The organism is Clostridium sp. JNZ J1-5, assembly GCF_053901425.1.
In genome coordinates this window covers 57672-173014 of the sequence record NZ_CM132773.1, presented here as the reverse complement: position 1 = coordinate 173014, position 115343 = coordinate 57672, and the positions used below count along the sequence as shown (strand labels likewise).

The following is a 115343-nucleotide window of genomic DNA, read 5'->3' as shown; positions in this document are numbered from 1 at the left end:
GAACTTCAACAGTAACAACTTATGTTGAAAGTTCAGCGGGAGTTGCAGAAGGAGGAAGAACAGGCTTAGCATCAATAGTTACAGGTATATTATTTTTAATTGCTATGTTTTTTTCACCATTATTTATAGCCATTCCAGGATGTGCTACAGCACCTGCTCTTATAATAGTTGGATTTTTTATGATGGAAAACGTAGTTAAAATCGATTTTGCTGATTTTACTGAAGGTGTACCAGCATTTTTAACAATAGCATTAATGCCTTTAACTTACAGCATAGGTGATGGCTTAACTCTAGGGGTTCTATCATATGCAGTATTAAATTTCATAAATAATATTTTTACAAAAGATAAAAATAAAAAGAAGAAGGTTTCTATAGTTATATATATACTTGCTATATTATTTATTATTAAACTAATCGCTACTGGAATTTAGTATAATAAAGTGATTTATTTAAAATTACACAGGGTAATGAAAGATATTAAGAGTGCTTAATCTCTAATAAAGTTTTTCAAAAGTTTCTATACACATAATTAGAAAAACTTTATTAGAGCAATTTAGTGCTCTTTAATTTTTTCAGTAATATTATGAGAATATTGTTTAACACACTATAAAGATTAAGTAACATACAACTTTTATTTAGAATAATATAAATTAAAATTATGAACTGGAGGAACTAAGGGTGGAAACTAATAAAAGGCTTTGTAGTGTTAAAGAATATCATTTTAAAACTATAGATGATATAAAGAAAAAATTAATTTCTCAAGGGAAAATAATAACTGATCTTGGAATTGGAGACCCGGATTTAGGACTACATGAAGATATAATTAGTGGTTTAATTAAGGGGTTAGGATATAAAGAATTTAATAAATATCCTCCTTATGACGGTATAGTTGAATTGAAAAAAGGTATTATTGAGTATTATAAGAAAATATATGCTATAGATTTAGAATTAGATGAAGTTCTTATTCTAATAGGTTCAAAAGAAGGAATAAGTAATTTAATACCTGCAATTTGCGATATAGGAGATTATGTTATATCACCTGATCCTAGGTATCCTGTATACGAAATGTGTTCATATTTATGGGGAAATAAGGTTTATAAGGTACGTATTGAAGAAAAAAATAATTATCTTGTTGATCTTAGAAAAATACCAGATGGTATTAGAGAAAAAGCTAAACTAATGATAATAAATTATCCTAATAACCCAACTGGTGCTGTAGCTGATAAAGATTTTTATAAAGAAATTATTAATTATTGCTCAAATAATGAAATTTCTTTATGCAATGATGGAGCTTACAATGAAATTATAAAAGAAGATGAAGAACCAATAAGTATATTACAATTAGGTAGAAATAAAAAAGTAATTGAGTTTGGATCTTTTTCAAAGACATATAATATGACTGGATTTAGAATTGGATATGCTGTAGGCAATAGAGAGATAATTAAAGCCCTTTTAAAAGTGAAAAGCAATATAGATTCTAGTCAATTCAAGCCAATACAATACGCCGCATTAAGTGCATTAAAACTTGATAGAAGTTATATATATGGAATTAGAAAAATATATGACGAAAGAAGAGAAACAGTAAAAAAAGTTTTAAATGAAAAAGGAATAAAGTATTTTGAAGAAAGCCGAGCTTTTTATCTTTGGTGCAATGTACCTAATGGGTATAAAACAGATGATTTTTGCCAAGAACTATTATCAGAGTATGGAATAATTATAACTCCAGGATACAGTTTTGGGGAATTAGGACATGGTTACTTTAGAATTGCTCTTACTCAAGACAAAAAAATTATGCATGATGCACTAAATAAGTTAAAGGTATACAATTAGTGTATTTCATTATAATAAAAAATATGATATTATAGTAAATATGTTATTTTACCTAAATTAACTTGAAATTTTAATATCCATTTATGTATAATTAATATAATCTAGATTGAATTGCGGAAGGATGATAAAAATGGTAAAGAGCATGACAGGCTTTGGCAGAGCCATGACTAAGGAAGGAAGCAGTCATAGTTTTACTATTGAGGCCAAGAGTGTGAATCATAGATATTTAGATTTAAACATTAAAATGCCAAGGAATTTATTGTCTTTAGAGAATAAAATTCGAGAAATAATTAAGGAAAAAATTAATAGGGGGAAAGTAGACGTATTTATAACACAAAATACTTATGGAAAAGAAGATATAGAAGTAAATTTTAATGAAGCCTTAGGAGATAGTTATATAAAGGCATTAGAAAATATTAGAGATAGATATAATATTAATGATGATATTTGTGTATCTCTTATAGCGAAATTTCCAGAGGTAATTAGCTTAGAGAAAAAAGAGGAAGACATAGAAGAAATTTTTCAATATCTATATATGCCGTTAGTTGATGCTATAGACTCACTTGTTTCTATGAGAGAAACAGAAGGAATAAAGTTAACTGAAGATATTACTTCAAAATGTGATACTATTAAAGATCTGGTTGATGTTATTGAAAAGAGGTCTCCATTAGTAGTCAAAGAGTACAAAAATAAGTTAAATAACAGACTAAAAGAACTTATTGAAAATTCTAGTATAGATGAAACAAGAGTTGCAGCTGAAGTAGCTATATTCGCTGATAAAGCGGCTATAGATGAAGAAATTGTAAGACTCAATAGCCATATTATTCAAATGAAGGAAACTTTGAAAAAAAATGAGCCTGTTGGCAGAAAATTAGACTTTATTATTCAAGAAATGAATAGAGAAGCTAATACAATATCTTCTAAAGCAAATGATTTAGAAATTGTAAACCTAACTATAGACATAAAAAATTATATAGAAAAAATTAGAGAGCAAATACAAAATATAGAGTAAAATTGGGAGGACAATTATGAGTATTAAATTAATAAATATTGGATTTGGAAACATTGTTTCCGCTAACAGGCTTGTTGCTATTGTAAGTCCAGAGTCTGCTCCTATTAAGAGAATAATACAAGAAGCAAGGGACAGAGGTATGCTTATAGATGCTACATATGGAAGAAGAACTAGAGCTGTTATAATTACTGATAGCGACCATGTTATACTATCAGCAGTTCAACCAGAAACTGTTGCTCACAGATTATCATCTAAAGGAGAAGTAAGCATTGACGAGGTTGATGAGTAATGAACGAAGAGAAAAAAAATAGTAAGGGATTATTATTGGTTATCTCTGGACCATCAGGTGCTGGAAAAGGTACAATATGTAAGGAACTTATAAAAAGAAATGATTTTTGGTTGTCTGTTTCAGCCACTACTAGAGCTCCTAGGGATGGGGAAATAGATGGTCAAAATTATTATTTTTTTAAAAAAGAACAGTTTTTAGATAAAATAAGAGATGATGATTTTTTAGAATATGCAGAAGTGTATGGTAATTACTATGGAACCCCAAAATCTAATGTTATAGAAAAGTTAGAAGAAGGGAAGGATGTAATACTAGAAATAGACATCCAAGGTGCATTAAGAATAAAAGAAACTTATCCAGAAGGTGTTTTTATATTTATACTTCCGCCTTCAATGGAAGAACTAAAAAACAGGATAATTAAAAGAGGTAGTGAAACACCAGAATCCTTAATGACTAGATTTAAATCTGCATATAAGGAAATTAATTATGTATCAAAATATAACTATGCAGTGGTAAATGATAAGCTTGAGGAAGCAGTTCGTAAAATTGAGAGTATTATTATTGCTGAAAAATGCAGTGTAGAGAGAATACAACAAAACATTTTTTCTAAGGAGGGGCTAATACATGAACAATTATATGATTAATCCATCAATAGTAGATTTATTAACTAAGGTAGACAATAGATATTCTTTAGTAACAGTTACATCAAAACGTGCAAGACAATTAATCGATGGAGATGAAGCACAAGTAAAGTTAGAAGAAGCTTCAAAACCTCTTACTATAGCAATAAATGAGGTTAACGAAGGAAAAGTCTTATATGAGTCATTAGTGACAGGAATTAAGTAGTGAAAGGACTTAGGTAGTATGAAAGATAAAAAGACTATAGTTATAGGAGTAACTGGTGGTATTGCTGCATACAAGGCTTTGGATATAATAAGTAAGTTAAAAAAAGCTGACTTTGATGTACACGTAATAATGACAGAACATGCTACTAAATTTGTTAATCCGCTATCGTTTCAATCTTTAAGCCAAAATATGGTTATAACTGATATGTTTGCGGAACCAAGGGCTTGGGAAATTCAGCATATATCCTTAGCAAAAAAAGCTGATTTAATGCTTATAGTACCAGCAACAGTAAATATAATAGGTAAAGTAGCTAATGGAATTGCTGATGATATGTTGTCCACTACCATAATGGCTACAAAAGCGCCTGTAGTATTTGCACCAGCTGCAAACACTAATATGTATTTAAATCCAATAGTTCAAGATAATATAAAAAAATTAAAAATGTTTGGGTATAAATTTATAGATCCTGATGAAGGAAGACTTGCTTGCGGTGATAGTGGAGCTGGAAAACTTGCAGATACAAATTTAATAAGTGATATAGTAATAAGCAAACTATATGATATTAAGGATTTAAAAGGCAAGAAAGTACTTGTAACAGCTGGACCAACTATTTCATCTATAGATCCAGTTAGATACATAACAAATAGATCAAGCGGCAAAATGGGTTATGCCATTGCTGAAGAGGCTAGAGATAGAGGAGCTGAAGTTATTTTAATTTCTGGTCCTTGTAATATTCCTAAGCCTTTTGGTATTGACCTAATTAAAATAAAGCATAATCATGAAATGTTAAAAGCTGTTGAGGATAATTTTGAATCAGCAGACATTGTTATAAAAGCAGCAGCAGTAGCTGATTATAAACCAAAAACTTATTCTACTAGTAAAATAAAAAAGAATACTGATGATTTGACTATAGAATTTCAAAAAGATACAGACATATTAAAAAGATTAGGTTCAATGAAGAAAAATCAGATTTTGGTTGGATTTGCAGCTGAAAGCGATGATTTGTTAAAAAATGCACAATCAAAATTGGAAAAGAAGAATTTAGACTACATAGTTGCAAATGATATAACCTGTGGTGATACTGGATTTGCTAGTGATGAAAACAAGGTAAACATTTTATGCAGAGATGGCAATAATATTTCCATTCCAAAAATGAGCAAGAGAATGGTGGCACGTGAATTATTTAATATAATCAGAGAAAAGCGCTAATGCGCTTTTTTCTTGTAATTATGAAAATATATTTTAAATAAAGGGTGAAGTTTGTGTATCAGTATGCAGGAATTGTAGTAAATAATGAATCTATACAAGTTGATAAAATTTTTACCTATAAAATACCTGATAAATTAATTGAAATATTAAAGGTTGGACATAGGGTCAAGGTACCTTTTGGAAAAGGAAATAAAAATATTGATGGATTTGTATTAGAGTTGTATGAAGAATGTAAAAATGTTAGAGGGTTAAAGAATATATTAGATATATGTGATAATTTTACTGTAATTAGGGAAAAAGATGTTCAGCTAATAAACAGAATGAGAGAAAAGTATCTATGTACATATTTAGAGTGCATAAAGGTAATAATGCCAACAGGTATAACTAAGGGAATTACAAGTAAATTAAAAGAAGTAATTTTTACAAATCACATGCTAAATGATAAATTTTTAAAGGAACCTTATTTAAGCATATATAAAATTGTGGAAGATAACAATGGAATGTATTCTAAGTCAGAGCTTAATAAGAAATTCCAGATATCTTTATCTTCTATAAATACAATGATAAAACATGACTTTTTAACTAAAGATGATAGAGTTGTAGATAGATTTAATATTAAATCCTATTCTAAGTACGATTCGAAGGAGCTTAACCATGAACAAAAAGTAGTTGTAGATTCAATTTTAAAATCTGATAAAAGCTTATTTTTAATTCATGGTGTTACTGGAAGCGGTAAGACGGAAATTTATATGAATTTAGTAAGTAATATGATTAAAAAAGAAATGGAGTCTATAATATTAGTACCAGAAATTTCTTTAACTCCTCAAATGGTGGAGAGGTTTAAGGGGAGATTTGGAAAAGAAATAGCTGTTTTTCATAGTAAACTTTCAGAGGGAGAGAGATATGATGAATGGCTTAGAGTAAAAAATAAAAAAGTGAAAGTAGCTATAGGTGCTCGGTCAGCAATTTTTCTACCTTTTGATAATTTAGGATTAATAGTAATAGATGAAGAACACGAAGGTACTTATAAATCAGATAGTAATCCTAAATATAATGCACGGGAAATTGGAGAACTAAAATGTAGAATAGAAAAGTGCAAGCTAGTTTTGGGATCAGCAACACCATCCATAGAAACATATTATAGAAGTACTTTAGGAGAGATTGAACTATTAAACTTAGAAAATAGAGCTGACGGTGCGGCAATGCCCGAAGTTCATGTTGTTGATATGAGAAAAGAGCTTTTAAATAATAATAAATCAATTTTTAGTAGACAGCTATATGAAGGTATAGACAGAGCTTTAAAAAACAAAGAGCAAATTATTTTATTTTTAAACAGAAGGGGATTTTCAACTTTTGTTTCATGTAGAAATTGCGGATATGTATTTAAATGTGATAATTGTGATATTTCACTTACTTATCACAGTAAGGCGGATTACCTAAGTTGTCATTATTGTGGTGGGAAATACCAAATCAGAAATACATGTCCAAAATGTGGGAGCAAGTATGTAAAATATTTTGGAGTTGGAACAGAAAAAATAGAAGAAGAAATAAAAAGCAGCTTTCCAGAAGCAAAAGTGCTTAGGATGGATTTTGATACCACAAGAAAGAAAAATTCATATGAAAATATTTATTATAAATTTAAAAATGAAGAGGCAGATATATTAATAGGTACTCAAATGGTAACAAAAGGTTTAGATTTCAAAAATGTAACTTTGGTTGGTGTAATTGCAGCTGATTTATCGTTAAATTTGCCTGATTTTAGGGCGGGAGAAAAAACCTTTCAATTAATAACCCAAGTTGGGGGAAGAGCAGGGAGAGGTAAAAAGAAAGGTCAGGTTGTAGTTCAAACATACAGTCCTGAAAATTATAGTATAAGATATTCTTCATTATATGATTTTAATAAATTTTATATGGAAGAAATTAAGCTTAGATATGATATGAATTATCCACCCTTTTCTAGAATATTATCAATAAATTTAAGCAGTAAGGAAGAAAATGTATTAATAAAAAGTATACAAAAAGTTGGCATAATTTTAAACAACATTTTGGGAAAAAATGATAAGATTACTATATTAGGGCCTTGCCCGTGTATATTATCTAAAATAAAAGAATACTATAGGTGGCAGATATTAATAAAAGGACAATTTAGTGATGATTTAGGGTTAAAAATAAAAAATATTGTTTATGAGAATTTACAAGAGGTTTATAATGATATAAGAATAAGTTTGGATATTAATCCGAATAGCTTATTATAGTATAATATATTATTAGAGAATTAGCATTTAGGAGGAATAAATAATGGCATTAAGAAATATAAGAACTGAAGAGGATGAAATTTTAAGAAAGAAATCTAGAAAAGTAGATGAAGTTAATGATAGAATTTTGACTTTAATTGAAGATATGAAAGAAACAATGTATGCAGCAGACGGTGTTGGACTTGCGGCTCCACAAATAGGTATACTTAAAAGAATAGTTGTAATAGATGTAGGAAATGGACCAATTACTCTTATAAATCCTGAAATAATGAGTGTGGAAGGAAGTCAAATTGATTATGAGGGATGTTTAAGTATACCGGGGGAACAGGGAAAAGTTAAAAGACCATTCAAAGTAAAAGTAAAGGCGCTAAATGAAGAAAATAAAGAAATTGAAATTGAAGGTGAGGAACTTTTAGCAAGAGCTCTTTGTCATGAAATTGATCATTTAAATGGTATATTATTTATTGATAAAGTGATTGAGGAAAGTGAGGAAAAGTAACATGAAAATTGTATTTATGGGTACGCCCGAGTTTGCGGCACCTTCTTTGCAGGCTCTTATTGACAATTTTGGTGTAAAAGCTGTTTTCACTCAACCTGATAAACCTAAAGGAAGAGGTAATAAGCTTTCTATGTCTCCGGTGAAGGAGTTAGCATTAAAACATAACATAAAAGTTAATCAACCACATAAATTAAAAAATGAGCCAGAATTCATACAAGAACTTAAAGAAATTGAACCTGATTTTATAATAGTAGTAGCCTATGGACAAATTTTGCCCAAAGAAGTAATTGAAATACCTAAATACTCATGTATTAATTTACATGCATCATTACTTCCCAAATATAGAGGTGCCGCTCCAATAAATTGGGCTATAATTAATGGAGAAAATAAGAGCGGAAATACTACTATGTTAATGGACATAGGACTTGATACTGGAGACATGCTTTTAAAAGAAGAGGTAATAATAACTGAAGATATGACAGCTGGTGAATTACACAATATACTAATGGAAAGTGGAGCAGAACTTTTAGTTAAAACAATAAATGGTATTGTTGAAGGTTCTATTGTGCCAGAAAAACAAGAAGATTCTAAAACTTGTTATGCATCTATGTTAAATAAAGATATGGCAAAAATAAATTGGAATTTATCCTCAAAAGAGATTCATAACTTAGTAAGAGGGTTAAACCCTTGGCCAGTAGCTTATACTCACTATCATGATAAAATTATGAAAATATATAAAACAAAGGTTTTGAAAGAAAATAGTGATAAGGAACCAGGAACTATAATAAAAGTAAATAAAGAAGGTATTGTAGTTTCCTGTGGAGAGGGGACAATACTAATCAAAGAAATGCAATTTCCGGGTAAAAAAGTTTTAACTGTGGAACAATATATAGTAGGAAATGATATAGAAGAAAATCTAATTTTAAAATAAAAGGAGTGATATAAATGTTCTGGTATTACGATTGGACATTTATTATTATAATCCCTGCCCTTATAATATCTGTTTGGGCCCAAATGAAAGTAAGCTCTTCCTTCAATAAGTATTCTAGAATAATGAGTATCAATGGATATACTGGTGCTCAAGTTGCTAGAATGTTACTTGATTCTGAAGGGTTATATGATGTCCCTATAGAAGAAATAGGAGGAAAATTATCAGATCATTATGATCCAAGAAGAAGAGCGATGAGGCTGTCAAGAGATGTTTATTATGGTACATCTGTAGCATCTATAGGAGTTGCGGCTCATGAGACTGGCCATGCAATACAACATCAAAGACATTATGCTCCTCTTCAAATAAGAAATGCTATAGTTCCAGTAGTAAATTTTAGTTCTAACGCTTCTTGGATAATATTTTTACTAGGACTATTCTTGGGATTTGGTTATTTAGTTAATATTGGAATAGTGCTATTTATTGCTGTGGTAATTTTTCAATTAATCACCTTACCAGTAGAATTCGATGCATCTAATAGAGCATTGAAAGTGTTAGAAGAGAGAAATATATTATATGGTGATGAAATAAAGGGAGCAAAATCTGTACTATCTGCAGCAGCAATGACATATGTGGCAGCAGCTCTAACAGCTGTTTTACAATTAGTTAGACTAATAGCTTTAAGCAGGGATGAATAGCTAAACAATTATACTAGAAGATTGGAGCACTATAATGGAGAAGAGTAGAAAAGTATGCGTTGATATTATTGATTCTGTTTTATCAAAGAACGCTTATTCAAATATAGTATTAAGAAATGAGTTAAATAAATCAAGCTTTAGTGATAAAGATAAGGCATTAATTACGGAAATTGTGTACGGAACTATTAAATATAAATATACAATAGATAAAATATTAAATCATTTTTTAAAAAATGGGATAGATAGCTTAGACTCGTATGTTTTAAATATCTTAAGAAGTGCTATCTATCAAATTAGATTTTTGGATAAAGTTCCGGGGTTTGCAGCTGTAAATGAAGCTGTGGAGATAGCAAAAAAATACAAATCAATAGGTTCATCTAAATTAGTAAATGGTGTTTTAAGAAATTATCTTAGAAATTTAGACAAGAATTATTATAATGAAAAAAATATAGTTGAAGCATTATGCTTCAACTATTCCTTTGATAAGTGGATAGTTAATATGTTTATTAAACAATATGGAATTGTAACAGCAGAAACTATTTTAAAAGGATTAAATGAAAGACCAGCAATAACAGTGAGAGTAAACACCTTAAGAATTGATTATGATGATGCTTTTAGCAAACTTATTGAATATGGATACGATACTGAAGAAGGATATGTATGTCCAGAAGCCATTATTATAAATAAAGGCAAGAGTATTGAGAATAATCCATTATTTAAAGAAGGAAAAATTACTGTCCAAGATGAAAGTGCTATGTTAGTTGCACCTTCCATAGAACCTAAAGAAAATTCCAAAATATTAGACTTATGTAGTGCACCTGGTGGTAAAACTACTCATATATCTGAAATTGTTAATGATAAAGCAGATATAGTAGCTTTTGATATACACGGCAATAAACTCTCATTAGTAAAAAATAATGCTAATAGACTTGGAATTAAAAATATAACTTACAAAGAAATGGATGCAACTATATTTGACGAAGGTTTAGAGAATAGCAGTGATTATGTTTTAATAGATGTGCCATGTTCTGGACTTGGAATAATTAGAAAAAAACCAGAAATTAAATATACTAAAGATTTAAAAGCTTTAAAAGAAATAGTAGAAATCCAGAGAAAGATAATGAGCAATTCAGCTAAGTATGTTAAAGTTGGAGGCACAATCCTTTATTCAACTTGTACATTGAACAAAGAGGAAAATCAAGATAATATTGAATGGTTTATAAAAAATTACCCTGAATATTCTTTAGAGCCTTTATTCTATGGAAATCTTCCTAATTTTATATACGATAATGGCACTGTAACAATTTTACCTAATAAATATATGGATGGATTTTTCATTGCAAAATTTAAAAGACGTTGGTAGGTGAATTATGATAAACATTTTAGATTTTACTTTAAATGATTTGATGTTTTGGATGAAAGAAAATAATGAGAGCAAATTTAGAGCTAAGCAAGTTTTTGATTGGATATATAAAAAAGGAACATTCAAATTTGATAATATGATAAATTTACCAGCAGCTACAAGAGAAAAGTTGGAGAAATACTTTTATATAGGTGTACCAGAAATAGAGCAAGAATATATTTCAAGAGTTGATGGTACTAAAAAGTTTTTGTTTAGGTATAATGATGGTAATATAATAGAGTCTGTTATTATGAAATATAAGCATGGAAATTCTATATGTGTCTCTACGCAAATAGGATGCAGAATGGGATGCAAATTTTGCGCATCTACAATAGGAGGAATTATAAGGAATCTAACTTCAGGAGAAATAATTGGGCAGGTGCTTAAAGCACAAGCTAATATAGGTGAGAGAATATCAAATGTAGTTCTTATGGGAAGTGGAGAGCCATTAGACAATTTTGAAAATGTAATTAAATTTATAGAGTTAATTAATTCTGATGAGAGCCTAAATATAGGGCAAAGACACATTACATTATCTACATGTGGGATAGTGCCTAAGATAAAAGAACTTGCTGATTTAGATTTGCAAATAACCTTAGCTATTTCGCTCCATGCATCTAATGATGAGATAAGAAAGAAAATGATGCCTATAGCAAATAAATATAGTATTAATCAGTTACTAAATGCGTGTATGTATTATTGTAATAAAACTAATAAGAGAATAACATTTGAGTATGCACTAGTTAAAGATGTTAATGATATGAAGGAAAATGCAGAAGAGCTATGCAAAATTCTTAAAGAAATACTATGTCATGTTAATTTAATACCTATCAATGAGATCAAAGAAAATAATTTAAAAAAATCTAGATCAGAGAGTATTAATTCTTTTAAGAACATTTTGACAAGATGCGGTATAGAAACTACAATAAGAAGAGAAATGGGAGCAGATATTAATGCTGCCTGTGGTCAATTGAGAAGAAACTATATAAATAAATAATGATAGTTATGTTATATGTGATGGAGGGTACGTTTATATGGGTGCAAAAGGTAGTTATATAAACAGAGATTCTGTGGGTTTTTTATCTGATATTGGCAATATAAGAGATATGAATGAGGATTATATTAGCTATTATGAAGAGGAAGCTTTTAGAATTTATGTTGTGGCGGACGGTATGGGCGGGCATAATGCAGGAGATGTGGCTAGCAAAACAGCAGTGGAAGCATGTATTAGTTATTTAAAAAGTTTAGGTGAATTTAATGATTTAGAGAAAAGTCTAAGAGATGCTATAGCTTATGCTAATGAAATAATATACGAAAAAGCTAACTCTAATGAAAATTTAAACGGCATGGGGACAACTGTCACTGCATGCCTTATACAGGAAAACAATGCTGTTATAGCAAATGTTGGAGATAGCAGTTGCTATGTTATTAAAAATAATAAAATAAAAAAAATAACAAAAGATCATTCTTTAGTTCAAGAATTAATTGATGATGGCAGTATCACGGAGCAAGAAGCTCTGAGGCATCCTAATAAAAACATAATAACTAGGGCTTTAGGGACTAAAGAGAGTGTTGAAATTGATGTTTTTGAAGTAAAACTAGATTCTGTTACTAAATTTATTCTTTGCACGGATGGATTAACAAATGAAGTTAGTAAAGAAGAAATGTATGATATAATAATACAGAATAATAATGAGGATTCTTGTAGATTACTTGTAGAATTGTGTAAAAATAAAGGCGGAAGAGATAACATTTCAGTGATTGTTTTTGAAGGAGAGTGCAAATATGACAGGAACTATTCTAGGAAATAGGTATGAGTTATTAGAAAAAATTGGCGAAGGTGGAATGGCTGAAGTATATAAAGCTAAATGTCATCTATTAAATAGGTACGTTGCAGTAAAAATATTAAAAGATCAGTATTCAGATAATATTGATTTCGTTAATAAGTTCAAACAAGAGGCATCCTCAGCTGCAAGTTTATCTCATAATAATATTGTAAGTATTTATGATATTGGTTCGGAAAACAATATAAATTATATAGTAATGGAATATATTGATGGAAAAACTTTAAAACAGATAATTAATGAACAAAAAATATTAAAATGGAATGACGCTGTAATACTTGCTATACAAATTGCTAAAGCTTTAGAGTGTGCACATAATAATAATATTGTTCATAGAGACGTAAAACCCCATAATATAATGGTCACAAGAGATGGAGCTGTTAAAGTTACAGATTTTGGAATAGCTAAAGCTACATCATCAGTAACTATCACTAATTCTGATAGGGTATTGGGTTCTGCACATTATTTTTCACCAGAACAAGCTAAAGGAAATTTTGTTGACTGTAAGACAGATATTTACTCTCTTGGTATAGTTTTATATGAAATGGTAACAGGAAAGGTTCCTTATGATGGAGAAAGTCCTGTTTCTGTAGCTCTCAAACATATACAGGAACAAGTAACTCCACCAATAGAAGTTAATCCTAATATTCCTGAAAGCTTAAATAAGATAATACTCAAAGCAATAGAAAAAGAACAGTTTAAAAGATACCAAAATGCTCATGATATACTTATAGACTTACAAAAAATAAAACAGAATCCTGATATAGATATAATTATGGAAAATAACGAAAATGAATACACAAAGGTTATGAAACCTATAACTGATTTTAATCATGAAGAGAAGGATTCTGATGATTTAGATGAAGATTTTGATGATACATATGGAGAAGGAAAGAAGAAGTTTGGTAAAAATAAGAAACTGATGATAGGAAGTTTAATAGCTGTTGCAGTTATTTTAATAGGACTTTTAGCTGCATACGTTGTTTTAAATAAACAATTAGGAGGAAATACTAAGCTTACAGGTAAGGCTATAGTCCCAAATATAATAGGATTAAGTAAAGAAGAAGCTCAAAAGTTGGTGGAAGACCAAGGGTTAAAATTTGTTACTACAACTGAAAGTAGTGACAAGCCTGCTGGAGTAGTTATAAAATGCTATCCTTACCCTGGTACTGAAATAGATAGAAGTGAAAAAGATGAAGTAAGAGCCATAATAAGTTCAGGACCTAAAGTTGCAGCAGTACCAAGTTTGATAGACATTGACCTTGAGGCAGCAAAAGAATATTTAAAAGTATATAATTTAAAATTAGGAACTGTAACATATGCATTTAATGATACCGTTGATAAGGGTAAGGTATGTGATCAATCACCTAAGCCAGAATCTCCTATAGGAGACAATACCACTGTGGATTTAGTAGTAAGTAATGGATCAAATGGAAAGTTAACTAAAGTACCTAATGTAGTTAATAAAAATTTAGATGAAGCACAAGAACTTTTAATAACAGCAAAATTAAAAGTTGGAACTTTAACTAAAATTAAAACTGATAACGAATCATTAGATGGAATAGTTACAATTCAAAGTATTGAACCAAATAAACAAGTTAAAGAAAATACAGAGGTTAATCTTAGTTATTACTCTTATGGAAATAAATCCATGGTTATAGTACCAAACTTTGTTAATAAAACCGTAAGAGAAGCTAAGAATATTGCACGTAAGTATCATTTAGTAATAAATATTAATGGAAGAGATGATTTTATTATAACTTCACAAGATAAGGCTGCAGGAAGAGAAGTTGAAGAAGGTACAATCATAAATCTAAAAAGTGAACCAAATCCATAGACAACTTAAGGAGGAAAAATGGAAGGAACAATTATAAAAGGCATTGGTGGATTTTATTATATTAAAACTGAAGATTGTATAATTGAGGCTAAAGCAAGAGGTAAGTTTAGGAATAAAGGGTTAACACCTATGGTAGGAGATAAAGTAATAATCACCATAAAAGATAACCAAGGGGCCATTGAGGAAATATGTAGTAGAAAAAATGAACTTATAAGGCCTGCTGTAGCCAATATATCACAGTCATTTGTAGTTTTTGCCTTGAAAAATCCTGATATAAATCTAGATCTTCTAAATAAATTTTTGTTACAGTGCGAAATAAAGCAAATAAAATCGATAGTGTGTTTTAATAAAATAGATTTAGTGGATGATTTTACAGAGCATGATGCAGTAAAGATGGTAGAAAGTGCAGGATACGAATATGTTTTCTTAAATGCTAAAACAGGTAGTGGGTTAGAACAAATTAGAAATAGATTAAAGGATAATGTAACTGTATTCTGTGGCCCATCTGGAGTAGGTAAATCAACTATATTAAACAAAATAGTTGGAGAAGAGTTAATGGAAACAGGGAGTATTAGCGACAGATTAAAAAGGGGAAAACATACTACTCGGCATAGTGAGTTAGTGGAAATTTCTGGAGGATTCTTGGTTGACACTCCAGGATTTTCTACTCTTGATCTAAACTTCGATAGTAAAGAAGAAATTCAAGACTATTTCCCGGAATTTAAACCATATAAAGATAATTGCAAGTTTAATAGCTGCATACATTATAAGGAGCCGGGATGCAAAGTAAAAGATGCATTAAATGAAGGTAAAATTAACACTAAAAGATATGAATTTTACATAAAAACAATAGAAGAAACTAACAGAGGAGGAAAAAGTAAATGGTAAAGTTATCACCGTCTATCTTATCAGCTGACTTTAAAAAATTAGGAGAAGATATATTAAACTTAGAAAAATATGGAGCAGACCTAGTTCACATAGATGTAATGGATGGAATGTTTGTACCTAATATATCATTTGGAATACCTATTATGAAAAGCATAAGACCAATTACAAAAATGCCTTTTGATGTTCACTTAATGATTGAAGAACCTTCCAGGTATATAGAGGATTTTGTTAAAGCAGGTGCAGATATTATAACAATACACTATGAAGCTGATAGACACTTAGATAGAACTATAAATTACATAAAAGAATTTGGTGTTAAAGCTGGAATAGCTATAAATCCTGCTACACCAGTATCATCTATAAAGCATTTAATAAGTGAAGTTGATATGGTGTTAATTATGTCTGTAAATCCAGGGTTCGGTGGCCAAAAATACATAAAATATTGTTCGGATAAAATTAGAGAAGTTAAAGAATTATCTAAAGATGTTAATAATGGACTTTTAATTGAGGTAGATGGCGGTATCGGAGTGGATAATGTAAGTGAAGTAGTTAATGCTGGTGCAAATGTAATTGTTGCAGGATCAGCAGTATTTAAAAATGGACAGATTGAGAAAAATATTCAAAGCTTAAAAGAAGGTTTTTAAAATGAAAACTATAATAGTATCCGGTGGAACACCGCCTACTTATGAGTTACTTAAAGAAGAAGTTAATAATAATTCACATTTAATATGTGCAGATAGTGGAGCGAATTGTTTATATGAATACAATATAGTTCCAGATCTAATTGTTGGAGATTTGGATTCTATTAATAAAGATGTTTTAGAATATTTCAAAGATAAACATGTTAAAATAGCAGAATATCCTCCTGAAAAAGATTATACAGATACAGAAATTGCTATTGAAATTGCAATCAAGTCTGGAGCTAAAGAAATAGTCTTATTAGGTAGTACAGGAAGTAGAATTGATCATATGCTTGGCAACTTAGGGTTATTATTAAGATGCTTAAGACAAGGAGTACCGGCTATTATAAGAGATGAATACAATACAATAATGATATGTGACAAATCATTAACAATCAAAGGAGTTAAAGGACAAACTTTTTCTTTGCAAGCATATTATAATAATCTATACAATTTAACTATAACAGGAGCAAAGTATCCCTTAAAAGATTTTTACTTAAAAGTTGGAGATCCTATAACTATATCAAATGAATTTTTAGATAATGAAGTTACAATAACTTTCAGTAAAGGTATTGTATTAATAATATATCCTTATGAAAAAAAAGACATGTAGAATACATGTCTTTTTTTTATAACTAAAGTTTTATTGCATTGTAACAAAATGAAAAGATAATCATATACTAAAAATAGGATGACATATTACTGTATAATAGCCATTAATTAAGGAGGTTATTATGAAAATTATAGCTATTAAAGTACCTAAAATTATATCAAAAATAATAAGAATATTTAAAAAAAGTTAAAAATAAAAAATGCAATTGTTTATCAATTGCATTTTTTATGTAATTTTGCTAATTATATAGCACGTTGAACTTTTCCAGAACGTAGGCATCTTGTACATACGTTTATTGTTTTAGGTGTACCGCTAACGATAGCTTTTACACTTTTTATATTTGGAGCCCATCTTCTCTTTGATTGACGGTGAGAGTGGCTGTATTGAACGCCTGATATAACGCCTTTTCCACATACTTCACATTGCTTTGACATAAATAACACCTCCTAAAATGAAGATAATAATTCCATACAATAGAACGTCTTATATTGTAGCATATATAATATATTCTTGGCAAGTAAAATATAATGCTTACAGTAAGAATAAGTATTTATATCATTTATTTTCTTGATTATATTATATATATATTATAAAATAAGTATTATGTATGAGGATTAAGGAGGAATTTATATATGCTTGGAATAACCAATGAACATGGTGGTATAAATTATTCTGATGATGTTTTAGCAAATATAATTGGAATTTCAACTATGGAATGCTATGGTGTAGTTGGGATGGCGTCAAAGAATGCTAAAGACGGACTTTGGGAATTAATAAGAGGAGAAAGTTTAAGCAAAGGTGTTAAAATTCATAATAGGAATAATAAACTTTGCATTGAATTATATATAATTGTACAGTATGGAACAAAAATTTCTGTTATAGCTAATAACATAATACAAAAGGTAAAATACAATGTTGAAAATTATACAGGATTAAAAGTTTCCTGCATAACTGTAAATGTTCAAGGTGTAAGAGTCTAAGGAGGTACGTGAATTGGAACGCTTTAAGATAGATGGACATGATTTACGAAATATGGTAATTAATGCTGCAAATACTCTTCAAGAAAATAAGGACTTTGTTAACTCATTGAATGTATTTCCAGTTCCAGATGGAGATACTGGAACTAACATGTCAATGACTTTTAAAAGTGCAGTGTCAGAAGTAGAAAATTTAGAAAGTAAATCTATTTCAGAAGTTGCCAAGCGCATATCTAAAGGTGCTTTAATGGGAGCTAGAGGTAACTCAGGTGTTATTCTTTCCCAAATTTTTAGAGGAATTGCAAAAGGATTAGAAGATAAAGATGAGGTAGACGCAGCTACACTTGCTAATAGCCTGAAAGAAGGTTCAAATTTTGCATACAAGGCAGTTATGAGACCAACTGAAGGTACAATATTAACAATAATAAGAGCGGCAGGAGAAAGCGCAGTAAATGCAAAGGAAAGCGATATAGTTAAGTTATTAAAAAAAGTATGTGATTATACCCAAATAATTCTTGACAAAACTCCTGATATGCTTCCAGCTTTAAAAGAAGCTAAAGTAGTAGATGCAGGCGGTATGGGCCTTTTAATTATTTTAAAGGGTATGTATAGCGCTTTAAAGGACAATATTGAGGCAAAGGTTGAAGAAGAAAAGCAAAGTTATGTGAAGCAGAATACTACTCCACAATCCAATATAAATGCTAAAGACATTAAATATGGATATTGTACAGAGTTTTTTGTAATGACTGAAAGTGCTTCAGATAAATCTCAAGAACTTAAGAAAATTTTGGAGCCAGTAGGCGATTCAATGGTTGTGGTAGGACTAGACGATATAATTAAAATTCACATTCATACTAATGATCCAGGTTGGGTTTTATCACAAGCTCTGAAGTTAGGAGAATTATCAAAAATAAAGATTGACAATATGAGGGAACAACATAGACAAATTCTTGAGTTAGAGTATGCACCAACTGAACTTGAATCAGATGCAAACAATAATGGTGAAGCTGAAGAGGAGAGAGATTATTCATTTATTTCTGTTACAATGGGTGAGGGACTTAAACATATTTTCCAAGACCTTGGAGTAGACTCAGTAATTGAAGGCGGCCAAACTATGAATCCTAGCACTCAAGATATTTTAGAACGTATAAATAAAATTAATGCTAAAAATATTTTTGTTTTACCAAATAATAAAAATATAATTATGGCAGCTGAACAGGCTGCTGAGCTATCAGAAAAAAATGTTATAGTTTTACCAACTAAGACAATTCCTCAGGGAATAACAGCTGTTACAATGTTTAATTCAGATAGTACACTAGAAGAAAACATTGAACAAATGAAAGAGGCAATAGCAAATGTTAGTACTGGTTCTGTAACTTATGCAGTAAGAGATACTGAAATGGAAGGCAAAACTATAAAAGAAGGAAATATTTTAGGATTAATAGAAGGAAAAATAAATGAAGTTGGAAAAGATATTTATGAAGTATGTACTAATATAATATCTAACATGGTTAATGAGGAAAGTGAACTTATCACAATTTTTTATGGAAAAGATTGTGATGAGGATAAAGTTAATGAGTTTGTAAGTAAACTTGAAGAAATATATCCTGATATAGACATTCAGAGTTATAGTGGAGAACAACCATTATATTATTTCATTGTGTCTGTTGAATAAAAAAGCCTAAGGGCTTTTTTTATTACACTAATATTATGAGGTATGATATCATGAATATTTATGATGAAGTAAGTACTATAAAAGGCATAGGACCCAAAACTGCAAAAATGCTAAATAAGTGTGGAATAAATAGTATATTAGATTTAATAGTATACTTTCCTAGAGAATATGAAGAGAGTTACTATTGCGATAGTATAGAGAATATAAATGAGAGTAGAAAAATTGTAATTAAAGGTAGCGTTAAACAAATTAAAAAGGATATTTTCCTTAGAAAAAATTTAGTAATCTCTAATGTAGTGTTTACAAATAAAAATATAAACTTTGAAGCTAAGTGGTACAATCAACCATATTTAAAGAATAAATTTAAAATTAATAGTGAATATATCCTTTGTGGGAAACTGGAAGTAGATAAATATAAAAAATGTCTAATGAACCCTTATATTATAGAGAGTGATGAAAAGTTTAATAAAATTACTCCTATATATTCTTTAAGTGATAAGCTTACTAATAATTTTTTTATTAAAACTATTTCTTCAGTCTTATCAAGCATAAAGTTAGTTGAAAATCTTCCAACATACATAGTGGAAAAGTATAAATTATGTTCATTAGATGAAGCAATTAGAAATATGCATATGCCAAAAGACTTCAATTTATTGAGAGAAGCAAAAAAAAGACTAAAATTTCAAGAACTATTTACATATTCTCTTAAGCTAGAACTAATTAGAGAATACAAAAATAATGGAGGAATTAGTTTTAAAATTTCTGATGAGTTAAAGAATTTAAAAGAAAGAATACCTTTTAAACTCACTGAAGCTCAAAATAGAGTTGTTAGAGAGATTTTAATTGACCAAAAAAAGGATAAACCTATGAATAGATTAGTGCAAGGAGATGTAGGAAGCGGGAAAACTATTATTGCATTAATAGCCCTATTTAACATAATTAAAAACGGATATCAGGCTGCACTTATGGCTCCAACGGAAATACTAGCATATCAACATTATGAAGAAGCCAAAAAATTATTTAGAGATTTTGAAATAAATATTGAAATGCTAGCTGGAAGTACTACAATAAAGAACAAAAGAAGAATAAAAGATGATTTGAAGAAAGGTAAAATTGATATACTAATAGGGACTCATGCTTTATTAGAAGAGGATGTTGAATTTAAAAATCTAGGCATGATAGTAACAGATGAACAACATAGATTTGGTGTGGGGCAAAGAAATAAACTCTTAAATAAGAACAATAAAGTAGATGTGCTTGTAATGTCTGCAACGCCTATACCAAGAACATTGGCATTGACATTGTATGGTGATTTAGATATATCAACCATAAATGAATTGCCTCCTGGAAGAAAAAAAGTAGATACATTCTGTGTAAATAGTAAAATGAGAAAAAGAATATATACTTTTGCATTAAAAGAAATTGAGAAGGGAGCCCAAGTGTACATTGTCTGCCCTTTAGTTGAGGAAAATGATGAAATAAAAGCTATATCTGTAGAGGAACTATATAATGAGCTAAAAGAAAATTACTTTAAAAATATAAGTTTAGAAATATTACATGGGAAAATGAAGCAAAAGATAAAAGATGAAATTATGGAGAATTTTAAAAGCGGTAATATCAAAGCTATAATTTCTACTACAGTAATAGAAGTAGGCGTAAACGTTCCAAATGCTACAATTATGGTAATTGAAAATGCTGAAAGATTTGGATTATCTCAACTTCATCAGCTTAGAGGAAGAGTAGGGAGAGGGGATAAACAGTCTTATTGTATCTTAATTAGCGATTTAAAAAATGAAGTCTCAAAGAAACGAATGAACATTCTAACTAGCAGTAATAATGGCTTTTTCATAGCAGAAGAAGATTTAAAGCTAAGAGGAAGCGGAGAAATATTTGGAGTAAATCAACATGGAGAAAATGGTTTGATTTTATCTGATATAATAAATGATTTTGAAATATTTAAGTATGCTAATAGTGAAGCTAAAAATTTAATTAGAAGTAATGATGAAAAAGATATTATAATAAAAAATAGAATAATTGATAAATTGAATCAAACATCTAAATATATATGTTTTAATTAAAAGAGAAATATAGGGAAATAAAAATGTTTTTGTATAATAGATTTATATATGTTAAAATATGAAATAAGATATATTGTACGTATTGACATAGGAGGACACTCATGAGAATAATTGCAGGAATTGCAAAAGGCAGAAATATTTTGCCACCGGATGGTATGCAAACAAGACCAACATTAGACAGAGTTAAAGAAAGTATTTTTAATATAATTCAAAACAGGATTCTAGATGCAGTAGCTGTAGATGTATTTGCAGGTACAGGAAGTCTAGGACTAGAGGCTGTAAGTAGAGGAGCTAAAGAGTGCTATTTAGTAGATAAGCATCCATCTACATTTAAAATTCTAAAGCAAAATGTCCAAAATTTAAAATTTGAAGATAAATGTATATGTTTAAACATGGATTCATACAGTGCACTTAAGGATTTAGGGAAGAAGAAAAAAGTTTTTGATTTAATATTTATAGATCCACCTTATGCTAAAGTAATGATTCCGCCAGCTATTGAAATAGTAATAGAGGAATCCTTATTAGACAAAAGTGGGTTAATAGTTACTAAAATAGACTCATCTGAAGATATCTATGAGGGAAATGATCAGATAATTTTAATTGACCATAGAAAATATGGTAATACAACTGTATGTTTTTATATGCATAAGGAGGATTAAGATTAGCATGAAGATTGCAGTATACCCAGGAAGTTTTGATCCAATAACCAAAGGGCATCTAGATATTATTAAGCGTTCAGCTAATATATTCGATGAAGTTATTGTAACGGTATTGGTTAATCCTGATAAAAAAGGACTTTTTGATATTGATGAAAGAGTTGAATTAATAAAAAAAGTTACAAGAAATATTAAAAATGTAAAGGTTGATAGCTTCCACGGTCTTTTAGTAAATTATATGATGGAAAAGAAGGCTCAGGTTATTATTAAGGGATTGAGAGCAGTGTCGGATTTTGATTATGAATTTCAAATGGCGCTAATGAATAAAAAGTTAGATTCATCTGTTGAAACTTTTTTTATGATGACTAGTGCTAAATATTCATATTTAAGCTCTTCTTCAATAAAACAGGTGGCTATGTTTGGTGGATGTATAGAGGACTTGGTTCCAGAAGAGATAATAGAAGATATTATGATAAAATTAAAAAAGTAGGGTGATGATATAAATGGAGGTTATGAAGTTATTGGAATATCTTCAGGAAATAATTGAAACGTCACATAATATGCCTATTTTAAATAAAACAATGGTTAATAAGAAGGAAATTACAGATATAATAGAACAAATTATAAATTATCTTCCAGATGAATTTAAAAAAGCTCAATGGATCTGTGAAGAAAAAGAAAGAATTTTAAGCGATGCTCATGTACAAGCAGAACACATTAAAAAAGAAAGTTATGAGATGTTAAAGAAAGAAATTGAAAAGCACAGTATAACAAAGGAAGCTGAAATAAAAGCAGAAGAACTGGTTATTTCAGCTAAAAGAGATGCAAAAACCATTAGAATGGGTGCAAAAGAATATGCTGATGAAATTCTATGCCAATTAGAAAATGAAATAAATTTGAAATCTCAACAAATGCTTTTAAATATAAAAAAAGAAACAGAGGAATATTTAAAGAGTATGGAATCAAATGTAACCTCTGTTACAAGTACTGTAAGGGAAAATATTAAAGAGTTAAGAAATGCGCCTAAATAGTTTTTGAGTTATTATAGGGAAGAGGATTAATAATATTTCTATTGCAAAAATAATATTCAGACTTAATCCCTTATTATTTAGCATTCCTACGTTAAATGTACTTTTTGATAAATTGAATATATTAAATTTATAAAGTATAACTGATATAATACTACATATAAATCCTTGAGTTAATTTTCTACTAATGTATAATCTTAAGGAAAAGTTATATTTATAAGTAATTGAATAAGTTTGTGATATTATAGACAAGCCACTAAATGAAATTAAAAAGCTTAATATTATAATTTTATACATAATATCAAAATTTAAATTTGAGATTAAACTACAACCATTTGTCATTTCTAATAAACCAAGGAAGAAACTTTGCAATAATGATTTTTCAATATTAAAAATTAAGGATATTTTTTGAAAAACAATATCAAAAAAGATATTGTTTTTTATTATTGCTGTTAAAACAGAGAAAAAAATTATAAACCCTCCTATTGAAACTGAAGTTTTAATTGCATTATCTATGCTTAACTTTAAAATATCTCCTAAAGTGACTTTGGTGGTATGTATTGCATTACGATATAAATAACTATGGCTTATAGATTTTTTATTTGAAGGTAATATTAAACCCATAATAGCACAAGAGAGATAGCTTGATATTAATAGCAGTAATCCCATAGATGGATTATTAAGCATTGAGGTTCCTACTGCGCCAAGAATAAATAAAGGGCTTGGATTAGAAGCTATATTTAAAAGCCTCTCACAAGTTTTAAAGTCAATAATTTTTCTTTCATAAAGTTCACAGGCATATTTTGATCCGAGAGGATATCCGCATAAGGTACTTATTATTAAAACAACAGAGCATTGTTCGGGCAATCTTAAAGGCTTACATAAAAATCTACCTAAAAATTTTGAGTATATATTTACGCCGTCGTAGTGTAGCATAATATTTATTAAAACTAAAAATGGAAAAAGAGATACAAATACCGAATTAATAAAAAGCTTGGCTCCATCTAAAGCTGATTTTAAGCAAATCTCAGGCTTTAGAACTATGTTTAGTATCAAAAGTGTACATAAAAAAGTTACTATTAGATTTTTACTTAATTTTAATTTACTATATTTTATAAAGTTGAATATAAAAAAAGCTATTAAAAAGAATATTAGATAAAAGAGTATTTTCATATGCAATCCCCTTAAAATAAATATTTAGCCTTTTGAAGATTAATTTAAGGCTAGTATATTTATATTTTAAAGGGGATAAGTAATATTACATTAAAATAAACGTATAGGTGAAATTTTAAAATCTGAATCAGGAGAAATATTTTTATTAATTATGCTATAAGCTTTTGTAGATAATATATCTAAATTTAGTATTGGATCTAAATTTCTAGGAAGTTTTATGTAAACTGGAATGGAAGAAGTATCTTTCATCTGTTTCAAAATTTTTATTCCCGTTTCATTAAATCCTAGTACTCTAGCGTAAGGGGCTTTTGATTTTCTTAATTGATTCATCTGACTTGAACCTAGTTGATCTAAACCTATAAAATATTGACACAATATCCTATTTATTCTAGTTTGAGAATATCTTTTGCTTTTTATACAAGTTATTAGTTCTTCGTAAGAATTGCAGCTGATTAAAGATTTGTATATCTTATTATGTAAGCCTTCAGATGCATCAGAAATATTTGATAGTGTATTTATATATGTACATGCCTTATATTTAATATATTTAAAAATAGAGTCTTCAAATGTTAAAGATCCATTTTTAAAATTTTTAGAAATCATATTAAAGGATTGAATTGGCATAAATTCTTTTAACTGTCCAATATTATTCGTATCTTTTAAATAATTTCTTATAGAGGTTGCACTTGTAAAAGTATTTGTTAAATTATTATCATTATAAGAAGAGCCTAATCTTTTTATTGTGTAGGGAGTAATTGGACTTTTAAGTTTAAGTAGACTTTTACAATATTCTATAGCTAATATATTATTTGAAGACTTTAAAATATTATTGATATCTACATCATATTTTAATATTTGATTTAATGCATTATGTCTACAAAGGGGGTATGATAATCCCTGCTCTAAATAATATTTTAACAGATGCTTAAATTCGTCAGGTTCTCTATTTAAAATTTCTGAGATTTTCATTATCTCTTCTATATTTCCACTTTCACTACCAAAGCATATATTATTTACGATTCCTAAGCTATCAAGTAAACTAATGGCACCAAATGCAAAAAATTCTGCTGAAGCTAAACTATAAATTAACGGTAATTCTATAACTAAATCAATTCCACATTCTAGGGCTGCTTTAGCTCTACTCCATTTATCAATAATGGCAGGGTTGCCCCTTTGTACAAAGTTGCCACTCATTACACAAACAATTCCATCACAATTTGTTATTTCTTTTGATGATTGTATGTGGTATAGATGACCTTTGTGCAGAGGATTATATTCAGTTATTAAACCTGTTATATTCATTTAAATCACCTCTTAGATATATTGTTATACAAATACTTAAAGTACTATACTATTATCAATGAAATACTAAAAAATAAGGTGGAAATACTAAATTGAAATAAAATTTATGTAATTATTATTGAAAAATATACTATACTCGGTGTATATTATAATATAGAGTATTTCATACATTAAAATATACATTATTGTTATCTATATTGAAAGGAGAAATTTAAAATGGGATTTATGGAAAGAATGTGGGATTTGGCGAAGAAAGATTTAAAGACAATCCTTTTGCCAGAGGGAGAGGAAGACAGAAACCTTATTGCTGCTGGCAAAATAAATGCCAATTCATTAGCTAAAGTTATATTAATTGGTAATGAAGAAAAGATTAGAAAGAGAGCAAAAGAATTAAATTCAAACATTGAAGGGGTACAAGTAATTGATCCTGAAACATATGAAAAAACTGCAGAATATGCAAAAGAGCTTTATGAAATAAGAAAAAATAAGGGAATGACAGAAGAAAAAGCTCTTCAAATAATTAAAGATCCATTATATTTTGCAACAGTTATGGTTAAAATAGGTGATGCCGATGGAATGGTATCAGGTGCAATACATACAACTGGTGATTTATTAAGACCAGGCCTTCAAATAGTTAAAACAGCTCCAGGCATTTCAATAGTTTCTGGAACTTTTGTTATGCAAGTTCCTAATTGTGAATATGGTGAAGATGGTCTGCTATTATTCGCAGATTGTGCAGTTAACCCAAATCCAACTGCTGAAGAATTAGCTTCTATAGCTGTTGCAACTGCAGAAACTGCTAAAAAGTTATGTGGAATAGAACCAAGAGTTGCTATGCTTTCATTCTCAACTATGGGAAGTGCTAGCCATGACCTTGTTGATAAAGTAAGAAAAGCAACTGAACTTGCTAAAGCACAAAGACCTGATTTAGCTATAGATGGTGAATTACAATTAGATGCAGCTTTAGTTAAAGAAGTTGCCCAATTAAAAGCACCTAATAGCCCGGTTGCAGGAAAGGCAAATGTTTTAGTATTCCCAGATTTACAAGCTGGAAATATTGGATATAAATTAGTACAAAGATTTGCTAAAGCAGAGGCAATAGGTCCAGTATGTCAAGGATTTGGAAAACCTATCAATGACTTATCTAGAGGATGCAGTGCTGATGATATAGTAAACGTTGTTGCTATAACTGCTGTTCAAGCTCAATAGGCAAATATTTAATAAAGTTTGTAAAATGTCTAATAATAATTTTGAAATTTAATTTTATGATTATATAATTTAGGAGGAGAACACATGAAAATATTAGTAATTAATTGTGGAAGTTCATCTTTAAAATATCAACTTATTGATATGACTACTGAAACACCTTTAGCTCAAGGTTTAGTTGAGAGAATAGGATTAGAAGGTTCTATTTTAACTCAAAAGGTAAATGGAGAAAAATATATAATACAAGAACCAATGAAAGACCATAAAAAAGCTATAGAATTGGTTTTAGGTGCATTAGTTGATAAAGAACATGGTGTAATTAGTGATATGTCAGAAATTACTGCTGTAGGACATAGAGTTGTGCATGGTGGAGAAAAATATGCTGGATCTGTACTTATAGATGAAGGCGTTATGAAGGCGTTAGATGAATTTATAAAATTGGCTCCATTACATAACCCTCCAAACATAATAGGAATCAATGCATGTAAAGAATTAATGCCAACAACTCCTATGGTAGGAGTATTTGATACAGCTTTCCATCAAACACTACCTAAACATGCTTATATGTATTCACTACCTTATGAGCTGTACAAAGAACACGGAGTTAGAAAATATGGATTCCATGGAACATCTCATAAGTATGTATCTTCAGTTGCGGCTGAAATGTTAGGAAAAAATATTGAAGACTTAAAGATAATAACTTGCCATTTAGGAAATGGAGCTAGCTTATCTGCTGTTAAAAATGGAAAATGCGTTGATACAACTATGGGATTTACTCCTCTTGCTGGATTAGCTATGGGAACTAGATGCGGAAACGTAGACCCAGCTATAGTAACATTTTTAATGAAGGAATTAAACCTTTCAATAGAAGAAGTAGATAATTTAATGAATAAAAAATCAGGAGTATTTGGAATTTCCGGTGTAAGCAGTGACTTTAGAGATATTGAAGCAGCTGCAGCTGAAGGAAATGAAAGAGCTCAGCTAGCATTAGATATGTTTAAATACAGAGTTATTCAATATGTTGGAGCTTATACTGCTGTAATGGGTGGTGTTGACGCTATTGTATTTACAGCTGGACTTGGAGAAAATGGTATAGAAATTAGAGAAGAAATAGGCAATGCTCTATCATTTGCAGGCACTAAAGTAGATAGTGAAAAGAATAATGTAAGAGGTGAAGCTAGAATTATCAGCACTGATGATTCAAAAGTTAAATTAATGGTTATTCCTACAAATGAAGAATTAATGATAGCTAGAGACACAAAAGAAATAGTTGAAAAATAAAGAATAATATAGTAAAGATATAATAAAATACTTGACTTTTTATTAGTGTGTTTATATAATAGGTTGTGGCTAATAAATTGAGCATATGCTGCGAAATTTATTAGCCCATTTATAATAATAGAGGTGTAGTTATGCTAATTGATATTTCTGATTTGCTCGGCAAGAGACTAAAACAAAAAGAAGTCAGTGTATCTTTTGAAGGTAAAAGCATCAATTTTGAAGGTGAGGAAATTATTTTTGTAGAGCCTATAAAAGTTGAAGGAGTATTTAGTACTTCAGGCGGCATAATTAATTTCGATGGAACAATGAGGACAACATTAAATCTAATTTGTTCTAGATGTCTTGAAAATTTTAATTACCCTTTAGAAGTCGAAGTACATGAAAAGTTTTCAAAAGAATTTAATGATGAAGACAATGATATTATCATTATACATAGTGATAAGGTAGATTTTTCACCAATCATTGAAACTAACATTATTCTGTCACTACCAATGAAAAAACTTTGTAATGAAGATTGCAAGGGACTATGCTCGGTATGTGGCACAAATTTAAATCATTCTGCATGCAATTGTGAAAGGAATGATATTGATCCTAGGCTTGCAAAGTTAAGAGATTTTTTCTCTAATAACTAAGGAGGTGAAAATAGATGGCACATCCAAAAAGAAAGACATCAAAAGCTAGAAGAGATTCAAGAAGAGCTCAAACTTTTAAATTAAGTTTACCAGGAGTGGTTGAATGCCCACAATGTCACGAAATGAAGCTTGCTCATAGAGTTTGCAAAGAATGTGGATATTATAATGGTAAAGAAATAGTTTCTAAAGAAAACTAAGAAAAGAAAGTCAAATGACTTTCTTTTTTTGAATTCACTATATATTACTTATTTGTTTTAACTTTTAACATTTGCAATTATTAAAATCTAAAGTGAGGTAAAGATTATGAAGATTGCTGTAGATGGAATGGGAGGAGACTATTCACCACACGCTATAATTGAAGGATGTATAGATGCTTCCAAAACATACAAGAATTTAGAAATCATAGTTACTGGACCTAAAGATTTATTAAATAAAGAATTATCTAAGCATGAATATAATAAAGAAAAAATAACTATACTAGATGCTAGAGACATAATTAGTAATAATGAACATCCTGTAATGGCTATACGCAGAAAAAAAGATTCTAGCTTATATAAGGCCTTAGAATTAGTAAAAAATAATACCGCTGATGCTGTTATATCAGCAGGAAGCACTGGTGCATTTTTAGCTGGAGCAACTCTTGTAATTGGAAGAATAAAAGGCGTTAATAGGCCTGCTTTAGCTCCTATAATGCCAGGTAAAAACGGTCCTTTTATGATTATTGATTGTGGAGCCAATGCTGAGTGTAAACCTATTAATTTGGTGCAGTTTGCTTTAATGGGGGAAACATATTTTCAAAACATATTAAAAATTGATAATCCTAGTGTAGGACTAATAAATATTGGCTCTGAAGAAGAAAAAGGTAATGAACTAACAAAAGAGGCACATCAGCTCTTAAAACAAACTAATCTTAATTTTGTTGGAAACGTAGAACCACGAGAAATTCCAGAGGGAAAAGTTAATGTTTTAGTATGTGATGGATTTATAGGAAATACAGTTTTGAAAATGTATGAAGGAGTTGCAGGAACTATTTTTTCAACTTTAAAAGATGAAATAATGTCATCTTTTAGAACAAAACTAGGTGGTGTTATGCTTAAACCTGTATTTAATAAGTTTAAGAAGGATTTTGACTATAAAGAATATGGTGGAGCAGCATTTTTGGGAGTAGATGGTATATGCATAAAAGCCCATGGAAGCTCAGATGCTAAAGCTATAAAAAATGCAATAAGACAATCAATAATATTTTATGATAATAACATAATTGAAAAAATAAAGGGACATATTGAAGAGAAAATGGTATAAAGCTATTTCTAAATTAATATTATCTTATTGACGATGTATAAGTTATGTAATATTATCATATTGTAGAATTTTTATAGGAGGTGAAACAAAATGGTATTTAATAGAGTTAAAAAAATTATTGCAGACCAACTTGGTCTTGATGAAAATACAATAACAATGGACTCATTATTTGTGGACGACTTAGGTGCTGACTCTTTAGATGTAGTTGAACTTATTATGGCGTTAGAGGAAGAATTTGATATTGAGATACCTGACGAAGATGCAGAAAAAGCAACTAAAGTTGGAGATGTAGTAGAATATATAAGTTCTCATATTGAAGAATAATGACAAGTCCCGTAATATAACGGGACTTTAAATTTAGTAGAAAATAGAGGAGTTGTTTAGATGAAAGAAGATAGAAAAAAAATCCTCAATAAATTAGAAAATATACTTAATATTAAGTTTAATAATATAGAGCTCTTAGATATAGCACTTTCACATAGTTCCTGTATAAATGAAAATAAAAATACTCAATCAAATGAAAGATTTGAGTTTTTAGGCGATTCCATACTTCAGCTATGCATATCTGAACTTCTATTTAATAAGTATAGTGATAAACCAGAAGGATTTCTAACAAAAAAGAGAGCGCTTATTGTATGTGAAAACTCATTATATAATGTTGCTGCTAAATGGGATATAGGTAAATATATCAATATGAGCAAAGGTGAAGAAATGACTGGTGGAAGGACTAGAGTATCTATCTTAGCAGACTGTATAGAAGCAATCATAGCTGCAATATATCAGGATCAGGGTTATAAAAGTGCAAAAAAGTTTATCACCTACAATTTTGAAGACATAATAAAAAAAGCAGATAGTGATGAAATAATATTGGATTATAAAACTAAATTACAAGAGACTATCCAAGGATTTGGAGATTATAATATAGAATATAATTTATCAGGATTTGAGGGGCCACCTCATAGAAGAAAATTTTTTACCGAAGTTGTAGTACACCCATTGGTTAGAGGTGTTGGTGAGGGATATAGTAAAAAAGAAGCTGAACAAAATGCTGCAAAAGAAGCTTTAGAAAACTTGGGGGATGTAAATGAGTAATACACACTATATAATACCAATATTTGTTCCGCACGAAGGATGCCCGCATGACTGTGTGTTTTGCAATCAAAACAGTATAACAGGCACATCTAATGTAGTAACACCAGAATTTGTTGACGAAACTGTAAAAGAATATTTAAAGACAATAGATAAAAGAAATGCAACTTTAGAGATTTCTTTTTTTGGTGGAACATTTACAGCTATTAATATAGATAAACAAAAGCAGTTATTAAGTGTTGCAAAAAAATATAAAGAAGGTGGAGTTATAGATTATATCCACTTATCTACTAGACCAGATTATATAAATGATGAAATACTTACAAATCTTAAGGAATATTCAGTTGATATAATTGAGTTAGGAGTTCAATCATTAGATGATGAAGTACTATTAAAATCAGGTAGAGGTCATACTAGTGAAGATGTGTTTAAAGCTTCAAAACTAATTAAGCAGTATAACTTTACATTAGGGCATCAAATTATGTTAGGACTTCCAGGTGACAATTTTAATAAGGATATATATACTGCTAAAAAGGTTGTAGAAATGAAGCCTGATATAACTAGAATTTATCCAGCTTTAGTAGTAAAAAATACTCCTATGGAGAAAATGTATAAGTTGAATACTTATAAACCTTATAGTTTAGAAGAAGCAGTTGATATAAGTAAACTAATATATTCAATGTTCCAAGCAAATAACATAAATGTAATAAGAATAGGTTTACAACCTACAGAAGAAATAAATTATGGTAAAGAATTAGTTGCCGGACCATTTCATCCTTCTTTTAGAGAACTCGTAGAAGGAAGTCTATATAATGAAATAATATTAGAGAATCTACAAGAGTATAATGAAAAAAATATTAAACTTTATATAAATGGTAAAGATATATCAAAATTATATGCGTATAAGAAAAAGTTTTTTAATGACACATTGAAACAAATTAGAACAAATAAGTTGGAAGTTTTACAAGATAATAGTATAGAGAGAAATACATTTATGATAAAATTTGATGAAATGTGTAAAAAGATAGTTATAAAAGAATACTTAGAAATTAAGTACAAAGAAGGATATTTAAATATTATATAGAATATATTCCCTATAAAGGATGCAATAATATGCAATAATAATTTTTGTAGGGAGGATTAAAAATGGAAGTATTAAAAGTATCAGCTCAATCTCAACCAAAATCAGTAGCAGGGGCACTTGCAGCCGTTTTAAGAGAATGTGGAACTGTAGAAGTTCAAGCTGTAGGCGCAGGAGCAGTAAATCAAGCAGTTAAAGCTTTAGCGATCACAAGAGGATTTGTAGCACCAAATGGAATAGATTTAGTAGTTATTCCCGCATTTTCTCAAATAGCAATTGATGGAGAAGAAAGAACAGCTATAAAGTTTATAGTAGAACCTAGATAGTAATAAATCAAGCCGTGCTCAGCACGGTTTTTTATTTTCTTTATTGCAAATGTATAATTGATATTTATAGTAATATGATTTAAAATTATAAAGGTGAAAATAATAGATTTATAGGGTTGTAATGTACAACCTTTTATTTCTTTGTAAATTAAGATAAATATTGTATATAATTTTTAATTTTATATAAATAGTTTAGTACATAACAAAATTACAAATAGGAGAGATACTTATGTTTTTGAAGTCACTTGAGATAAGAGGCTTTAAATCTTTTGCTGATAAAACAGAACTAGTTTTTAAAAATGGAATAACTGCAATAGTAGGGCCTAATGGCAGCGGTAAAAGTAATATATCTGATGCAGTGAAATGGGTTTTAGGAGAACAAAGCGTAAAAAACTTAAGAGGAGGAAAAATGCAAGATGTAATTTTCTCCGGAACTGAGTTCAGAAAGCCAGTTGGACTAGCCCAAGTAACCCTTGTCCTGGATAATAGCGATGGTGAATTGCAAATAGACTATTCTGATGTAACAATAATGAGAAGGATATATAGATCAGGAGAAAGCGAGTATTATATTAATAATACAAAGTGTAGACTTAAAGATATTCAAGAATTATTTATGGATACAGGTATAGGTAAAGAAGGATATTCAATAATTGGACAAGGTAAAATAGAAGCTGTATTAAGTGGAAAGCCAGAGGATAGAAGAAGTCTTTTGGAGGAAGCGGCTGGTATTGTGAAATTTAAAACTAGAAAAGAAGAAGCAGAGAGAAGGCTTGAAAATACAGAACAAAATATACAAAGAATTAACGATATCTTTAGTACATATGAGGAAAGGATAGAGCCTCTTAGAATAGAAAATGAAAAAGCAAAAAAGTTTTTAGAAATATCGGGAAAACTTAAGGCTAAAGAAGTAACTTTAATACTTGATAATATAGATAGCGTAGAAAAAAAAATAGATACAATAAAAAATGATATTACTAAAAATGAAGATACGCTAAGAAGTTTAAATAATGAAAAAAATAACTATGAAGAAAAGTTAGATAAATTGAACGAAGACTTAGAAAAATTTGAGTTGAAAAACAATGAAGAAAGAAGAAAATACTATAGTAATAAGTCAGATAATCAAAAATTATTATCTGAAATTGATCTTCTAAATGAAAGAATAAAAAACTTATCTGCTGTAATTGATAAGACTACAAAGAACTTAGAACAGTTAAAAGAAAAATTAATTAAATTAAATGCTGAAAAAGCAAATGAAAGGTTAAATTTAAAAGAACTAGTATCCAATCAGAATACGATTCAAGATAGAATATGGAAGTATGAAACTATAATTAATGATAAAAATAAAGCTGTTGCAAATATGTTTGAAGCAGTAAAAAAAGCAAAAGACTATGAAGTAGAATTATTAAGTAAAATTAGTCAAAGTAAAAACGAAATTAATATAATGAAAAATGACATTGTAAGTTTAGAAAATAAGCTTCAAGAACTTAAAATATCAAGTGAAGCACATGCTAATTCTATTAAAATAAATTATACAACTAAAAATATGCTTAATAGTGAAATTATAAGCATGGAAAGTAAGATTTTAGAGTATGAAGAGCAAATAAAAAAATATAAGAAGGAAATTGGAATTAAAAATAAAAAACTTATAAATGACGAAAAGAAACTTAAAGAGTTATCTTTAGTATATAACAAGACAGAAGCCAACTGTAATGCTTTAATCAACTTAGAAAAATATCATGAAGGATATAATAAAGCTGTAAAAGTACTAATGCAGCATATAGATGACGGGAAAATTATAGAGGCAGTAGGAAAAGCGTGTATATTAGGAGAAATATTGAAAGTAGATAAAAATTTTGAGACTGCTATTGAAATTACACTGGGTCCAGCTATATCCAATATAATTACTCTTGATGAGAATATAGCTAAGAGATTAATTAAATATTTAAAGGACAATACTATAGGAAGAGCTACTTTTTTACCACTTACAATTATAAAAGGTAAAAAAATATCTGTACCATCAAAGGTAAAAGAAGTAAATGGATATATAGGTGTAGCAAGTGAGCTTATAACATTTGATGAGAAGTACACTAATATTATAGAATATACGCTAGGTAAAACTATAGTTTCGGAAAATATGGATAGTGCACTACTTATAGCTCGCCAAACCAATTACAATTTTAAAATAGTAACACTAACAGGTGAAGTAGTGAATCCAGGGGGGGCTCTAACAGGAGGAAGCATATATAATAAGAGTTCAAATATAATAGGCAGAAAAAGGGAAATAGAAGAGCTGCAAATTAAGCTACAAAGTTATGAAAAAGATATAAAGAGCCTGAATGATATCATAATAAAACATAAAAATGATATAAAGTGTATGGATGATCTTTGTTTAAACCTAAAAGACGAAATTCATTATGAAAATATTGAAAAGACAAAAATTAATGAAAAGATAAATAGTATTGATAATGAAACAGAAAAGTTAAAAAGAAGTTTAGAAACGGCAAACAATGAAATTTTATTAATTAAGGAAAATCTAGAGTTTAATGCAAAAGATCTTAATGAAATTCAAAATAAAATTGATGAATTAGTTAAGCTTGAAAAAGAAAATTCTTTAAAAATCTCAAATTTAGAAGAGGGATTAAATAAGGAAAAAGAAGAAACACAAAATATAAATAATGAAATTACGAATTTTAGAATAAAAAAGGCTCAATTGGATGAAACAATTTCAAATAAAAATAAAGAACTACAAAGGTTAGAAGAAGATATAAAGCAAATTAGTTTTGAAATTCAATCATTAGAATTAGAATTAGATGAATCTAATAAAGAAATAAACAAATCACAAAATAAAATTAATGAAAACACAAATAAAATTACAGAAATTAATCAAATAATATTAGAATTTGAAGATAAGTTTAAGGATATTGATATAAAAAGAATAAAAATAAAGGAAGATATTAAAAGTAATAAAGAAAAGTTAAATAATTTAATTTTATTATGTGATAAAAACGAAAAGTCTAAAAACAATCTTCAAATATCTCTTGCAAGGCATGAATCAGAAAGAGATACTTATTATAATAAGTTAAATGAGGAAATGGAACTAACTTATGCGGAAGCCATAGAAATTAAACTTCAAGATGAAGATATGGATCAGTGTAAAAAAGATATTGTGACGTATAAAAATGAAATATCAAGGTTAGGTATAGTTAATTTAGGAGCTATAGAAGAATATAAAGAACTATTAGAAAAATATACATTTATGAAAATGCAAAAGGAAGATTTAATTAAGGCCAAGGAAGAATTAATTAATGTTGTCAAAGAAATGACAGAAAAGATGAGAGTTGTATTTAATGAGAACTTCAATAAGTTGAGAATCAATTTTAATGAAACTTTTAAAGAATTATTCAAAGGCGGAAATGCTGATTTAATATTAGAAGAAGGAGATGAGCTCACAGCGAATATAGAAATAAATGTGCAGCCCCCTGGTAAAAAGCTTCAAAATATTAATCTAATGTCTGGTGGAGAAAAAGGTTTGTCTGCCATCGCTCTTTTATTTGCAATTTTAAAAATGAAGCCTACTCCATTTTGTATATTAGATGAGATTGAAGCAGCATTGGACGATTCAAATGTATCTAGATATGCTGAGTTTTTAAAAAAGTTTTCTGGAAATACCCAGTTTATAATTATAACCCATAGGAAAGGTAGTATGGAAGTGGGAGATGTACTTTATGGAGTAACTATGGAGGAAAAAGGAATATCGAAGATAGTATCTGTTGATTTAAGTAAATAAATTTAGTTAATATTAGAGGAGATGTAGAAGCATGTTTGGAAATTTTTTTGATAAGCTAAAAAATGGATTATCTAAAACTAAAGATAATTTCACTGAAAAGGTTTCAGAAGTATTAAATTTGGCTGTGAAAATTGATGAGGAATTATATGAGGAATTAGAAGAAATTTTAATAACAGCAGATATAGGTGTAGATACTTCATTAGAAATTATGGATAGGTTAAAACAAAAGGTAAAGGATAATAAAGTTAAAGATCCTAAGGAAGTATATGACTGCTTAAAAGAAGTATTAGCAGAAATATTAGGAAATCAAGAAATGGGATTAGGTTTTAATGATAAACCTAAGATATTATTAGTAATAGGGGTAAATGGTGTAGGTAAAACAACATCAATTGGAAAAATGTCATCTAAATTTAAAAATGATGGTCATAAAGTAATAATGGCAGCAGCTGATACATTTAGAGCAGCAGCTATTGATCAGCTAGAAGTTTGGAGTAATAGGGCAGGTGTAGATATAATAAAGCATCAAGAAGGTGCTGATCCAGGTTCTGTAGTTTTTGATGCTATACAAGCTGCTAAGGCTAGAAAAGCTGATGTGCTTATTTGCGATACAGCAGGGAGATTACATAATAAAAAGAATCTAATGAATGAGCTAGAAAAAATTAATCGAATAATAGATAGAGAATATAATGAGGCTAGCAAGGAAACTTTATTAGTGCTTGATGCTACTACTGGACAAAATGCTCTGCAGCAAGCTAAACAGTTTGCTGAGGTTTGTCCTATTGATGGTATAATACTAACCAAACTTGATGGCACAGCTAAAGGTGGAGTAATTATAGCTATAAAACATCAACTAAATATTCCTGTAAAACTTATAGGTGTGGGAGAAGGAATTGATGATTTGCAAGAGTTTAACTCTAATGATTTTATTGAAGCACTTTTTTAATAGTGTTAAGTAAAAGTACTTGACACCATTAAATTAATTTGCTATTATAATATCCGTGAGTTGGTGATTACATGGAGGATAGAGTAAAAATATCTATTTTAATGGATTTTTATAAGGAACTCCTAACTGAAAAACAAAAAGATATAATGGAGCTTTATTTTAATGAGGACTTATCTTTAGCTGAAATATCTGAATTTACAAATACAAGCAGACAAGCGATATATGACATTATAAAAAGATGCAATAAGTTATTGAATGGATATGAAAAAAAATTGAAGCTTGTAGAAAAGAGTACTAAATTAAAAAAAAATAAAGACTTAATTATAAAAAAGATAACTAGACTTGAAGAAAAGATTGGTAATGATGAATATATAGACTTATTACAAGAGATAAAAAATAATATCGAAGAGTCTATTTAGGAGGAGTAAGATGGCATTTGAAGGATTAACATCTAAACTTCAAGAAACTTTAAAAAAGCTAAAAGGTAAAGGTAAGCTGTCAGAAAAAGATATTAAGGAAGCTATGAGAGAAGTTAAGTTAGCTTTGCTTGAGGCTGATGTAAATTATAAAATAGTAAGAGAGTTTGTAAAAAACACAGGTGAAAAATGTCTTGGTGCAGAGGTAATGGGGAGTTTAACTCCAGGGCAACAAGTTATTAAAATAGTTAATGATGAGCTGAAGACACTAATGGGAAATTCAGAAAGTAAGATTGAATTTTCTACAAAAGGATTAACAGTAATTATGTTAGCAGGTCTTCAAGGTGCTGGAAAAACTACCATGGCAGGTAAACTAGCCCTAGAACTAAGAAAAAAGAATAAAAAGCCATTGTTAGTTGCTTGTGACGTATATAGACCAGCTGCTATTAAACAACTTCAAGTTGTTGGAAAACAAATAGATATTCCTGTATTTTCTATGGGAGACAAAGTTAATCCTGTAGACATAGCAAAAGCTTCAATGGAATATGCAAAAAATAATGATTTAAATGTAGTTATAATAGATACTGCAGGAAGACTTCATATAGACGAAGCACTAATGGATGAATTAAAAAATATCAAAGATAGCTTGGAACCAAATGAAATATTACTTGTTGTAGATTCTATGACTGGTCAAGATGCTGTTAATGTTGCTGAAAGTTTTAATAATATACTAGATATTACTGGAGTAATTTTAACAAAACTTGATGGTGATACAAGAGGCGGAGCAGCCCTATCTATAAGAGCTATAACAGGGAAACCAATTAAATACGTTGGTATTGGTGAAAAGATGAATGACATCGAGGTATTTTATCCTGACAGAATGGCTTCTAGAATTTTAGGAATGGGTGATATCCTTTCTTTAATTGAGAAGGCTCAAGAAGCTATCGATGAAGAAAAGGCAAAAGAGCTTGGAGATAAGATGATGAATCTAGAGTTTAACCTAGAGGATTTTAAAGAATCTATGGCTCAGTTAAAGAAGATGGGGCCTATGGGAAAACTACTAGAGATGGTTCCAGGAGTAAATAATAAACAATTAGAAAATATAGATTTAAATCAAAGTGAAAAAGAGTTAAAGAAAATAGAAGCAATAATTGATTCTATGACTAAAAAAGAGAGAAAAGATCCTAGCTTGGTTAGTAATTCTCCTTCTAGAAAGAAAAGAATTGCCAAGGGATCTGGAACAACCGTTCAACAAGTAAATAAATTATTAAAAGATTTTCAAATGATGAAGAAGATGATGAAACAAATGAAAAATCAACCTAAGTCATTTAAAAAAGGTATGTTTGGGAAATTTCCATTCATGTAAATAGATAGAGACTTGTAAGGAGGTGAAATTAATGGCAGTTAAAATAAGATTAAGAAGAATGGGTGCTAAAAAAGCTCCATTTTATAGAGTAGTTGTTGCTGATTCAAGATCTCCAAGAGATGGAAGATTTATTGAAGAAATAGGTTACTATAACCCAATTACAGAACCAAAAACAGTTAAAATAGATGAAGAAAAAGCTGTTAAATGGGTAAAAAATGGTGCTCAACCAACTGATGTTGTTAAAAGATTATTTGAAGAAGCTGGAATAAATGAAAAGCTTTCTAAATAGTAACCAGGGGGTGTAGTAGATGAAGAATTTACTAGAGATAATAGCTAAAGCTTTAGTTGATAACCCAGAAATGGTTAGTGTTAATGAAATTGTTGGGGAGCAATCAATAATTCTTGAATTAAAGGTTGCCCCAGAAGATATGGGAAAAGTAATTGGTAAACAGGGAAGAATAGCAAAAGCTATAAGAACTGTTGTAAAAGCAGCAGCTGTAAAAGAAGATAAAAGAGTTGTTGTTGAAATAATCTAATTACATACTAATATTATTATAAATGAAAGAGTTAGGAAATCCTAACTCTTTTAAAATATAATTTTAAAGGGGTATAGATATTATGGAACAGTTATTAACTGTAGGAAAAATAATAAATACTCATGGAATTAAGGGAGAAATAAAAGTACAATCCGTAACAGATGATTTAGAGAGATTCAAAAAATTAAAAAAAGCATATATAGATAATAGTGAAATAACTATTACTAACTGTAAGCTTCAGCCAGGAAAAGTGATACTAAAAATTGAAGGTATAGATAAAATAGAAGATGCTGTAAGGTTAAAAAACAAATATATAAGAATAAGAAGAGAAGATGCAATAGAACTACCTGAAGATTCTTATTTTGAATCAGATATTATAGGCTGTCATGTCTACGATGAAAATGGAGAGGAACTTGGAACTATTGATGATATAATCTATACTGGAAGCAATGATGTTTATTGGATAAAAGGTGAAAAGGAACTTTTAATTCCAGCTATTAAAAGTATTGTATTAAATATAGATGTAGAAAGTAAAAAGGTAATTATTAAGCCTTTGGAAGTATGGCAATGAAAATAGATATTTTAACATTATTTCCTGAGATGTTTCAAGTTTTTGACTCTAGTATTATAGGTAGAGCTTTAGATAAAGGTACAATAGAAATCAATACTCATAATATAAGGGATTATTCACAAAATAAGCATAAAAAAGTAGATGATTATCCATATGGCGGTGGAGCAGGAATGGTTATGACTCCTCAGCCAATTTCAGATTCAATAAAAGCCATAAAGAAAACTAACAAAGGAAAGATTATATTTTTAGGCCCAAGAGGAAATACATTTACTCAGGAAACTGCAAAACAGTTGTCTAAAGAAGAAGAACTTATATTTTTATGTGGTCATTATGAAGGCATAGATGAGAGAGTTTATAAGCATATAGATATTGAGCTGTCATTGGGTGATTTTGTATTGACAGGTGGAGAAATGGCCTGTATACCTATTGTAGATAGCATTTGTAGATTGATACCTGGGGTATTATCTAGTTATGAAAGTTATACTGAAGAATCTTTTTATAATGGTCTATTAGAATACCCTCAATATACAAGACCAGAAGAGTTTGAAGGGGAAAAAGTGCCTAAAGTACTCATATCAGGTCACCATGAAAATATAAGAAAGTGGAGAAGAAAGCAATCTCTTATTATAACAAAAGAAAGACGACCAGATATGTTTAAAAATATAATATTGTCTAAAGAAGACAAAAAACTTCTAAAAGAGTAGAAGATGCTAATAAAATATTAAATTATATATTGAAGCAAACCGTTATTTGTGGTAAAATATGCTTTGTGCTAGTACGGACGGTCCTCTATCTATTTTTTATACATATGATACGAACGTCAAAAAAATTTAAGGAGGGAATGCACATGCTAGATATTATAAAATCAATTGAAGCAGAACAAATCAAAAAGGATTTAACAGCATTCAACGTTGGAGATACTATTAGAATCGATGTAAGAATTAAAGAAGGAAACAAAGAAAGAATTCAAGCATTCGAAGGAACTGTAATAAAGAAACAAAATGGTGGAATAAGAGAAACTTTTACTGTAAGAAGAGTTGCTTACGGTACTGCAGTTGAAAGAACATTCCCTATAAATTCTCCAATGATTGAAGGAATCAAAGTAGTAAGAAGAGGTAAAGCTAGAAGAGCTAAACTTTATTACTTAAGAGACAGAGTAGGTAAGGCTGCAAAAGTTAAAGAATTGATTAGATAAAAAATGGGACTGTAAAGTCCCTTTTTTTTATCCATGGTATAAAGAATATTTATAGTGTAATTTTAAGTGTAAAGGAGGTTAAGCAAAATGTCTATTAATTGGTTTCCAGGGCATATGGCTAAAACTAGAAGAGAGATAAAAGAAAATTTAAAATTTGTTGATTTAGTTATAGAAATTAGGGATGCAAGAATAGTTAAGTCAAGCTCAAATCCAGATATTGATGATATATGTAAAGATAAACCAAGAATTATTTTGTTAAATAAAAGTGACCTTGCAGAAGAAAAAATAACTAAAGAATGGATAAATACACTATCCAATGATTTGATAAAGGTTATAAGTGTTAATAGTCTCAATGGTAAAGGCATGAATAATATAAAGTCTAAAATAAGTGATTTATTAAAAGAAAAACATGATAAGTTAAGAGCAAAGGGACTAGTTAATATTACTACCAGAGCAATGGTAGTAGGTATACCTAACGTAGGAAAATCATCATTTATAAATAGGATGGCAAACAATGCTAGAGCTAAAGTAGGAGATAAACCAGGAGTTACAAGGAGTAAGCAGTGGATTAAAACTAATATAGGTATAGAACTTCTTGATACACCAGGAGTACTTTGGCCTAAATTTGAAGATGAAGAAGTAGGATTAAATTTAGCTTTTACAGGAGCAATTAAAGATGAAATAATGGATATAGAAAATTTAGCTTATAAATTAATCGAAAAGCTCCAAGAACAATACCCAGATAGATTAATTGAAAGATATAAATTAAATTCTTTAAGCGATAATACACTGGAAAATATGGATAATATAGCCAGAAAAAGAGGTGCTGTTATATCTGGTGGAAATATAGATTATAATAGAGTAGCAGTACTTATTCTCGATGAATTTAGAGGCGGAAAACTAGGCCAAATTTCCCTTGAAAGGCCGTGATCTAATTGATGAACACAAATTTTAAAGAAATGAAATCTAGTCAAATTAAAAAATATATTACTGATATGTTAAAAGAAGAAAATTCTAATTTTGATTACTATAAGATAATAGATACTCTGAAAAATGATGAAAGAAAAACAGTCCAAAAGCTATGTAACAGCGTTTATAAGTTTTTAGAATATAGAGAAAAAGAAATATCTAGAGTTAAACAAATGTATGACTTTGATAAAAAATTTATTACTGATTTATATATAGCAGGAGTAGATGAAGTTGGAAGGGGTCCTTTAGCAGGGCCTATTGTTGCAGCAGCAGTAATTTTAAAATTAGATTATAAGGAAAGTAATGAACTGATACTTAAAATAAATGATTCAAAAAAATTATCACAAAAAACTAGAGAAGAATTAGATTATATAATAAAAGATAAAGCGGTTAGCTATTGCATAACTGAAATAAGTAGCATGGAAATTGATGAAAAAGGTATAGCTTGGTGTAATAATGAAGTGCTAAAGAGAGCGGCAAATGGATTAAATATAAAGCCATCTCTAGTCTTATCAGATGGCTATGCAATAAAAAACTGCAATATAGAAAATAAGTTTATTATAAAAGGTGATACTCAAAGTGCCAGTATAGCCTGTGCATCTATAATAGCCAAAGTTTACAGAGATAAGTTAATGAAAGATTATAGTGAGATATATCCTCAATATGGATTTGAAAAGAATGTAGGATATGGAACCAAAGATCACATAGAAGCAATAAAAAAATATGGGTATACGGACATTCATAGAAAAAGTTTTTTAAAAAATATAATAAATATGTTTGATATCTAAGGCTAACTATTAAATAGTTAGCCTTTAGTTAAATGCATTTTCTATTAAATTAATATCATAAGTATCATTTTCTATATGAAATAATATTTCTATTACATCAAATCTAAAATTAAATTTATGTAAATTATTTTTTAGTATATAATATTGTGCTATATTTTTTAATCTGAAGATTTTTTTATATGTAATTGATTCAGAAGGTCTACCATACAAAGTATTGTAACGGCTCTTAACTTCAGTAAAACATATGCAATTTTTAGAAGATACAAAACTTATTATATCTATCTCACCTAGTTTACATTTGAAATTTGTATCCATAATTGTATAACCTTGTTTAATTAAAAATTCTCTAGATATAAATTCACCGTAATTGCCAATTAATTTATTGTAGTGTTTCATATAAAAATACTCCTTTAAAAATATTATTATAATTAATTCTATCCAAATACAATAAACTTAAATCATTTCAACTTAGGTTTACATAACTTAAATTATGTATATATAACAAAAATGTAAATCGCAATAAATTTTTATTATTTAAATTATATAAAATAAAAATTTGTCAATAATCCCTATAGAGGTGATTATATGGCAATTAAAATTAATTCAGCAACATTCACAGGGATAAATGGAACTATAGTAAATGTAGAGGTTGATGTAGCTTGTGGATTACCATGTTTTAATATTGTAGGCTTAGCAGATACTTCAGTAAAAGAATCTAAAGAGAGAGTACGATCTGCCCTGGTTAATTCAGGATTTGAATTTCCAATACAAAGAATAACTGTTAATTTAGCTCCTGCGGATTTAAAAAAAGAAGGATCATTATTTGATTTACCAATCGCAATAGCTATTTTAATAGCTACTAATCAAATAAATGTTTATAATTCTAACAATTTTTTATTTATGGGTGAATTATCATTATTTGGAGAATTAAAAAGAATAAGAGGGGCTCTTCCAATTGTTATTGATTCTATGAAAGAGAAAATTTTTAGATTTATAGTTCCTAATGATAATGCCGATGAATGTGCAATAATAGATAATTGCATGGTATATCCATTTGAAAATCTGAAGCAAGTAGCAGAATTCTTAAAATATCAGGACTTGCTTCCATATGTAAGACATAATAAAGAAGAAGTAAAAAAGTATTATGATGATTTTAGCGATGTAATAGGTCAAGAAAGTTGTAAAAGATCAATAGAAGTTGCAGCAGCCGGAGGGCATAATATTTTAATGTTTGGGCCTCCAGGTTGCGGTAAAACCATGTTAGCAAAACGAATTCCAACAGTACTGCCAAAATTGAGTTGTGAAGAAGCTTTAGAGGTTACAAAGATTTACAGTATTTCTGGAAATTTAAATAATGAAAATACTTTAATTCAGGAAAGACCTTTTAGAAGCCCTCATCATACTGCATCACAAATATCTTTAGTAGGTGGAGGTAATAAGTTATCACCAGGAGAAGTTTCTCTAGCTCATAATGGTGTTTTATTTTTAGATGAAATATTAGAATTTAATAGGAAAACTTTAGAAGTATTAAGGCAACCTCTAGAAGATAGAAACATTAAAATAAGCAAAGCAACTGGCAGTATAACCTATCCAGCTAATTTTATGCTTGTAGGAGCTATGAATCCATGTAGATGCGGATACTATGGTAGCAATATAAAAGAATGCATCTGTAATGACTATGAAAGAAGAATATACTTAAATAAGCTATCGAAGCCTATATTAGATAGAATAGATATATTTTCTTATGTAAATCCAATATCTTATAAAGAGTTGAAGTCAGAAGCTATTAGTGAAAAATCAGAGGATATAAGAAAAAGAGTTGAAATAGCAAGAAAACTTCAAAGTTTAAGATATATTAAAGAAGGAATATATTGTAATGCTCAGATGAATGAAAAGCTTATAAAGAAATATTGTAAACTTGATAATAAAACAAATAGTATTATTGAAAAAATCTATAATAAATTTAACTTAAGCACAAGAAGCTATAGCAGAATACTGAAAGTATCTAGAACTATAGCAGACTTAAAAAATAGAGAAAAAATAGAGCAAGACGATTTGATAGAAGCTTTACAGTATAGAAAATTCTTAGATCAAGACGTAATTTAATATATTAGATTACATCTATAACATTAAACTGTAATTTTTCACAATATTATATGTTAACCATTATATTCTATTAAAAATAAGGAGCACAGTACATAATGAATGATTATGAAATTTGGTTTGCCATATCACAACTATCATATACTACAAAAAATATATTACTAAATAATTTTAAAACTTTAGATGAAATATGGTATTATAGTATACATGATAAAAAAAATGAATTTATAAATGAAAAGGTTAGGAGTATATTAAAAAAATCTTGGGACAAAGACAAAATTAATAATTTAAAAACCAAGCTATTATATGAAAATATAAATACAGTGGTAATTACAGATAGTATGTATCCTGAAAGATTAAAAAAATATGAAGATGCTCCTTATATGCTATTTTACAAAGGTGATATTAAAAAATTAAATACTAAATCTAGCGCTGGTATTGTAGGTTCTAGAAATTGCACAAACTATGGTATTAATGTTACGAATATAATATGCGAATCTCTTTGTGAAAATAATATCAATATTATAAGTGGTATGGCCAGAGGAATAGATTCTATAGCACACAAAAAGTGCATAAGTAAAAATTCATATACATGTGCTGTGCTGGGTTCAGGAATAGATGTTGTTTATCCTAAAGAAAATTTTAAAATATATAACGATATTATGAATAATGGATGTATTATTTCTCAATTTTTACCTGGAACAAAACCCTATGCCTATAATTTTCCTATAAGAAACAGAATTATAAGTGCTCTAAGTGACATTTTAATAGTTGTAGAAGCCGGGGAAAAGAGTGGTTCACTTATAACTGCAGGAGCTGCATTAGATCAAGGAAAAGATGTTATAGCAGTACCAGGTAATATTTTTTCTTCCGAAAGTAAAGGAACAAACCAATTGATAAAAGAAGGGGCATATATTTTAACAGACATTGAAGATGTTTTTCAACTTTTACATATAGAAAGCACAAAGCAAATACCGCAGGTTAATGTAAAAATGAAAACTTTAGAAAAGGTAGTTTATGATAATATTAATAGTAGTCCAATACATTTTGATGATATTTTAAGGCTAACAAAGATTGACATAAAACAATTATATGAGGTATTATTTGAATTGCAACTAAGAGAAGAAGTAATGTATATAAGTGGAAATTATTATGTTAGGAATAATAAGCGAATTTGAAGCTAATATAATAATATAAGAATATCTAAACTTATTTTTGGAGAACTCAAGTTTATTGGAGGGGATAGTATGGGTCAAAAACTAGTTATAGTAGAATCTCCAGCAAAAGCTAAAACAATAGGAAAATATTTAGGAAAAAATTATGTTGTTAAAGCATCAATGGGACATATAAGAGATTTACCTAAAAGCCAATTAGGTGTTGATATAGAAAGCAATTATACCCCTAAATATATAACTATAAGAGGAAAAGGTGAATTGTTAAATAATCTACGAAAAGAAGCAAAAAAAAGTGATAAAGTATTTCTTGCTACTGACCCTGATAGAGAGGGAGAGGCAATTTCTTGGCATCTTGCTGAAGCATTAAAACTAGACGAAAATCAAAAATGTAGAATTGAATTTAACGAAATTACAAAAAACGCTGTAAAATCTGCTATAAAAAATCCAAGAGCTATTAATGCAAATTTAGTTGATGCTCAACAAGCTAGAAGGGTTTTAGATAGACTAGTTGGATACAAAATAAGCCCTATTCTTTGGAGAAAAGTTAAATGGGGATTAAGTGCTGGAAGAGTTCAGTCTGTTGCTTTGAATTTAATATGCAATAGAGAAGATGATATCAAAAATTTTGAGGCAAAAGAATATTGGACAATAGAGTGCCAGCTTGAAAGTCAGAAATCTAGCAAACCGTTTATAGTTAAGCTATATTCAAAGGATAATAAAAAAATAGAAATAGCTAACGAAGAGGAAAGTACTCGAATAAAAAATGAACTTAATAAAAATAAATTTACTGTAAATGATGTTAAACTTTCAAATAAAAACAGAAAGCCATTACCGCCATTCACAACAAGTACCTTCCAACAAGATTCTTATAAAAAGCTGAACTATTCAACAAAAAAATCTATGTCTATTGCTCAACAACTTTATGAAGGTATAGATATAAAAGATCACGGGACCATAGGTTTAATAACTTATATGAGAACTGATTCAGTTCGTATATCTAAAGAAGCACAGGAAGGTGCTAAAGACTATATAGTGAATGTTTTTGGAGAGAATTACATACCAAAAACTATACGTAATTATAAAGGAAAGAAAAATATACAAGATGCTCATGAAGCTATTAGACCTACGTATATAGAACTATCTCCTGATAAAATAAAAGATAGTTTAAAACCAGAACAATATAAAGTCTATAGCTTAATATGGAAAAGATTTGTGGCAAGTCAAATGGCTGATTGCTTAATGAATACTATATCAGTAGGTATAGAGAACGGGCCGTACATGCTAAAAGCTAGTGGCTCAAATATAGAATTTGATGGTTTTATGAAAGTTTATGATTACTCTGCTGAAGAAGATGAGGAATCAATCAAAATACCAGATTTAGAAAAAGGTGAAGTTTTATCAAAGAAAAATATTAAAACACTTCAGCACTTTACTCAACCACCGGCAAGATTTTCTGAGGCTACACTGGTAAAAACTTTAGAAGAAAATGGAATTGGCCGACCAAGTACTTACGCACCTATAGTATCTACATTAATAGATAGAAAATATGTGGAGAGAGAAAAGAAAACATTAATGCCGACGGAGCTAGGATTTATTGTAAACAATATTGTTAGTGAATACTTTAAAAAGATAGTTGATGTAGAATTTACAGCTAAAATGGAAAATAAGCTAGACTATATAGAAGAAGGAAAAGAAAATTGGAAACATGTAGTTAATGAGTTTTATACACCATTAATTGAATATATAGAGTTAGCAGAAAAAGAAATATCAAAAATAACAATTGAAGATAAACCTACTGAAATCAAATGTGATAAATGTGGTAGATACATGGTTATAAAGCATGGTAGATTTGGTGATTTTTTAGCCTGTCCAGGATATCCTGAGTGTAAGAATACTAAACCTATGCTAGAAGAAATTGATGTTCAATGTCCACTATGTGGTGGAAAGGTACTATTAAGAAAAAGTAAAAAAGGAAGAAAGTTTTACGGATGTAGCAATTACCCTGAATGTAATTTTGCTAGTTGGTTTGAGCCATCAGAAAAAAGATGTACAAAATGTGGATCTTTTATGGTGAAAAAAGAAAATAAGAAGCAAGGTAAATATTTAGAATGCTCTAATAAGGAATGCAAAAATATTATTCAAGAATAAGATATAAAAAAAGTAGTAAAATAAGTATAAATAATGTTTAACTCTATTAAATATTATTTAAAGCGAATAACCTTAAACTTCAAGTGAATAAAATTTTATGTCGAATTAACAAATAGAGAGTTGAAATATAACTCTTACTATGCTATCATATTTGAAGAAGTTAAAACAATTCTAAATATTTAAAAAATATAAACATTTAAAAACTATATACACTATTCTTAAAATGTATATGGTCTTTAAGAAGTTTAAGAAGGAGAGGTACGATGGCTTCAGAATTATTAAATAAGATACGAATGCTTAATAAGATATTACAAAAAACAGGGGCTGAACCGGTTGTATTCGATGATATATGTGCCTCGTTAAGTCAGGTGCTAGAGTGCAATGTATATATAATAAGTAGAAAAGGTAAAATACTAGGGTATAAATTCTTTAATGGTTTAGAATGTGAAAGTGTTAAACAAAAAGTATTGACAGAAAAAAAATTTCCTGAAACATTTAATACTAAATTGTTAAACATTCAAGAAACTCTTGCAAATATTGAAAATGAAGGTAGATCATCTTTCGATGAAACTAAGCCAGCTGAAATGGAAGGGAAATTATCAACAATAGTTCCGATAGTTGGGAATAGAGAGAGATTAGGAACACTGTTTATTACTAGATTCGAAGGAGAATTCACAGATGAAGATTTAGTATTAGCTGAATATAGTGCTACTATTGTTGGACTAGAAATTTTAAGAGCTAAAAATGATGAAGTAGAAGAAGAAGCAAGAAAAAAAGCTGTAGTACAGCTAGCTATAGGTACTCTATCATATTCAGAACTTGAGGCTGTAGAACATGTTTTTAATGAATTAGACGGAAATGAAGGCCTTCTAGTTGCATCTAAAATAGCCGATAAAGTTGGTATAACTAGATCTGTTATAGTAAATGCATTAAGAAAGTTTGAAAGTGCAGGGGTAATTGAATCTAGATCTTTAGGAATGAAGGGTACACATATTAAAATTTTAAATGAAAAGCTATTAGACGAGTTAAAGAAAATAAAATAGTAAAGAATAAATAGAGAATAGGCATAATTTCCTATTCTTTACTTATGTAAATTAAATTTAGAAGTTTTTTATAAATTTTGTTGAACCACTTCAATTCATGTGATATACTACATAAGGAAGAAAAACACACATTGTCTAATTTATGAGATGGTGCCTTAACTAAGGTTTAATCATGAGAAAAGGCAATGGAGGTAAAAACCAATTAGGAGGTAATATTAATGTCAGTAATTTCAATGAAACAATTATTAGAAGCTGGTGTTCACTTCGGACATCAAACAAGAAGATGGAATCCAAAAATGGCTCCATATATTTTCACAGAAAGAAATGGTATATACATTATAGACTTGCAAAAAACTGTGAAAAAAGTTGAAGAAGCTTATGACTTCATTAAAAGCGTATCTATAGATGGAAAAGATATTTTATTTGTAGGTACTAAAAAGCAAGCTCAAGAAGCTATTCAAGAAGAAAGCGTAAGAGCTGGAATGCATTTTGTTAATAATAGATGGTTAGGCGGAATGCTTACAAATTTTAAAACTATTAAAACAAGAATAAATAGATTAGAAGAATTAGAAAACATGGAGCAAGACGGAACATTTGAAGTTCTTCCTAAAAAAGAAGTTATTAAGCTAAGAAATGAAAAAGAAAAGCTAGAGAAAAATCTAGGCGGAATCAAAAACATGAACGCTGATAATATAGGAGCTTTATTTGTAGTTGATCCTAGAAAAGAAAAAAATGCTCTAGCAGAAGCAAAAAATCTTGGAATACCAGTTGTTGCAATAGTTGATACAAACTGTGATCCAGATGAAGTTGACTATGTAATTCCAGGAAATGATGACGCTATAAGAGCTGTAAGATTAATAACAGCTAAAATAGCAGATGCTATAATAGAAGGAAGACAAGGCGAACAATTAGCTGAATAATTTTAAATTAACTTGTTAGGAGGAATATACATGATTACTGCAAAAATGGTTAAAGATTTAAGAGAAAAAACAGGCGCAGGAATGATGGACTGTAAAAAAGCCTTAACAGAATCAAATGGGGATGAAGAAAAGGCAATAGAATATTTAAGAGAAAAAGGATTAGCAGCAGCTGCTAAAAAATCAGGCAGAATAGCTGCAGAAGGTTTAGTAACAACATATATATCTGCTGATAATAAAACAGCTGTAGTGTTAGAAGTTAACTGTGAAACAGATTTCGTTGCTGTTAACAAAGATTTTGTTAACTTTACTAACAATGTTGCAAGACAAATAGCTACTACTAGCGTAACTACTCTTGATGAATTATTAGAAGCAAAATTCATTGAAGACGCAAATATGACAGTTAAAGATGCATTAACTGCTTTAATAGCAAAACTTGGCGAAAATATGAATGTTAGAAGATTTGAAAAAGTTGAAGTAGCAAATGGTGCAATTAACAGCTATATACACGGTGAAGGAAAAATAGGTGTACTAGTAAAATTAGAATGTGCTAATGAAAGCAATGTTTTACTTGAAGTAGCAAAAGATATAGCAATGCAAGTTGCAGCTACAAATCCTCTGTTCTTAGACGAAAACAGTGTAGACCAAGAAGCTATTAATAAAGAAAGAGAAATATATAGAGTTCAAGCCTTAAATGAAGGTAAACCTGAAAAGATAGTTGATAAAATGGTTGAAGGTAGAGTTCAAAAATATCTTAAAGAAGTGTGCTTAATTGATCAAGTTTGGGTAAAGAATTCCGATTATACAATAAAGCAATTGCTTGAACAAAAATCAAAAGAAGTTGGAGCACCTATAACTCTTTCTCAATTTGTAAGATTTGAAAGAGGAGAAGGTATTGAAAAGAAAGAAGAAAACTTTGCAGAAGAAGTTCAAAAGCAGATGAAAAAATAATGAATAAAAATAAATAAAGAGAACACTAAGTGTTCTCTTTTTTTAAAGCTATAATAAAATATAATGCACAAAAAGGTGTGAATTTTAGAATTCTGGAGGTATAATAATATTATGAATTCATCTAAATATAAAAGAATAATGCTTAAGTTATCAGGAGAGGCTTTAAGCGGAGACCAAGGTTTTGGAATTGACTTTAATGTTACTAAAAGAATAGCAGAAGAAATTAAAGAAATAGTTGAAATGGGAATAGAAGTTGGTGCAGTTGTTGGTGGCGGAAACATATGGCGTGGTAGAAATGGTGAAGATATGGATAGAACTACTGCAGACTATATGGGAATGCTAGCAACCTGTATAAACGCATTAGCATTACAAGATTCTCTTGAGCGTATAGGGGTTGACACTAGAGTTCAAACAGCTATTGCAATGCATGAAGTAGCTGAGCCATTTATTAGAAGAAGAGCTATGAGACATTTAGAAAAGAAAAGAGTAGTAATATTTGCCGCTGGAACAGGCAATCCATATTTTTCAACTGATACAACTGCAGCCTTAAGGGCAGCAGAAATTGAAGCTGATGCTATTTTATTAGCAAAAAAAGTTGATGGAGTATACGATAAGGATCCAAACAAATACGATGATGCAAAAAAATTTGATAAACTTACATACATTGAAGTACTAGAAAAAGGATTACAAGTAATGGACTCTACTGCAACATCTCTTTGCATGGATAATAATATTCCGATAGTAGTATTCGGACTTGAAACACCAAATAACATAAGAAAAGCTGTTATGGGTGAAAAAATAGGCACTACAGTGTCAAAGTAATAAGGAGGAATATATAATGATTAAAGATATCTTACAGAAATCAGAAGAAAAGATGGAAAAAACCATTACAATACTAAAAAAAGATCTTACATCTATGAAAGCTGGTAAAGCAAACCCAAGTATTCTTGATAAAATAAGTGTAGAATATTATGGAAGTGAAACTCCTATTAATCAGTTAGCTGGTATATCATCTCCAGAGCCAAGAGTTCTTCTAATTCAACCATGGGATAAAAGTTCTCTGAAAAGCATAGAAAAAGCTATATTACAATCAGACTTAGGGTTAAATCCTTCAAATGATGGGAGTGTTATAAGACTTCTTATCCCTGAATTAACTGAAGAAACTAGAAAACAAATCGTTAAAAAAGTTAAAAAAACAGGTGAGGATGCAAAGATCGCAATAAGATCTATAAGAAGAGAATCTAATGACAAAATCAAAAACTTAAAAAAAGATAATCAAGTTACAGAAGACGAAGCTGTAGACGGAGAAGAAACTGTTCAAAAAATAACTGATAAATTTATTAAGAAAATAGACGATATAGTTAATGCAAAAGAAAAAGAAATAATGTCTATATAATTTTATAATATAATTTTTAAAATACCTGCGATAACGCAGGTATTTTAAAAATTTACTAAGTGAAATGAATGGAGTTAATATTTATGAGAAATTTTTTTAGTAGTAAAAATAATATAGATAACTACAATATAGAAATTGATAAGAATAATATGCCACAACATATAGCTATAATAATGGATGGAAACGGTAGATGGGCAAAAGAAAGAAAGTTTCCAAGGACATATGGGCATAAAGTTGGAGTAGAGGCGATACGTGAAATTGTTAAGGAATGTAGTAAGCTAAATATTAAATATTTAACACTATATGCTTTTTCCACAGAAAATTGGAAAAGGCCTAAAGATGAAGTAAATACATTAATGAAACTCTTAGTAGAGTATTTAAAAAAAGAATTAAATGAATTACACTCACAAGGAGTTATAGTTAACAGTATAGGCGATATAACAGCTCTTCCCCTTATCTGTCAGGAAGAATTATATAATGCTTATAAAAAGACAAAGAATAATAAAGGATTAATATTGAATCTTGCATTAAATTATGGTGGAAGAGATGAAATATTATACGCTATGAAGAGTATATTTAGAGAAATGCAAAATAAAAATTTGGATATTGATTCTATTGATGAGGCTCTAATATCTAAACATTTATATACTAAAAATATGCCAGATCCAGATATAATAATAAGAACAGCAGGTGAACAACGTTTAAGTAATTTTTTATTATGGCAATGTGCCTATTCTGAGTTTTGGTACACAGATGTAAAATGGCCTGATTTCAACAAGGAATGCTTGAGAAGAGCTATTTATGATTATCAAAATAGAGATAGACGCTTTGGCGGAATAAAATAGGAGTGAAACTATGGATAAGCGATATTTAGGAGCATTAATTTTATCACCACTGATTATAGTATTATTTCTAGGAGGTATATATCTAAAATTATTGGTTATGATTCTTTCCCTTTTTGGAATGTATGAATTTTTTAGTATTATGGAAAAAAAAGAATTTAAACCCATAAGTATAGTTGCATATATTCTTTCTTTATTTTATTATATTTTCTTAATTAATGGTACAGCGGATTTTAAAAATATTTTTTTGCTACTTATTATTGCTGTTTTCTTAATGCTTAGCATTCCAGTATTTAATGAAAAATATAATTTTATAGATGTAGCTATAACAATATTAGGATTTGTATATGTATCAGTTTTCTTTAGCTTTATTGTCTTAATAAGTGGAAAACAAACTGGCAGCTATTTAGTTTGGACCATATTCATTTCTGCTTGGTCATGTGACACTACTGCATACTATGTTGGAAAATATTTAGGGAAAAATAAACTTTGTCCTAGAGTTAGTCCTAAAAAGACAGTAGAAGGAGCCATAGGTGGACTTTTAGGTAGTACGATTTTTTGTGGTATTTATGGTTTAATTATTAGTAAATTAGGTATTAATATTCCTATATTTAACTTTTTTTTAATAGGTTTATTTTGTGGAATATTTAGTCAAATAGGAGACTTAGTTGCATCATCTATAAAGAGATATATAGGTGTAAAGGATTATAGTAATCTTATACCAGGACACGGAGGAATTTTAGATAGATTTGATAGCATACTTTTTGCATCTCTTGTAGTATATTATTATATAACATTTATAATGGGGATGTAGTTATTGGTTAAGATTCAAGATACATATATTAAGCTTATAAAATGTACAATCATACTAATAGTGTTTACATTATTGACTATTATAATTAAATACTATTTTACGCCTTTTTTTATAATAATTTTTATGCTTTTTTTATGTAAGCCAATTTTTGATTTACTATGCAATTTAAACATATTTAATAAAAATATAAATGCTATAATAAGTGTTTTATTAATAAATTTAATAATTTTTTTTATAACTATTTATACAGGTAAAGTGGTTATAAATAAAATATATTTTTTTATTCATCAAAATTACAACGATTTAACTACTCAGTTACAAAACATTGTAGAAACTTTTAATAAATCTTTTAACCTTAATATACTGAACATAGATAATGAAATAAAGAACTTTCATTCAAAAATCACCTATAATAGTTATATAAAAAGAGGGGCAGTATATACAACCCAAGGCATTTTTGCCTATTTTATTAGTAACATAGCTGTTTACTTTATTTTAGTTGATAAGTATGTTATAGTTAAAACTATTGAAAAACTTACTTCTAGTGAAAAACTTATTAATTTAAAAAATAAAATGGTCCAGATAAATAAAATATTTAAAATAGAATTAATATTAGTATTGATTACAACACTAGAAACTATTTTTGGATTTATGGCATTAAATATAGATAATGCACTATTTCTATCATTACTATGTGGATTATTTGATTTGATACCTTACATAGGCACAATAGTAATATTTATACCGCTTATTATTTATAACTTCATAACTAACAATAAAATTATAGCTATTGGGCTAATTATTTTGTATATATTACTTCAAATAACTAGGCAAATAGCTGAAGCAAAATTTGTAAGTGATAAACTTAAGATTCATCCCTTAATAATATTGCTAAGTTTATATTTAGGCATAAGAGCTTTTGGAGTTATAGGATTGTTTATGGCACCTCTTTATATAATAATAACTAAAGAAATAATATTTTCAACTTAAGACAGGAGTTAGTATTATGAAAAATATATGTATCTTAGGAGCTACAGGCTCTGTTGGAATTCAAACTTTAGATGTAATAAGAAAGCAAAATGAAGAGTTTAATTTAGTAGCTTTTTCTTCAAATAAAAGCTATGAAAGTACAATAAAAATAATCGAAGAATTTAAACCTAGTTATGTAGCTATAACCGATAATGTGAATTACATAAAAATTAAGGAATATTGTAAAGATAATCATATAAATATAAATGTACTTCAAGGAATGGAAGGACTAATACAAATTGTAAAAATTAAAGAAATTCACCTAGTGGTAACTTCTATAGTAGGAATGATAGGCCTTGTGCCAACTATAGAAGCTATAAAGGCCGGAAAAGACATAGCTTTAGCTAACAAAGAAACCCTTGTTACAGGCGGTGAACTTGTCATAAGTGAAGCAAAAAAATACGGAGTAAACATACTTCCAGTAGATTCAGAACATGGCGCCATCTTTCAGTGCTTACAGGGAAATACCGAAGAGAGTTTAAGTAAAATTATATTAACAGCCTCAGGAGGACCTTTTAGAGGTAAAACCAAAGAAGAACTAATAAACATAACTCCAGAGGAAGCAACAAATCATCCAAAGTGGAACATGGGTAAAAAGATATCTGTTGACTCTTCTACATTAATAAATAAGGGATTAGAGGTAATAGAGGCTCATTGGCTATTTGGCTTAGACTATGACGATATAAATGTTATTATTCATCCAGAAAGTATAATTCATTCAATGGTTGAATATAGAGACGGAAGTGTAATTGCTCAATTGGCTGTTCCTGATATGAGATTGCCAATTCAATATGCATTAAGCTATCCAAGTAGAGGAAATCTTATAATAGATAAACTAAATTTTAATAATATAAAGAATTTAAGTTTTGAAGAACCTGATTTTAAAAATTTTCCTGGATTAAAACTTGCTTATGATGCAGGACGTGCTGGCGGAGTAACTCCCACAATATTTAATGCTGCTAATGAAGTAGCTGTAGATTTATTTTTAAATAAAAAAATACAATATTTAGATATAATATATTTAATTGAAGACTGTTTGAGTAAACTTGAGAATAAGTCTATTTTAAGTTTGGATGCTATACTTGAAACAGAAATAAAGGTTAAAGAATTCATTAAAAGTAAATATAATTAAAGGGAGGAATAATTATTGCAAATTCTAATTAATATTATTCTAGTAGTACTGTCATTTAGTATACTAGTAATAATTCACGAGTTGGGACATTTTATTCTAGCTAAAGCTAATGGAGTAAAAGTAGAGGAATTCGCTATAGGTATGGGACCGAAAATATTTGGCGTAAACGGTAAAGAAACTTTATATGCAGTAAGAGCTATACCAATTGGTGGATATGTAAAAATGTTAGGTGAAGATGAAGAAAGCTCTGATCAGAGAGCCTTTTCAAATAAATCACCTTTAAGAAGATTAAGTATAGTAGCTGCAGGGCCAATAATGAATTTTATTTTAGCAATAATTTTATTTGCTATTGTTAGTTCATTAAAAGGATTTTCAGTTCCTATCGTAAGCAATATAGTTCCAGAAAGCCCAGCCATGAAAGCTGGAATTAAGCCAGGAGACAAAATAATTGAAGTCAATAATTATAATATATCCACTTGGGAAGATTTTGTAGCACAAATAAGTCTCTCAAAAGGTAATCCTGTAAATTTAAAGCTATTAAGAGATGATACACAAAAATCAGTTATTTTAACGCCTAAGAAAGATGTAAAAACTGGCAGCTATATAGTTGGAGTTTACTCAACTATTATAGAAAAACCAACCTTATCACAATCAATTTCTTACGGATTTAAAGAAGCAGGATCTACAATTAAACAAACATTTTTATCTTTAGGAATGCTGTTCAAAGGGCAAGCATCAAAAAATGATATTGGGGGACCTGTTACTATAATAAGAGTTACTTGGGCTGTTTCAAAGGCTGGATTAGTAAACCTAGTAGCATTTTCAGCATTTATTAGTATACAACTTGCTATATTTAACTTATTGCCTTTCCCAGCATTAGATGGATTTTGGATATTCGTATCTTTATATCAAATAATAACTAGAAAAGAAGTAGATAAGGATAAAATTGGCATAATTAATACAATTGGATTTGCATTGTTGCTGCTAATAATGATACTAGTTACCATAAAAGATGTGCTATATCCTATCAAACTTTAAAGAATTAGGGGATGCTCTATGAAAAGAAAAGAAACAAAGAAAGTTAAAGTTGGAAATATATATGTTGGCGGTGACGCTCCTATTAGTATACAATCTATGAATAATACTGATACCAGAGATATATCGGCTACTATAGCACAAATTAAGGACTTAGAAAATGCTGGATGTAATATTACAAGATGTGCAGTACCAGACATGAATGCTGCAGAGGCACTAAAAGAAATAGTAAGTAATGTTAATATTCCGGTTGTTGCTGATATACATTTTGATTATAAATTAGCACTGAAATCTATAGAAAGTGGTGTAGCTGCTTTAAGGATAAACCCAGGAAACATAGGCAGTATTGATAAAGTAAAAATGGTAGCAACTGCAGCCAAGGATAAAAGAATTCCTATCAGAATAGGCGTGAATTCTGGCTCCTTAGAAAAAGATTTACTTCAAAAGTATGGTAATGTATGTCCTGAAGCATTAGTGGAAAGTGCCTTAAAACATGTAAATATACTAGAAAATATAAATTTTGATGATATAGTTATATCTATTAAATCTTCAAATGTAGTTCAAATGATAGAAAGTTACAAAATGATTTCTTCTAAAGTTGATTATCCACTACATATTGGAGTCACAGAAGCAGGTACTATATGGAAAGGCACTATAAAATCTAGCGTAGGTATAGGTGCCCTTTTGGCAGAAGGCATTGGAGATACTATTAGAGTATCACTTACTGGAGATCCAATTGAAGAAATTAAGGTTGGGAAGCAAATATTAAAATCATTGGGATATAATAATGAAGGAATTGAGTTTATATCTTGCCCAACTTGTGGAAGAACACAAGTTGATTTAATAAAACTTGCAACTGAAGCAGAAAAAAGATTAGAATCTTGTAATAAAAACCTAAAGGTGGCGATCATGGGCTGTGTCGTAAACGGTCCTGGGGAAGCTAGGGAAGCAGATATAGGTATAGCTTCTGGAAAAGGTGAAGGACTTATATTTAAAAAAGGTAAAATTATAAAAAAAGTAAAAGAAGAAGAGCTGATTGAAGAATTGATTAATGAAATAAATAACATTTAGGCTATGATTTTTTCATAGCCTATTTCTTTAATTAATGTATAATAACCAAGATATACTTAGGAGGGGCTTTAATGAATATAAGTTTAGCTCAAATTCTAAAAAATGAAATTGATTCTAATAGTGAGTTTTTTGAACAGAATATAGAAATATTAAGAGTTCAATATTTAACTAAGAGTAATAGACTAAAAGTAATATTAAAATCTATTAATGAACTAAACAATGAAAGTAAGCAAAACATAAAAAATTTAATTTTAAAAAAACTTAATTATTTTGAAAATATCGATATAGTTTGCTACAGAGATGCTTCGAATGTAACCCTAGAAGAAGTTATTCAGGAATATTGGATTGATGTGGTGGAAAATATCTCAATAAATATACCTTTGTGTAAACAATTATTAGCTAACTCTAATAGAAAAGTAGTTAATACTACTCTACAAATAGATTTAGGCGATGAATTTACATGCAGATTACTTAAAAATAAAAAAATTGATAAAATAATTAAAGATACCATTAAGGATATGTTCGAAATTAAATGTCTAGTGTCAGTTAATTATGATTCAGAATTTCATCAAGATAATTATTTTGAGCTTAAAGATAGTGAAGAAAAAGCTATAATAAAATCTGTACTGGAAAACAAAGTAATTAACGAACATAAAACTGAGGCTAAGCCAGCTCCAAAAGTAAAAAATAATGATACGTACGAAAAAGATTATACTTCAAGAAAATACGCCAAAAACCCTAATGCCATTTTTGGAAGAGATGCTTCAGGTGAAGTTGTAGATATATGTTCTATAAATGAAACTTCAGGAATGGTTACTATTTGTGGAGATATTTTTAAAGTTAATGTAATTGAAACTAAATCAGGAAGGAAGATAATATCAGTTTATATAACCGATTATACTAGTTCTATAACAGTTAAATGTTTTCCAAAACCAAAAGAAACTGATGAATTATTAGATGAACTTAAGGTTGGATTACACTGTAAAATTAGAGGAGAAGCAGTTCATGATTCTTTTGCTAGAGAAGTAGTGGTAATGTGTCGGGATATAGTGAAAACTACAATTATTGAAAAAATGGATACATGTGAGGAAAAAAGAGTTGAGTTACACCTGCATACTCAAATGAGTGCTATGGATGGAATGTCATCAGCTTCATCACTTATTGCAAGAGCAGCTAAATGGGGGCATCCAGCTGTTGCTATTACAGACCATGGAGTAGCTCAAGCATTTCCAGAAGCTATGGATGCGGCTAAAAAGCATAAGATAAAAGTAATATATGGTGTTGAAGCATATCTTGTAAATGATGGGGTACCTATTGCTACAAATGTAACAAGTGAAACAATTAATGATACTTATGTAGTTTTTGACATTGAAACTACTGGATTTTCTAGCAGCTACGATAAGATAATAGAAATTGGGGCTGTAAAAATACAAAATGGTTTAATTATTGATAGTTTTAGTACTTTTATTAATCCAGAGGTAAAAATACCATATCGCATAACCGAACTTACAGGAATTACAAATGATATGGTTAAGGATGCTTATACAATTGATAAGGTGCTCCCTGAATTTATAGAATTTATAAATGGAAGTGTTTTAGTAGCTCATAATGCTAATTTTGATACTTCTTTTATTAGAAAAAATTGCAATAGGCTTAATATAAAATTTAGTTACCCAGTAATGGATACTATCCCATTGGCTAAATATTTATTTCCAGAGCTAAATAAATATAAACTAAACATTGTAGCAAAACATTTAGGAATTTCTCTTGAAAATCATCATAGGGCTGTAGATGATGCCAAAGCTACAGCTGAAATATTACTTAAATGCTTTGAATTATTGCAAGAAAGGAATATTATTTCCTTAATGGATTTAAATAAAGAGTATCTTGGAAACCAAGACATAAAAAAACTTCCAACATACCACCTTATAATACTTGCTAAAAATCAAAATGGTTTAAAAAATTTATATAAGCTTATTTCACATTCCAACCTTGATTATTTCTATAGAAGACCGAGAATGCCTAAAAGTTTAATTGAACAATACAAAGAAGGATTAATAATTGGTTCAGCTTGTGAAGCTGGGGAAGTTTATAAAGCTGTATTAGAAGGCAAAAGTGAAGAAGAATTATTAAATATGATAAAATTTTATGATTATTTGGAGATACAGCCTTTAGGAAATAATGACTTTATGCTAAAAAATGGCACTGTGAAAACCAAAGAACAGCTTATGGAAATAAATAGAAAAATATTTGAATTGGGTGAAAAAAATAATATTCCAGTAGTAGCTACAGGTGATGTTCACTTTTTAGATGAAAAACATAGTAAATTTAGAGAAATACTAATGAAAGCTCAAGGATTTTCAGATGCTGAAAACCAGCCTCCACTATATTTTAAAACTACAAATGAAATGTTAAAGGAATTTGAATATCTTGGAGAAAAGAATGCAAAGAAAGTAGTCATAGAGAATCCTACTAAAATTGCAAATGAAGTTGAAAATATTAAGCCAATACCAGATGAAACTTTTCCACCTAAGATTGAAGGAGCAGATGATGATATCAGAAATATGACTTTAAGTAAAGCACATTCGATATATGGAGATCCGCTACCTGAAATAGTTCACAAACGGTTAGAAAAAGAGTTGAATTCAATAATTAGTAATGGATATGCTGTGCTGTATTTAATAGCACATAAATTAGTTGCAAAGTCTTTAGCTGATGGCTATTTAGTAGGTTCTAGAGGATCAGTAGGCTCCTCATTAGTGGCAACAATGTCCAATATAACAGAAGTTAATGGATTACCACCCCATTACGTTTGTCCAAATTGTAAACATAGTGAATTTTTTACTGATGGTTCGGTGGCTTCTGGAGCAGATTTACCACCTAAAATATGCCCTGAATGTGGTTCAGAATATATACGTGATGGCCATGATATTCCATTTGAAACTTTTCTAGGTTTTGATGGAGATAAGGAACCTGATATAGATTTAAATTTTTCAGGAGATAATCAAGCAGACATACACAAATATACTGAGGTTCTATTTGGTAAGGGTCATACTTTTAAAGCTGGTACCATTGGTACAATTGCAGATAAAACTGCTTATGGATTTGTAAAAAAATACTTAGATGAAAAAGAGTTGATTGTACCTCAAGCTGAAATTGAAAGACTAGTTCAAGGATGTACGGGAGTAAAAAGAACTTCTGGTCAGCACCCTGGTGGTATAATGGTAGTTCCAAGTGATAATGAAATATTTAATTTTTGTCCAATTCAGCACCCAGCTGACGATAATAATTCTGATATAATAACAACACACTTTGATTATCATTCTATTAGCGGAAGACTATTAAAACTTGATATTCTAGGCCATGATGATCCAACCGTTTTAAGAATGTTAAAGGATATTACAGGAGTGGATCCTACTACAGTACCAATAGGTGACGAAAAAGTACTTAGTCTATTTACATCAACTGATGCTTTAGGCATAACAGCTGAAGAATTAGATTGTCCAATAGGAACATATGGCTTACCAGAGTTTGGAACTAAATTTGTAAGACAAATGCTTTTAGATACTCAGCCAAAAACCTTTTCTGATTTGGTCAGAATATCTGGATTATCACATGGTACAGATGTTTGGCTTAATAATGCTCAATATTATATAAAAGAAGGATATACAACCTTAAAGGATTGTATTGCCACAAGAGACGATATTATGATCTATCTTATACATAAAGGATTACCACCTAAGGAAGCCTTTAATATAATGGAAAAAGTAAGAAAAGGTAAAGGACTTACAGAAGAACATGAAAAACTAATGAGAGAAAATCAAGTACCTGAGTGGTATATAGAATCTTGTAAAAAAATTAAATACATGTTCCCTAAAGGTCATGCTGTAGCCTATGTAATGATGGCTGTTAGAATAGCTTACTATAAAGTTTATTATCCCCAAGCTTACTATGCTACATATTTTACTGTAAGAGGTATAGATGATTTTGATGCAGAACTGATAGTTAAAGGTGAAGATGTAGTAAAGAAAAAGATGGATGAAATTAATTCACTAGGTAATAATGCAAGCCAAAAGGATAAAGGACTGTTAACCAATCTAGAACTTGCTTATGAAATGTATAAAAGAGGAATAAAATTTTTGAAAGTGGATATATATAAATCTGATGCAACTAAATTTTTAATTGAAGATAATGATATAAGACCACCTCTTAGTTCATTAGCAGGCGTTGGAACAAATGCTGCAAAAAGTATAGCTGCTATTCGTGATGAAGGAGAATTTATTTCAAAAGAAGATCTAAGACTTAGAGCAAAGGTATCTAAAACTGTTATAGAAGCTTTGTCAGAACATGGATGCTTAGATGGATGGTCTGAAACGAATCAGTTATCATTATTTTAAGTATAAAATGTTTTATCTGTATTACTTGAAATAGATTTATCTCTGTGTTAAAATGATATAGGATACTTTGCAGATAAATTTTAGCATGAGAGTGGGTATGAAACCCACTCTTTATATTTGTAAAAACGCAACTAATTTGTTGCGTTTTTCATTAATGTCTGATTATTTAATTAGAAATTGAGAAAACTAAAAGTAAGGAGGGCTAGAAATGAAAGATAACTTTTTATTAGATAGACTTTCACAATTGATAGAACCAATAGTGCTAGAATTGAATTATGAACTTTATCATATAGAGTATGTAAGGGAGCAAAATGAAAATTATCTTAGAGTATATATAGATAAGCCAGAAGGCATATCTTTAGAAGATTGTGAAAAAGTAAGTAGAAGAATAAGTGATGTTCTAGATGAAACTGATCCTATTGAAGATGCCTATTATTTAGAAGTATCTTCTCCTGGTATTGAAAGAATATTGTATAATGATGGCCATTTAAAAAAGTACATACACAGTAATGTAGTTATTAAACTATCAAAACTATTTAATGGAAGTAGAAAATTTGAAGGCGAATTGTTGGAATTTAATGATAAATCAATAATAATTAAAAATGAAATTTCTAATATAGATATTCCAAGAGATAGAGTGAAGAAGATCATTTTAAAAGGGGAGTTTTAGGAGGTCTTAAAATGAACGGAGAATTTATTGAAGCTTTAAGAGAAATTGTTAAAGAAAAAGGTATTAGTGAAGATTTATTATTTGATACTGTTGAAGATGCATTAGTATCAGCTTATAAAAAGAACTACGCTAAAGTAGGTGGTAACCTACAAAATGTTAAGGTTTCTATTAATAGAGATACTGGAGAAATCCATGTTTATATTCAAAAGAAAGTTACTGAAGAACCATTAACAGTCAATGATATGTCTATTGAAGAAGCTAGAAAAATTGATGCAAAATATCAATTGGAAGATATAGTAGATATTGAAGTTACTCCAAAAAGTTTTGGAAGAATAGCAGCTCAAACAGCTAAACAAGTTGTAATACAAAGGATTAAAGAAGCTGAGAGAAAAGTAATATACAATGAATTTATATCTAAAGAATATGATATAATCACTGGCACAGTTATAAGAAAAGATAAAGGAAATGTATTTGTTGATTTGGAAAAAATAGAGGCAGTGCTTGGACCAAATGAACAAATGCCCGGTGAAGAGTATAACTTCAACGATAAATTAAAGCTATACATAGTAGAAGTTAAAAATACTACAAAAGGGCCTCAAATTGTAGTTTCTAGAACTCATCCTGGGTTAGTAAAAAGATTATTTGAATTAGAGGTTCCTGAAATATATACAGGAGTAGTAGAAGTTAAAAGCATCGCTAGAGAAGCTGGATTTAGAACAAAGATAGCTGTTCACTCCAATGATGAAAATGTTGATGCAACTGGTGCTTGTGTAGGACCTAAAGGAATGAGAGTTCAAAGTATAGTAAATGAATTAAAAAACGAAAAAATAGATATAATTAAATGGGATAAACTTCCTGAAAAATATATTGCCAATGCTTTAAGCCCAGCTAAGGTTTTAGATGTGGAAATAGATGAAGCGAATAAAGTAGCAAGAATATTAGTTGAAGATAACCAATTGTCCTTAGCTATAGGTAAAGAAGGTCAAAATGTTAGACTCGCAGCTAAGTTAACTGGTTGGAAAATTGATATAAAAACCCAATCACAAGTATCTGAGTAATCTATTATGAAAGGCGGTAATTTTATTTATGAAAGTAAAAAAGATACCAGAAAGAATGTGTACTGGATGCTCAGAAATGAAACCTAAAAAAGAACTAATTAGGATTGTAAAAAATAAAGAAAATGAAATATCTATAGATTTAGTTGGTAAAAAGCCTGGCAGAGGAGCATATGTTTGCAAAAATCTTAAATGCTTTGAAGCAGCATTTAAAACTAAAAGACTTGAGCGAAATCTTGGTATTAAGATAGATGAAGAAATTTATAATAAACTGAGAAGCGAGATTGAATCAAATCAAGTAGAAAAGTAAATTGATCAAGATACTTATTGGGGGTGAATGTTTTGGCTAAAACAAGAGTATATGAATTAGCAAAAGAATTAAACATTTCAAGTAGAGAGTTGATAGACATACTATTAAGTGAATTTAATATAAAGGTTAAAAATCACATGAGTGTGTTAGATGAGGAAGATGCAGAATTAATTAAAGAAATTTTTAGCGAAGCTGAAGAAAATTCTTTAAACGAATCGCAGAAAAATCTAAAGAAGAGTATAGTAGACGAATATGAAGAAGAAATTGATAAAAAAGTAATAGTAAAAAGCAAGAAAAAAGGAAATAAAAAACAAAATGAAAGTGCGGAAGCGGAAACGAGAGAAAATTTGAGCGAAGAAATAGTAGTAGAAATTGAAGACACTATAACAGTTAAAGAATTAGCTGATAAGCTAAAAAACCCAATTACTGAGGTTATAAAACAATTAATGTTTATGGGAGTAATGGCTGCAATAAATCAGGAATTAGACTTTAATACAGCTGAAAAACTTGCTGAAAAATTTGATGCAATTGTAGTACATAAGGATACAACTGCTGATGTTATTTTAGAAGAAATCGAAGATAATACAGAAGATAATTGTGGAGAAAAAAGGCCACCGGTTGTAACTGTTATGGGACACGTTGACCATGGTAAAACATCTATACTTGATGCTATAAGAGAAGCTAAAGTAACTACTACAGAGGCTGGCGGAATTACACAACACATCGGTGCCTATACTGTAGAAGTTAATGGAGAAAAGATAACATTTTTAGATACACCAGGACACGAAGCCTTTACAACTATGAGAGCAAGAGGAGCTAAAATCACAGATATTGTTATTCTTGTAGTTGCTGCTGATGACGGAATAATGCCTCAAACTGTTGAAGCAATAAACCATTGCAAAGCTGCCGGAGTTCCTATAATTGTAGCTATTAATAAGATTGATAAACCTGGTGCAAATATTGATAAAGTAAAACAGGAATTAACAGAATACAGTTTAATACCAGAAGATTGGGGTGGAGATATAATAACTGTCCCAGTATCAGCTCACACAAAAGAAGGACTTGATAACCTACTTGAAATGGTTGTTTTAACATCTGAAATGGAAGAATTAAAAGCAGATTCTAATAGAAAAGCTAAAGGTACTGTAATAGAAGCAAGATTAGATAAGGGAAGAGAGCCCGTAGCTTCACTATTAGTTCAAAATGGTACTCTTAGAGTAGGAGACTCTATAATTGTTGGTTCTACATATGGTAGAATAAGAGCTATGTTTGATGATAAGGGAAAAAATATTAAAGTAGCTGGTCCATCTATACCTGTTGAAATACTTGGTCTTTCTGAAGTTCCAGATGCAGGAGATAGATTTAATGTAGTAAAAGATGAAAAAACAGCTAGAAATATGGCAGAAAGCAGAAAACAAAAATTAAGAGAAGAGCGTATGACCTCAACTAATAGAGTTTCTCTAGAAGACTTATATAATCAAATTCAAGAAGGAAAAGTAAAAGAACTTGATGTAATTGTTAAAGCTGACGTTCAAGGTTCTGTTGAGGCAGTCATACAATCATTAGAAAAGCTATCTACAGATTCAGTTAAAGTAAGAGTAATACACGGAGCTGTAGGAGCTATAACAGAAACAGATGTAACATTAGCAGCTGCCTCTAATGCTATAATAATAGGTTTTAATGTTAGACCAGCAAGTAATGCATCATCACTTGCAGAAAAAGAAGGCGTAAATATAAGAACATACAGAGTAATATATGATGCTATAGAAGATATAAAATCTGCAATGCTAGGTATGCTAGATCCAGAGTATAAAGAGGTTATTTTAGGTACAGCAGAAGTTAGAATGACTTATAAGATATCAACTGTTGGAACTATAGCAGGATGCTATGTATTAAACGGAAAAATTACTAGAAACAGCAGCGTAAGAATTATAAGAGATGGAATAGTTATATTTGAATCAGAAATTTCATCACTAAAGAGATTCAAAGATGATGCAAAAGAAGTGGCTTCCGGATATGAATGTGGTATAACTATTGAAAAGTTCAATGACATAAAAGAAGGTGACCATATAGAAGCATATGTAATGGAAGAAATTAAGCCAAAAACTATATAAGACCAATATAGTGTTCAAAGGAGGTAGTTACATGGCTAAGCATAGACTTGGAAGAATTAACGAAGAAATAAAGAAAGAAATCAGTAATATAGTTCGTGATGAAATTAGCGATCCTAGACTTACTGCAATGGTTAGTGTAACTAAGGTAGAAGTAACAAATGATTTAAGATATGCTAAAGTATTTGTTAGTCTATTTGGTAATGATGAATCTCAAAAGGAAAGTTTAGAAGCACTAAAAAGTTCAGCAGGATTTATTAGACGTGAAGTTGGTCATAGAATTAATCTAAGGTACACTCCAGAAATTATTTTGGAACTAGATAATAGTATAGAACAAGGTATGCACATAAATACTCTTTTAAGTGATTTAAAGGAGAGAAACAAAAATGATAAAAAGTGATTTTAATCATATTATAGAAACCTTAAGTAAAAGTAAAAAAATAGGTATCACTTGCCATGTATCTCCTGATGGAGACTCTTTAGGAAGTTCCCTTGCTTTAATGCAAGGACTTCTTAAATTGGGCAAGGAAGTTTATATAATGTCAAAAGAGACATTGCCAGAAACTTTTACTTATCTCCCTTTTTCAAGAGAAGTAAATAAACAAATTGATCATGTTCTAGAGGGTACTGATACTGTAGTAGTTGTTGATTGCGGTAATATAGATAGAATAAACTCTAATTTAGATATAGAAAATAGAAATTATAAATTATTAAACATAGATCATCATCTTTCAAATGACTTATATGGAGATATAAATTATGTTGAAATAAATGCAGCAGCAGTAGCAGAAATTATATATAGCATCCTTAAAAGTCTAGAAATATCAATAGATAAAGATATTGCAACTTGTCTTTACACTTCTATACTCACCGATACTGGATCATTTAAACACTCTAACACCACAAACTTAACTCATAATATTGCAGGTGAGTTAATAAATACTGGATTCGACTTTACAGAAATACATAGAATTATATTTGAAAACAAAAAGTTTTCTCGAATTAAATTATATGGCAAAGTAATTGATAAAATGTCATTGTCTTTAGATGGAAAAATGTGTATTATGGAGCTTACTAAAGCTATGCTAAATGAATTTAATATGGATAACGGTGATACTTCTGATATTATAGCTTTAGGAACTCAAATAGATAATTCAGAGGTAACAATTCTAATAAAAGAATCTGATGAGGGAACAAAGGTTAGTCTAAGATCTAAAAACAAACTTGATGTTAGAAAAATAGCCGAAGAGTTTGGTGGTGGTGGACACATTAAAGCATCAGGATTTTCCAGCACTAGAAGTATAAATGAAATTAAGGAAATATTAATTAATAAAATAGAAAAAGAGTTGGTGTAATGGACGGAATAATAAATGTATACAAACCAGTTGGAATAACCTCTTTTGATGTGATAAGAGATATAAAGAAAATAACAGGAATAAAGAAAATAGGACATACTGGTACCTTAGACCCACTAGCTTCTGGGGTTTTACCTGTATGTATAGGTAAGGCTACTAAAGCTGTAGATTTTATTATGAACGGTTTTAAAATATATAAAGCTGAGTTAAAGCTAGGTGTAGTTACAGATACCTATGATAGAGAAGGCAAAATTTTAGAAACTAATAAAATCAATGTTTCAGAAGAAGAGATTATAAAATGCATTAATTCTTTTAAAGGAGATATACTTCAAGTTCCTCCTATGTATTCTGCTATAAAAGTCAACGGAAAAAAGCTTTATGAATTAGCACGAAAAGGAATTGAGGTAGAATTAGAATCTAGACCGATTAAAATTTTTGACATTGAAATTTTAGAAGTTAAAATTCCTTATGTAACCTTTAATGTTAAATGCTCTAAAGGGACTTATATAAGAAGTTTATGCTACGATATAGGGAAGAATCTAAATTGCGGTGCAACAATGTGGAACCTAGAAAGAATACAAAGTGGTAGTTTTTCTAAAAATAATTCTGTTAAACTAGAAGATTTAAACAAGAATAATATTGAAAAATTCTTAATTCATATAGATGAAGTTTTTAGTTATTATGATAAAATAGAAGTAAATCCAAAAGCGGAAAAATTACTTGTAAATGGAGTATGTATAGGTGATAAAAAGCTATTACCTAAGACCGATAATAATACAGTATATAGGGTTTATAATAATAACGGAACGTTTATCGGAATTGGACTAAGAAATGAAAACGGATTTAAAATAGAGAAACTATTTCTTTAGGAGTTGAAGTTAAATAAATGATAGTATATGAAGATAATTTTAAAATTAATTTAGAAGATAAAACATATATAGCCCTTGGGAGTTTCGACGGATTACATTTAGGTCATATGAGTCTTATAAATAAGACTATAGAGTTAGCTGCAAAAGATAATGCTAAAAGTATGATATTTACCTTTAAAAATCATCCTCGTACTATAATTAATGAGGAAATGGCTCCTAAGCTCATTATTTCAAATAATGTTAAAACTAAACTTCTAGAAGATATAGGAATAGACATTTTAAATTATGCAGAATTTAATGAAGAATTTATGAAGATAACTCCAGAGGAATTTATATCTAATATGCTTAAGCATTATAATGCTAAAGGATTCATTGTAGGATTTAATTATAGATTTGGATATAAAAACTTAGGTGATGTTGAATTGCTAGAAAAGCTGGGTAAAAAACTTGGATTTATAGTTCACATCCTTAATCCTGTAAAAGTTAATGGAGAAATTATAAGTAGTTCTAAGATAAGGCATTTAATATCTGAAGGAGATATAACAAAAGCAAATTATTTTTTAACAAGGCCTTTTATGCTTGAAGGTAAAGTAATAAAGGGTAAACAATTAGGAAGAAAAATTTCATTTCCAACAATAAACCTAGACTACGATAAAAAATTTATACTTCCTAGAGGTGGAGTTTATTTTACTATTGTTGAATACGACAATAAGAAATATAAAGGTATAACTAATATAGGATACAATCCCACTGTAAAGGATAAAAAGCTTAGCATCGAAACTCATATATTAGACTTCAATAAAGATGTTTACGGTGAAACTATGAGAATATACTTCTACAAAAGAATAAGAGATGAAAAGAAATTTGAATCTATTGAACAATTAGCTTGCCAATTAGCTAAAGATAAAGATTACGCAAAAAATCAAAATTTTTAGCTAACAACTAATTAATGTAAAAAAATAATTTACTTTTTAATTGTTATTTGTTATAATACTTGTGAACCTTATCCTATGAATACTGACTGGCCGGCGTTATTCATGGAATAAAGGGGATTACAAAAATGGAGGTGCTTTACATGGAAAAGGCTAGAAAAATGGAAATAATCACTCAATATGCAACACACGAAGGAGATACTGGTTCTCCAGAAGTTCAAGTTGCATTATTAACAGAAAGAATTAATCACTTAAACAACCATTTAAAAGAACACAAGAAAGATTATCACTCAAGAAGAGGTCTTTTAATGATGGTTGGTAAAAGAAGAGGTCTTTTAAATTACTTAAAAGATCAAGATATTGAAAGATATCGTACTTTAATTAAAAAATTAGAATTAAGAAAATAGTTTGGAGCGGGCTAGTACCGCTCTATTATTTTAAAAAAATATCTTTTTTATTAAACTTATTATAACGGGTAATAATACTAATAGGCGATATATTGAAAGGAGGGTATACTTATGAATGAAGCTAAAAGTTTTGAAACAATAGTAGCTGGAAGGACACTCAAAGGCGAATTTGGTAAAGTTGGTATGTTATCAGATTGTGCTTTAGTTATAAGTTATGGAGATACAGTTATACTAGTAAACGTAAATGCTTCAGCTGAACCTAGAGAAGGGGTTGATTTCTTCCCTTTAAGTATTGAATATCAAGAAAGGTTATATGCTGTAGGAAAAATACCTGGAGGATTTATAAAAAGAGAGGGAAGACCTTCAGATAAAGCTATATTAAATGCAAGAGCAATCGATAGACCATTAAGACCATTATTCCCTGATGGCTATAGAAACGACGTTCAAGTTGTATGTACAGTATTATCTGTTGATCAAGATAATTTGCCGAATATATTAGCAATGAATGGTGCATCATTAGCATTATGCTTGTCAAGTATTCCTTTTACAAAACCAGTAGGCACTGTATCAGTTGGCTTAATTGATGGAGAATTTATTATTAATCCAACTTCAAAGCAAAGAGAACAAAGTATCTTAGACTTAACTGTATGTGCTACTCAAGATAGAGTTATGATGATAGAAGCAGGTGGTCAAGAAATACCTGAAGATACAATGTACGACGCAATTATGTTTGGGTTTGAGGAATGTAAAAAGATTGCTGCTTTCCAAGAAGAAGCCATGAAAAAGTATGGAAAACAAAAATCAGAATTAAACTTATATGAAGTTAATCCAGAAGTTGCAGCTGCAGTTAGAGAATTTGCTTTTGATATGATAAAGGACGCTATGTATATAACAGATAAAGATTCAAGAAACGAAGCTATAGATATAGTAAAAACAAAAGCTAATGAACAATTTAGCGAAAAATATCCAGATAATTTGTCTGATATATCTGAAACAATTTATAAGATACAAAAAGAAGTAGTAAGAAATATGATTCTTAATGAAAATAGAAGACCAGATGCTAGAGGATTTAAGGAAATCAGACATATTTCTTCTGAAGTTTCTCTTTTACCAAGAACTCATGGAAGTGGATTATTTACTAGAGGATTAACTCAAGTAATGACTGTAGCTACTTTAGGATCTATAAGTGAAGTTCAAATTTTAGATGGTATTGGAGAAGAAACTTCAAAAAGATATATGCATCATTATAACTTCCCATCTTATAGTGTAGGCGAAGTAAAGCCATTAAGAGGACCAAATAGAAGAGAAATAGGTCACGGTGCATTAGCTGAAAAAGCACTTGAACCTTTAATACCTAGTGAAGAAGAATTTCCATATGCTATTAGATTAGTATCTGAAGTACTAAGTTCAAATGGATCAACTTCTCAAGCTAGTGTATGTGGTAGTACTCTTGCTCTATTAGATGCTGGTGTACCAATCAAAAGACCAGCTGCAGGTATAGCAATGGGATTAGTTACAAGCGAAGATTTACAACAAGAGAAGGTTTTAACAGATATCCAAGGATTAGAAGACTTTTTTGGAGATATGGACTTTAAAGTAGCTGGAACTGAAGAAGGAATAACCGCAATACAAGTTGATACTAAAATAGAAGGACTATCTAATGAATGTATAAAAAATGCAATGTCCGATGCTAGAGAAGCTAGACTTTCTATACTTAAAGTTATGAATGCATGTATACCAAGTCCAAGAGAAGAAGTATCAGTTTATGCTCCAAAAGTATTTACCATTAAAATTAATCCCGCAAAGATTAAAGATGTAATAGGTGCTGGCGGAAAAACTATAAATAAAATTATAGATGAAACAGGCGTAAAAATTGATATTAAAGATGATGGTACAGTATTTGTAACTGCTGAAAATTATGATTCTGGAAATAAAGCTTTAGAAATGATTAACGGCTATAGCAAAGAAATTAAAGAAGGTGAAATTTACTTAGGTAAAGTCACTAAAATATCTAACTTTGGAGCTTTTGTTGAAATTTTACCTGGTAAAGAAGGGTTAGTTCATATATCTAAATTAGATGTTAAACGGGTAAATAAAGTTGAAGATATTGTTTCTGTAGGAGATGAAATATTAGTAAAAGTTACAGAAATTGATTCAATGGGAAGAGTAAATCTTTCAAGAAAAGATGCTATAAAAGAATCCGAAGTTGAACAAGATAATAATAACTAAGAGTAGAAGGGCAGTGATGCCTTTTTATTTTATTTTATGAGGAGGACTAATGTACAACTTAATTAGATTAAAAAATGGATTGAGAGTTGTTATCGAAAGCATAGACTATGTTAACTCTGTTACAGTAGGGCTATGGATTGAAAATGGTTCTAGAAATGAAAATAAACTTAATAATGGTATATCTCACTTTATAGAACACATGCTATTTAAAGGAACTGAAAATAGAAGCTCCAAAAATATAGTTGAATCCATAGAAGATGTAGGCGGTCAAATTAATGCGTTTACTGGCAAAGAAGCTACTTGCTTTTATATAAAAACATTAGATACTCATTTAGAGCTAGGTTTAGATTTATTATCTGATATGCTATTTAATAGTAAATTCTCAGAAGAAGAAATTGAAAAAGAAAAAAATGTAGTTATTGAAGAAATAAAAATGAATAATGATAATCCAGAAGATGTTTTAATGGATCTATATAGCAAAGCAGCATTTGATGAAGATTCACTGGCATTACCTATTTTGGGTACAATAAATACTGTTAAATCCTTTAATAGAAACATGTTAAAAGAATATGTAAATTCTTATTATATACCTGAGAATTCTGTAATATCTATAAGTGGAAAAGTAGATGTCAATACTATTGAAAGGCTTATAGAAAAATACTTTGGACAATGGAAAACATCTAACAAAAGAATAACTAAATATAGTAATCCCCAAATTATAAATAATCACTTATTCTTACAAAAAAATATTGAACAGCTTCATATTAATCTAGGATTTAGAGGATTAGAGCTAGGAGATGAAAATATTTATGCTTTAATGCTTATAAATACCTATTTAGGAGGAGGAGCTTCTTCTATACTCTTCCAAAAAATTAGAGAAGAATTAGGTATGTGTTATACCATATATTCATATATATCATCTTTTGTTAATGGCGGCTTAGTAAATATATATACTGGATTGAATCCAAAATGTGCAGTAGATGCAATTAATTATATAAAAGAAGAACTTGATGATTTTTCGCATAAAATCACTAATATAAATAATGAAAAAATAACTAAATTAAAAGAACAACTAAAGGGTAACTTTATTTTAGGTTTAGAAAGCACTAGTAGTAGAATGTTTAGGAATGGAAGAACTGCACTATTTTTCAATAATATAATAACACCTGAAGAGGTAATAAAAAAAATTGATGCTATAAATAAAAATCAAATTACAGATGTTATTGAAAAAACATTCTCTCATGGGATTGAAAATTCAGCCTTTGTAGGAGATAATTATAACGATAAAAAAATAATAATTGCTTTAGAAGAAGATATAGTAGCCTACAGAAATCCAAAAAAAGTTAACTTATAAGAATAACTCCTTAACACATATCATAAATATATTTATGATATGTGTTAAGGAGGAATTTGTTATGGATGATAAAACAAAATTGTATAGTGAGATAGAAAGATACGAAATAATAAATATTAATAACGGAGAGAAATATAATTATCTTTCTAATAACGATGTAGTAATTGATGAAAATGGTTTTCTGAAACTTTTAATAATAAATAGTAACAAATCTCATTTTAGCTTTTTTGGAGGTAATGATTTTTTAGAGTTACCTTGGGATTGTGTAAATAAAATTGGAGCAAAAACTATAATTGTAGATATAGAAGAAAATGAAGTAAAAAAATCTTATAAATAAGTTAATTGGAGGTAACTATGAAAATTCTTATACAAAAATTTGGTGGCACATCAGTATCTACTTATGAAAGAAGAAAATTTGTGATAAAAAAAATACTTAAAGCCAAAGAAGCTGGATACTATCCTGTAGTTGTAGTATCAGCAATGGGAAGAAAAGGTGAGCCTTATGCTACGGATACCCTATTATCTTTAATGTCACAAAGCTTTAAAAACGCTAATCAATTAGCAGTGGATTTATTGATGAGTTGTGGCGAAATAATAAGTTCTGTAGTTATGTGTAATGATTTGTATTCAGAAAAAATTAATGCTGTACCTCTTACTGGTGGACAGGCAGGTATTAAAACTGATAATAGTTTTAATAATGCTAATGTTGAGCATGTTGACACAAAACTTATTTTGAAACTTTTATCAGAAAATAAAATTCCTGTAGTTACAGGATTTCAAGGCATAAGTGAAGATGGATTTATAACTACCCTAGGTAGAGGTGGAAGCGATGTTACTGCATCTTTATTAGGAGTTGCTTTAGCTGCAGAGGGAATCGAAATATATACTGATGTTGATGGTATTATGACTGCTGATCCTAGAATAGTAGAAGATGCAAAATTAATTAAGGAAATTAGCTACAATGATGTTTTTCAATTCGCAGATCAAGGAGCGAAAGTTATCCATCCAAGAGCTGTAGAGATAGCAATGAAGGGAAATGTACCTTTATTAATTAAAAACACAATGAGTGAATGCGATGGCACAATTATAGATAATATAGGATGTTTAAATTCTACAAATGTTATAACAGGAATAACTCATATGAATGATAGAGTCCAAATAAAGGTTGGCTTAAAAGATAACCTTGATAACGATAACTATCATGATTTACTTCCTGTTTTAGCTGAGAATTTAATTAGCATAGATTTAATTAATGTATTCCCTAACGAGAAAATTTTCACAATAGATGGTAAAGATTTTCAAAAATTTGATACTATAATGAAATCTTTAGAGTTAATTTATTCTTATGTAAGTGACTGTAGTAAAATTGCTATAATAGGTTCTAGAATGAGAGGTATTCCAGGTATAATGGCAAGAATACTTAAATCTTTAATAAAGGAAAAAATAGAAGTGCTACAAACAGCAGATTCACATACAACTATATGGTGTTTGGTTGAATCTAAATACGCAGATGCTGCAATTAATGCATTACATAAAGAATTTGAGCTAGACAATCAATGATATGAATAGTTAATCTCTCTTAAGCAAACACTATGTTTGAAATAGGAGGGAATAATATGAGCGAAAGAGAAGAAAATAGAGAGAACCAACAAGATAAGATTGATTCAATAAAAGAGCTAGGAATTCCCGATACAAGCCAAGCTGGGCAAAGGTTTCAAATCCTACCTATCATAGGACAAATTGAAGGGCATTCAGTATTACCACCTCAATCTAAAGCTACTAAGTATGAACATGTAATACCACAGCTAGTATCTATAGAAACTGATAAATCTGTGGAAGGAGTACTTATTATTCTTAATACTGTAGGTGGAGACGTTGAAGCAGGATTAGCTATTGCAGAAATGATTAGCAGTTTAAGTAAACCGACAGTATCTTTAGTTATTGGAGGAGGTCATTCAATAGGCGTTCCTCTTGCTACATGTGCAGATTATTCATTTATATCACAGTCAGCTACAATGATAATCCACCCAATAAGAATGAATGGATTAGTATTAGGGGTTCCACAAACATTTGATTATTTCAATAAAATGCAAGAACGTATTACTGATTTTATCGTTCGTACTTCTAATATCCAAAAGGATACATTGAAAAAATTAATGTTGCAAACTGACGAATTATTAAATGATATGGGAACTATATTAATAGGTAAGCAGGCTGTTGAATACGGATTAATAAATGAAGTAGGTGGGCTAAGTAATGCCATAAAGCATTTGGAAAATATGATCGATAATAAAAACAAAGAAAACTAGCTAAAGATTTCCCTTTAGCTAGTTTTGATTTATAATATTAAAAGGATAATTAACTCCTATGTAGAACTTAAAAATAGAGGTGGTGTGAATGGCAAAACGAAATTCCAAAGACGTTAAAAAATCAACTGGTGAAAAAACCAGAATTGAGAATGATATTAAGGGGATAATTTTAATTACTATAGGTACACTTATGATATTAAGTATCTTTATTACAAATTCATCAGGGATAGTTGGTAGAACTGTTAAAAGGATGATTATATCATTTATGGGGCTAGGTTCTTATTTTTTTCCATTAATAATTATATTTGTTGGAATAAGCTATATAATAAAAAATGGAAAATTAAATTTTAATAAGAGGTTTTATGGTATAACTATACTATTATTAAATTCACTTATGTTAATTCAAATGATAAATATTAACAAATATTACGTAGACGGTAACCTTCTATACGGTATTAAAAAAATATATAATGAAGTAAGTATAATGCATGGTGGAATACTTAGTTATCTAATAGATATACCTCTATACAAGTTATTTGGAAGTATGGGTTCATATATTATTTTTATATCTCTGTACATAATCTCCTTCATTTTAATACTTCAAATATCTCTTGGTGACATAATACAAACTTCTAAAAATAACAAAAATGATAAAGAATCTATTGAAATTAATAATTCTAGTAAAAATAAATTAGAAGACGCCAATCAATCTTCATTTATTAAAGGGTTAAATAATAAAATAAAGTTAGTTAACTTTATGAAATCTACAGAAGATCCTAGCAACATAAGTGAATCAGAAAAAGTTGAAAAAGAAAGAGAGATAAAAATACTTGATCCTGGAGCATCTTATAGTAAAATACAAGAGGTTAAACATGATAAACCTAATAAAATTAATGATGACTATAAAGAAGTAGCCATGGAAGACATAAGTAAAGAATTGGACAGTGAAATAAATGAAGGCTATTTAAAAGATAAGGTAGAATACATATTTCCTCCTCTTCAATTATTAAATTATAATCCAACAAACAACTATAACAAAAATAGTAAACGAGATTTAATTAATAATGCTTCTAAATTAGAAGAAACTTTAGGAAGTTTCGGGGTTGAAGCTAAAGTTCTTCAGGTAACAAAAGGACCTTCTGTTACAAGATTTGAACTGCAGCCAAATGCAGGAGTAAAGGTAAGTAAGATAACACATTTGTCAGATGACATAGCATTAAGCTTAGCTGCATCTAGCATAAGAATAGAAGCTCCTATTCCTGGAAAAAGTGCAGTTGGTATAGAAGTGCCTAATAAAGAAGTATCCCCAGTTTACCTAAGAGAAGTAATAGAATCGGAAGAATTTAAAAATTTCAATAAAAATATTGCTTTTGCGGTAGGCAAGGATATTGGTGGCAATTGCGTTGTAGCTGATTTGTCAAAAATGCCTCATTTGTTGATAGCAGGAGCCACAGGTTCCGGAAAAAGTGTTTGTATTAATACTTTAATAGTTAGTCTACTATATAAATATTCTCCTGAAAACGTGAAACTGTTGTTAGTTGACCCTAAAGTTGTTGAATTGAATGTATACAATGATATACCTCACTTATTAATACCTGTTGTTACAAATCCTAAAAAAGCGGCAGGTGCCTTAAATTGGGCTGTAACTGAAATGACTAGAAGATATAATTTATTTGCAGAAAATAATGTTAGAAATGTTGAAGGTTATAATGAACTTTACAATAAAGGTAAGATTGGAGAAAAGTTACCTTGGATAGTAATAGTAATAGATGAACTTGCTGATTTAATGATGGTTTGTCCAGGAGAAGTAGAAGAATATATAGGAAGACTAGCTCAAATGGCAAGGGCTGCAGGTATGCATCTTGTAATAGCCACTCAAAGGCCTTCCGTTGATGTTATTACCGGAGTTATTAAAGCTAATATACCTTCTAGAATTTCATTCGCTGTATCCAGTCAAATTGATTCTAGAACTATAATAGACTCAGCAGGTGCCGAAAAATTACTTGGTAAAGGAGATATGCTATTTTACCCTGTAGGAGAATCTAAACCAATCAGAATACAAGGAGCCTTTATATCAGAAGAAGAGGTTGAAAAAATAGTAAACTTCATAAAGTCTCAAAAAAATGAGATTAAATATGAAGAAAATATTATAAATGAAATAAATACCGCTTTTGATAAGAAAGATTCTGATAAGGATGATCTCTTAGATGAGGCTATACAAATCGTTTTAGAAACTGGTCAAGCATCTACTTCACTTATACAAAGAAAATTAAGAATAGGTTATAATAGAGCTGCTAGAATAATCGAACAAATGGAAGAAGAAGGCATAATATCAGGTAGAAACGGTAGTAAACCAAGACAAGTTTTAGTTGATACAGATAGTTTTCAAAATAATAATTAGAAATGCAATATTAGTACTTGTTAAATTCTAATAATAGTTTTAAAATAATTTTTATGGCATATAAATGATTTTTAATTAAGGAGGAAAATTAGTGACTAAATATAAAATAGGACTTGTAAGTTTAGGGTGTGACAAAAATAGAATTGATTCAGAACTACTTCTAGGTAAATTAGTTGAAAAAAATGAAATAGTTAATGACCCCAATCAAGCAGATATAATAATAGTTAACACCTGTGGGTTTATAGAAACTGCTAAACAAGAGTCAATTGATACAATTATAGAGATGTCCCAATATAAAAAGAAACATTGTAAAATGATTATTGCAACTGGTTGTCTAACCCAAAGATATTCTGAAGAATTACATAAACTAATTCCTGAAATAGATGTTATGCTTGGTGTAAATGAGTATAGCAATATTCAAAGCTATATCGATGAATTCTTTAATAAAATCAATAAAGTTTGTAAATGTAACTATAGCGATTCTTCAATAAATGAAGGTAAAAGAATACTAACTACTCAAGGACATGTAGCATATATAAGAATTTCAGAGGGCTGCGATAATTTTTGCACTTATTGTATTATACCTAAAATAAGGGGGAAATATAGAAGCAGAAGTGTAGAGAATATCCTAAATGAAGCTAAGGAACTAGCATCAATGGGAGTTAAAGAAATAATACTAGTTGCTCAGGATACCTCCATTTATGGTGTAGATTTATATAATGAAAATAGATTACATCAATTAGTTAATTCTATATCCCAAATAAAAGGAATAGAATGGATAAGAATTCTTTATACGTATCCTGAAGAAATAACAGATGAATTTATAAAAGAAGTTGCATCAAATAAAAAAGTATGTAAGTATTTAGATATTCCTATACAGCATATTAGCAATTCAGTTCTAAAGCGAATGAATAGAAAAACTACCAAAGAACTAATAATTAATAATATAAATAAAATGAAGACTAGCATAGATGGACTTTGTTTACGTACTTCTATAATTGTAGGTTTTCCAGGAGAAACAGAAGAAGAGTTTAATGAGTTAAAAGATTTTATAATAGATACTAAATTTGATAAACTTGGTGTCTTTAAATATTCTCAAGAAGAAGATACCCCTGCAGCTAATATGCCTAACCAAATTGAAGAATATGTTAAAGAAGCTAGACAAGAAGAACTTATGATAATACAACAAAAGATATCTAAAGAAAAAAATAAGGCCAAAATAGGAAAGTCTTATAAAGTCATTGTAGAAGGAATTAGAGATGAATATTACTATGGTAGAAATTATGAAATGTCACCAGAAATAGATGGTGAAATACTTTTTAAATGTGATAATATATTAAGTATAGGAGATTTTACAGAGGTATTAATAACTGATGCCTTGGAATACGATTTAATAGGAGTTGTTAACTATGAATCTTGCCAATAAGCTTACCCTAATTAGAATAATTTTAGTTCCCTTTTTTTTAATATTTATATCAATTGATAATATATATTCTATTATTATAGCTACAGTTATTTTTATCATAGCTGCTTTAACTGACAAGTTAGACGGTTATATCGCCAGAAGCAGAAATCAAATAACTAAGTTTGGAAAATTTATGGATCCATTAGCCGATAAATTACTAGTCACCTCTGCATTAGTTGCTCTTGTGGAATATGGAATAGTTCCTACTTGGATGGCTATGATCATTATAGGAAGAGAATTTGCAGTTACTGGATTAAGGTCAATTGCAGCCTCTGAAGGAATAGTAATTGCTGCTAGTTGGTGGGGAAAGATCAAGACAGTAACTCAAATGACAGCTATAATTTGTGCTTTGATCACATTAATCTTTAGATGGCAGTATCTTAAGAACATAACTTATATAATATTAATAATTTCTGTAATAGCTACTTTAGTATCTGGAATAGACTATTTTGTTAAAAATAAGAAAGCAATTAGCATGAAATAATGATTAAAATTGTAAAAAATGGATATAACTTATAAAAGTTCCTATATGTAAAATCTTAGGAACTTTTATTCTGTACTATTGACCTAAAGTTAAATATGTTGTATAATTTTATTTAGAACACATGTTCGAACTTTAGTGATTGTAAACCTGAAAGGGGTAGATTAATATTATGAATAATGAAAAGATGAAAGCATTACAGGCAGCTCTAAGTCAAATCGAAAAACAATTCGGAAAAGGTTCAGTAATGAAACTTGGTGAAGATCATGTACTTAATGTAGAAGCTGTATCAACAGGAAGTCTAGCTCTAGATATAGCCTTAGGAATTGGTGGAATTCCAAGAGGTAGAGTAATAGAAATATTTGGACCAGAATCTTCTGGTAAAACAACTGTAGCCCTACATATTGTTGCTGAAGCTCAGAAAAACGGCGGTACAGCAGCATTTATAGATGCAGAACATGCACTTGATCCTGTTTATGCTAAAGCTTTAGGAGTAGATATTGACAATCTAATAGTATCTCAACCTGATACAGGAGAACAAGCTTTAGAAATATGCGAAGCTTTAGTTAGATCTGGGGCAATAGACGTAATAGTAGTTGACTCTGTTGCCGCATTGGTACCAAAAGCGGAAATTGAAGGCGAAATGGGTGATTCTCATGTAGGTCTTCAAGCAAGACTTATGTCTCAAGCACTTAGAAAATTAACTGGATCAATTAATAAATCTAGATGCGCAACTATATTTATAAATCAATTAAGAGAAAAAGTTGGAGTAATGTTTGGAAATCCAGAAACTACTCCTGGTGGTAGAGCTTTAAAATTCTATTCTTCCGTTAGATTAGATGTAAGAAAAATAGATTCAATTAAGCAGGGTGATGAATATTTAGGAAGTAGAACTAGAGTTAAGGTTGTGAAAAACAAAGTAGCACCACCATTTAAGCAAGCTGAATTTGATATAATGTACGGAACAGGTATTTCAGCAGAAGGTAATGTTCTTGATGTAGGTGTTGAAAACGAAATTGTTCAAAAAAGTGGTTCTTGGTTCTCATATAAAGATATGCGATTAGGCCAAGGAAGGGAAAATGCAAAACAATTTTTGAGAGAAAATGCAAATGTGTTAGTAGAAGTAGAAAATCAAATAAGAAGTAAATATAGCCTACCACTTAGAAATTTAGCAGTAAATGACACCAAAGCAGAAAAAGATACTACCAATAAAGTTGTTGAAGAAAAATAACAATCAATAATTTAATTATTTAAGTAGCATTCTTTATAAATCATCTAAATTTTAAATTTAGTATTAAAGTAATGCTGCTTTTATATTTCAAAAATTACAGTAAAAAGTATTAGCATTTTTTTCATAAACTTGACACGAATTTAAAAATAATATAAAATGAATACAAATACTGGTTTAACATGTACAATGGTTAATATATAAACAAATATAACACCTTTTCTAAACTTCGATGACGCTTGTTTACGAATTCCAAATAGGACAGAGTAAGGAGGTGTTGATTTGGCCGATAACTTAAATATATTAGTACCTTTTTTAATAATTGTTGTTATTTTAATTTCTATTTTTGTGATAATATATGTTAGAAAAAATATTTCCCAAGCAAAAATTGCAGAAGCGGAAATGAACGCAAAAAGAATAATTGAAGAAGCAGAAAAAGGTGCGGAATCTATAAAAAAAGAATCTATTTTAGAGGCAAAAGAAGAAGTACACAAATTAAGAAATGATTTTGAAAAGGATTCAAGAGAAAGAAGAAATGAAATCCAAAGACTTGAAAGAAGAATTATTCAGAGAGAAGAATTACTTGACAAAAAGAGTGAGGCTATTGAAAGAAAGGAAGAAGCTCTTACCAAGAAACAACAGGAAATAGGCGAAAAAGAGGCAGGTATAGATGAGCTTTATGAAAGACAAAGACAAGAATTGGAGAAATTATCAAACTTGTCATCAGAAGAAGCTCGTCAATTATTGTTAGAAGACACTAAAAAAGAAATCAAGCATGATGTTGCAATTATGATTAAAGAAATGGAAAATAAGGCTAAAGAAGAAGCTGATAAAAAAGCAAGAGAAATAATATCATGTGCTATTCAAAGATGCGCTGCCGACCATGTAGCAGAAAGTACTGTTTATGTAGTATCATTACCTAATGATGAAATGAAAGGTAGAATTATAGGTAGAGAAGGTAGGAACATAAGAGCTTTAGAAACATTAACTGGAGTTGATCTCATAATTGATGATACTCCAGAAGCTGTAATACTATCAGGATTTGATCCTATTAGAAGACAAGTAGCGAGAATAGCTCTTGAAAAACTTATAATTGATGGAAGAATCCATCCTGCAAGAATTGAGGAGATGGTAGAAAAGGCCAAAAAAGAAGTTGAAAATGATATCAAGGAAGAAGGAGAACAAGCAACTTTTGAAACAGGAGTACATGGTCTTCATCAAGAGTTAATTAGACTTTTAGGAAGATTGAAGTATCGTACTAGTTATGGTCAGAATGTTTTAAAACATTCTATTGAAGTTGCTTATTTAGCTGGACTTATGGCTTCCGAACTGGGTATTGATCCAACTTTAGCTAAAAGAGCAGGATTACTTCATGATATTGGTAAAGCTGTTGATCACGAAGTAGAAGGCCCTCACGCTTTAATAGGTGCTGAAATGGCAAAAAAATACCACGAATCTCCAATCGTAGTAAACGCTATTGCTGCACATCATGGTGATGTTGAATCTGAATCGATTGAAGCTATACTTGTTCAGGCAGCTGATGCTATTTCCGCAGCTAGACCTGGTGCAAGGAGAGAAACTTTAGAAGCGTACATTAAAAGATTAGAAAAGCTAGAAGAAATAGCAAACTCCTATGAAGGCGTAGATAAATCTTATGCTATACAAGCCGGAAGAGAAATTAGAATTATGGTTAAACCAGAAGTAGTTGATGATCTTGGATGTATTGAAATGGCGAGAAATATAGTTAAAACTATAGAGAACGAATTAGAGTATCCAGGTCAAATTAAAGTTAATATTATAAGAGAAACTAGATCTATAGAATATGCTAAATAATTTTTAAGTAAATCAAGATCCTTTTGAAATTTGTTTCATCATAATTGCAAATTCCAAAAGGATTTTTATTTTTTTTGTAGAATATATTAATAAAACAATATGTTTTATTAAAAACTAATAATTCTAAACATATTCTGTAATGTTCATATAACTTTACAGAACGTCTAAACATAATAGGGGGTTAATTATGGAAGTATTAAAGGTATCAGCGAAATCTAGTCCTAATTCAGTAGCTGGGGCACTTGCAGGTGTACTACGTGAATTAGGTTCAGCAGAAATACAAGCAATCGGAGCCGGGGCACTTAACCAAGCTATTAAATCAGTAGCCATTGCAAGGGGATTTGTAGCTCCAAGCGGAATAGATTTAGTATGCATTCCAGCTTTTACTGATGTAGAAATAGACGGCGAAGAGAGAACAGCAATAAAGTTAATTGTTCAACCAAGATAGTATAATTTGTTGTAGAATATAAAGGGCTTGAAATGTCAAGCCCTTTATAAAATTTGAGATAAATGTTTATAATATTTTATAGTACATTTTAATGAATTAAAGTTACATAATAAAAACGGAGGGGTTACAATGATTTTATCAGAAAAAGCAAAAAAAATTTCACCATCATTGACTTTGGCTATAACGGCTAAAGCAAAAGAAATGGCTAATAAGGGAATAGATGTGATAAGTTTTGGAGCTGGTGAACCTGATTTTGATACTCCAAAAAACATTCAAGATGCAGCAATTAAAGCTATTGAAAGTGGTTTAACCAGATATACACCAGCTTCAGGTATAAACGAATTAAAAGAAGCTATAGTTGAAAAATTTAAAGTGGATAATGATTTATCATACAAAATCGATCAAATAATAATCTCAACTGGGGCAAAACAGTGCTTAGCAAATGTTTTCCAAGCCATTTTAAATCCAGGAGATGAAGTGTTAGTTCCGACACCTTATTGGGTTAGTTACCCTGAGTTAATCAAACTTGCATATGGTACACCCGTATTTGTAGATAATAAGAACGAGGATAATTATAAATATACCTTAGAGTCTTTAGAAAAAGCACTAACAGAAAAAACAAAAGCTATAATTTTAAATAGTCCTAATAATCCTACTGGTGCCGTTTATACTGAAAAAGAGCTTTTAATGATAGCAGAGTTTTCAAAAAAGCACGATCTTATAATAATTTCAGATGAAATATATGAAAAATTAATATATGGAGATAATACTCATATAAGTATTGCTAGATTAAGTGAGGATGCCTACAATAGAACTATTGTTATCAACGGTGTATCAAAGTCTTATGCAATGACAGGTTGGAGAATAGGTTATGCAGCTGGGCCAAAAGAAATCATTAAATTAATGTCTAGTATTCAGAGCCATACAACTTCTAATCCTACTTCTATATCTCAATATGCTGCTCTAGAGGCGTTAAATGGTCCACAGAATGGACTTGTATTAATGGTGGAGCAATTTGCTAAGAGAAGAGACTATATGATTTCAAAAGTTGACACTATGAAAAATTTATCTTGTATAAAAGCTGATGGAGCATTCTACATCATGTTAAATATTTCAAGCTCATTTGGTAAAGAAGTAAATGGAATATCCATAAATAACTCTTTAGAATTTTCTAATGCCTTACTGGAAGTTGAAAGAGTAGCTGTTATACCAGGCATAGCTTTTGGTTTAGATAATTATATAAGATTATCTTACGCTACTTCAATGGAAAAGATAGTGGAAGGATTAAACAGGATTGAAAACTTTATATCTAAAATTAGATAATTTATAATTTTAGAAAAAAGTGATATAATGATAATAATTATAAATAACTAAAATAATTTTATAGAGGTGAAAAGATATGGTACAAAAAGAAGCAATTGTAAAAACATCTACAGGCTTACATGCTAGACCGGCTACATTATTAGTTAAAAAAGCCTCTTCATTCAAATCTGATATATACTTAGAGTATAACGACAAAAAGGCTAATGTTAAGAGTTTGATCGGTGTTCTATCACTGGGTGTTACTAAAGATTCTAAGGTGACGATTATAGCTTCAGGAGATGATGAAACTCTAGCCACTGAAGAAATGGTGCGATTGATAGAGTCATTGGAATAATAAATAAAAGGCTGAATAGCCTTTTATTTTTGTACTTCTAACTTTTACTCTTGCACTTTTTAATAAATAACAATGTGTTTATTCCTGATAGTCCTACTAGTATATATACTATTCTTTCTATTAATGGAATTGACCTAAGTAAGAAACTTACAAAATTGAAATTAAATAATCCTATAAGCCCCCAGTTTATAGATCCTAGTATCACTAATAATAATGATATTTTATCTATTGAGCTTAATTTATACATATGTATACTCCCCCTTTTTACATTAATATAATTCATTTCTTAGTAGAATATATTATATATATCAATAAAATAGAACTTATTTTTGTTTAAAAAATACGAACAAAATTACTTACTTATATAAAAATATATGTTATAATATGAATGAAATAATTTATTACACGATATAATATACGTGCATGGAGGTTTGAACATGAATAGAAATACTTACAATACACCATTAAATAGCAGATATGCATCTAAAGAAATGTCATATTTATTTTCAGAAGAAATGAAGTTCAAAACTTGGAGAAAATTATGGGTAGCATTGGCTGAAGGTGAACATGAATTAGGATTAGATATTTCTGAAGAACAAATAAACGAACTTAAAAATAACATAGATAATATAAATTACGAAGTTGCCCAAGAAAAAGAAAAGGAAATAAGGCACGATGTAATGAGTCACGTTTATGCTTATGGGCTTCAATGTCCAAATGCTAAGGGTATAATTCATTTAGGAGCAACTAGCTGTTACGTTGGAGATAATACAGATTTGATAATAATGAAGGAAGCTCTTATACTTACAAAAAGTAAACTACTAAATGTAATTAATAATTTATCTAACTTTGCTTTAAAATACAAAGCTCTTCCAACTTTAGGTTTTACACATCTACAACCTGCACAATTAACTACTGTAGGAAAAAGAGCTACTTTATGGATTCAAGATTTAATGATGGATTTAGAAAATCTAGAATTTTTGATAAAAAGCTTAAAGCTTAGAGGTGTAAAAGGTACTACTGGTACACAAGCTAGTTTTATGAAGTTATTTGATAACGACGAGGAACTAGTTAAAAAACTGGATACATTAATAGCTAAAAAAATGGACTTTGAACAGACTTATGAAGTAACTGGTCAAACATATCCTAGAAAAGTTGATTCAATTGTACTGAATACTCTTTCGGAGATAGCTCAAAGTGCATATAAATTTAGTAATGACTTAAGAATTCTTCAAAACATGAAAGAAATGGAAGAACCATTTGAAAAAAATCAAGTAGGATCTTCTGCTATGGCATATAAAAGAAACCCTATGAGATCTGAAAGGATAAGTGCTTTAAGTAGATTTGTAATAGTAAATTCTTTAAATCCTGCAATAACTGCTGGTACTCAATGGTTCGAAAGAACATTAGACGATTCTGCTAATAAAAGATTATCTGTTTCAGAATGTTTCCTTGCTTTAGATGGAGTTTTAAATTTATATATAAATATTAGCGAAAACATGGTTGTTTATGAGAAAGTTATAAAGTCTCATGTAGAAAATGAATTACCTTTTATGGCTACAGAAAATATTCTCATGGAGGCTGTAAAAAGGGGAGGAGATAGGCAAGAACTTCACGAAAGAATAAGGGTATTTTCTATGGAAGCTGCAAGAAGAGTTAAAGAAGAAGGTTTAAATAACGATTTAATCGAGAGAATAATTAATGATTCTTCATTTAAGATGAGCAGAGATGAAATTTTATCGATTATTGATCCTAATAAATTTATCGGAAGATCAGTGGGGCAAGTTGATGATTTTATAAATAATTCAATCAAACCAATTCTTGAAAATAATAAAAATATTTTAGGATTAGACGTTTCAATTAATGTATAAATTAATATTTAAGAATTTATTTGTAAATTAAACTTATTATCAAAATAAACTCAAAAATGAATTTCAAAATAAATTTATACTTATAAAACTACTGTAGGAAAAATTTAAATTTCTATTTTATATATAATCGCATTGTATATATTAAAATTAATACTATTCCTATAAAGCTATTTGTTATATAATATTAATGTAGTGGTTTAAAATTATGACCACTACATTAATAACATATTTTCAACTTCGCTAAATATAAATTTAGCGAAGTTAGTACATAAAAATAGGAGGGGATTATGAATTATAAGCTTAGAGCCATATTTGATCCAACACTTCCGGAATACCTAAATGAATTTTTAAACTATCTTGGAACCATCAGAGGTAAATCTCAAAATACACTAGCCGGTTATAAGTGGGATTTATCTATGTTTTTTAGATTTTTAAAATTATATAAAGGATACGTAAAAGAAGATATAGAATTCGACCAAATACCTATTGAGGATATAGATGAGAACTTTATAAGAAAAATAAAATTATCCGACTTATATGCTTTTATATCTTTTACTGAAAATTATAGAAATAACAGCAGTTACGCTAGAGCAAGAAAAGTAGCTGCATTAAAATCTTTTTTTAAATATCTTCATGGTAAAGCTAAACTTATCGATGAAAATCCAGCAATAGAATTAGAGACACCAAAAATAAACAAAAGAAATCCAGTTTATCTAACTTTAGAAGAAAGCAAACTCCTACTCTCATCTATCGACGGAGAAAATAAAGAAAGAGATTATTGTATAATTACTTTATTCTTAAACTGTGGTTTGAGACTTTCAGAATTATGCAGCATAGATATATCCAGAATTAAAGAAGATACTTTAACTATTGTAGGTAAAGGAGGCAAAGAAAGAACCGTATACTTAAACACCGCCTGCTTAAAAGCTATACGTAATTACTTATTTATACGTAGATCCAAAGATAACAAAGTAATACCAGAAGATAAGGATGCATTATTTATAAGTAAAAATTACAGGCGAATTAGCAATAGAAGCGTTGAACTTTTAGTAAAAAAATATATTTCAAAAGCAGGTCTTGATAGCAAGAGGTATTCTCCTCATAAATTAAGGCATACAGCCGCTACTTTAATGTATAAATACGGAAATGTAGACATAAGAAGCCTTCAGAAAATATTAGGCCACGAAAATGTATCAACAACACAGATTTATACCCACGTAGATGATGAGACTCTACGACACGCAGTGAGTTTAAACCCTTTAAGCGATGAAGAATAATAAAAAGTCGTTCTAGTAAATACAAGAACGACTTCTATTATTTATACTACTTTTTTATTTTATTAATGGTCACTAATCCAGGAAATACTTCATTTATGATCTTAGAAGATTCTTCATCTTCTAAAAGTTCACTTAACCCATCAACATCATCTATGTATTCTATTTTGATATCAGATTCTGCTAATCCCTCATTCATAGAAGCTAAAACTTCCAAATTCGAACATTTGTTCTTTTCATCGTTAACCTCACTTAAATCAACTTCAAAATTTTCAAGTTCTCCTTCTTCTAATATTTCATCAATATTAATAATTTTAGAATCATATCCCTCTAATTCCAAACATTTGCCACAGTTATTACATTGTTTATTTGAGTTTAAATCACATTTATTACATTCGCCACAATTAATACATAATTTATCGACTTCAAAAATACAAGATTTAGCCATATCTATCCCCTCTTCCTATTTTATTAATGTATTATATCAAAAGATTATATAATAATCAATATTTGCAGAACATTAGTTTGATATAAGCGAAAATCTGTGATATAATTCAAAATATAGGGTAAGGAGTGTATAAAATGAGCGATACTAAAAGAGATAAACAAACTGAAATATATGAATTTATAAAAAAGCAAATAGTTGAAAAGGGCTATCCACCATCAGTTAGGGAAATTTGTGCAGGGGTTGGTCTTAGCTCTACATCTACTGTTCATGGTCACCTAGCTAGGCTTGAGAAAAAGGGATTAATTAGAAGAGATTCTACAAAACCAAGAACTATAGAAATACTTAAAGATCCTATTATAAATAAGGAAATGATAAACATACCTATAGTTGGTAAAGTTACTGCTGGTCAGCCTATTTTAGCTGTAGAAAACATTGAGGATTCTTTTCCTATTTCATTAAATTATATGCCAAGTAATAAAGATTTATTTATTTTAAATATTTCCGGCGAAAGCATGATTGAAGCAGGTATATTTGATGGAGACTTAGCAATTATCGAGAAATGTAATTATGCAGATAACGGAGAGATAGTTGTAGCATTAATTGATAACGAAGCAACTATAAAAAGATTTTTTAAAGAAAAAGATTACATAAGATTACAGCCTGAAAATAAAACTATGGAACCTATAATTGTTGAAGATTGCCAAATTGTAGGTAAGCTAATTGGATTATTCAGAAGGTATTAAACTAGTAAATGATTGAAAGTTTCAATCATTTACTAGTTTTTTAATACATTAATTTAAAATTTTACTTAATGCTATCAATATACCTATTTTAGCATGATCAAAAGTAAGCCCACCTTGTAGATATGCTATATAAGGTTCTCTAATTGGAGCATCTGCTGATAGTTCAATAGAGGATCCTTGAACAAACGCACCTGCAGCCATTATAACTTGATCAGAGTACCCTGGCATATCCCACGGTTCGCAGGACACAAAAGAATCAACAGGAGATCCTAATTGTATTCCCTTACAAAATTGAATCAATTTTTCTTTATCATTAAATTTGATTGATTGAATTATATCACTTCTTCTATCATTATACTTAGGTAAAACTTCAAAGCCTGCAAGTTCCATGATGCGCGAGCAAAAAATCGCGCCTTTTAAAGCTTCCACAGAAACATGAGGAGCAAAAAATAATCCCTGATACATAGATCTTATAACTCCAAAAGTAGAACCACACTCTCCCCCTATTCCAGGTACAGTTAATCTATAAGATGCTTTTTCAACACATTCTTTAGTACCCGCTATATATCCTCCAGTTGGAGCTATTCCTCCTCCTATGTTTTTAATAAGTGATCCTGCTACTAAATCCGCACCTACATCAGTAGGCTCTAAAACATCCATAAATTCGCCATAACAATTATCTACAAAACATACGATATCTTTCCTAACACTTTTTACACAATCAATAACTTCCTTTATATCTTCTATAAGCAATGAATTTCTCCATCCATATCCTGTAGATCTTTGTATATGAACTAAAGTAATAGATGAATCTTCTAGCAATACCTTTTTTATTTCATCTAAATTTGGTTTACCATCCTCTTTTAACTCTAATTGTCTATACTTCACTCCATATTCTTTTAGGGATCCCATTCCCTCTGTATCGTCTATTCCTATAACTCCATGTAGTGTATCATAAGGTTTTCCACAAACAGATAGCATTGTATTATTAGGCCTAAGATTACCAAATAAAGCAGCTCCTAAAGCATGGGTTCCATTTACAAAGTGAGGACGTACAATGGCGCTTTCACAATTAAATATTCTAGCATATACTCTATCTAAAGAATCTCTACCAATATCTCCATATCCATAGCCACTGGAATTAGTAAAGTGAGATTCACTTATTCTTTCCTCCTGCATAGCATTCAAAACTTTTAGTTGATTAAATTCTCTTATTTCATCTAAAAATGCAAATTGATCTTTAATATCATCAATTGCAATTTCATACAGTTCTAAAGCTTTGCTATTAATACTGTATTTATTAGATAATAGTTCTTTCATCTCATTAATCATATGTATAAACCCCCGACTCCTTAGTGTGTTTGACTAGTAAATATATTATCACATAAAAAAAAAATAGGCAAATACTTGCCTATTTTTAGTTATTTTCATCTTGAGTAAATAATATTGGTTTAGCAGGTACTATTGTTGAAACGGCGTGCTTATATATCATCATCTGTTTCCCCTCATTATCCAATATAACTGTGAAATTATCGAATCCCTTAACATTTCCCTTAAGCTGGAATCCATTTGTTAAATATATTATAACTGGAATTTTATTTCTTCTAGCGTTATTTAAGAACAGATCTTGCAAGTTATTAGATGGCTTATTCATAGTTATTCCCTCCACTTTTTATATGTTATATTCTATAAAAATAACTAAAATCCTTTATTTTTGTTTGAATAAAGAATAATTTTATTTAAACAAATATTTAATATGCAACTTTAATTTTCCTTTAATTGACTTACAATCTCTTTGCATATTTCATGATTGCTTTTATGTTTATCTTTATCAATCCATATAACCCGCTTATCTTTTCTAAACCAAGTAAGCTGCCTTTTAGCGTAATTTCTACTTCCTTTTTTAATCATTTCAACAGCTTCTTCAAGTGTAATTTTATTATCAAGATAATATAGGATTTCTTTATATCCAATACCTTTCATGGATTGCATGGTATCAGTACATCCCATTTGTTTCAATTTGATTACCTCATCAACAAGCCCTTCATCCATCATAATATCTACTCTTTTGTTAATTCTCTCATATAGTTTAGCTCTATCCATAGTCAAAACAAAATAATGTACATTGTAAGGTATATCATAAATATCTTGTTCAGAATTATATTGACTTAAAGTTTTTCTGGTAAGTTTATATACTTCAAGCGCTCTAATTACTCTTTTCAAATCATTTGGATACAATTTATTATATGATTCCATATCTATATCTTTAAGAAGATTATGAACATATTCATTTCCCTTCTCTAGTGCTAGATTCTTCAAATATTCTCTGTAATCTTCATCTTTATTTGTATTTGCAAAATCATAGTTAAATATTAAAGAATCAATATAAAAGCCTGTTCCTCCAACAATCATAGGAAGCTTATTTCTACTATGGACTTCATTGATTATCTCAGTCGCTTTTTCTTTAAATTCAGCTACACTAAACTCCTCATGTGGATCAACAAAATCTAATAGATAATGAGGAACCTCCTGCTTCTCATCCTCCTTAATTTTAGCTGAGCCAATATCCATATACTTATAGATTTGCATAGAATCCGCTGAGATAATTTCACCCTTTAACATTTTTGCTAATTCTATTGATATTTCTGTTTTGCCAACAGCAGTAGGCCCTGCCAAAATAAATAAGTCTTTTTTCATTTAAAATCTCCTTTGTTTAATAATAAGATATATAAGATATTTTATTGAATTCTCTTAAATTTTTTTTCTATATCTTTTAAAGGCATTCTAATAATAGTAGGTCTTCCATGAGGACAGTTAAAAGGCTCTTCTATATATCTTAATTCCTCTACTAAAGAAACTATTTCTGATTGAGATAAAGAATGATTTGCTTTTATAGCAGCCTTACATGCATGAGAAGCAATCATATCGTACTTAACTTCAACAGTCTTTCCTGATCCCATATTCTTTATATTATCAAGCATCTCTAGAAAAAATTCTTTTACATTTACTTTCCCTAAAATCATAGGAGCTTCCCTTATACTTATTGTATTATCACCAAAGATTTCTATGCTAAAACCAGTTTCTTTAAATACATCAGTATTTTCTATATAATAAGTATAGTCTTGATGGCTAAGTTCTACAACAACAGGAGTCATTAATATTTGAGATATAACATCCCTACTTTTAATTTGTTCTTTGAACTTTTCAAATAATATTTTTTCATGTGCAGCATGCTGATCTATCATATATAAAGTCTCCATAGCCTGAGCTAGTATATAAGTCTTATTAAACTGACCTATAATTTGTAATGGAGGAAATTTAGCAATTCTATCTTTTTCTGATGAATTAATAGGCATTGTATTATTTGAGCTGTCCTTAAGCATTATATTATCTGTATTTTGTATAATACTCGTTTTTTCCAATTTATATTCCATATTATTGCCTAAATTAATGTAATCAGATGAAACAGTATTTAAATAATCCTTTTTACTACTAGATTCCAATGTTTCTATACTTGATTTAATAAAGCCGCTATTCTCTTTTAAATCAATTGGCATTTGAACAAGTATAGGTTCTTCTTCATTTTTATTTAAAACTTCCTTATTATTTAAAACTTCTTTTTTATCTATATCATCAAAATAATTGCTATCATCTATAGCAAAAGACTTTCTTATACTTTCAGCTATAGCACTATGGACAGTGTCGAATACTATCTTGTAAATCATTCTTTCATCTTCAAACTTAACTTCTGATTTAGTTGGATGTACATTGACATCAACAAATTCTGGATATATATCTAGAAAAATCACAAAGAAAGGATATTTGTTTACAGTAGCAAATGATTTAAAAGCATTTTCCACGGCTGTTGTAATAAGACCACTTTTTATATATCTTTTATTTACAAATATACTTTGATTATTACGACTTCCACGACTTATTTCGGTATTGCCAATGTATCCATGAACAGAAATAATATCAAAATGCTTTTCAAAGCCTATTAAGTTTTCATAAATATTCTTACCATATACAGCTCTGATTGTATCCTTCACATCTGTAGAAGCAAAGGTTGTAAGAGAACTTTTATCGTTATTGTAATACTTAAAAGATATATTATGATTTGCTAAAGCTAGTCTGTTTACCATATTAGATATTAGACTAGACTCTCTTTGGTCCGACTTTAGAAATTTTTGCCTTGCAGGTACATTGAAGAATAAATCATGGACTTTAACAGTTGTTCCTATGTTGCATCCAATATCCTTTAAATATTCAATTTTACTATTGGAAATATAAATCTCTTTTCCAAAATTATTATCTCCTTGTCGGCTTATTAAACTAACTTTTGAAACCGCTGCAATACTAGGAAGAGCCTCTCCCCTAAATCCAAAGGTATTAATAGCGTATAAATCCTCAATGTTTATTATTTTACTAGTTCCATGGGGCATAAAGGCCTTTTCAATATCATCAGGGTGTATACCCCTGCCATCATCAGTTATCTTTATTTCTTTCTTTCCGCCTTCATTTATTTCTATAATAATATTTTTAGATTGGGCATCAATACTATTTTCAATCAATTCTTTTACAATAGAAGCAGGTCTTTCTACCACTTCTCCTGCAGCTATTTTATTAGAAGTTTCTTCATTTAATAAATTTATTCTTTTCAATTGACCACCTTCTATATACTATAAGGATTTAACTCTTTTAATTATATCATATAATTTATTAAAACCTTCCATAGGTGTCATATTTAATATTTCAATTGATTCAATTTCTTTTAATAAATTTTCTTTTTCTATGTCATTAAATCCTATTTGTTTTGTTTCTTTTTTTAATTTAGTAACTGCAATTTCTTTTTCTCTTAATTGTATATCTTCATTAAATTTTTCTGCATTATTTTTATCATTACAATTCTTATCATCATAATTTGTATTATTGAAAATTTTTTCTTTAATATCATCATTTATATACTTGCTATCTTTACTTTCCAAACTTGTCAGTATTTCTTTAGCTCTACTGATAACTCCTTCTGGTATTCCTGCCAATTTTGCAACTTCAATACCATATGATTCGTCAGCTCCACCTTCTATAATTTTACGTAAAAAAACTATATCGTTATCAAGTTTTTTTACTGCTATAGAGTAATTTTTTACACCCTTTACCTTGTTCTCTAATGAAGTTAATTCATGATAGTGAGTTGCAAATAGAGTTTTACTTCTAAGTTTATTATTACCACAAATATACTCTATTACAGACCAAGCAATACTTAACCCATCGTAAGTACTGGTACCACGCCCTACTTCATCTAGAAGAATCAAACTTCTGTTAGTAGCATTTATCAATATATTTGCTACTTCCCACATTTCAACCATAAATGTGCTTTTCCCCCTAGCTAAATCATCTGAAGCTCCTATTCTTGTAAATATCTTATCACAAATTGCAATAGATGCTTTTTCAGCTGGAACAAAGCCTCCTATCTGAGCTAGAATATTTATTAAGGCTACTTGTCTCATATATGTTGACTTACCAGCCATATTAGGACCAGTAATCAAAATTAGCTGTGTATTATCGTTGTCTATGTAAGTATCATTTGCAACAAATGTACTCCTAGGAATCATTTTTTCAACTACAGGGTGCCTTCCATCTTTTATATACAGCTCTCCTGATTCTTTAATCTCTGGTTTACAATAATTATTTTCTAATGCTACTATAGCTAAAGAGCTTAAGCAATCAACTTCTGATAATAACTTTGCACTATTCTTCATTCTATTAATATGCACTTCTACCTGTTCCCTAACTTCTACAAATACATTGTACTCTAGCTCTACCAATTTTTCTTGAGCTCCTAATATCTTTTCTTCTATTTCTTTTAGTTCTGGAGTAATATATCTTTCACAATTTGCCAGAGTTTGTTTTCTTATATATCTATTTTCAGGAACTAAGTTTAAATTTGATTTTGTAACTTCAATATAATAACCAAATACTTTATTATAACCTACCTTAAGAGATTTAATCCCTGTAACGTCCTTTTCTCTTTGCTCTAAAGCAGCAATCCACTGTTTGCCATTAGATTTAGCCGCTCTTAATTCGTCTATAGTACTATTGTATCCATCTTTAATTATTCCACCTTCTCTTATAGACAAAGCTGGGCTCTCTAAAATTGCTTTATTCAATATATCACAAATATCCTCAAGACAATCTAAATTAGTATATATATATCTTAATAACTCACTATTAAAATTAGATAAAATATTTTTGATGTAAGGGATGTTTTCAATAGATTTTTTTAACGATAATAATTCTTTAGCATTAACATTTTTTGATGAAATTTTACCTACGAGACGTTCAATATCATATACATCTTTTAAATGAATTTTAATATCTTCATATAGACTTAAATTAGACATTATTTCTTCTACAGAGTCTAAACGTCCTTGTATTGCTTCTTTTTGAATTAAGGGCTGTTCTAGCCACTTTCTTAATAGTCTTGCTCCCATGGCTGTATTAGTTTTATCAATTACCCCTAAAAGAGAACCTTTTTTTGATTTATCTCTTAAAGTTTCAGTAAGTTCTAAATTTCTCCTAGAATTTATATCTATACTAAGGTAATCAATAGTATTGTAATATTCAATATTATTTATATGAACCAAAAATATCTTTTGGGTTTCAATTATGTAATTTAAAAGACCATTACAACTTTTAACAGCTACATCTTCATAATCATCAATCTTAAAGTTAGGAAATTGATTTTTTAAATTTTCTATAGCATTGTCAGTAAAAAAGCTATTAGGTTTTCTAGTTATTGATATTTCAAACCTCTCATTTATTGAATCTAAGAGTACTTCATCAAAATTTTCACATATTATTATTTCTTTAGGAATAAACTTTGATATTTCATCAAGTATTAGAGAAATATCATATTTTACCGACGTACATTGAAAATCTCCTGTTGAAACATCTGCAAAGCACAAAGAAGAAGAATCATTCTCTATATACAAACTCATAATATAATTATTTTTTGTATCCTCTAGAAAGCTTGAATCAGAATAAGTTCCAGGTGTTATTATCTTTATTACATCTCTCTTAACTATTCCTTTCGCCTGAGATGGATCCTCTAATTGCTCACATATAGCAACCTTATATCCTTTATTAACTAGTCTATTTATATATGAATTAGCTGCATGGTAAGGAATACCACACATAGGCGCTCTATTTTCTAGTCCACAGTCTCTTCCAGTTAAAACCAATTCTAATTCTCTTGCTGCAATCTCAGCATCTTCAAAAAACATTTCATAAAAATCGCCTAATCTAAAAAACAAAATGCATTCTTTATTTTTTTCTTTTACTTCTAAATATTGCTGCATCATTGGGGTAAGTCCCATCGTTATTCCTCCTCATTTTTGATAATATAAAAAGCTCTTTACAGAGCTTTTTATATTATGTCGCCTACTAGTGAAAAAGATTGTGCTTTAGTTATTTTAATATTAACTATCTTACCTACATAACTAATATCTCCATCAAAGTTTACTAATTTACCGGTTCTAGTTCTTCCCATAAGCTTTGTATCATCATTTTTACTAGGCCCTTCAACTAAAACTTCTACTATCTTATCTTGGTATTCTTTGTTCTTTTTAGCCATACAGTCATTTACTACTTTAACTAATCTATTGAATCTCTCATGTTTTATTTCTTCTGGAACCTGTTCTTCGTGAGTAGCAGCTGGAGTTCCTTCTCTTTGTGAATATATAAATGTAAAAGCTGAATCGAATTCTACTTTTTCAACAATACTTAATGTTTCTTTAAAATCTTCTTCGGTTTCTCCAGGGAAACCTACAATAATATCCGTACTTATAGCTATATCAGGCATAGCTGTTCTTAACTTTCTAACAAGCTCTAAATAGTCCTCTCTAGTATATCTTCTATTCATTTTTTCTAATATTCGGCTAGATCCAGATTGAAGAGCAAAATGGCCATGTTCACAAACTTTATCACATTCAGCCATAGCATTTATTAACTCCTGGGAAACATCTTTAGGATGGGAAGTCATAAATCTAATTCTTTCAAGTCCTTCTACCTTATTAACTCTTCTTAATAGCTCAGCAAAATCAATCTCTGGTTCAAGTCCTTTTCCATAAGAATTAACATTTTGGCCTAGTAAAGTTATTTCTTTATAGCCTTTAGAAACTAAATCTTTAATTTCATTAATTATATTTTCAGGCTCTCTGCTTCTTTCTCTTCCTCTTACATAAGGTACAATGCAATATGAACAAAAGTTGTTGCATCCATACATTATTGTAACAAAAGCTTTAACATCACTTTTTCTATCAACTGGTAGACCTTCAACAATATCTTTTTCCTTATCCCATATTTCTATAATAGAGTTTCCCTCTGTTTTTACTCTCTCTATATACTCTGGTAATTTATAAGAGTTATAGCTTCCAGCAATTATATCTACATATGGGAACTTTTTCATTACCTTATCAGGCATTCCGCTTTGTTGCATCATGCATCCGGTAATTACTATTATTAAATCTGGATTTTTTCTTTTAAGCGCCTTTAAAGCCCCTAAATGTCCAAATACTTTTAATTCAGCATTTTCTCTAACACAACAAGTATTAAAAATTATTATGTCGGATTCTTCTCTAATATCAGTTCTTTCATATCCAATACCCTTTAGTAATCCTGATATTTTTTCAGAGTCTTCTTCATTCATTTGACAACCCCAAGTATCTATATAATATTTTTTATTTAAGTTACTCATTTACTTATTCTCCTTTTGAAATTTAACTTTAGTTATTCCTTCTGAGATTATACTTATACATTTATTAATTATATATAATTTATGACTAATTTTAAAGGACTTTTATTTTCTTTTTAAATCTATATCCAAAATAATTATAAATTACTTTTCTATTTTAGCTCTAATAATAAAACTAAAAATTAAGATTTATGTAAATACTATATCTAAAGGAGGGATTTCATGTACGACGCAAAGGAATTTCCAGATAAAAATGCAGACTCTTATTCATTTAAAAATGGATGTGTAGCTGATAGAAGTTATTTTTTAAAAGTACAAAGGGAGAGCATGATGAATCTAAAGACTTCGTATGTTCCAAGGGAAAAAGTAATAGAATTTGAATGACTTATTAAAAGTAGCGGAAAAAATCTGCTGCGCTTAAAAACCCGTGTGATTTTCACTCGGGCTTTTAAGTAATCATTTTTTCAATTGCCAAGTAGCTTGTTCTCTAAATTCTTTAAAACCAACTTTTTTGTATAACATAATAGCTGGCAAATTATAAGAATCCACCTTAATTCTCACTGAATAATTTCCACTATAATAAATTATATTTAATAAATGCATAATGAATAATCGCCCATACCCCTTATTCAAATAAGGTTTTAGAAGCCCAAAATTAACAATATAATGACATCCTTCTCTTATTATTATTTGTCCATATCCAATGTACTCATCGCCTAACTTCATTAGAATTGCTCCGTCATCATAATAATAATCTTGTACTTCATCATAAAAAATATCATTTATATCTAGTGGAATTCTATCTTCCTTATTAAAAATTTGATTCTGTAATATGCATCGTATTCTTTCATCTTTACCTCTAATTACTTTATGAAAAGAAATATTATCACGTAAATTAAAAATAAAAGGTTTTTCTAAATTAGCAAACATTTCAATTAATCCTTTAGATTTAGTAAAATCTAATTGTTCTAATATTTCAAAATTAAATTCATTTTTTTCGCATTCATAATTTAAAAGATAATATCCTTTAATGGAGTTAATTAAATGGCTATAACCTGTTAACAAATCCCTATGATGTATAATATTCATAGAATTTATATTACATATATGTCCAATTCTATTCTCTGTCCATATATATCCTATATAATCAGACTGATATTTTAATAATTTCAGTTTTTTTCTCAATAGCAGTTGTTGAACCGGATTAGATTCATAATATAATTTTAGAAAATCTTTATTAAGTTTATTAAAACTATCTCTAGACTGATTCATATTAATAAATTTATCAAAATTGTTTCTAGTAACTGTACAAAGCTTATACATATATTTTTAACCTTCTTTATAGTATAGAACTATAGTATTTTTAGTAAATATGATTATTCATATAATCAATATAATCTTTAAAAAACTTTTCCTGTAAATCGCTATCACGTAGAATGTTCTTTAGTTTTCGTGAATATTTTCGTTCATCCCAGTTCTTATATTTAATATATCTTTTTTTACCTAACTTCCAAAACTTATGAGGAAACATTATTAATGCTAGCATTACCTCTAATTCTTCTTTGGTTAGTTTATTCACTGAATTGTAAGCTTCTATTATTTTTATCGCACTTTCAAAATTCCATCTATAACTACTTTTACACATTAGCCTTCTTATATATTTACCTAAATCGTTTATCTGTAAATCTATTATAATACTATCTAAATCTATTATATAATATTCACCATCTTTTTTTATTATATTTTGATAATAAAAGCTATCATGACATATAGTAGTGTTTTTATCTGCTATGTTAGATAATCTGTAATACTCCGAACTATTCAATATCTTTAGGGATACTAATGCACTATTATAAAATCTATTTATATTTTCCTTATAAGATATATCAAATGAACTCTTTATCTTTTTATTATCGATGATCTTTTCATATTTATAAAAATCATACAATTGCTTTTTATAAATTTTAGGCCAGTTTTTTAGATTATTTTTTATTTTTAATTTTTTAGTATTAATGTTTTTAGTGGCTAAATGAAATTTTGCAAGTAATTTAGCACAACTAACTGCCTCTTCTAATTCATCTAAATTAGTTTCTTCTCCATCAACCCACTCTGTAGCATAAAAAAATAAATCTTTATATTTCACAAGGAGATTATCATTTTTAGTCTTTATATATTTAGGAGTATTAAAAAAGTTATTTTTAAATAACTCTTCAACTAGAATGTTGCCATTTTCTGCTTTATACCTTCCATGTTTAAATCTTTTTAAGCATACATAATTAGTAGCAGTTTTTAACTTGTAGACACTTCGAACTTTTTCATAAGAAACAGGTTGAAAGCTATATCTTTCAAAAACTCTGTTTAACATTTCCATTTCTTTTTCGGATATTTCACCAGTAAATTCTATAATCTTATTTTCCTTCACTTGTAAATTCCTCCTATGGTCCTACTACTAAATTATATATTACTTATAATTTAAAATATTACTCAAATTTAATCATTTGAAATATAAAAGAACTTAGTAAGACTTTTGTCCTCTCTAAGTTCCTTTATATAAAATTGTTTTATTCAGTTTCTTTTATACTTAGACTAATTTTCTTATCCTCTTTATTTACATTTATTATCTTTGCTTTTACTTGTTCACCAATCTTCAAAACATCTCCTGGTTTATTAATTCTCTTATAACTTATTTCTGAGATATGAACTAATCCATCTACGCCAGGTTCTAGCTCTATAAATGCTCCAAAATCAGCAAAGCGTACTACTTTTCCAAGAACTATATTTCCTATTGGATATTTTTCTTCTATAGCTTCCCAAGGATTTGCTATTAATTTTTTCATGCTTAAAGATAGCTTTTTCTTTTCCTTATCAATATCTAAAATATAAACATTTATTTTATCATCTATTTTTAAGACATCCTCTGGTTTTTCAACTCTTCCCCAAGACATTTCAGATACATGGAGTAATCCATCTAATCCATTAACTTCTACAAATGCTCCAAAATTAGTTAACCTTTTAACGTTACCTTCAACAATTTGCCCTTTCTCTAATGCACTCCATGCACTTGCTTCTTTTTCTGCTTTTTCTTTTGTTAGTAAATTTCTTCTTGAAGCAACTATTTTACTTCCTCTTCTTTGTAATTTATATTCTATAATATTAACCTCTAATGTTTTTCCTATATACTCTTCTAAATTGTCTACATGGAATAATTCAATATGGGATGCTGGAATAAATACTCTAACACCCTTGTATCTTCCTATAATACCACCATTAACTGATTCTTTAATTAGAATTTTTAAAGTTTCATTGTTCTCAAAAGCTTTCTTTATTTCATCATATGCTTCTTCTCTTTCAATTTCTGTTTTTGATAAGACTACATATCCATCATCATTTCTAATGCTTATTACTTTTGCTTCTACTTCTTCGCCAACTTTAAATAAGTCTTCTATTTTAGCATTTTCATCTCTAGTAGCTTCTTGTATAGGGATTACTGCATCAGCTTTATAACCTATATTAACAAAGGCTGCTTTTTCATTTAATGAAATTATTTGACCTTTTACTTTGTCCCCTACTGCAATTTGTACATCATTTTGATCCATGTAAACTAGTTGCTCATTAAATTCTAATTCTTTGTTTTCACTCATTTTTGTAATTGCCTCCTTTATAATCCAATCAGGTGTTGAAGCACCAGCTGTAACACCTATATTCTCACAGTTATTTACTATTTCTTCAGGTATTTGCTCTGCATTTTCAACATGGATAGTATTAGAACAATTTTTTTTGCATATTTCATATAGTTTTGCTGTATTAGAACTATGATGTCCTCCAATTACAATCATAGCATCGACTTTACCTGATAAGTCATCAGCTGCTTTTTGTCTTACTTGAGTTGCATTGCATATGGTATTAAATGCAACTACTTCCTCACACATATCTTTTATCAAATTTAACGTTTTATCCCAATTTTCTTGTTTCTCTGTTGTTTGAGATACTATACAAACTTTTTTAGGAAGACTCTTTATGTTTGAACCATCTTTAGACACTATAGCAGTATCATCGCACCAACCATTAATCCCAATGACTTCTGGGTGAGAAGAGTCTCCTACGATGACTATTCCATAACCAAGTTCATAGTATTCTTTTACCTTACGATGTATATGAGAAACATGGGGGCACGTAGCATCTGCTACAACTAAATTTTTGCTATTTAGAAGGTCTATTATTTTAGAAGAAACCCCATGCGATCTTATAATTATAACATCACCTTCATTTAAATTATCTAGTTCATCAATTTCAACTGGATATATATCTTTGGACTTTAAAAATTCTACTACATCATTATTATGAATTAATGGTCCTAAAGTATATATTGCTTTTTTAGAACTTTCTCTATATTTTAAAGCAGTTTCTACTGCTCTCTTAACTCCAAAGCAAAAACCAGCTTTATCAGCTAATAAAATATTTTTCATATTATCATCCTCATATAATTATTTACTATAGAGATTATTACTTATGTATATACATATCTTATTTACAACATCTTCAATAGATAAATAAGTAGTATCAATTTCAACAGCATCTTCAGCTTTAGTTAGAGGATTAATACTCCTATTAGAATCAATGTAATCTCTTTGTTTTATTTCTTCTAAGATTTCCTCATAATTTACATCTAACTTTTTACAGATTAATTCTTTGTATCTCCTTTTAGCTCTCTCTTCTGGTGATGCAGTCAAATAAAACTTAAAAGCAGCGTCCTTTAACACTACTGTTCCTATGTCTCTTCCATCCATTATAACATTATATTTTTCTGACATTTTTCTCTGCAGGTAAACCAAATTTTCTCTAACTTCTGGTACAGCGGCATAGTTAGATACATTCTGATTTATTTCTGGCATTGTTAATTTATCATTGATATTTTCACCATTGACAATTAAATTATTATCTTCAAAATGCATCTCTAAATTTTTCATAAGCTTACATAAGTTTTCTATATCATCACTGGATATTTCAAGTTCCATAGCTTTTAAAGTTATGGCTCTATACATAGCTCCAGTATTTATGTACATCAAATTAAATCTTTCTCCCACCATCCTTGCAATGGTACTTTTACCCGCTCCAGCTGGACCATCAATTGCAACCGTAATTCTCAAGTTAATACCGCCTTTCTAAAATTCGCACATAGTATTATATTCTATGTAAAATATTAAAATCCTCTAAAATAATCAATAGTTAGCACCAATTATTTAAATTAGTTTATACTTACTCCAGCTAGATATCCAGTTGAAAAAGCTATTTGTAAATTGAATCCCCCAGTATATGCATCCACATCTATCATTTCTCCTGCAAAATATAGATTCTCTATAATTTTCGATTTCATATTAGACGGATCAATCTCTTTTACGTTGATTCCACCAGCAGTAATTATAGCTTCAGCTATTGGTCTAAGCCCCTTAATACTTAATTCAAAATTTTGAAGCAGATGAACTAAATTTTTACGCTCCTCCTTAGTTATTGAGTTCACTTTTTTATTTTCATCAATATTACTAAGCTTAACTACTATCTCTATAATTTTTTGAGGTAGTAGGTCATCTAAAGAATTTTTAAAATCTTTGTTTGCATATTTGATAAAATCCTTTTGGATCCGTTTATCCAATTCATCGCTACTTAATGCTGGTTTTAAATTAATAACAGCTTTAAGTACATTCTTTTTGTTAACAAACCTACTTCCGCTTAATACAATAGGCCCAGAAACACCATAATGTGTGAATAACATTTCTCCAAATTCTTCGTAGAGTACTTTATTATTTCTATCTTTAATAGAAAAGTTAACATTCTTTAATGATAATCCCTGTAAATTTTTTATCCATTCTTCATTTACTTCTATAGGAACTAAAGAAGCCTTTGGTTCAACTATAGTATGCCCAAGCTCCTTTGAAAATGTAAGCCCGTCTCCTGTTGAACCTGTTTGAGGATAGGATAGTCCACCTGTTGCAAGTATAAAATAATCTCCATATATTTCTTTATCGCCTTCTAGTATTACAGACGTAATTTTTTTATCCTGAAATTTTATTTTTTTTACCTTTGATTTTAACAATATCTCAACATTTTTATTAGATAATTCTTTTTCAAAGGCTTTTATTATATCAGAAGACTTATCAGATTTAGGGAATACTCTCTCTCCTCTTTCTACCTTTAGTTTAACACCTAATTTTTCAAAAAAATCCATAGTATTCTCATTAGTAAAAGAATATAGACTGCTATATAAAAAGTTAGGATTTCCAGGTATGTTATCAAAGAATTCACTTATATCTTTACTATTGGTTACATTACATCTTCCCTTCCCAGTAATGAATAGCTTCTTTCCAAGCTTTTCATTCTTTTCAATAAGTATAACTTGATGCTTATTTGCAGCAGAAATCGCTGCCATCATGCCTGCTGGTCCTCCACCTATAACTACAACTTTACTCATTAGTTCACCTCTTTGTATACTATTAACCTACTATTATAATTTAATATAACACACTAGTTTATTCAAGTATGTTAGATAATTATACTGAAAATAAAAAAGTAAGAAATTTATTATAACTTCTTACTCCATACTATTTATAATATATTATTATTCTTCCTTTTTATAAGAATAAACTTGATATTCCTCCCAAATACCCTCTAATTCCTTGAACAGATTAGATATGTTATCCTTTTCTCTTAATCCAACAGCAACTATTAATGCATTGATTACACTTAATGGTGCTACTAGTGAATCAACAAAAGACGCCATATTGCTTTGAGCTATTAGAGTGTATTCTGCTCTTGTTGCTAAAGGTGATAAAAGGCTATCTGTTATAGCAACAACTTTAGTCCCTTTGCTTTGTGCAAAAGACAATGCCTCAACGGTTCTAGCTGCATAACGTGGGAATCCAATACCAATTACTAGGTCTTCATCAGTAATATTTATCATTTGATCAAATACGTCACTGATACCATGCTTTACAACTTTTACATTATCTAATATCATATTTAAATAAAATCCTAAGAATTCAGCTAAAACAGTTGAACTTCTAAGACCAATTATGTATATTCTTTTTGCCTTGAAAATATTATCAACTACTTCTTCAAAGTCTTTATGGTTTATTTTTTCCAATGTAGATCTGATATTTTCCATATCAGCCTTTAGAACGCCTTTTAGTGCATTTTCTTGATTTATTAAGTTATTTGATATCTCAATTCTTTGCACTGTAGTAAGTTTATTTTTTATTAAATCATGCAGTGCTTTTTGTAGTTTTGGATATCCACTAAACCCCAGTTCATTGGCAAATCTAACTACTGTAGATTCACTAACACCTACACTTGTACCTAATCTTGCTGCTGTCATAAATGCTGCTTTATCATAATGTTTGAGTATATATTCAGCTATTAGTTTTTGTCCTTTACTCAATCTTGGGAATTTTATTTGAATGGTTCTCATTAAATCTTGATTGTTTTCGTCCATTTATATTCAACCCTTTCTTATCTTGCAACGAAATGAAATTTTTATTTCATTTTATCATCAATTAAATTTCTTATCAATATAAAATGCATATTTATTAATTTTTATTCAATAAAAGTTGAATTTTAGAATGAACTTATAAATTTTTTAAATAATTTATTTCATTTTCATCTAGGTATCTCCATTCGCCTCTTCTTAAATTTCCCAATTTTATATTGCCTACTGAAATTCTTTTTAATGCTATTACCGGGTGCCCAATTTTTTCACACATACGTCTGACCTGTCTATTCTTCCCCTCATGAATTATTATTTCTACTTTTGATTTATCTTGTAATTTTTCGATTATTCTAAATTTAGCCTTAGCAGTTATATATCCACCTATATCAATACCATTGCAAAATTCATCTATCTTATCTTTACTTGGGGTTCCTTCTATAACTGCAATATAAACTTTATTTACCTCTTTTCTAGGATGTATTATCCTATTATATATATCTCCGTCATTAGTCAAAAGTATCATTCCGGATGTATTATAATCTAGTCTTCCAATTGGGAAAATCCTTTCGTTTACTTTTACTATATCTAGAATCGTTTTTCTTCCTCTCTCATCTTTAACTGTAGAAACATATCCTTCTGGTTTATTTAGCAGAATATAAACCTTTCTCTCTTCTAATTTTATTAACTTTGAATCAACTACTATTTCGTCTAATTCAGGATCAACTTTAAATCCTAGTTCTATTACAATATTACCATTTACTTTAACTCTTCCTTCTTCAATTATTTCTTCACACTTTCTTCTAGATGCTACCCCACAAGCAGCCATATACTTTTGAAGTCTCTCTTTCACTATTATCACCTTCATTCATTCGTCTATGGAAATAATTATATATACTTTTTATAGTTTTATCAAATTATTAAAATTAAATAACTACTCTGTGTAGTTTACATTTAAAATCTAAAATACATAATATTAATTATGTAAACTAACATTTTAAAATTAAATATAAGAGACTATCTTATGCGTTTTATACTAATATATTTTCCCGCCCATTATCCTTTTTACTATATCTAATTTCTTATATCCTAACTTATATTTATTTACTTGTCCTGCTAAAACTTTTGCTTGAACTGGATTAAAACTAAAAATTTTAGCTATCTCTTCTATATTATAATAATTTTTATTCAAAGTATTCATAATTTGGTTTTGCATATTCATTTTATAATACAGATCAATTTTTCTATTTTTATGCGGTCCATTTTCTTCTCTGTGATGATAATGACATAAGTAAATATAATTAATGGGAATATCAAAACCACCTTGGTTTTTATAGACTATATGATGGCGTTCTCCTGGTTCACCACATATAATACATCTATTCATAAATTTCCTCCTAAATAATAATATAAATCATTATAGTTATCTTAAATTTGAGCCTAATTATATTTATATTATCTTAATTGAAATAAAATATCCAATCAAAAATAAAAGTCTACTTAATAATAACCCAATAAAATTAATTATTATAATTTAAAATTTATCATAAAACTATGTTTATTGTATTTTAAATTAACAAATGTTATATTATAAGAAAATAAACTCATAAGAAAGGCGGATTTATTCATGGCTAAATATGAATTAATAGCTACTTCAGCATTTGGAATAGAGTCAATAGTAGCAAAAGAGTTAAAGAGATTAGGCTATAAAGATTTAAAAGTTGAAAATGGTAAAATTACTTATTTTGGTGATGAAGAATGCATCTGTAAATCTAATCTTTGGCTAAGATGTGCAGATAGAATATATATAAAATTATCAGAATTTAAAGCTACTAGCTTTGAAGAGTTATTTCAAGGCGCAAAAGCTATACCTTGGGGAGACCTTTTACCAGAGGATGCAAATTTTATTGTAAATGCTAAATCTGTTAAATCTCAACTTTTTAGTCTTTCTGATATTCAAGCCATTGTAAAAAAGGCCATTGTAGAAAAACTAAAAGATACTTATTCTATAGAATGGTTTGAAGAAACTGGAAGCAATTATCCAATACTGGTTTCTATTTTAAATGATACTGTAACTATAATGTTAGATACCAGCGGAGAAGCTCTTCATAAGAGAGGCTACAGAGAAAAAGGTAGTGCAGCTCCATTAAAAGAAACTCTTGCAGCTGCACTAGTTATATTAAGTAATTGGAGATATGATAGATACTTTGTAGACCCCTTTTGTGGCTCAGGTACAATTCCAATAGAAGCTGCATTGATAGCTAAAAATATTGCACCAGGATTAAACAGAACATTTGCCTGTGAAGACTGGGATTTTATAATATCTAGTCTTACTTGGAAAAATGTTAGAAAAGAAGCTTATGAAGCTATAATATATGACAAAGAATATAAAATTTTTGGATACGATATAGATAATAGGGTTATAACAATTGCAAGACAAAATGCAGTTAAAGCTGGTGTTGATGATTGTATACATTTCCAAACTCAAGATGTCAGTTCCTTCACTTCAAGCAAAGGATATGGCACCATTGTATGCAATCCTCCTTATGGTGAAAGATTGAGTGAGAAAAAAGAAGTTGAAAAACTGTATGAAATTATGGGAAAGACATTTAAACAACTAGATACATGGTCTTATTTTGTTATTACTTCCTATGAAGAATTTGAAAAACACTTTGGCAAAAAAGCTGACAAAAACAGAAAATTGTTCAATGGAAGAATTCAATGCTACTACTATCAATATATAGGACCTAAACCACCTAAAAAACAAATATAGAAATGTAAACTTAGGTCTAATAAATATATTTCACAAAAAAACAGCTAAATATCTTAGGTAAAATTCTAAGATATTTAGCTGTTCAAATATCATATTTTCTATATTAATATTTTATTAGCATATTCATGTAAAATCTTCTAAAGCTGCTTTATCATCATCCACTTTATTTGATTCTTTTATTCTATGCTTAATTATTTCTTTTCTTTTTTCTTTTTTAGATTTATCATTTACTCTTTTAATTTTCATATACAACCCACCTTTCTATTATCATTTTTTCCTCTCACCTATTTTTTATGTATTTAATCTTAATATGTCTGAAATAAATAATTAAATATACTTAATTCTATTAGATAATAAATAAACCTATATCATATAAAATAAGATATAGATTTATTAATATAATTATCTATAATAGATGTCTATTTTGGGGTAATATCTTTAGTTTTTTGATAAATATTATTAACTGAAGATACTAAATCATGAATAAAATTTGCTCCCCTAGAAATTAAAATTCCTGTCAAAATTACGCCTATATACGGAAATCTAGTATTTATTCCTACAATAGAAATAATATCCGTTCCAGTTGAAATTGAGAGTAAAATTCCAATAACTAGAGCACCTACTTTGTCACAATTTAATTTACCTTTTTGCCAAACCATTTTTAATGTTTCCCATACAGCTTCTCCAATTAAAGATACAACTATTAAACTTAACAAATTCATACATAATCCCCCCTATATATTTTATGTTTTAATTACATAATTGTACTTATGCAGTTATAATTTACTTTACTTTTTATTTATAACTACATAATAATTATTATGTAAAGAAAAAGATATATTATTTTAATATATCTTTTTCTTTACATTATCCTATAAAATAGATAAAACATGTTGCAATCATATACAACATGTTTTAAGTTCATATTAAAGGAATTATATGAGGTTTACCTGTTACAGGATTTGTCATAACCTGTACATCTATTTCATAAACCTGTTTTATTATCTCTTTAGTCAATACCTCTTCAGATTTGCCTTTGCAATAGATTTTTCCATCTTTCATTAATACCATATAATCGCTATATGTAGAAGCTAAATTTAAATCATGTAATATTGCTACTATTGTAATATTATTGTCTATATTTAGCTTTTTTAATGTATTCAATATATCTATCTGATGATAAATATCTAAATTAGATATAGGTTCATCTAATAGCATTATATTTGTATTTTGGCATATTGCTCTAGCTATCATAACTCTCTGCCGTTCTCCGCCGCTTATTGAGTTAATACTTTTACTTCTTAAATGCCATACATTGGTCATTTCCATTGCTTTTTTAGTTAATTCTATATCCTTTTCACTTTCAGTTGAAAACCTAGAAATATACGGCGCCCTTCCCATTAATACAATATCCATTACAGAAAAATCAAAATCAATATTTGAATGTTGAGGTACCACAGCTAACTTTTTAGATAGCTCTTTATTTGACATCTGCTTTATATCTTTCTCTTCAATAAATATAGACTTGTTTTCCACATTAAAAACCCTTGAAATATTCTTAATTAAAGTTGTCTTTCCAGATCCATTTGGACCTAATATACTATAGAATTTGCCTTTCTCTATGTTCAATTTTATATCCTCTAATATTTGTTCATTATTATAAGAAAAATTTAAGTTTTTTAAACTAATAACATTATTTTTACAAGTTACGTCTTTATAAAAGTCCATATTTTTATAACCCCTTTTTCTTTGCTTTATATAGTAAATACATAAAGAAAGGCACTCCAAAAACTGAAGTAACTATGCCCACAGGAATTTCCATTGGGTCTACAATAGTTCTTGCAATTGTATCACAGAATATTAGAAATATTGAACCATATAAAGCCGAAAATAGTATTACTGTTCTATAGTTTACGCCAAATATTATTCTAACAATATGAGGAATAATAAGTCCTATAAACCCTATTATTCCACTAACTGAAACTATCCCTGCTACTAATACAGTACAAATAAAAAGGAGAATCTTCCTGACCTTATCTACTTCTATGCCTAAATTTTTTGCTGTATCGTCACCTAAGAGCATTATGTTTAAATCTCTTGAAAACAGGAAAATAATTATGATTCCGACAATTGTAAAAGGCATTAGTAATTTTACTTGGCTCCAGCTTGCGGTAGATACACTTCCCATAGTCCACATTACTATGTTTTCAATTTGATCTCTTTTAAAAATCATTATTAAAGATATTATAGAAGATAGTAAAAAAGTCATAGCAATTCCTGCAAGTAGTAATGTTATATTAGGAACCTTATTACCAACTCTTGCAATGCTATATACAATTAGTGTTGTAGTAATAGCCCCCAAAAATGCTGAAAAGGTAACAAAACTAAAACCTAAAAATGTTGTACTTAATCCTAATAACATAGCAATAGTTGCTCCTAGTGCAGCACCAGAAGATACACCTAAAATGTACGGATCAGCCATAGGATTTTTAAATAGTGCTTGAAAAGAAGCTCCTGATACAGAAAGCCCAGCTCCTATAATTGCTGCCATAATAACTCTAGGCAATCTGACATTTAATATAATTATTGACGATGTACTCTTAATAGCCCCTAAATCAATATACTTCTCTAATACCGGCATTTTATTTAAGATTATTAAAGAAGTCTGTTTTAACGATATATTAGCTACTCCAACATAAGTGGCTACTAAAATAGTCATTACTAATATTATACAACCTAAAAAGAAGTTTCTTTTATAATAGCCCTTCTTTTCAATTAAAGACATAATTATTCTCCCTTTAACTTTATATTTCAAATTTACCTTATGATTAATCTTCTGCTAGAAATATTATACTATTATTTGAATATATCAGGATGCAAAACTTTAGCTAGTTCTTCCAATCCTAAAGCTAATCTTGGTCCTTGTCTATCCAAAAGATTATTATCAATTTCTATTAGTTTACCCTCTTTAACTGCCTTTAAGTCCTTGTAACCATTAGTTGATTCAATGCCTTTTTTTGTATCAAATGATTTAGAGCAAACTATAATTTCAGGATTTTTTTCTATAAGTTTTTCTAAGCTATATTTCCATCCTTCCGTATCTTTAGCTACATTATCCCCACCAGCCATTTCTATCATACTGTTTATAAAAGTTCCTTTTCCAGCAGTAAAGTCACCAGTTTTTCCATAACCAACAACATAATAGACTTTAGGCTTATTTTTATCTTTAACTTTACTTACTACATTTTCAACTTTCTTCTTCATATCTGTTACAATTTTTTCAGCTTCATTATTTGCATTTGTAACTTGTCCTACTTTTTTAATAGTATCATATACTCCATCAAAACTCTCTTGTCCATATAAAACTACTACTTTGATGCCTAAACCTTCTAACTTTCTCAACACATCTTTTTTAAAGTGAGTAGAAGCTATAACTAAATCTGGTTTTAGTTCTACTATCTTTTCAATGTTAGGATCTTTTAATGTTCCTATTGATTGAATATCTTTAACTTCTGCAGGGTAATCACAAAAATCAGTTCTTCCTACAAGTTTATTTCCCTTTCCAAGTGCAAATATAGTCTCTGTAATATTTGGTGCAATAGATACAATCTTTTGCGGCTCTTTTTCTATAGTTACTTCTCTATTATATGAATCTACAATCTTCATTGGGTATACAGCTGATTCTTTTTTTTCAGATGCATTACCACTAGTCTTGTTTTGAGGTGAGCATCCACCAAAAGAAATTGCTAAAATCATAATCATTAAAAAACTAAAAAAACTTTTTAAAAAACCTTTTTTAAACATAAATACCCTCCTAAAATATTAATAATTTTTATTAAACTAGTTCTCTTTCTAATGCATCCAATAAAATATCATTAGAGATTCTATCCTTTACAGCTAATCTGAAATGAAACTCTGATAAATTGTTAAATCCCTTAGGAACTCTAATTAAAATTTTACTCTTAATTAAATTTTCCTTTAGACTATAACCATTAATACCTTCTCTTAAAATTTTAATTAGATGAAAATTAGAACTAGATTTATACACTTTTATACCATTAAGCTTACTTAAATTTTTATATAGATAACCTCTTTCTTCTTCTATCCATTTTTCAGATCTAACTATGTATTCTTCATCTTTAAAAACTGTGTTTCCTGCAATTACTGCAGCAGTATTTATACTCCATGGTTCCATACTATCCCACATTTTATTAATAAGATTTTTGTTAGCTGTAATGCCATACCCTAATCTTATACCTGGCATTCCAAAAAATTTGGTAGCTGCCCTAACTATTATTAAATTATTGTATTTTTCAATTAAGTGAATCATAGAGTTTTCTTCAGATTTTAGAGTGAACTCCATAAATGCCTCATCTACGATTAGCATACTTTTTTTCTTTTCTAATTCTTTAATTAAAAAAATCATTTTTTTTCTACTTATTAAAGTTCCTGTAGGATTATTAGGATTACATATTACAACTAGAGTATTTTCTACTACATTATTAAGTATTTCTTCTAAATTTACATTTTCATAATCATCATAGAATGCACATACTTCTTCATAAGGTATTTTAGCTTTATATGCTGCATTAGAGTATTCAGAAAAAGTTGGACTCAGGCTGATAACTTTACTACAGCTAGTAGCTTCAATAGCTCTATATATAATATCAACTGCACCATTACCTGGTATGATAAAATCTATATTATCTATTTTTAAGTATTCTCCAATGTTTTTCCTTAAGGTTATATATTTAATATCTGGATACTTAGTAAATTCATCTAACCCATTATAAAGAGCATTTTTAAAGCTTTCTGGGACTCCTAGAGGGTTTATATTAGAGCTAAAATCAATTAATTCTAAACCTTTATGATTATAAATATCTCCACCATGAAATTTTATAACATACACCTCCCTAAAAATATTTTAACCATTGAAAATACTATAACTGCCACATAAGTACATAGATACATGAGTTCTATTGATTTAACTATATCATCTTTACTTAATTCTTTTAGACTATCTCCAATGGTAGGCTTATAAACTATTTCCCCAAAGTACGAATTAGATCCCCCTAGCTGTACACCTAGTGCTCCAGCTGTAGCTGCTTCTGGATAAGCTGAATTAGGGCTTTTATGATTCCTTCTGTCTCTTTTTATTATTTTTATACAATTTTTATAATCTAAGCCTAATACAAAAGATGCAGCAACCATAAAACAAGCAGTTAACCTGGCAGGAACTAAATTTACTATGTCATCCAGCCTTGCTGAAGCCCATCCAAAATTATAGTAAAAATCCTTTTTGTAACCTACCATAGAGTCTAAAGTATTTATAGCTTTGTATGTAAGAGCTAATGGAGCCCCTCCTATAAACATGTAAAATAATGGTGCAATTACTCCATCAGATGTATTTTCTGATACTGTTTCTACTACTGCCCTTACTATCTCACTTTCATCTAAATCCTTAGTGTCTCTACCTACTATATAAGAAAGTTGCTTTCTTGCCTTTATAAATTCCCCTTTATTTAAAAGGTCGTATATTTTCATAGCTTCTACTTTTAAACATTTAGGAGCAATACACGTCCAAAGAATTATTACATTAAGTAAATAATAAAAATAAATATTTATAAATTTTGC

The 115343-nt window shown here is 29.1% G+C and carries 113 protein-coding genes (2 of these 113 cut by a window edge); 86 read left to right on the top strand and 27 right to left on the bottom strand.

The features are described from left to right. The 18 genes from ACWW38_RS00935 to ACWW38_RS00850 form a co-directional block, all read left to right on the top strand. Nucleotides 1-431, top strand: partial view of an NCS2 family permease gene (locus ACWW38_RS00935; protein ID WP_456258962.1) — the end only. Its footprint begins 928 nt before the window's first position; only the last 431 of its 1359 coding nucleotides appear in the window; its start codon lies off the left edge, out of view; its stop codon occupies nt 429-431. Nucleotides 432-678: 247 nt separating this feature from the next. After that, nucleotides 679-1830 carry an aminotransferase class I/II-fold pyridoxal phosphate-dependent enzyme gene (locus ACWW38_RS00930; protein ID WP_456258961.1) on the top strand — a complete coding sequence of 384 codons (1152 nt, stop codon included), beginning with the start codon at nt 679-681 and terminating at the stop codon, nt 1828-1830. A gap of 130 nt (nt 1831-1960) precedes the next feature. After that, on the top strand, nt 1961-2842 hold the full coding sequence (locus tag ACWW38_RS00925; RefSeq protein ID WP_456258960.1) for a YicC/YloC family endoribonuclease: 882 nt from the start codon (nt 1961-1963) through the stop codon (nt 2840-2842). A 16-nt stretch (nt 2843-2858) separates the two neighbouring features. Then, nucleotides 2859-3131, top strand: a complete 273-nt coding sequence (gene remA / locus ACWW38_RS00920; RefSeq protein ID WP_456258959.1) for an extracellular matrix/biofilm regulator RemA — start codon at nt 2859-2861, stop codon at nt 3129-3131. After that, on the top strand, nt 3131-3772 hold the full coding sequence (gene gmk, locus ACWW38_RS00915) for a guanylate kinase (protein WP_456258958.1): 642 nt from the start codon (nt 3131-3133) through the stop codon (nt 3770-3772). Before remA ends, gmk begins: the two co-directional genes overlap by 1 nt. After that, nucleotides 3753-3974 carry a DNA-directed RNA polymerase subunit omega gene (gene rpoZ, locus ACWW38_RS00910; RefSeq protein WP_456258957.1) on the top strand — a complete coding sequence of 74 codons (222 nt, stop codon included), beginning with the start codon at nt 3753-3755 and terminating at the stop codon, nt 3972-3974. The genes gmk and rpoZ overlap by 20 nt, the downstream gene beginning before the upstream one ends. 18 nt (nt 3975-3992) lie before the next feature. Beyond that, nucleotides 3993-5183, top strand: coding sequence for a bifunctional phosphopantothenoylcysteine decarboxylase/phosphopantothenate--cysteine ligase CoaBC (gene coaBC, locus ACWW38_RS00905; RefSeq protein ID WP_456258956.1), 1191 nt, complete (start codon nt 3993-3995; stop codon nt 5181-5183). A gap of 53 nt (nt 5184-5236) precedes the next feature. Then, entirely contained in the window at nt 5237-7438 is a 2202-nt protein-coding gene (gene priA / locus ACWW38_RS00900; protein ID WP_456258955.1) for a primosomal protein N', read from the top strand. A 43-nt stretch (nt 7439-7481) separates the two neighbouring features. Next, nucleotides 7482-7937: a peptide deformylase gene (gene def / locus ACWW38_RS00895; RefSeq protein WP_456258954.1), complete on the top strand. Its 456-nt coding sequence runs from the start codon at nt 7482-7484 to the stop codon at nt 7935-7937. A gap of 1 nt (nt 7938) precedes the next feature. Continuing rightward, nucleotides 7939-8868 carry a methionyl-tRNA formyltransferase gene (gene fmt / locus ACWW38_RS00890; protein ID WP_456258953.1) on the top strand — a complete coding sequence of 310 codons (930 nt, stop codon included), beginning with the start codon at nt 7939-7941 and terminating at the stop codon, nt 8866-8868. A 14-nt stretch (nt 8869-8882) separates the two neighbouring features. Beyond that, nucleotides 8883-9563: a zinc metallopeptidase gene (locus ACWW38_RS00885; protein WP_456258952.1), complete on the top strand. Its 681-nt coding sequence runs from the start codon at nt 8883-8885 to the stop codon at nt 9561-9563. Between the two features lie 34 nt (nt 9564-9597). Then, nucleotides 9598-10926: a 16S rRNA (cytosine(967)-C(5))-methyltransferase RsmB gene (gene rsmB / locus ACWW38_RS00880; RefSeq protein ID WP_456258951.1), complete on the top strand. Its 1329-nt coding sequence runs from the start codon at nt 9598-9600 to the stop codon at nt 10924-10926. A 7-nt stretch (nt 10927-10933) separates the two neighbouring features. Further along, nucleotides 10934-11962 (top strand): 23S rRNA (adenine(2503)-C(2))-methyltransferase RlmN, encoded by a 1029-nt coding sequence (rlmN, locus tag ACWW38_RS00875; RefSeq protein WP_456258950.1) that lies wholly within the window; start codon nt 10934-10936, stop codon nt 11960-11962. 37 nt (nt 11963-11999) lie between these two features. Further along, nucleotides 12000-12776 (top strand): Stp1/IreP family PP2C-type Ser/Thr phosphatase, encoded by a 777-nt coding sequence (locus ACWW38_RS00870; RefSeq protein ID WP_456258949.1) that lies wholly within the window; start codon nt 12000-12002, stop codon nt 12774-12776. Then, the gene (gene pknB, locus ACWW38_RS00865) at nt 12751-14646 is read left to right on the top strand and encodes a Stk1 family PASTA domain-containing Ser/Thr kinase (protein ID WP_456258948.1); all 1896 of its coding nucleotides are present in this window, start codon (nt 12751-12753) and stop codon (nt 14644-14646) included. The genes ACWW38_RS00870 and pknB overlap by 26 nt, the downstream gene beginning before the upstream one ends. Nucleotides 14647-14664: 18 nt before the next feature. Beyond that, complete coding sequence (gene rsgA, locus ACWW38_RS00860) at nt 14665-15534, top strand: ribosome small subunit-dependent GTPase A (RefSeq protein WP_456258947.1); 870 nt, start codon at nt 14665-14667, stop codon at nt 15532-15534. After that, a complete protein-coding gene (gene rpe, locus ACWW38_RS00855; RefSeq protein WP_456258946.1) occupies nt 15528-16178 on the top strand; it encodes a ribulose-phosphate 3-epimerase in 651 nt (216 codons plus the stop codon). Before rsgA ends, rpe begins: the two co-directional genes overlap by 7 nt. A 1-nt stretch (nt 16179) precedes the next feature. Next, complete coding sequence (locus ACWW38_RS00850; RefSeq protein WP_456258945.1) at nt 16180-16827, top strand: thiamine diphosphokinase; 648 nt, start codon at nt 16180-16182, stop codon at nt 16825-16827. Between the two features lie 242 nt (nt 16828-17069). Here ACWW38_RS00850 and rpmB read toward each other — a convergent pair whose 3' ends face one another. Continuing rightward, nucleotides 17070-17261, bottom strand: a complete 192-nt coding sequence (rpmB, locus tag ACWW38_RS00845; protein ID WP_456258944.1) for a 50S ribosomal protein L28 — start codon at nt 17259-17261, stop codon at nt 17070-17072. A gap of 198 nt (nt 17262-17459) precedes the next feature. On the opposite strand from rpmB, the gene ACWW38_RS00840 reads away from it, so the two are divergent. The 6 genes from ACWW38_RS00840 (at nt 17460) to ACWW38_RS00815 (ending at nt 23244) form a co-directional block, all read left to right on the top strand. Then, the gene (locus ACWW38_RS00840) at nt 17460-17807 is read left to right on the top strand and encodes an Asp23/Gls24 family envelope stress response protein (RefSeq protein WP_456258943.1); all 348 of its coding nucleotides are present in this window, start codon (nt 17460-17462) and stop codon (nt 17805-17807) included. Between the two features lie 13 nt (nt 17808-17820). After that, a complete protein-coding gene (locus tag ACWW38_RS00835; RefSeq protein ID WP_456258942.1) occupies nt 17821-19479 on the top strand; it encodes a DAK2 domain-containing protein in 1659 nt (552 codons plus the stop codon). 50 nt (nt 19480-19529) lie between these two features. After that, nucleotides 19530-21557, top strand: coding sequence for an ATP-dependent DNA helicase RecG (recG, locus tag ACWW38_RS00830; RefSeq protein ID WP_456258941.1), 2028 nt, complete (start codon nt 19530-19532; stop codon nt 21555-21557). A 101-nt stretch (nt 21558-21658) separates the two neighbouring features. Further along, nucleotides 21659-22216 (top strand): 16S rRNA (guanine(966)-N(2))-methyltransferase RsmD, encoded by a 558-nt coding sequence (rsmD, locus tag ACWW38_RS00825; RefSeq protein ID WP_456258940.1) that lies wholly within the window; start codon nt 21659-21661, stop codon nt 22214-22216. 7 nt (nt 22217-22223) lie between these two features. Beyond that, on the top strand, nt 22224-22703 hold the full coding sequence (coaD, locus tag ACWW38_RS00820) for a pantetheine-phosphate adenylyltransferase (RefSeq protein WP_456258939.1): 480 nt from the start codon (nt 22224-22226) through the stop codon (nt 22701-22703). Between the two features lie 13 nt (nt 22704-22716). Further along, nucleotides 22717-23244, top strand: coding sequence for an ATPase (locus tag ACWW38_RS00815; protein WP_456258938.1), 528 nt, complete (start codon nt 22717-22719; stop codon nt 23242-23244). Here the strand turns inward: ACWW38_RS00815 and ylbJ are convergent. Together ylbJ and ACWW38_RS00805 are read right to left on the bottom strand one after the other, a co-directional pair. After that, nucleotides 23224-24414: a sporulation integral membrane protein YlbJ gene (gene ylbJ / locus ACWW38_RS00810; protein WP_456258937.1), complete on the bottom strand. Its 1191-nt coding sequence runs from the start codon at nt 24412-24414 to the stop codon at nt 23224-23226. The two genes, ACWW38_RS00815 and ylbJ, sit on opposite strands and share 21 nt — an antisense overlap. 90 nt (nt 24415-24504) lie before the next feature. Beyond that, nucleotides 24505-25716: a nucleotidyltransferase gene (locus tag ACWW38_RS00805; protein WP_456258936.1), complete on the bottom strand. Its 1212-nt coding sequence runs from the start codon at nt 25714-25716 to the stop codon at nt 24505-24507. 216 nt (nt 25717-25932) lie between these two features. On the opposite strand from ACWW38_RS00805, the gene pta reads away from it, so the two are divergent. From pta to ACWW38_RS00705, 20 genes are all read left to right on the top strand, one after another. Further along, nucleotides 25933-26925: a phosphate acetyltransferase gene (gene pta / locus ACWW38_RS00800; RefSeq protein ID WP_456258935.1), complete on the top strand. Its 993-nt coding sequence runs from the start codon at nt 25933-25935 to the stop codon at nt 26923-26925. A gap of 84 nt (nt 26926-27009) precedes the next feature. After that, nucleotides 27010-28203 (top strand): acetate kinase, encoded by a 1194-nt coding sequence (locus ACWW38_RS00795; protein WP_456258934.1) that lies wholly within the window; start codon nt 27010-27012, stop codon nt 28201-28203. Nucleotides 28204-28334: 131 nt separating this feature from the next. Beyond that, nucleotides 28335-28835: a YceD family protein gene (locus ACWW38_RS00790; RefSeq protein ID WP_456258933.1), complete on the top strand. Its 501-nt coding sequence runs from the start codon at nt 28335-28337 to the stop codon at nt 28833-28835. 14 nt (nt 28836-28849) lie between these two features. Continuing rightward, nucleotides 28850-29032, top strand: a complete 183-nt coding sequence (rpmF, locus tag ACWW38_RS00785; RefSeq protein ID WP_456258932.1) for a 50S ribosomal protein L32 — start codon at nt 28850-28852, stop codon at nt 29030-29032. Nucleotides 29033-29138: 106 nt separating this feature from the next. After that, on the top strand, nt 29139-30137 hold the full coding sequence (gene plsX / locus ACWW38_RS00780) for a phosphate acyltransferase PlsX (RefSeq protein WP_456258931.1): 999 nt from the start codon (nt 29139-29141) through the stop codon (nt 30135-30137). A 90-nt stretch (nt 30138-30227) separates the two neighbouring features. Next, nucleotides 30228-30461, top strand: coding sequence for an acyl carrier protein (gene acpP / locus ACWW38_RS00775; protein WP_456258930.1), 234 nt, complete (start codon nt 30228-30230; stop codon nt 30459-30461). A 60-nt stretch (nt 30462-30521) separates the two neighbouring features. Continuing rightward, a complete protein-coding gene (rnc, locus tag ACWW38_RS00770) occupies nt 30522-31229 on the top strand; it encodes a ribonuclease III (RefSeq protein ID WP_456258929.1) in 708 nt (235 codons plus the stop codon). Further along, the gene (locus tag ACWW38_RS00765; RefSeq protein ID WP_456258928.1) at nt 31222-32310 is read left to right on the top strand and encodes an elongator complex protein 3; all 1089 of its coding nucleotides are present in this window, start codon (nt 31222-31224) and stop codon (nt 32308-32310) included. The genes rnc and ACWW38_RS00765 overlap by 8 nt, the downstream gene beginning before the upstream one ends. Nucleotides 32311-32372: 62 nt before the next feature. Next, complete coding sequence (locus tag ACWW38_RS00760) at nt 32373-32633, top strand: stage V sporulation protein S (protein WP_456258927.1); 261 nt, start codon at nt 32373-32375, stop codon at nt 32631-32633. A 229-nt stretch (nt 32634-32862) separates the two neighbouring features. Then, on the top strand, nt 32863-36420 hold the full coding sequence (smc, locus tag ACWW38_RS00755) for a chromosome segregation protein SMC (RefSeq protein ID WP_456258926.1): 3558 nt from the start codon (nt 32863-32865) through the stop codon (nt 36418-36420). 31 nt (nt 36421-36451) lie between these two features. Beyond that, nucleotides 36452-37363, top strand: coding sequence for a signal recognition particle-docking protein FtsY (gene ftsY / locus ACWW38_RS00750; protein WP_456258925.1), 912 nt, complete (start codon nt 36452-36454; stop codon nt 37361-37363). A 71-nt stretch (nt 37364-37434) separates the two neighbouring features. After that, the gene (locus ACWW38_RS00745) at nt 37435-37782 is read left to right on the top strand and encodes a putative DNA-binding protein (protein WP_456258924.1); all 348 of its coding nucleotides are present in this window, start codon (nt 37435-37437) and stop codon (nt 37780-37782) included. Between the two features lie 10 nt (nt 37783-37792). After that, complete coding sequence (gene ffh / locus ACWW38_RS00740; RefSeq protein WP_456258923.1) at nt 37793-39145, top strand: signal recognition particle protein; 1353 nt, start codon at nt 37793-37795, stop codon at nt 39143-39145. A gap of 31 nt (nt 39146-39176) precedes the next feature. Further along, nucleotides 39177-39434: a 30S ribosomal protein S16 gene (gene rpsP / locus ACWW38_RS00735; protein ID WP_456258922.1), complete on the top strand. Its 258-nt coding sequence runs from the start codon at nt 39177-39179 to the stop codon at nt 39432-39434. A gap of 19 nt (nt 39435-39453) precedes the next feature. Then, nucleotides 39454-39681 (top strand): KH domain-containing protein, encoded by a 228-nt coding sequence (locus ACWW38_RS00730; protein WP_456258921.1) that lies wholly within the window; start codon nt 39454-39456, stop codon nt 39679-39681. Nucleotides 39682-39763: 82 nt separating this feature from the next. Further along, nucleotides 39764-40252 (top strand): ribosome maturation factor RimM, encoded by a 489-nt coding sequence (rimM, locus tag ACWW38_RS00725; protein ID WP_456258920.1) that lies wholly within the window; start codon nt 39764-39766, stop codon nt 40250-40252. Further along, entirely contained in the window at nt 40249-40956 is a 708-nt protein-coding gene (trmD, locus tag ACWW38_RS00720; protein WP_456258919.1) for a tRNA (guanosine(37)-N1)-methyltransferase TrmD, read from the top strand. The genes rimM and trmD overlap by 4 nt, the downstream gene beginning before the upstream one ends. Nucleotides 40957-41099: 143 nt before the next feature. Further along, the gene (rplS, locus tag ACWW38_RS00715; protein ID WP_456258918.1) at nt 41100-41447 is read left to right on the top strand and encodes a 50S ribosomal protein L19; all 348 of its coding nucleotides are present in this window, start codon (nt 41100-41102) and stop codon (nt 41445-41447) included. An 87-nt stretch (nt 41448-41534) separates the two neighbouring features. Further along, nucleotides 41535-42377: a ribosome biogenesis GTPase YlqF gene (ylqF, locus tag ACWW38_RS00710; RefSeq protein WP_456258917.1), complete on the top strand. Its 843-nt coding sequence runs from the start codon at nt 41535-41537 to the stop codon at nt 42375-42377. Between the two features lie 8 nt (nt 42378-42385). Further along, nucleotides 42386-43204, top strand: coding sequence for a ribonuclease HII (locus ACWW38_RS00705; RefSeq protein ID WP_456258916.1), 819 nt, complete (start codon nt 42386-42388; stop codon nt 43202-43204). Between the two features lie 24 nt (nt 43205-43228). Here ACWW38_RS00705 and ACWW38_RS00700 read toward each other — a convergent pair whose 3' ends face one another. Next, a complete protein-coding gene (locus tag ACWW38_RS00700; RefSeq protein WP_456258915.1) occupies nt 43229-43600 on the bottom strand; it encodes a YraN family protein in 372 nt (123 codons plus the stop codon). Between the two features lie 189 nt (nt 43601-43789). On the opposite strand from ACWW38_RS00700, the gene ACWW38_RS00695 reads away from it, so the two are divergent. The 37 genes from ACWW38_RS00695 to ACWW38_RS00515 all read left to right on the top strand — a co-directional run bounded on the left by ACWW38_RS00695 (nt 43790) and on the right by ACWW38_RS00515 (nt 86371). Continuing rightward, complete coding sequence (locus tag ACWW38_RS00695) at nt 43790-45310, top strand: YifB family Mg chelatase-like AAA ATPase (protein WP_456258914.1); 1521 nt, start codon at nt 43790-43792, stop codon at nt 45308-45310. 95 nt (nt 45311-45405) lie between these two features. Continuing rightward, nucleotides 45406-46485 carry a DNA-processing protein DprA gene (gene dprA / locus ACWW38_RS00690; protein ID WP_456258913.1) on the top strand — a complete coding sequence of 360 codons (1080 nt, stop codon included), beginning with the start codon at nt 45406-45408 and terminating at the stop codon, nt 46483-46485. A 69-nt stretch (nt 46486-46554) separates the two neighbouring features. Next, nucleotides 46555-48630, top strand: a complete 2076-nt coding sequence (gene topA / locus ACWW38_RS00685) for a type I DNA topoisomerase (RefSeq protein WP_456258912.1) — start codon at nt 46555-46557, stop codon at nt 48628-48630. Between the two features lie 263 nt (nt 48631-48893). Further along, a complete protein-coding gene (codY, locus tag ACWW38_RS00680) occupies nt 48894-49673 on the top strand; it encodes a GTP-sensing pleiotropic transcriptional regulator CodY (RefSeq protein WP_456258911.1) in 780 nt (259 codons plus the stop codon). 218 nt (nt 49674-49891) lie between these two features. Then, nucleotides 49892-50593, top strand: coding sequence for a 30S ribosomal protein S2 (rpsB, locus tag ACWW38_RS00675; protein WP_456258910.1), 702 nt, complete (start codon nt 49892-49894; stop codon nt 50591-50593). A gap of 30 nt (nt 50594-50623) precedes the next feature. Then, nucleotides 50624-51541 carry a translation elongation factor Ts gene (tsf, locus tag ACWW38_RS00670; RefSeq protein WP_456258909.1) on the top strand — a complete coding sequence of 306 codons (918 nt, stop codon included), beginning with the start codon at nt 50624-50626 and terminating at the stop codon, nt 51539-51541. Nucleotides 51542-51652: 111 nt separating this feature from the next. Next, entirely contained in the window at nt 51653-52363 is a 711-nt protein-coding gene (pyrH, locus tag ACWW38_RS00665; protein ID WP_456258908.1) for a UMP kinase, read from the top strand. 16 nt (nt 52364-52379) lie between these two features. Continuing rightward, nucleotides 52380-52937 carry a ribosome recycling factor gene (gene frr, locus ACWW38_RS00660; RefSeq protein WP_456258907.1) on the top strand — a complete coding sequence of 186 codons (558 nt, stop codon included), beginning with the start codon at nt 52380-52382 and terminating at the stop codon, nt 52935-52937. A gap of 83 nt (nt 52938-53020) precedes the next feature. Next, on the top strand, nt 53021-53782 hold the full coding sequence (locus ACWW38_RS00655; RefSeq protein WP_456258906.1) for an isoprenyl transferase: 762 nt from the start codon (nt 53021-53023) through the stop codon (nt 53780-53782). Between the two features lie 10 nt (nt 53783-53792). After that, complete coding sequence (locus ACWW38_RS00650) at nt 53793-54593, top strand: phosphatidate cytidylyltransferase (RefSeq protein ID WP_456258905.1); 801 nt, start codon at nt 53793-53795, stop codon at nt 54591-54593. Nucleotides 54594-54596: 3 nt separating this feature from the next. Continuing rightward, entirely contained in the window at nt 54597-55583 is a 987-nt protein-coding gene (locus ACWW38_RS00645) for an AI-2E family transporter (RefSeq protein ID WP_456258904.1), read from the top strand. Between the two features lie 16 nt (nt 55584-55599). Next, the gene (dxr, locus tag ACWW38_RS00640; RefSeq protein ID WP_456258903.1) at nt 55600-56754 is read left to right on the top strand and encodes a 1-deoxy-D-xylulose-5-phosphate reductoisomerase; all 1155 of its coding nucleotides are present in this window, start codon (nt 55600-55602) and stop codon (nt 56752-56754) included. Nucleotides 56755-56781: 27 nt separating this feature from the next. Beyond that, on the top strand, nt 56782-57792 hold the full coding sequence (gene rseP, locus ACWW38_RS00635) for an RIP metalloprotease RseP (RefSeq protein ID WP_456260383.1): 1011 nt from the start codon (nt 56782-56784) through the stop codon (nt 57790-57792). A gap of 18 nt (nt 57793-57810) precedes the next feature. Continuing rightward, nucleotides 57811-58860, top strand: coding sequence for a flavodoxin-dependent (E)-4-hydroxy-3-methylbut-2-enyl-diphosphate synthase (gene ispG, locus ACWW38_RS00630; protein WP_456258902.1), 1050 nt, complete (start codon nt 57811-57813; stop codon nt 58858-58860). Nucleotides 58861-58931: 71 nt separating this feature from the next. Then, nucleotides 58932-63257: a PolC-type DNA polymerase III gene (locus ACWW38_RS00625; protein WP_456258901.1), complete on the top strand. Its 4326-nt coding sequence runs from the start codon at nt 58932-58934 to the stop codon at nt 63255-63257. Nucleotides 63258-63465: 208 nt separating this feature from the next. Beyond that, nucleotides 63466-63927, top strand: a complete 462-nt coding sequence (gene rimP, locus ACWW38_RS00620) for a ribosome maturation factor RimP (RefSeq protein ID WP_456258900.1) — start codon at nt 63466-63468, stop codon at nt 63925-63927. 11 nt (nt 63928-63938) lie between these two features. Beyond that, on the top strand, nt 63939-64985 hold the full coding sequence (gene nusA, locus ACWW38_RS00615) for a transcription termination factor NusA (RefSeq protein ID WP_456258899.1): 1047 nt from the start codon (nt 63939-63941) through the stop codon (nt 64983-64985). A gap of 28 nt (nt 64986-65013) precedes the next feature. Further along, on the top strand, nt 65014-65292 hold the full coding sequence (gene rnpM, locus ACWW38_RS00610) for an RNase P modulator RnpM (RefSeq protein ID WP_456258898.1): 279 nt from the start codon (nt 65014-65016) through the stop codon (nt 65290-65292). Between the two features lie 32 nt (nt 65293-65324). Next, nucleotides 65325-67406, top strand: a complete 2082-nt coding sequence (gene infB, locus ACWW38_RS00605; protein WP_456258897.1) for a translation initiation factor IF-2 — start codon at nt 65325-65327, stop codon at nt 67404-67406. A gap of 31 nt (nt 67407-67437) precedes the next feature. Then, nucleotides 67438-67803, top strand: coding sequence for a 30S ribosome-binding factor RbfA (gene rbfA, locus ACWW38_RS00600; RefSeq protein WP_456258896.1), 366 nt, complete (start codon nt 67438-67440; stop codon nt 67801-67803). Next, complete coding sequence (locus ACWW38_RS00595) at nt 67790-68758, top strand: DHH family phosphoesterase (RefSeq protein ID WP_456258895.1); 969 nt, start codon at nt 67790-67792, stop codon at nt 68756-68758. Before rbfA ends, ACWW38_RS00595 begins: the two co-directional genes overlap by 14 nt. Beyond that, nucleotides 68758-69627, top strand: coding sequence for a tRNA pseudouridine(55) synthase TruB (truB, locus tag ACWW38_RS00590; protein WP_456258894.1), 870 nt, complete (start codon nt 68758-68760; stop codon nt 69625-69627). The genes ACWW38_RS00595 and truB overlap by 1 nt, the downstream gene beginning before the upstream one ends. A 17-nt stretch (nt 69628-69644) precedes the next feature. Then, a complete protein-coding gene (locus ACWW38_RS00585) occupies nt 69645-70562 on the top strand; it encodes a bifunctional riboflavin kinase/FAD synthetase (RefSeq protein WP_456258893.1) in 918 nt (305 codons plus the stop codon). A 140-nt stretch (nt 70563-70702) separates the two neighbouring features. Next, nucleotides 70703-70966 (top strand): 30S ribosomal protein S15, encoded by a 264-nt coding sequence (gene rpsO / locus ACWW38_RS00580; RefSeq protein ID WP_456258892.1) that lies wholly within the window; start codon nt 70703-70705, stop codon nt 70964-70966. 111 nt (nt 70967-71077) lie between these two features. Further along, a complete protein-coding gene (locus ACWW38_RS00575; RefSeq protein WP_456258891.1) occupies nt 71078-73195 on the top strand; it encodes a polyribonucleotide nucleotidyltransferase in 2118 nt (705 codons plus the stop codon). Nucleotides 73196-73244: 49 nt separating this feature from the next. Then, nucleotides 73245-74549: a M16 family metallopeptidase gene (locus tag ACWW38_RS00570; protein WP_456258890.1), complete on the top strand. Its 1305-nt coding sequence runs from the start codon at nt 73245-73247 to the stop codon at nt 74547-74549. A gap of 61 nt (nt 74550-74610) precedes the next feature. Next, on the top strand, nt 74611-74886 hold the full coding sequence (locus ACWW38_RS00565; RefSeq protein WP_456258889.1) for a YlmC/YmxH family sporulation protein: 276 nt from the start codon (nt 74611-74613) through the stop codon (nt 74884-74886). 17 nt (nt 74887-74903) lie between these two features. Further along, entirely contained in the window at nt 74904-76109 is a 1206-nt protein-coding gene (gene dapG, locus ACWW38_RS00560; RefSeq protein ID WP_456258888.1) for an aspartate kinase, read from the top strand. 56 nt (nt 76110-76165) lie between these two features. Continuing rightward, nucleotides 76166-76858, top strand: coding sequence for a ClpP family protease (locus ACWW38_RS00555; protein ID WP_456258887.1), 693 nt, complete (start codon nt 76166-76168; stop codon nt 76856-76858). A gap of 88 nt (nt 76859-76946) precedes the next feature. Beyond that, nucleotides 76947-79259, top strand: coding sequence for a DNA translocase FtsK 4TM domain-containing protein (locus ACWW38_RS00550; protein ID WP_456258886.1), 2313 nt, complete (start codon nt 76947-76949; stop codon nt 79257-79259). A 91-nt stretch (nt 79260-79350) separates the two neighbouring features. Next, nucleotides 79351-80685, top strand: coding sequence for a 30S ribosomal protein S12 methylthiotransferase RimO (gene rimO, locus ACWW38_RS00545; protein ID WP_456258885.1), 1335 nt, complete (start codon nt 79351-79353; stop codon nt 80683-80685). Beyond that, a complete protein-coding gene (gene pgsA / locus ACWW38_RS00540) occupies nt 80669-81208 on the top strand; it encodes a CDP-diacylglycerol--glycerol-3-phosphate 3-phosphatidyltransferase (protein ID WP_456258884.1) in 540 nt (179 codons plus the stop codon). The genes rimO and pgsA overlap by 17 nt, the downstream gene beginning before the upstream one ends. Nucleotides 81209-81377: 169 nt before the next feature. After that, a complete protein-coding gene (gene recA, locus ACWW38_RS00535; RefSeq protein ID WP_456258883.1) occupies nt 81378-82436 on the top strand; it encodes a recombinase RecA in 1059 nt (352 codons plus the stop codon). Between the two features lie 315 nt (nt 82437-82751). Beyond that, nucleotides 82752-84266 carry a ribonuclease Y gene (gene rny, locus ACWW38_RS00530; RefSeq protein ID WP_456260382.1) on the top strand — a complete coding sequence of 505 codons (1515 nt, stop codon included), beginning with the start codon at nt 82752-82754 and terminating at the stop codon, nt 84264-84266. Between the two features lie 187 nt (nt 84267-84453). After that, complete coding sequence (locus ACWW38_RS00525) at nt 84454-84714, top strand: stage V sporulation protein S (RefSeq protein WP_456258882.1); 261 nt, start codon at nt 84454-84456, stop codon at nt 84712-84714. Between the two features lie 129 nt (nt 84715-84843). Further along, the gene (locus ACWW38_RS00520; RefSeq protein WP_456258881.1) at nt 84844-86037 is read left to right on the top strand and encodes a pyridoxal phosphate-dependent aminotransferase; all 1194 of its coding nucleotides are present in this window, start codon (nt 84844-84846) and stop codon (nt 86035-86037) included. A gap of 76 nt (nt 86038-86113) precedes the next feature. Continuing rightward, entirely contained in the window at nt 86114-86371 is a 258-nt protein-coding gene (locus ACWW38_RS00515) for an HPr family phosphocarrier protein (RefSeq protein WP_456258880.1), read from the top strand. A gap of 37 nt (nt 86372-86408) precedes the next feature. Here ACWW38_RS00515 and ACWW38_RS00510 read toward each other — a convergent pair whose 3' ends face one another. Then, entirely contained in the window at nt 86409-86618 is a 210-nt protein-coding gene (locus ACWW38_RS00510) for a DUF378 domain-containing protein (RefSeq protein ID WP_456258879.1), read from the bottom strand. Nucleotides 86619-86808: 190 nt separating this feature from the next. Here ACWW38_RS00510 and purB point away from each other — a divergent pair, with 190 nt between their 5' ends. Beyond that, complete coding sequence (gene purB / locus ACWW38_RS00505; protein ID WP_456258878.1) at nt 86809-88242, top strand: adenylosuccinate lyase; 1434 nt, start codon at nt 86809-86811, stop codon at nt 88240-88242. 287 nt (nt 88243-88529) lie between these two features. Beyond that, entirely contained in the window at nt 88530-89519 is a 990-nt protein-coding gene (locus ACWW38_RS00500; RefSeq protein WP_456258877.1) for a tyrosine recombinase XerC, read from the top strand. 46 nt (nt 89520-89565) lie between these two features. Here the strand turns inward: ACWW38_RS00500 and ACWW38_RS00495 are convergent, their stop codons facing one another. After that, a complete protein-coding gene (locus ACWW38_RS00495; protein WP_456258876.1) occupies nt 89566-89964 on the bottom strand; it encodes a hypothetical protein in 399 nt (132 codons plus the stop codon). A 134-nt stretch (nt 89965-90098) separates the two neighbouring features. Between ACWW38_RS00495 and lexA the strand changes: the two genes are divergently transcribed. Beyond that, nucleotides 90099-90707, top strand: coding sequence for a transcriptional repressor LexA (lexA, locus tag ACWW38_RS00490; RefSeq protein WP_456258875.1), 609 nt, complete (start codon nt 90099-90101; stop codon nt 90705-90707). Nucleotides 90708-90755: 48 nt separating this feature from the next. On the opposite strand, the gene ACWW38_RS00485 is transcribed toward lexA, so the two are convergent. From ACWW38_RS00485 to miaB, 6 genes are all read right to left on the bottom strand, one after another. Next, a complete protein-coding gene (locus ACWW38_RS00485; protein ID WP_456258874.1) occupies nt 90756-92039 on the bottom strand; it encodes a methionine gamma-lyase family protein in 1284 nt (427 codons plus the stop codon). A gap of 85 nt (nt 92040-92124) precedes the next feature. Further along, nucleotides 92125-92361, bottom strand: a complete 237-nt coding sequence (hfq, locus tag ACWW38_RS00480; RefSeq protein ID WP_456258873.1) for an RNA chaperone Hfq — start codon at nt 92359-92361, stop codon at nt 92125-92127. A gap of 110 nt (nt 92362-92471) precedes the next feature. After that, the gene (miaA, locus tag ACWW38_RS00475; RefSeq protein WP_456258872.1) at nt 92472-93404 is read right to left on the bottom strand and encodes a tRNA (adenosine(37)-N6)-dimethylallyltransferase MiaA; all 933 of its coding nucleotides are present in this window, start codon (nt 93402-93404) and stop codon (nt 92472-92474) included. Nucleotides 93405-93445: 41 nt separating this feature from the next. Next, entirely contained in the window at nt 93446-95368 is a 1923-nt protein-coding gene (mutL, locus tag ACWW38_RS00470) for a DNA mismatch repair endonuclease MutL (RefSeq protein ID WP_456258871.1), read from the bottom strand. Between the two features lie 18 nt (nt 95369-95386). After that, nucleotides 95387-98083 (bottom strand): DNA mismatch repair protein MutS, encoded by a 2697-nt coding sequence (gene mutS / locus ACWW38_RS00465; protein ID WP_456258870.1) that lies wholly within the window; start codon nt 98081-98083, stop codon nt 95387-95389. A gap of 50 nt (nt 98084-98133) precedes the next feature. Beyond that, nucleotides 98134-99462 (bottom strand): tRNA (N6-isopentenyl adenosine(37)-C2)-methylthiotransferase MiaB, encoded by a 1329-nt coding sequence (gene miaB / locus ACWW38_RS00460; RefSeq protein WP_456258869.1) that lies wholly within the window; start codon nt 99460-99462, stop codon nt 98134-98136. A 219-nt stretch (nt 99463-99681) separates the two neighbouring features. Here miaB and ACWW38_RS00455 point away from each other — a divergent pair, with 219 nt between their 5' ends. After that, nucleotides 99682-99843 carry a hypothetical protein gene (locus ACWW38_RS00455; protein WP_456258868.1) on the top strand — a complete coding sequence of 54 codons (162 nt, stop codon included), beginning with the start codon at nt 99682-99684 and terminating at the stop codon, nt 99841-99843. Between the two features lie 72 nt (nt 99844-99915). Here the strand turns inward: ACWW38_RS00455 and ACWW38_RS00450 are convergent, their stop codons facing one another. The 8 genes from ACWW38_RS00450 to ACWW38_RS00415 form a co-directional block, all read right to left on the bottom strand. After that, the gene (locus ACWW38_RS00450; protein WP_456258867.1) at nt 99916-100782 is read right to left on the bottom strand and encodes a GNAT family N-acetyltransferase; all 867 of its coding nucleotides are present in this window, start codon (nt 100780-100782) and stop codon (nt 99916-99918) included. 40 nt (nt 100783-100822) lie between these two features. Beyond that, nucleotides 100823-101881 carry a CotS family spore coat protein gene (locus ACWW38_RS00445; protein ID WP_456258866.1) on the bottom strand — a complete coding sequence of 353 codons (1059 nt, stop codon included), beginning with the start codon at nt 101879-101881 and terminating at the stop codon, nt 100823-100825. A 139-nt stretch (nt 101882-102020) separates the two neighbouring features. Next, a complete protein-coding gene (locus ACWW38_RS00440; protein WP_456258865.1) occupies nt 102021-103925 on the bottom strand; it encodes a bifunctional 4-hydroxy-3-methylbut-2-enyl diphosphate reductase/30S ribosomal protein S1 in 1905 nt (634 codons plus the stop codon). Nucleotides 103926-103943: 18 nt separating this feature from the next. Next, nucleotides 103944-104612, bottom strand: coding sequence for a (d)CMP kinase (gene cmk / locus ACWW38_RS00435; RefSeq protein WP_456260381.1), 669 nt, complete (start codon nt 104610-104612; stop codon nt 103944-103946). Nucleotides 104613-104704: 92 nt separating this feature from the next. After that, entirely contained in the window at nt 104705-105925 is a 1221-nt protein-coding gene (locus ACWW38_RS00430; RefSeq protein ID WP_456258864.1) for an NAD(P)/FAD-dependent oxidoreductase, read from the bottom strand. A 147-nt stretch (nt 105926-106072) separates the two neighbouring features. Continuing rightward, complete coding sequence (locus ACWW38_RS00425) at nt 106073-106945, bottom strand: MurR/RpiR family transcriptional regulator (protein ID WP_456258863.1); 873 nt, start codon at nt 106943-106945, stop codon at nt 106073-106075. A gap of 133 nt (nt 106946-107078) precedes the next feature. Next, the gene (locus ACWW38_RS00420) at nt 107079-107789 is read right to left on the bottom strand and encodes a pseudouridine synthase (protein WP_456258862.1); all 711 of its coding nucleotides are present in this window, start codon (nt 107787-107789) and stop codon (nt 107079-107081) included. Between the two features lie 183 nt (nt 107790-107972). Continuing rightward, a complete protein-coding gene (locus tag ACWW38_RS00415; protein WP_456258861.1) occupies nt 107973-108323 on the bottom strand; it encodes an HNH endonuclease in 351 nt (116 codons plus the stop codon). A 240-nt stretch (nt 108324-108563) separates the two neighbouring features. Here ACWW38_RS00415 and ACWW38_RS00410 point away from each other — a divergent pair, with 240 nt between their 5' ends. Continuing rightward, complete coding sequence (locus ACWW38_RS00410) at nt 108564-109709, top strand: THUMP domain-containing class I SAM-dependent RNA methyltransferase (protein ID WP_456258860.1); 1146 nt, start codon at nt 108564-108566, stop codon at nt 109707-109709. A 123-nt stretch (nt 109710-109832) separates the two neighbouring features. Here ACWW38_RS00410 and ACWW38_RS00405 read toward each other — a convergent pair whose 3' ends face one another. The 7 genes from ACWW38_RS00405 to cbiB all read right to left on the bottom strand — a co-directional run. Then, nucleotides 109833-109955, bottom strand: a complete 123-nt coding sequence (locus ACWW38_RS00405) for a hypothetical protein (RefSeq protein WP_456258859.1) — start codon at nt 109953-109955, stop codon at nt 109833-109835. A 173-nt stretch (nt 109956-110128) separates the two neighbouring features. Beyond that, nucleotides 110129-110431: a hypothetical protein gene (locus ACWW38_RS00400; protein ID WP_456258858.1), complete on the bottom strand. Its 303-nt coding sequence runs from the start codon at nt 110429-110431 to the stop codon at nt 110129-110131. A gap of 199 nt (nt 110432-110630) precedes the next feature. Beyond that, nucleotides 110631-111437 carry a heme ABC transporter ATP-binding protein gene (locus ACWW38_RS00395; protein WP_456258857.1) on the bottom strand — a complete coding sequence of 269 codons (807 nt, stop codon included), beginning with the start codon at nt 111435-111437 and terminating at the stop codon, nt 110631-110633. Nucleotides 111438-111441: 4 nt separating this feature from the next. Continuing rightward, a complete protein-coding gene (locus ACWW38_RS00390; protein WP_456258856.1) occupies nt 111442-112494 on the bottom strand; it encodes a FecCD family ABC transporter permease in 1053 nt (350 codons plus the stop codon). A gap of 71 nt (nt 112495-112565) precedes the next feature. Next, nucleotides 112566-113513: an ABC transporter substrate-binding protein gene (locus ACWW38_RS00385; RefSeq protein ID WP_456258855.1), complete on the bottom strand. Its 948-nt coding sequence runs from the start codon at nt 113511-113513 to the stop codon at nt 112566-112568. A gap of 31 nt (nt 113514-113544) precedes the next feature. Continuing rightward, complete coding sequence (locus ACWW38_RS00380) at nt 113545-114618, bottom strand: pyridoxal phosphate-dependent aminotransferase (RefSeq protein ID WP_456258854.1); 1074 nt, start codon at nt 114616-114618, stop codon at nt 113545-113547. After that, on the bottom strand, nt 114606-115343 hold the 3' portion of the coding sequence (gene cbiB, locus ACWW38_RS00375) for an adenosylcobinamide-phosphate synthase CbiB (protein ID WP_456258853.1). It continues 219 nt past the right edge of the window; the window shows 738 of its 957 coding nt (coding positions 220-957); the start codon falls outside the window, past its right edge; its stop codon occupies nt 114606-114608. The genes ACWW38_RS00380 and cbiB overlap by 13 nt, the downstream gene beginning before the upstream one ends.

Bases quoted from the DNA above. Each gene is read 5' to 3' on its own strand.
- rsmB (WP_456258951.1), top strand. From the start codon at position 9,598: ATGGAGAAGAGTAGAAAAGTATGCGTTGATATTATTGATTCTGTTTTA.
- ffh (WP_456258923.1), top strand. From the start codon at position 37,793: ATGGCATTTGAAGGATTAACATCTAAACTTCAAGAAACTTTAAAAAAG.
- ACWW38_RS00760 (WP_456258927.1), top strand. From the start codon at position 32,373: ATGGAAGTATTAAAAGTATCAGCTCAATCTCAACCAAAATCAGTAGCA.
- ACWW38_RS00700 (WP_456258915.1), bottom strand. From the start codon at position 43,600: ATGAAACACTACAATAAATTAATTGGCAATTACGGTGAATTTATATCT.
- ACWW38_RS00765 (WP_456258928.1), top strand. From the start codon at position 31,222: ATGAGTAATACACACTATATAATACCAATATTTGTTCCGCACGAAGGA.
- ACWW38_RS00425 (WP_456258863.1), bottom strand. From the start codon at position 106,945: ATGGACGAAAACAATCAAGATTTAATGAGAACCATTCAAATAAAATTC.
- coaBC (WP_456258956.1), top strand. From the start codon at position 3,993: ATGAAAGATAAAAAGACTATAGTTATAGGAGTAACTGGTGGTATTGCT.
- ACWW38_RS00625 (WP_456258901.1), top strand. From the start codon at position 58,932: ATGAATATAAGTTTAGCTCAAATTCTAAAAAATGAAATTGATTCTAAT.
- ACWW38_RS00870 (WP_456258949.1), top strand. From the start codon at position 12,000: ATGGGTGCAAAAGGTAGTTATATAAACAGAGATTCTGTGGGTTTTTTA.
- hfq (WP_456258873.1), bottom strand. From the start codon at position 92,361: ATGAATAAGCCATCTAATAACTTGCAAGATCTGTTCTTAAATAACGCT.
- dapG (WP_456258888.1), top strand. From the start codon at position 74,904: ATGAAAATTCTTATACAAAAATTTGGTGGCACATCAGTATCTACTTAT.
- rnc (WP_456258929.1), top strand. From the start codon at position 30,522: ATGAAAGAAGATAGAAAAAAAATCCTCAATAAATTAGAAAATATACTT.
- mutS (WP_456258870.1), bottom strand. From the start codon at position 98,083: ATGGGACTTACCCCAATGATGCAGCAATATTTAGAAGTAAAAGAAAAA.
- remA (WP_456258959.1), top strand. From the start codon at position 2,859: ATGAGTATTAAATTAATAAATATTGGATTTGGAAACATTGTTTCCGCT.
- pgsA (WP_456258884.1), top strand. From the start codon at position 80,669: ATGAATCTTGCCAATAAGCTTACCCTAATTAGAATAATTTTAGTTCCC.
- rpmB (WP_456258944.1), bottom strand. From the start codon at position 17,261: ATGTCAAAGCAATGTGAAGTATGTGGAAAAGGCGTTATATCAGGCGTT.
- nusA (WP_456258899.1), top strand. From the start codon at position 63,939: ATGAACGGAGAATTTATTGAAGCTTTAAGAGAAATTGTTAAAGAAAAA.
- truB (WP_456258894.1), top strand. From the start codon at position 68,758: ATGGACGGAATAATAAATGTATACAAACCAGTTGGAATAACCTCTTTT.
- fmt (WP_456258953.1), top strand. From the start codon at position 7,939: ATGAAAATTGTATTTATGGGTACGCCCGAGTTTGCGGCACCTTCTTTG.
- ACWW38_RS00805 (WP_456258936.1), bottom strand. From the start codon at position 25,716: ATGAATATAACAGGTTTAATAACTGAATATAATCCTCTGCACAAAGGT.
- pyrH (WP_456258908.1), top strand. From the start codon at position 51,653: ATGAATTCATCTAAATATAAAAGAATAATGCTTAAGTTATCAGGAGAG.
- ACWW38_RS00840 (WP_456258943.1), top strand. From the start codon at position 17,460: ATGCTTGGAATAACCAATGAACATGGTGGTATAAATTATTCTGATGAT.
- plsX (WP_456258931.1), top strand. From the start codon at position 29,139: ATGAAGATTGCTGTAGATGGAATGGGAGGAGACTATTCACCACACGCT.
- ACWW38_RS00555 (WP_456258887.1), top strand. From the start codon at position 76,166: ATGAGCGAAAGAGAAGAAAATAGAGAGAACCAACAAGATAAGATTGAT.
- rimM (WP_456258920.1), top strand. From the start codon at position 39,764: ATGGAACAGTTATTAACTGTAGGAAAAATAATAAATACTCATGGAATT.
- miaB (WP_456258869.1), bottom strand. From the start codon at position 99,462: ATGAGTAACTTAAATAAAAAATATTATATAGATACTTGGGGTTGTCAA.
- ACWW38_RS00405 (WP_456258859.1), bottom strand. From the start codon at position 109,955: ATGAAAATTAAAAGAGTAAATGATAAATCTAAAAAAGAAAAAAGAAAA.
- ACWW38_RS00815 (WP_456258938.1), top strand. From the start codon at position 22,717: ATGGAGGTTATGAAGTTATTGGAATATCTTCAGGAAATAATTGAAACG.
- rnpM (WP_456258898.1), top strand. From the start codon at position 65,014: ATGAAAGTAAAAAAGATACCAGAAAGAATGTGTACTGGATGCTCAGAA.
- lexA (WP_456258875.1), top strand. From the start codon at position 90,099: ATGAGCGATACTAAAAGAGATAAACAAACTGAAATATATGAATTTATA.
- ACWW38_RS00705 (WP_456258916.1), top strand. From the start codon at position 42,386: ATGAACACAAATTTTAAAGAAATGAAATCTAGTCAAATTAAAAAATAT.
- rpoZ (WP_456258957.1), top strand. From the start codon at position 3,753: ATGAACAATTATATGATTAATCCATCAATAGTAGATTTATTAACTAAG.
- recG (WP_456258941.1), top strand. From the start codon at position 19,530: ATGAATATTTATGATGAAGTAAGTACTATAAAAGGCATAGGACCCAAA.
- ACWW38_RS00520 (WP_456258881.1), top strand. From the start codon at position 84,844: ATGATTTTATCAGAAAAAGCAAAAAAAATTTCACCATCATTGACTTTG.
- rpsO (WP_456258892.1), top strand. From the start codon at position 70,703: ATGGAAAAGGCTAGAAAAATGGAAATAATCACTCAATATGCAACACAC.
- ACWW38_RS00525 (WP_456258882.1), top strand. From the start codon at position 84,454: ATGGAAGTATTAAAGGTATCAGCGAAATCTAGTCCTAATTCAGTAGCT.
- frr (WP_456258907.1), top strand. From the start codon at position 52,380: ATGATTAAAGATATCTTACAGAAATCAGAAGAAAAGATGGAAAAAACC.
- ACWW38_RS00450 (WP_456258867.1), bottom strand. From the start codon at position 100,782: ATGTATAAGCTTTGTACAGTTACTAGAAACAATTTTGATAAATTTATT.
- acpP (WP_456258930.1), top strand. From the start codon at position 30,228: ATGGTATTTAATAGAGTTAAAAAAATTATTGCAGACCAACTTGGTCTT.
- ACWW38_RS00500 (WP_456258877.1), top strand. From the start codon at position 88,530: ATGAATTATAAGCTTAGAGCCATATTTGATCCAACACTTCCGGAATAC.
- pknB (WP_456258948.1), top strand. From the start codon at position 12,751: ATGACAGGAACTATTCTAGGAAATAGGTATGAGTTATTAGAAAAAATT.
- ftsY (WP_456258925.1), top strand. From the start codon at position 36,452: ATGTTTGGAAATTTTTTTGATAAGCTAAAAAATGGATTATCTAAAACT.
- ACWW38_RS00565 (WP_456258889.1), top strand. From the start codon at position 74,611: ATGGATGATAAAACAAAATTGTATAGTGAGATAGAAAGATACGAAATA.
- ACWW38_RS00850 (WP_456258945.1), top strand. From the start codon at position 16,180: ATGAAAACTATAATAGTATCCGGTGGAACACCGCCTACTTATGAGTTA.
- tsf (WP_456258909.1), top strand. From the start codon at position 50,624: ATGATTACTGCAAAAATGGTTAAAGATTTAAGAGAAAAAACAGGCGCA.
- ACWW38_RS00585 (WP_456258893.1), top strand. From the start codon at position 69,645: ATGATAGTATATGAAGATAATTTTAAAATTAATTTAGAAGATAAAACA.
- def (WP_456258954.1), top strand. From the start codon at position 7,482: ATGGCATTAAGAAATATAAGAACTGAAGAGGATGAAATTTTAAGAAAG.
- miaA (WP_456258872.1), bottom strand. From the start codon at position 93,404: ATGAAAAAAGACTTATTTATTTTGGCAGGGCCTACTGCTGTTGGCAAA.
- ACWW38_RS00390 (WP_456258856.1), bottom strand. From the start codon at position 112,494: ATGTCTTTAATTGAAAAGAAGGGCTATTATAAAAGAAACTTCTTTTTA.
- rpe (WP_456258946.1), top strand. From the start codon at position 15,528: ATGGTAAAGTTATCACCGTCTATCTTATCAGCTGACTTTAAAAAATTA.
- topA (WP_456258912.1), top strand. From the start codon at position 46,555: ATGGGTCAAAAACTAGTTATAGTAGAATCTCCAGCAAAAGCTAAAACA.
- coaD (WP_456258939.1), top strand. From the start codon at position 22,224: ATGAAGATTGCAGTATACCCAGGAAGTTTTGATCCAATAACCAAAGGG.
- ylbJ (WP_456258937.1), bottom strand. From the start codon at position 24,414: ATGAAAATACTCTTTTATCTAATATTCTTTTTAATAGCTTTTTTTATA.
- recA (WP_456258883.1), top strand. From the start codon at position 81,378: ATGAATAATGAAAAGATGAAAGCATTACAGGCAGCTCTAAGTCAAATC.
- codY (WP_456258911.1), top strand. From the start codon at position 48,894: ATGGCTTCAGAATTATTAAATAAGATACGAATGCTTAATAAGATATTA.
- ACWW38_RS00575 (WP_456258891.1), top strand. From the start codon at position 71,078: ATGAATGAAGCTAAAAGTTTTGAAACAATAGTAGCTGGAAGGACACTC.
- rimP (WP_456258900.1), top strand. From the start codon at position 63,466: ATGAAAGATAACTTTTTATTAGATAGACTTTCACAATTGATAGAACCA.
- pta (WP_456258935.1), top strand. From the start codon at position 25,933: ATGGGATTTATGGAAAGAATGTGGGATTTGGCGAAGAAAGATTTAAAG.
- rsmD (WP_456258940.1), top strand. From the start codon at position 21,659: ATGAGAATAATTGCAGGAATTGCAAAAGGCAGAAATATTTTGCCACCG.
- gmk (WP_456258958.1), top strand. From the start codon at position 3,131: ATGAACGAAGAGAAAAAAAATAGTAAGGGATTATTATTGGTTATCTCT.
- ACWW38_RS00790 (WP_456258933.1), top strand. From the start codon at position 28,335: ATGCTAATTGATATTTCTGATTTGCTCGGCAAGAGACTAAAACAAAAA.
- ACWW38_RS00570 (WP_456258890.1), top strand. From the start codon at position 73,245: ATGTACAACTTAATTAGATTAAAAAATGGATTGAGAGTTGTTATCGAA.
- ACWW38_RS00440 (WP_456258865.1), bottom strand. From the start codon at position 103,925: ATGAAAAATATTTTATTAGCTGATAAAGCTGGTTTTTGCTTTGGAGTT.
- rlmN (WP_456258950.1), top strand. From the start codon at position 10,934: ATGATAAACATTTTAGATTTTACTTTAAATGATTTGATGTTTTGGATG.
- dxr (WP_456258903.1), top strand. From the start codon at position 55,600: ATGAAAAATATATGTATCTTAGGAGCTACAGGCTCTGTTGGAATTCAA.
- ACWW38_RS00695 (WP_456258914.1), top strand. From the start codon at position 43,790: ATGGCAATTAAAATTAATTCAGCAACATTCACAGGGATAAATGGAACT.
- ACWW38_RS00430 (WP_456258864.1), bottom strand. From the start codon at position 105,925: ATGAGTAAAGTTGTAGTTATAGGTGGAGGACCAGCAGGCATGATGGCA.
- trmD (WP_456258919.1), top strand. From the start codon at position 40,249: ATGAAAATAGATATTTTAACATTATTTCCTGAGATGTTTCAAGTTTTT.
- ACWW38_RS00410 (WP_456258860.1), top strand. From the start codon at position 108,564: ATGGCTAAATATGAATTAATAGCTACTTCAGCATTTGGAATAGAGTCA.
- ACWW38_RS00495 (WP_456258876.1), bottom strand. From the start codon at position 89,964: ATGGCTAAATCTTGTATTTTTGAAGTCGATAAATTATGTATTAATTGT.
- purB (WP_456258878.1), top strand. From the start codon at position 86,809: ATGAATAGAAATACTTACAATACACCATTAAATAGCAGATATGCATCT.
- ACWW38_RS00395 (WP_456258857.1), bottom strand. From the start codon at position 111,437: ATGGACTTTTATAAAGACGTAACTTGTAAAAATAATGTTATTAGTTTA.
- ylqF (WP_456258917.1), top strand. From the start codon at position 41,535: ATGTCTATTAATTGGTTTCCAGGGCATATGGCTAAAACTAGAAGAGAG.
- dprA (WP_456258913.1), top strand. From the start codon at position 45,406: ATGAATGATTATGAAATTTGGTTTGCCATATCACAACTATCATATACT.
- rpsB (WP_456258910.1), top strand. From the start codon at position 49,892: ATGTCAGTAATTTCAATGAAACAATTATTAGAAGCTGGTGTTCACTTC.
- smc (WP_456258926.1), top strand. From the start codon at position 32,863: ATGTTTTTGAAGTCACTTGAGATAAGAGGCTTTAAATCTTTTGCTGAT.
- ACWW38_RS00415 (WP_456258861.1), bottom strand. From the start codon at position 108,323: ATGAATAGATGTATTATATGTGGTGAACCAGGAGAACGCCATCATATA.
- ACWW38_RS00650 (WP_456258905.1), top strand. From the start codon at position 53,793: ATGGATAAGCGATATTTAGGAGCATTAATTTTATCACCACTGATTATA.
- ACWW38_RS00455 (WP_456258868.1), top strand. From the start codon at position 99,682: ATGTACGACGCAAAGGAATTTCCAGATAAAAATGCAGACTCTTATTCA.
- ACWW38_RS00655 (WP_456258906.1), top strand. From the start codon at position 53,021: ATGAGAAATTTTTTTAGTAGTAAAAATAATATAGATAACTACAATATA.
- ispG (WP_456258902.1), top strand. From the start codon at position 57,811: ATGAAAAGAAAAGAAACAAAGAAAGTTAAAGTTGGAAATATATATGTT.
- rsgA (WP_456258947.1), top strand. From the start codon at position 14,665: ATGGAAGGAACAATTATAAAAGGCATTGGTGGATTTTATTATATTAAA.
- rpmF (WP_456258932.1), top strand. From the start codon at position 28,850: ATGGCACATCCAAAAAGAAAGACATCAAAAGCTAGAAGAGATTCAAGA.
- ACWW38_RS00485 (WP_456258874.1), bottom strand. From the start codon at position 92,039: ATGATTAATGAGATGAAAGAACTATTATCTAATAAATACAGTATTAAT.
- ACWW38_RS00400 (WP_456258858.1), bottom strand. From the start codon at position 110,431: ATGAATTTGTTAAGTTTAATAGTTGTATCTTTAATTGGAGAAGCTGTA.
- ACWW38_RS00745 (WP_456258924.1), top strand. From the start codon at position 37,435: ATGGAGGATAGAGTAAAAATATCTATTTTAATGGATTTTTATAAGGAA.
- ACWW38_RS00550 (WP_456258886.1), top strand. From the start codon at position 76,947: ATGGCAAAACGAAATTCCAAAGACGTTAAAAAATCAACTGGTGAAAAA.
- ACWW38_RS00885 (WP_456258952.1), top strand. From the start codon at position 8,883: ATGTTCTGGTATTACGATTGGACATTTATTATTATAATCCCTGCCCTT.
- rplS (WP_456258918.1), top strand. From the start codon at position 41,100: ATGCTAGATATTATAAAATCAATTGAAGCAGAACAAATCAAAAAGGAT.
- ACWW38_RS00595 (WP_456258895.1), top strand. From the start codon at position 67,790: ATGATAAAAAGTGATTTTAATCATATTATAGAAACCTTAAGTAAAAGT.
- ACWW38_RS00385 (WP_456258855.1), bottom strand. From the start codon at position 113,513: ATGTTTAAAAAAGGTTTTTTAAAAAGTTTTTTTAGTTTTTTAATGATT.
- ACWW38_RS00925 (WP_456258960.1), top strand. From the start codon at position 1,961: ATGGTAAAGAGCATGACAGGCTTTGGCAGAGCCATGACTAAGGAAGGA.
- ACWW38_RS00515 (WP_456258880.1), top strand. From the start codon at position 86,114: ATGGTACAAAAAGAAGCAATTGTAAAAACATCTACAGGCTTACATGCT.
- rpsP (WP_456258922.1), top strand. From the start codon at position 39,177: ATGGCAGTTAAAATAAGATTAAGAAGAATGGGTGCTAAAAAAGCTCCA.
- ACWW38_RS00795 (WP_456258934.1), top strand. From the start codon at position 27,010: ATGAAAATATTAGTAATTAATTGTGGAAGTTCATCTTTAAAATATCAA.
- ACWW38_RS00510 (WP_456258879.1), bottom strand. From the start codon at position 86,618: ATGTATAAATTAAGCTCAATAGATAAAATATCATTATTATTAGTGATA.
- ACWW38_RS00730 (WP_456258921.1), top strand. From the start codon at position 39,454: ATGAAGAATTTACTAGAGATAATAGCTAAAGCTTTAGTTGATAACCCA.
- rbfA (WP_456258896.1), top strand. From the start codon at position 67,438: ATGGCTAAGCATAGACTTGGAAGAATTAACGAAGAAATAAAGAAAGAA.